Annotated in this window: 97 protein-coding genes, 2 tRNA genes and 3 rRNA genes (2 of these 102 only partly in view); 45 read left to right on the top strand and 57 right to left on the bottom strand. The window is 65.7% G+C overall.

Annotated features, from left to right (window positions below):
- On the bottom strand, positions 1-2,012 hold the 5' portion of the coding sequence (gene secA / locus WS70_RS02935; protein ID WP_059470679.1) for a preprotein translocase subunit SecA. The gene continues 775 nt to the left of window position 1, outside the view; the window shows 2,012 of its 2,787 coding nt (coding positions 1-2,012); its start codon is at positions 2,010-2,012; the stop codon falls past the left edge of the window.
- 286 nt (positions 2,013-2,298) lie between these two features.
- Between secA and WS70_RS32695 the strand changes: the two genes are divergently transcribed.
- Positions 2,299-2,637, top strand: coding sequence for a hypothetical protein (locus WS70_RS32695; protein WP_082722398.1), 339 nt, complete (start codon positions 2,299-2,301; stop codon positions 2,635-2,637).
- Between the two features lie 127 nt (positions 2,638-2,764).
- On the top strand, positions 2,765-3,241 hold the full coding sequence (locus WS70_RS02930) for a DciA family protein (RefSeq protein ID WP_059598087.1): 477 nt from the start codon (positions 2,765-2,767) through the stop codon (positions 3,239-3,241).
- A gap of 265 nt (positions 3,242-3,506) precedes the next feature.
- Here WS70_RS02930 and lpxC read toward each other — a convergent pair whose 3' ends face one another.
- From lpxC to coq7, 18 genes are all read right to left on the bottom strand, one after another.
- On the bottom strand, positions 3,507-4,424 hold the full coding sequence (gene lpxC / locus WS70_RS02925) for a UDP-3-O-acyl-N-acetylglucosamine deacetylase (RefSeq protein WP_059598086.1): 918 nt from the start codon (positions 4,422-4,424) through the stop codon (positions 3,507-3,509).
- A gap of 241 nt (positions 4,425-4,665) precedes the next feature.
- The gene (locus tag WS70_RS02920) at positions 4,666-5,172 is read right to left on the bottom strand and encodes a peroxiredoxin (RefSeq protein ID WP_059470675.1); all 507 of its coding nucleotides are present in this window, start codon (positions 5,170-5,172) and stop codon (positions 4,666-4,668) included.
- 184 nt (positions 5,173-5,356) lie between these two features.
- Positions 5,357-6,553, bottom strand: a complete 1,197-nt coding sequence (gene ftsZ, locus WS70_RS02915; RefSeq protein WP_059470674.1) for a cell division protein FtsZ — start codon at positions 6,551-6,553, stop codon at positions 5,357-5,359.
- 187 nt (positions 6,554-6,740) lie between these two features.
- Positions 6,741-7,973, bottom strand: a complete 1,233-nt coding sequence (gene ftsA / locus WS70_RS02905) for a cell division protein FtsA (protein ID WP_010106614.1) — start codon at positions 7,971-7,973, stop codon at positions 6,741-6,743.
- Positions 7,974-7,999: 26 nt separating this feature from the next.
- Complete coding sequence (locus tag WS70_RS02900) at positions 8,000-8,752, bottom strand: cell division protein FtsQ/DivIB (protein WP_059470673.1); 753 nt, start codon at positions 8,750-8,752, stop codon at positions 8,000-8,002.
- 20 nt (positions 8,753-8,772) lie between these two features.
- Entirely contained in the window at positions 8,773-9,711 is a 939-nt protein-coding gene (locus WS70_RS02895) for a D-alanine--D-alanine ligase (protein ID WP_059598085.1), read from the bottom strand.
- Position 9,712: 1 nt separating this feature from the next.
- Entirely contained in the window at positions 9,713-11,107 is a 1,395-nt protein-coding gene (gene murC, locus WS70_RS02890) for a UDP-N-acetylmuramate--L-alanine ligase (RefSeq protein ID WP_059470671.1), read from the bottom strand.
- Entirely contained in the window at positions 11,104-12,207 is a 1,104-nt protein-coding gene (gene murG / locus WS70_RS02885; RefSeq protein ID WP_059470670.1) for an undecaprenyldiphospho-muramoylpentapeptide beta-N-acetylglucosaminyltransferase, read from the bottom strand. The genes murC and murG overlap by 4 nt, the downstream gene beginning before the upstream one ends.
- A 121-nt stretch (positions 12,208-12,328) precedes the next feature.
- Positions 12,329-13,612: a putative lipid II flippase FtsW gene (gene ftsW, locus WS70_RS02880; protein ID WP_059470669.1), complete on the bottom strand. Its 1,284-nt coding sequence runs from the start codon at positions 13,610-13,612 to the stop codon at positions 12,329-12,331.
- The gene (gene murD, locus WS70_RS02875) at positions 13,609-15,117 is read right to left on the bottom strand and encodes a UDP-N-acetylmuramoyl-L-alanine--D-glutamate ligase (RefSeq protein WP_059598091.1); all 1,509 of its coding nucleotides are present in this window, start codon (positions 15,115-15,117) and stop codon (positions 13,609-13,611) included. Before murD ends, ftsW begins: the two co-directional genes overlap by 4 nt.
- A gap of 25 nt (positions 15,118-15,142) precedes the next feature.
- Entirely contained in the window at positions 15,143-16,312 is a 1,170-nt protein-coding gene (mraY, locus tag WS70_RS02870; RefSeq protein ID WP_059470668.1) for a phospho-N-acetylmuramoyl-pentapeptide-transferase, read from the bottom strand.
- A gap of 14 nt (positions 16,313-16,326) precedes the next feature.
- Positions 16,327-17,733 (bottom strand): UDP-N-acetylmuramoyl-tripeptide--D-alanyl-D-alanine ligase, encoded by a 1,407-nt coding sequence (locus tag WS70_RS02865; protein ID WP_059470667.1) that lies wholly within the window; start codon positions 17,731-17,733, stop codon positions 16,327-16,329.
- Positions 17,730-19,274, bottom strand: coding sequence for a UDP-N-acetylmuramoyl-L-alanyl-D-glutamate--2,6-diaminopimelate ligase (locus WS70_RS02860; RefSeq protein ID WP_059470666.1), 1,545 nt, complete (start codon positions 19,272-19,274; stop codon positions 17,730-17,732). Before WS70_RS02860 ends, WS70_RS02865 begins: the two co-directional genes overlap by 4 nt.
- Positions 19,271-21,115 (bottom strand): peptidoglycan D,D-transpeptidase FtsI family protein, encoded by a 1,845-nt coding sequence (locus WS70_RS02855; protein ID WP_059470665.1) that lies wholly within the window; start codon positions 21,113-21,115, stop codon positions 19,271-19,273. Before WS70_RS02855 ends, WS70_RS02860 begins: the two co-directional genes overlap by 4 nt.
- A complete protein-coding gene (gene ftsL, locus WS70_RS02850; protein ID WP_010106629.1) occupies positions 21,112-21,441 on the bottom strand; it encodes a cell division protein FtsL in 330 nt (109 codons plus the stop codon). Before ftsL ends, WS70_RS02855 begins: the two co-directional genes overlap by 4 nt.
- Positions 21,438-22,379: a 16S rRNA (cytosine(1402)-N(4))-methyltransferase RsmH gene (rsmH, locus tag WS70_RS02845; RefSeq protein ID WP_059470663.1), complete on the bottom strand. Its 942-nt coding sequence runs from the start codon at positions 22,377-22,379 to the stop codon at positions 21,438-21,440. The genes ftsL and rsmH overlap by 4 nt, the downstream gene beginning before the upstream one ends.
- 23 nt (positions 22,380-22,402) lie before the next feature.
- The gene (gene mraZ, locus WS70_RS02840; protein WP_010106631.1) at positions 22,403-22,831 is read right to left on the bottom strand and encodes a division/cell wall cluster transcriptional repressor MraZ; all 429 of its coding nucleotides are present in this window, start codon (positions 22,829-22,831) and stop codon (positions 22,403-22,405) included.
- 387 nt (positions 22,832-23,218) lie between these two features.
- Positions 23,219-23,845 (bottom strand): 2-polyprenyl-3-methyl-6-methoxy-1,4-benzoquinone monooxygenase, encoded by a 627-nt coding sequence (gene coq7, locus WS70_RS02835; protein ID WP_010106632.1) that lies wholly within the window; start codon positions 23,843-23,845, stop codon positions 23,219-23,221.
- Positions 23,846-24,126: 281 nt separating this feature from the next.
- Between coq7 and WS70_RS02830 the strand changes: the two genes are divergently transcribed.
- Positions 24,127-25,287 (top strand): porin, encoded by a 1,161-nt coding sequence (locus WS70_RS02830; protein WP_059470661.1) that lies wholly within the window; start codon positions 24,127-24,129, stop codon positions 25,285-25,287.
- A 192-nt stretch (positions 25,288-25,479) separates the two neighbouring features.
- Here WS70_RS02830 and WS70_RS02825 read toward each other — a convergent pair whose 3' ends face one another.
- The 9 genes from WS70_RS02825 to WS70_RS02780 form a co-directional block, all read right to left on the bottom strand.
- Positions 25,480-27,153 carry a long-chain fatty acid--CoA ligase gene (locus WS70_RS02825; RefSeq protein WP_059470660.1) on the bottom strand — a complete coding sequence of 558 codons (1,674 nt, stop codon included), beginning with the start codon at positions 27,151-27,153 and terminating at the stop codon, positions 25,480-25,482.
- A 139-nt stretch (positions 27,154-27,292) separates the two neighbouring features.
- Entirely contained in the window at positions 27,293-29,368 is a 2,076-nt protein-coding gene (locus WS70_RS02820; protein ID WP_059598084.1) for a molybdopterin-containing oxidoreductase family protein, read from the bottom strand.
- A 213-nt stretch (positions 29,369-29,581) separates the two neighbouring features.
- Positions 29,582-30,481, bottom strand: coding sequence for an IS66-like element accessory protein TnpA (gene tnpA, locus WS70_RS33775; protein WP_418230148.1), 900 nt, complete (start codon positions 30,479-30,481; stop codon positions 29,582-29,584).
- 141 nt (positions 30,482-30,622) lie between these two features.
- Positions 30,623-30,736 (bottom strand): 5S ribosomal RNA (rrf, locus tag WS70_RS02810).
- A 181-nt stretch (positions 30,737-30,917) separates the two neighbouring features.
- Positions 30,918-33,797: ribosomal RNA gene (locus WS70_RS02805) — 23S ribosomal RNA — on the bottom strand.
- A gap of 345 nt (positions 33,798-34,142) precedes the next feature.
- Positions 34,143-34,218, bottom strand: a tRNA-Ala gene (locus tag WS70_RS02800).
- A 39-nt stretch (positions 34,219-34,257) separates the two neighbouring features.
- Positions 34,258-34,334, bottom strand: a tRNA-Ile gene (locus WS70_RS02795).
- A 61-nt stretch (positions 34,335-34,395) separates the two neighbouring features.
- Positions 34,396-35,928: ribosomal RNA gene (locus tag WS70_RS02790) — 16S ribosomal RNA — on the bottom strand.
- Together the 16S, 23S and 5S rRNA genes with 2 tRNA genes alongside form the textbook arrangement of a ribosomal RNA operon.
- A 578-nt stretch (positions 35,929-36,506) precedes the next feature.
- The gene (locus WS70_RS02780; protein WP_059471603.1) at positions 36,507-37,283 is read right to left on the bottom strand and encodes an enoyl-CoA hydratase; all 777 of its coding nucleotides are present in this window, start codon (positions 37,281-37,283) and stop codon (positions 36,507-36,509) included.
- A 131-nt stretch (positions 37,284-37,414) separates the two neighbouring features.
- On the opposite strand from WS70_RS02780, the gene paaN reads away from it, so the two are divergent.
- The 5 genes from paaN to paaK all read left to right on the top strand — a co-directional run bounded on the left by paaN (position 37,415) and on the right by paaK (position 43,067).
- On the top strand, positions 37,415-39,121 hold the full coding sequence (gene paaN / locus WS70_RS02775) for a phenylacetic acid degradation protein PaaN (RefSeq protein ID WP_059598457.1): 1,707 nt from the start codon (positions 37,415-37,417) through the stop codon (positions 39,119-39,121).
- An 88-nt stretch (positions 39,122-39,209) separates the two neighbouring features.
- Positions 39,210-40,412, top strand: a complete 1,203-nt coding sequence (gene pcaF / locus WS70_RS02770) for a 3-oxoadipyl-CoA thiolase (RefSeq protein ID WP_108033889.1) — start codon at positions 39,210-39,212, stop codon at positions 40,410-40,412.
- 61 nt (positions 40,413-40,473) lie between these two features.
- Positions 40,474-41,265 (top strand): 2-(1,2-epoxy-1,2-dihydrophenyl)acetyl-CoA isomerase PaaG, encoded by a 792-nt coding sequence (paaG, locus tag WS70_RS02765; protein ID WP_059598305.1) that lies wholly within the window; start codon positions 40,474-40,476, stop codon positions 41,263-41,265.
- Between the two features lie 73 nt (positions 41,266-41,338).
- Positions 41,339-41,731 carry a hydroxyphenylacetyl-CoA thioesterase PaaI gene (gene paaI, locus WS70_RS02760; RefSeq protein WP_082716002.1) on the top strand — a complete coding sequence of 131 codons (393 nt, stop codon included), beginning with the start codon at positions 41,339-41,341 and terminating at the stop codon, positions 41,729-41,731.
- A gap of 37 nt (positions 41,732-41,768) precedes the next feature.
- Complete coding sequence (gene paaK / locus WS70_RS02755) at positions 41,769-43,067, top strand: phenylacetate--CoA ligase PaaK (RefSeq protein WP_059598306.1); 1,299 nt, start codon at positions 41,769-41,771, stop codon at positions 43,065-43,067.
- 532 nt (positions 43,068-43,599) lie between these two features.
- Here the strand turns inward: paaK and mltA are convergent.
- Positions 43,600-44,718, bottom strand: coding sequence for a murein transglycosylase A (gene mltA / locus WS70_RS02750; RefSeq protein WP_059598307.1), 1,119 nt, complete (start codon positions 44,716-44,718; stop codon positions 43,600-43,602).
- A 28-nt stretch (positions 44,719-44,746) separates the two neighbouring features.
- Between mltA and WS70_RS32680 the strand changes: the two genes are divergently transcribed.
- A complete protein-coding gene (locus tag WS70_RS32680) occupies positions 44,747-44,890 on the top strand; it encodes a hypothetical protein (protein WP_226382804.1) in 144 nt (47 codons plus the stop codon).
- A 41-nt stretch (positions 44,891-44,931) separates the two neighbouring features.
- On the opposite strand, the gene apaG is transcribed toward WS70_RS32680, so the two are convergent.
- Positions 44,932-45,306 carry a Co2+/Mg2+ efflux protein ApaG gene (apaG, locus tag WS70_RS02740; protein WP_006029800.1) on the bottom strand — a complete coding sequence of 125 codons (375 nt, stop codon included), beginning with the start codon at positions 45,304-45,306 and terminating at the stop codon, positions 44,932-44,934.
- On the opposite strand from apaG, the gene WS70_RS32675 reads away from it, so the two are divergent.
- From WS70_RS32675 to WS70_RS02690, 9 genes are all read left to right on the top strand, one after another.
- Complete coding sequence (locus tag WS70_RS32675) at positions 45,232-45,441, top strand: hypothetical protein (protein ID WP_082716003.1); 210 nt, start codon at positions 45,232-45,234, stop codon at positions 45,439-45,441. The two genes, apaG and WS70_RS32675, sit on opposite strands and share 75 nt — an antisense overlap.
- Positions 45,442-45,486: 45 nt before the next feature.
- Complete coding sequence (rpe, locus tag WS70_RS02730) at positions 45,487-46,173, top strand: ribulose-phosphate 3-epimerase (RefSeq protein ID WP_059469974.1); 687 nt, start codon at positions 45,487-45,489, stop codon at positions 46,171-46,173.
- Positions 46,174-46,178: 5 nt separating this feature from the next.
- Positions 46,179-46,892: a phosphoglycolate phosphatase gene (locus tag WS70_RS02725; RefSeq protein ID WP_059598341.1), complete on the top strand. Its 714-nt coding sequence runs from the start codon at positions 46,179-46,181 to the stop codon at positions 46,890-46,892.
- A gap of 361 nt (positions 46,893-47,253) precedes the next feature.
- Complete coding sequence (gene trpE, locus WS70_RS02715; protein ID WP_059469976.1) at positions 47,254-48,747, top strand: anthranilate synthase component I; 1,494 nt, start codon at positions 47,254-47,256, stop codon at positions 48,745-48,747.
- A gap of 13 nt (positions 48,748-48,760) precedes the next feature.
- On the top strand, positions 48,761-49,351 hold the full coding sequence (locus WS70_RS02710) for an aminodeoxychorismate/anthranilate synthase component II (RefSeq protein ID WP_059469977.1): 591 nt from the start codon (positions 48,761-48,763) through the stop codon (positions 49,349-49,351).
- A gap of 17 nt (positions 49,352-49,368) precedes the next feature.
- Complete coding sequence (gene trpD, locus WS70_RS02705) at positions 49,369-50,400, top strand: anthranilate phosphoribosyltransferase (RefSeq protein ID WP_059469978.1); 1,032 nt, start codon at positions 49,369-49,371, stop codon at positions 50,398-50,400.
- 62 nt (positions 50,401-50,462) lie between these two features.
- Positions 50,463-51,248, top strand: coding sequence for an indole-3-glycerol phosphate synthase TrpC (gene trpC, locus WS70_RS02700; RefSeq protein ID WP_059598308.1), 786 nt, complete (start codon positions 50,463-50,465; stop codon positions 51,246-51,248).
- Positions 51,249-51,260: 12 nt separating this feature from the next.
- Positions 51,261-51,902, top strand: coding sequence for a CYTH domain-containing protein (locus WS70_RS02695; RefSeq protein ID WP_059598309.1), 642 nt, complete (start codon positions 51,261-51,263; stop codon positions 51,900-51,902).
- Between the two features lie 44 nt (positions 51,903-51,946).
- Positions 51,947-52,735, top strand: coding sequence for a uracil-DNA glycosylase (locus WS70_RS02690; RefSeq protein ID WP_059598310.1), 789 nt, complete (start codon positions 51,947-51,949; stop codon positions 52,733-52,735).
- A 313-nt stretch (positions 52,736-53,048) separates the two neighbouring features.
- On the opposite strand, the gene WS70_RS02685 is transcribed toward WS70_RS02690, so the two are convergent.
- The 4 genes from WS70_RS02685 to WS70_RS02670 all read right to left on the bottom strand — a co-directional run bounded on the left by WS70_RS02685 (position 53,049) and on the right by WS70_RS02670 (position 57,712).
- The gene (locus tag WS70_RS02685) at positions 53,049-53,645 is read right to left on the bottom strand and encodes an FMN-dependent NADH-azoreductase (RefSeq protein WP_059598311.1); all 597 of its coding nucleotides are present in this window, start codon (positions 53,643-53,645) and stop codon (positions 53,049-53,051) included.
- Between the two features lie 137 nt (positions 53,646-53,782).
- Positions 53,783-55,612 carry a M61 family metallopeptidase gene (locus WS70_RS02680; RefSeq protein ID WP_059598312.1) on the bottom strand — a complete coding sequence of 610 codons (1,830 nt, stop codon included), beginning with the start codon at positions 55,610-55,612 and terminating at the stop codon, positions 53,783-53,785.
- 91 nt (positions 55,613-55,703) lie between these two features.
- Positions 55,704-56,432, bottom strand: a complete 729-nt coding sequence (locus WS70_RS02675) for a DsbC family protein (protein WP_059598313.1) — start codon at positions 56,430-56,432, stop codon at positions 55,704-55,706.
- 98 nt (positions 56,433-56,530) lie between these two features.
- On the bottom strand, positions 56,531-57,712 hold the full coding sequence (locus WS70_RS02670) for a UbiH/UbiF family hydroxylase (protein ID WP_059598314.1): 1,182 nt from the start codon (positions 57,710-57,712) through the stop codon (positions 56,531-56,533).
- A gap of 307 nt (positions 57,713-58,019) precedes the next feature.
- Here WS70_RS02670 and WS70_RS33430 point away from each other — a divergent pair, with 307 nt between their 5' ends.
- From WS70_RS33430 to ychF, 3 genes are all read left to right on the top strand, one after another.
- Positions 58,020-58,142, top strand: a complete 123-nt coding sequence (locus WS70_RS33430; protein ID WP_081464153.1) for a hypothetical protein — start codon at positions 58,020-58,022, stop codon at positions 58,140-58,142.
- A 385-nt stretch (positions 58,143-58,527) separates the two neighbouring features.
- The gene (locus WS70_RS02655) at positions 58,528-58,893 is read left to right on the top strand and encodes a hypothetical protein (RefSeq protein ID WP_059469986.1); all 366 of its coding nucleotides are present in this window, start codon (positions 58,528-58,530) and stop codon (positions 58,891-58,893) included.
- Positions 58,894-59,323: 430 nt separating this feature from the next.
- Positions 59,324-60,418 carry a redox-regulated ATPase YchF gene (gene ychF / locus WS70_RS02650; protein WP_059469987.1) on the top strand — a complete coding sequence of 365 codons (1,095 nt, stop codon included), beginning with the start codon at positions 59,324-59,326 and terminating at the stop codon, positions 60,416-60,418.
- Positions 60,419-60,932: 514 nt separating this feature from the next.
- Here the strand turns inward: ychF and gabP are convergent.
- From gabP to WS70_RS02630, 3 genes are all read right to left on the bottom strand, one after another.
- A complete protein-coding gene (gabP, locus tag WS70_RS02645) occupies positions 60,933-62,336 on the bottom strand; it encodes a GABA permease (RefSeq protein ID WP_059469988.1) in 1,404 nt (467 codons plus the stop codon).
- A gap of 456 nt (positions 62,337-62,792) precedes the next feature.
- Positions 62,793-63,137, bottom strand: coding sequence for an MmcQ/YjbR family DNA-binding protein (locus tag WS70_RS02635; protein ID WP_059469989.1), 345 nt, complete (start codon positions 63,135-63,137; stop codon positions 62,793-62,795).
- A 102-nt stretch (positions 63,138-63,239) separates the two neighbouring features.
- Positions 63,240-64,205, bottom strand: coding sequence for a glycerophosphodiester phosphodiesterase family protein (locus tag WS70_RS02630; RefSeq protein ID WP_059598315.1), 966 nt, complete (start codon positions 64,203-64,205; stop codon positions 63,240-63,242).
- Positions 64,206-64,340: 135 nt separating this feature from the next.
- Between WS70_RS02630 and WS70_RS02625 the strand changes: the two genes are divergently transcribed.
- Positions 64,341-64,643, top strand: a complete 303-nt coding sequence (locus tag WS70_RS02625) for a DUF3761 domain-containing protein (protein ID WP_059469991.1) — start codon at positions 64,341-64,343, stop codon at positions 64,641-64,643.
- Between the two features lie 306 nt (positions 64,644-64,949).
- Positions 64,950-66,617, top strand: coding sequence for an energy-dependent translational throttle protein EttA (gene ettA / locus WS70_RS02620; RefSeq protein WP_059469992.1), 1,668 nt, complete (start codon positions 64,950-64,952; stop codon positions 66,615-66,617).
- A gap of 276 nt (positions 66,618-66,893) precedes the next feature.
- On the opposite strand, the gene WS70_RS02610 is transcribed toward ettA, so the two are convergent.
- The 4 genes from WS70_RS02610 to WS70_RS02595 all read right to left on the bottom strand — a co-directional run bounded on the left by WS70_RS02610 (position 66,894) and on the right by WS70_RS02595 (position 70,242).
- Positions 66,894-67,517, bottom strand: a complete 624-nt coding sequence (locus WS70_RS02610; RefSeq protein ID WP_059598317.1) for an HAD family hydrolase — start codon at positions 67,515-67,517, stop codon at positions 66,894-66,896.
- Positions 67,514-68,065 (bottom strand): isochorismatase family protein, encoded by a 552-nt coding sequence (locus WS70_RS02605; RefSeq protein ID WP_059598318.1) that lies wholly within the window; start codon positions 68,063-68,065, stop codon positions 67,514-67,516. The genes WS70_RS02610 and WS70_RS02605 overlap by 4 nt, the downstream gene beginning before the upstream one ends.
- 89 nt (positions 68,066-68,154) lie before the next feature.
- Positions 68,155-69,969: an aminopeptidase P family protein gene (locus WS70_RS02600; protein ID WP_059598319.1), complete on the bottom strand. Its 1,815-nt coding sequence runs from the start codon at positions 69,967-69,969 to the stop codon at positions 68,155-68,157.
- An 18-nt stretch (positions 69,970-69,987) separates the two neighbouring features.
- The gene (locus WS70_RS02595) at positions 69,988-70,242 is read right to left on the bottom strand and encodes a hypothetical protein (protein WP_059469997.1); all 255 of its coding nucleotides are present in this window, start codon (positions 70,240-70,242) and stop codon (positions 69,988-69,990) included.
- 281 nt (positions 70,243-70,523) lie between these two features.
- Between WS70_RS02595 and WS70_RS02585 the strand changes: the two genes are divergently transcribed.
- The 7 genes from WS70_RS02585 (at position 70,524) to WS70_RS02555 (ending at position 76,121) form a co-directional block, all read left to right on the top strand.
- Positions 70,524-70,751 (top strand): glutamyl-tRNA reductase, encoded by a 228-nt coding sequence (locus WS70_RS02585; protein ID WP_226382803.1) that lies wholly within the window; start codon positions 70,524-70,526, stop codon positions 70,749-70,751.
- Positions 70,752-70,778: 27 nt separating this feature from the next.
- Positions 70,779-72,077 carry a glutamyl-tRNA reductase gene (hemA, locus tag WS70_RS02580; RefSeq protein WP_059469998.1) on the top strand — a complete coding sequence of 433 codons (1,299 nt, stop codon included), beginning with the start codon at positions 70,779-70,781 and terminating at the stop codon, positions 72,075-72,077.
- 66 nt (positions 72,078-72,143) lie between these two features.
- Positions 72,144-73,226, top strand: a complete 1,083-nt coding sequence (gene prfA / locus WS70_RS02575; protein ID WP_059469999.1) for a peptide chain release factor 1 — start codon at positions 72,144-72,146, stop codon at positions 73,224-73,226.
- Between the two features lie 22 nt (positions 73,227-73,248).
- Positions 73,249-74,106: a peptide chain release factor N(5)-glutamine methyltransferase gene (prmC, locus tag WS70_RS02570; protein ID WP_059598320.1), complete on the top strand. Its 858-nt coding sequence runs from the start codon at positions 73,249-73,251 to the stop codon at positions 74,104-74,106.
- A gap of 79 nt (positions 74,107-74,185) precedes the next feature.
- A complete protein-coding gene (grxD, locus tag WS70_RS02565) occupies positions 74,186-74,494 on the top strand; it encodes a Grx4 family monothiol glutaredoxin (protein WP_010106712.1) in 309 nt (102 codons plus the stop codon).
- 13 nt (positions 74,495-74,507) lie between these two features.
- Positions 74,508-75,104, top strand: coding sequence for a UbiX family flavin prenyltransferase (locus WS70_RS02560; protein WP_059470001.1), 597 nt, complete (start codon positions 74,508-74,510; stop codon positions 75,102-75,104).
- 228 nt (positions 75,105-75,332) lie between these two features.
- Positions 75,333-76,121, top strand: coding sequence for a DODA-type extradiol aromatic ring-opening family dioxygenase (locus WS70_RS02555; RefSeq protein WP_059470002.1), 789 nt, complete (start codon positions 75,333-75,335; stop codon positions 76,119-76,121).
- A gap of 364 nt (positions 76,122-76,485) precedes the next feature.
- Here the strand turns inward: WS70_RS02555 and WS70_RS02550 are convergent, their stop codons facing one another.
- Positions 76,486-78,084: an APC family permease gene (locus WS70_RS02550; protein ID WP_059598321.1), complete on the bottom strand. Its 1,599-nt coding sequence runs from the start codon at positions 78,082-78,084 to the stop codon at positions 76,486-76,488.
- A 432-nt stretch (positions 78,085-78,516) separates the two neighbouring features.
- On the opposite strand from WS70_RS02550, the gene WS70_RS02540 reads away from it, so the two are divergent.
- Complete coding sequence (locus WS70_RS02540) at positions 78,517-78,720, top strand: cold-shock protein (protein ID WP_010106722.1); 204 nt, start codon at positions 78,517-78,519, stop codon at positions 78,718-78,720.
- Positions 78,721-78,836: 116 nt separating this feature from the next.
- Here WS70_RS02540 and WS70_RS02530 read toward each other — a convergent pair whose 3' ends face one another.
- From WS70_RS02530 to WS70_RS02520, 3 genes are all read right to left on the bottom strand, one after another.
- On the bottom strand, positions 78,837-80,096 hold the full coding sequence (locus tag WS70_RS02530) for an Hsp70 family protein (RefSeq protein WP_059470004.1): 1,260 nt from the start codon (positions 80,094-80,096) through the stop codon (positions 78,837-78,839).
- A 428-nt stretch (positions 80,097-80,524) separates the two neighbouring features.
- Positions 80,525-81,130, bottom strand: a complete 606-nt coding sequence (locus tag WS70_RS02525; protein WP_059598322.1) for a nitroreductase family protein — start codon at positions 81,128-81,130, stop codon at positions 80,525-80,527.
- A 487-nt stretch (positions 81,131-81,617) separates the two neighbouring features.
- Positions 81,618-82,901, bottom strand: coding sequence for an MFS transporter (locus WS70_RS02520; protein ID WP_059470006.1), 1,284 nt, complete (start codon positions 82,899-82,901; stop codon positions 81,618-81,620).
- Positions 82,902-83,062: 161 nt separating this feature from the next.
- On the opposite strand from WS70_RS02520, the gene WS70_RS02515 reads away from it, so the two are divergent.
- Both WS70_RS02515 and WS70_RS02510 read left to right on the top strand, forming a co-directional pair.
- On the top strand, positions 83,063-83,692 hold the full coding sequence (locus tag WS70_RS02515) for a TetR/AcrR family transcriptional regulator (protein ID WP_059470007.1): 630 nt from the start codon (positions 83,063-83,065) through the stop codon (positions 83,690-83,692).
- Between the two features lie 395 nt (positions 83,693-84,087).
- Positions 84,088-84,669, top strand: coding sequence for a DUF1415 domain-containing protein (locus tag WS70_RS02510; protein ID WP_059598323.1), 582 nt, complete (start codon positions 84,088-84,090; stop codon positions 84,667-84,669).
- 69 nt (positions 84,670-84,738) lie between these two features.
- Here WS70_RS02510 and WS70_RS02505 read toward each other — a convergent pair whose 3' ends face one another.
- The 4 genes from WS70_RS02505 to WS70_RS02485 all read right to left on the bottom strand — a co-directional run bounded on the left by WS70_RS02505 (position 84,739) and on the right by WS70_RS02485 (position 89,331).
- Positions 84,739-85,632: a class I SAM-dependent methyltransferase gene (locus WS70_RS02505; RefSeq protein WP_059470009.1), complete on the bottom strand. Its 894-nt coding sequence runs from the start codon at positions 85,630-85,632 to the stop codon at positions 84,739-84,741.
- Positions 85,633-85,764: 132 nt separating this feature from the next.
- On the bottom strand, positions 85,765-86,901 hold the full coding sequence (locus WS70_RS02500) for a methyltransferase (protein ID WP_059470010.1): 1,137 nt from the start codon (positions 86,899-86,901) through the stop codon (positions 85,765-85,767).
- Between the two features lie 408 nt (positions 86,902-87,309).
- Positions 87,310-88,428: an acyltransferase family protein gene (locus WS70_RS02490; protein ID WP_059598324.1), complete on the bottom strand. Its 1,119-nt coding sequence runs from the start codon at positions 88,426-88,428 to the stop codon at positions 87,310-87,312.
- Between the two features lie 396 nt (positions 88,429-88,824).
- A complete protein-coding gene (locus WS70_RS02485; RefSeq protein ID WP_059598325.1) occupies positions 88,825-89,331 on the bottom strand; it encodes an LEA/WHy family protein in 507 nt (168 codons plus the stop codon).
- A 612-nt stretch (positions 89,332-89,943) separates the two neighbouring features.
- On the opposite strand from WS70_RS02485, the gene WS70_RS02480 reads away from it, so the two are divergent.
- Entirely contained in the window at positions 89,944-92,103 is a 2,160-nt protein-coding gene (locus WS70_RS02480; RefSeq protein ID WP_059598326.1) for a M1 family metallopeptidase, read from the top strand.
- A 526-nt stretch (positions 92,104-92,629) separates the two neighbouring features.
- Here WS70_RS02480 and WS70_RS31330 read toward each other — a convergent pair.
- Positions 92,630-92,806: a hypothetical protein gene (locus tag WS70_RS31330; RefSeq protein ID WP_159082856.1), complete on the bottom strand. Its 177-nt coding sequence runs from the start codon at positions 92,804-92,806 to the stop codon at positions 92,630-92,632.
- 19 nt (positions 92,807-92,825) lie between these two features.
- On the opposite strand from WS70_RS31330, the gene WS70_RS31325 reads away from it, so the two are divergent.
- From WS70_RS31325 to WS70_RS02450, 6 genes are all read left to right on the top strand, one after another.
- A complete protein-coding gene (locus WS70_RS31325) occupies positions 92,826-92,996 on the top strand; it encodes a hypothetical protein (RefSeq protein WP_159082855.1) in 171 nt (56 codons plus the stop codon).
- Between the two features lie 76 nt (positions 92,997-93,072).
- Positions 93,073-93,309 (top strand): hypothetical protein, encoded by a 237-nt coding sequence (locus WS70_RS02470; protein ID WP_059473117.1) that lies wholly within the window; start codon positions 93,073-93,075, stop codon positions 93,307-93,309.
- Between the two features lie 104 nt (positions 93,310-93,413).
- Positions 93,414-93,644 carry a hypothetical protein gene (locus WS70_RS02465; RefSeq protein WP_059473116.1) on the top strand — a complete coding sequence of 77 codons (231 nt, stop codon included), beginning with the start codon at positions 93,414-93,416 and terminating at the stop codon, positions 93,642-93,644.
- Between the two features lie 635 nt (positions 93,645-94,279).
- A complete protein-coding gene (locus tag WS70_RS02460; protein WP_059598327.1) occupies positions 94,280-95,548 on the top strand; it encodes an HlyD family secretion protein in 1,269 nt (422 codons plus the stop codon).
- Between the two features lie 15 nt (positions 95,549-95,563).
- On the top strand, positions 95,564-97,765 hold the full coding sequence (locus WS70_RS02455; RefSeq protein ID WP_059598328.1) for a peptidase domain-containing ABC transporter: 2,202 nt from the start codon (positions 95,564-95,566) through the stop codon (positions 97,763-97,765).
- On the top strand, positions 97,762-99,210 hold the full coding sequence (locus tag WS70_RS02450) for a TolC family protein (protein ID WP_059598329.1): 1,449 nt from the start codon (positions 97,762-97,764) through the stop codon (positions 99,208-99,210). Before WS70_RS02455 ends, WS70_RS02450 begins: the two co-directional genes overlap by 4 nt.
- A 197-nt stretch (positions 99,211-99,407) precedes the next feature.
- Here the strand turns inward: WS70_RS02450 and WS70_RS02445 are convergent, their stop codons facing one another.
- Positions 99,408-100,370 carry a hypothetical protein gene (locus tag WS70_RS02445; protein WP_059598330.1) on the bottom strand — a complete coding sequence of 321 codons (963 nt, stop codon included), beginning with the start codon at positions 100,368-100,370 and terminating at the stop codon, positions 99,408-99,410.
- Positions 100,371-100,495: 125 nt separating this feature from the next.
- On the opposite strand from WS70_RS02445, the gene WS70_RS02440 reads away from it, so the two are divergent.
- The 5 genes from WS70_RS02440 to WS70_RS02425 all read left to right on the top strand — a co-directional run bounded on the left by WS70_RS02440 (position 100,496) and on the right by WS70_RS02425 (position 107,486).
- Positions 100,496-101,347 (top strand): M15 family metallopeptidase, encoded by an 852-nt coding sequence (locus WS70_RS02440; protein ID WP_059473111.1) that lies wholly within the window; start codon positions 100,496-100,498, stop codon positions 101,345-101,347.
- Between the two features lie 99 nt (positions 101,348-101,446).
- A complete protein-coding gene (locus WS70_RS31320; RefSeq protein WP_156438360.1) occupies positions 101,447-101,638 on the top strand; it encodes a hypothetical protein in 192 nt (63 codons plus the stop codon).
- Positions 101,639-101,645: 7 nt separating this feature from the next.
- Positions 101,646-105,551 carry a type VI secretion system membrane subunit TssM gene (gene tssM / locus WS70_RS02435; RefSeq protein WP_059598331.1) on the top strand — a complete coding sequence of 1,302 codons (3,906 nt, stop codon included), beginning with the start codon at positions 101,646-101,648 and terminating at the stop codon, positions 105,549-105,551.
- Positions 105,548-106,537 (top strand): type VI secretion system-associated protein TagF, encoded by a 990-nt coding sequence (gene tagF / locus WS70_RS02430; protein ID WP_059473109.1) that lies wholly within the window; start codon positions 105,548-105,550, stop codon positions 106,535-106,537. The genes tssM and tagF overlap by 4 nt, the downstream gene beginning before the upstream one ends.
- Positions 106,538-106,541: 4 nt before the next feature.
- Positions 106,542-107,486, top strand: coding sequence for an OmpA family protein (locus WS70_RS02425; RefSeq protein ID WP_059598332.1), 945 nt, complete (start codon positions 106,542-106,544; stop codon positions 107,484-107,486).
- A gap of 165 nt (positions 107,487-107,651) precedes the next feature.
- On the opposite strand, the gene tssA is transcribed toward WS70_RS02425, so the two are convergent.
- From tssA to WS70_RS02395, 6 genes are all read right to left on the bottom strand, one after another.
- On the bottom strand, positions 107,652-108,767 hold the full coding sequence (tssA, locus tag WS70_RS02420) for a type VI secretion system protein TssA (protein WP_059598333.1): 1,116 nt from the start codon (positions 108,765-108,767) through the stop codon (positions 107,652-107,654).
- Positions 108,768-108,851: 84 nt separating this feature from the next.
- Entirely contained in the window at positions 108,852-111,521 is a 2,670-nt protein-coding gene (gene tssH / locus WS70_RS02415; protein WP_059598334.1) for a type VI secretion system ATPase TssH, read from the bottom strand.
- A gap of 33 nt (positions 111,522-111,554) precedes the next feature.
- A complete protein-coding gene (gene tssG / locus WS70_RS02410; protein ID WP_059473106.1) occupies positions 111,555-112,655 on the bottom strand; it encodes a type VI secretion system baseplate subunit TssG in 1,101 nt (366 codons plus the stop codon).
- The gene (tssF, locus tag WS70_RS02405; protein ID WP_059598335.1) at positions 112,619-114,457 is read right to left on the bottom strand and encodes a type VI secretion system baseplate subunit TssF; all 1,839 of its coding nucleotides are present in this window, start codon (positions 114,455-114,457) and stop codon (positions 112,619-112,621) included. Before tssF ends, tssG begins: the two co-directional genes overlap by 37 nt.
- Positions 114,458-114,535: 78 nt before the next feature.
- Complete coding sequence (gene tssE, locus WS70_RS02400; protein WP_059598336.1) at positions 114,536-115,018, bottom strand: type VI secretion system baseplate subunit TssE; 483 nt, start codon at positions 115,016-115,018, stop codon at positions 114,536-114,538.
- A 57-nt stretch (positions 115,019-115,075) separates the two neighbouring features.
- Positions 115,076-115,343 carry the 3' portion of an Hcp family type VI secretion system effector gene (locus WS70_RS02395; protein WP_059473103.1) on the bottom strand. 236 nt of this gene lie beyond the right edge of the window, so 268 of the gene's 504 nt are visible here — the last part of the coding sequence; the start codon falls outside the window, past its right edge; the stop codon is at positions 115,076-115,078.

The raw sequence follows: 115,343 nt of genomic DNA, 5'->3' as shown, positions 1-115,343 counted from the left end.
TGATAGATCACCTTGCGCTGATCGTTCGCGACGTCGTCGTATTCGAGCAACTGCTTGCGGATGTCGAAGTTGCGCGCCTCGACCTTGCGCTGCGCCGACTCGATCGAACGCGTGACGATGCCCGCCTCGATCGCCTCGCCCTCCGGCATCTTCAGGCGCTCCATGATCGCGCGCACGCGGTCGCCCGCGAAGATGCGCAGGAGCGGATCCTCGAGCGACAGATAGAAGCGCGACGAGCCCGGATCGCCCTGACGGCCCGCGCGGCCGCGCAGCTGATTGTCGATCCGGCGCGATTCGTGACGCTCGGTGCCGATGATGTGCAGGCCGCCTGCGGCCTTCACCTGTTCGTGCAACGTTTCCCACTCGTCATGCAGTTTCTGGATCCGGCGCGCCTTGTCGTCGGCCGGAATCGATTCGTCGGCCTCGATGAACGCGGCCTGCTTCTCGGCGTTGCCGCCGAGCACGATGTCGGTGCCGCGGCCCGCCATGTTCGTCGCGATCGTGATGCGCTTCGGCCGGCCCGCTTCGGCAACGATCGCCGCTTCGCGCGCATGCTGCTTCGCGTTCAGCACTTCATGCGGCAGGCCCGCCTGCTTGAGCAGGTGCGACAGCAGCTCCGAGTTCTCGATCGACGTCGTGCCGACGAGCACCGGCTGGCCGCGCTCGTAGCATTCGCGGATGTCGCGGATCACCGCGTCGTAGCGTTCCTTCGCGGTCTTGTAGATCTGGTCCTGCTTGTCGAGCCGCTTAGGCGGCCGGTTGGTCGGGATCACGACCGTCTCGAGGCCGTAGATCTCGTTGAATTCGTACGCTTCGGTGTCCGCCGTCCCGGTCATGCCCGAGAGCTTCGCGTACATCCGGAAGTAGTTCTGGAACGTGATCGACGCGAGCGTCTGGTTCTCGCTCTGGATCTTCACGTGCTCCTTCGCCTCGACCGCCTGATGGAGACCGTCGGACCAGCGGCGGCCCGGCATCAGGCGGCCCGTGAATTCGTCGACGATGATCACTTCGTCGTTCTGCACGACGTAGTGCTGATCGCGATGGAACAGCGTGTGCGCGCGCAGCGCCGCATACACGTGGTGCATCAGCGTGATGTTCTGCGGCGCGTAGAGGCTCTCGCCGTCGCCGATGAGGCCCCATTCGGCGAGCATCCGTTCGGCCTTCTCGTGGCCCGACTCGGTCAGGAACACCTGGCGGCCCTTCTCGTCGAGCGTGTAGTCGCCCGGCTTCTCGACGCCCGTGCCGTCCGCTTTCTCTTCGCCGATCTGACGTTCGAGGAGCGGCGGCAGCGCATTCATCCGCACGTACAGCTCGGTGTGGTCTTCCGCCTGGCCCGAGATGATGAGCGGCGTGCGCGCTTCGTCGATGAGGATCGAGTCGACTTCGTCGACGACCGCGAAGTTGAGCGGCCGCTGCACGCGCGCATCGGTCTCGTAGACCATGTTGTCGCGCAGGTAGTCGAAGCCGAATTCGTTGTTCGTGCCGTACGTGATGTCGGCTGCGTACGCCTCCTGCTTCTGGTCGTGCTCCATCCCCGACAGGTTGATGCCGACCGACAGCCCGAGGAAGTTGTAGAGCCGCCCCATCCACTCGGCGTCGCGCTGCGCGAGGTAGTCGTTGACCGTCACGACGTGCACGCCGCGGCCCGCGAGCGCATTCAGGTACGCGGCGAGCGTCGCGACGAGCGTCTTGCCTTCGCCCGTGCGCATTTCGGCGATCTTGCCGTAATGCAGCACCATCCCGCCGATCAGCTGCACGTCGAAGTGGCGCATCTTCAGCACGCGGCGGCTCGCTTCGCGGCACACGGCGAACGCTTCGGGCAGCAGCTTGTCGAGTGCTTCGCCGGCCGCGATGCGCTGACGAAACTCCCCTGTCTTGCCGCGCAACTGGTCGTCCGTCAGCGTCTCGATCTGCGTTTCGAGCGCATTGATCGCCACGACGGTCTTTTGGTATTGCTTGACGAGCCGCTGATTGCGGCTGCCAAAAATTTTCTGAAGAAAACCGGTTGTCATCGGATCGGGTGTGCGTCGGTGCAACGGCCCCGGAGCGGTGTACGCCCTCCCCGGCGCGCCGAGCCTCGGCGGCTTAGCGTAGAAGTGAATTCAAACGTCGAATTTTAGCACGCGCGCCAGGGCGCGCCGGCGTCGGCGGCAGCCGTCGCCGCGGGGCGCGGTTCGGCCGCATGGGCGGGCAAAAAATGACCGGCGGGCGGGACCGGCGCAGCGCTCCCGCCCGGCACCGGGAAGCGCGTGAAGCGCCGTGGTGGCGGCCGCGCCAACGCGATGGACGGGAACGTGAATGACCATGGACGGGCGGGCAGGGAACACGGCGAACGGTGGTTCGAGATCGGCATCCGCAGTCGGCTTTGGCTTTGGCTTTGGCTTTGGCTTAGGCTTTGGCTTAGGCTTTGGCTTAGGCTTTGGCTTAGGCTTTGGCTTTGGCTTTGGCTTTGGCTTGGGCTTGGGCTTGGGCTTTGGCTTTGGCTTGGGCTTTGGCTTTGGCTTTGGCTTTGGCTTTGGCTTTGGCTTTGGCTTTGGCTTGGGCTTGGGCTTGGGCTTGGGCTTGGGCCACGGTTCGCCCACGGGCATGAGCGGTGTTGATTCTAGTTCCAGCTCCGGAAGCCAGTATTGGCGGTGAACTCGGGACTCAACACCCGACAGTCGATACCCGCGGCCGCCAAATGACATCGCGGTACAATCGGCGCATCGCTCCACCACCCGGTCGCCCGTCACGCGCCAAACCACGCGGCGCTCCGACTTCCGTCATGAACCGACCGCCGAAGCAATTTCGTCCCAACGACTGGTCGCGGCCGCAAGCCGCCGCCGACGTCCTCAAGCGCACCGACGCGTTTGCCGCGCTGCACGCAGGCGTCGAGCAAGTCGCGGCGCTGCAGCGGGATCTCACCGCATTGCTCCCCGATTATCTGGCGAATCACGTCGAGCCGGGCTTCATCAAGGACGGCACGCTCACGCTGTTCGCCGCGCACAACGCGCTCGCCGCACGGCTGCGGCAGGTCGAACCGCGGCTCCTGTCCGAGCTGCAGGTGCGCGGCTGGGCCGTGGCTGCACTGAAGGTGCGCGTGCGCCCGCAGCCCGCCCCCGAACCGCCGCGCGTCAAGCAAGCGCGGATGTCGGCAGCCGGCACCGACGCACTGCGTCAGCTCGCAGACACGCTCGAGCCGTCGCCGCTGCAAAGCGCACTCGCGCGGATGGCTGCGCGTCACACGAAAGCACCTCGCTAATCAGTCCCTCGCCGCAACGCGTCCGCACGCGGAACTGGAAACACGAACCCGATCGCCGGACGGCGCGCCGCGCACGACACCGAAGGCGCGGCTCATTGACGCACAGCGCGCGGCGACGAATCCAGCCGCCGCCGTGAGACCGCAAACGGGACCGCAGCGCGCGACGACGCCGTCGCCACCCCGCAAAATGCTCGAGGCGATAAAAAAAAGCGGCCCGAAGGCCGCCTTTCTTATCATCTTCGCGCCATGGACGCGCGTAAGCGCATCACGCGAACGCCGTCTGCGCGTCGAAGCCGAAGCCCGTCGGCGCCGCCTTCGGATCGTCGAACGTGACGATTTCGTACGCGTCCTCGTGCGCGAGCAGTTCGCGCAGGAGCGCGTTGTTCAGCCCGTGGCCCGACTTGTATGCCGTGTACGACGCGAGGAGCGGATGACCGACCACGTACAGGTCACCGATCGCGTCGAGCATCTTGTGCTTCACGAACTCGTCGTCGTAACGCAGCCCGTCGTTGTTCAGGATGCGGTACTCGTCGAGCACGATCGCGTTGTCCATGCTGCCGCCGCGCGCGAGCCCGAGCTCGCGCATCATCTCGACCTCGTGCGCGAAGCCGAAAGTGCGCGCACGCGCGATCTCGCGCACGTACGACGTATTCGCGAAATCGACCTCGAGCTCCTGGCCCGTCTTGTCGACGGCCGGGTGGCGGAAATCGATCGTGAACTTGAGCTTGAAGCCGAAGTACGGATCGAGGCGGGCGAACTTGTCGCCGTCGCGGATCTCGACGGGCTTCGTCACCTTGATGAACTTCTTCGCCGCGTTCTGCTCTTCGATGCCGGCCGACTGGATCAGGAACACGAACGAAGCTGCGCTGCCGTCCATGATCGGGATTTCCTCAGCCGTCACGTCGACGTAGAGGTTGTCGATGCCGAGGCCCGCGCACGCCGACATCAGGTGCTCGACCGTCGACACGCGCGCGCCGTCCTTCTGCAGCACGGACGCAAGCCGCGTGTCGCCGATCGACAGCGCCGAAGCCGGGATGTCGACGGGCGTCGGCAGATCGACGCGCGAGAACACGATGCCCGTGCCGGGCGCTGCGGGTCGAAGCGTCAGTTCGACCTTGCGGCCGGAATGCAGGCCGATGCCGACGGTCTTGACGACCGATTTGATGGTGCGCTGCTTCAACATGGTCAAAGTTTTCTTGATTGAGGATATCAATCAGGAGTTTTATTCGATAGAAGAGATTATAGCGTAAATCCCTATTTCGCGTCGTGATGATCGGCGTTTCAAACTGTTTCGACACATTACCCGGCGGCAATGCGAGACGGGCCGACGCCCGGAACGGAGGCGTTCCCGGTCGTCAGCCCGTGTTACAACTGTGCATCGGGCGCGCTGCGGCGTTGCTGGAAGGCAACGCCGCGCGCGTCTGTCAGCGCGTCAAACTCGCCAGCACGCTTGCCGCATCGCTGACTTCGAACTTGCCCGGCGCTTCGACGAATAGCGTCTTGACCACGCCATCGTCGATCACCATCGCGTAGCGTCGGGAGCGCACCCCCATGCCACGCGCCGACAGGTCCTGCGTCAGTCCCAGCGCATGAGTGAAAGCCGCGCTGCCGTCCGCCATCATGCGCACCTTGCCCGCGGTGTGCAGATCGCGTCCCCAAGCGCCCATCACGAATGCGTCGTTGACGGCAACGCACCAGATCTCGTCGATACCCGCCGAGCGCAATTGCTCGGCATGCACGACGTAACCCGGCACATGCTGCGCCGAGCAGGTCGGCGTGAACGCGCCCGGCAATCCGAAGATCACCACGCGCCTACCCGCCGTCTGCTCGCGCACGCTGAAGGCGTTCGGCCCCAGCGTGCAGCCCGCGCGCGCATCGTCGAGATACTCGAAGAGCTCCGCGTCGGGCAGCGTGTCGCCCACTTGAATCATGCCTGGTCCTTCAAAGCGATACGGTCGTTCGCAACCGACAATACGGCCCGACCCAGCCTCGCGCGAGCGAAGAGGGCAACTTGCCCGGCCCGGCGTCGCGAGCGACGCGGCCTGTCGTCAGCCGTTTCATCCGTTACGTCGGCTCGTGCCGCGCGCTGCATTGCGCGGCGCGAAGCCTCGCGCGTCAGTCGGCCTGCTTGCGCAGGAATGCCGGGATGTCGTACGTGTCGACACCCTTCTCCTGCAGCGCCTGCACGTGCGATGCAGCCGTCTCGCGCGAATTGCGCCACACGGCCGGCGTGTCGAACGCGCCGTAATCGCCCGTGTTCACGTGATGCGAAGACGCGTAGCCGTGCGACACCGCGCCGACCGGCTGGTTGTCCGTGCCGGTGCGCAGGAGCGTCATCGGCGCGGACTGCTGCTTCTTCGCCGCGCGGCCCAAGCCCGTCGCGACGACCGTCACGCGCAGCGCATCGCCCATCGCGTCATCGTACACAGCACCGAAGATCACGGTCGCGTCGTCGGCCGCGTAGCTCTTGATCGTGTTCATCACTTCGCGCGTTTCCGACAGACGCAGCGAACGGCTCGACGTGATGTTGACAAGCACGCCGCGCGCGCCCGACAGATCGACGCCTTCGAGCAGCGGGCTCGCGACCGCCTGCTCGGCCGCAAGACGCGCACGATCGACGCCGGCAACCGTCGCCGTGCCCATCATCGCCTTGCCCTGCTCGCCCATCACCGTCTTCACGTCTTCGAAGTCGACGTTCACGAGACCGTCGACGTTGATGATCTCGGCAATGCCCGCGACCGCGTTGTTGAGCACGTCGTCAGCACACTGGAAGCACTTGTCCATCTCGGCGTCGTCGCCCATCACCTCGAACAGCTTGTCGTTCAGGACGACGATCAGCGAGTCGACGTGATCCTCCAGTTGCTGCGAACCTGCTTCCGCAACGCGCATGCGCTTGCCGCCTTCGAACTCGAACGGCTTGCTGACGACGCCGACGGTCAGAATGCCCATTTCCTTCGCGATCTGCGCGACGACCGGAGCCGCGCCCGTGCCGGTGCCACCGCCCATGCCGGCCGTGATGAACACCATGTGCGCGCCGCGCAGCGCGTCGGCGATGCGCTCGCGCGCTTCTTCGGCCGCCGCACGGCCCATTTCCGGCTTCGCGCCGGCGCCGAGGCCGGTGTTGCCAAGCTGGATCACGGACGGCGCACGCGCGCGCGACAACGCCTGTGCGTCGGTGTTCATCACGATGAAATCGACGCCCTGCACGCCTTTGTTGATCATGTGCTGCACCGCGTTGCCACCTGCGCCGCCAACGCCGATCACCTTGATGATCGTGCCGTTGGTCTCGGTTTCCAGCATTTCGAATTCCATTGTTGCCTCCGTCAAGAAAAGAACCGCTACTCGGCCGTTATTCGGCGGAAGATCGGGCAACCTTCCGTCGCGCGCCGGCCGCCGGCACCGGCGCGAATTTCGAAATCGTTCCAAGAAAACGCTGGGCCGCCCCAGGTTTTCTTGCCCCTTCGGATGACCTGACGCACAGCGCCAGGTCTGGGGGCGCTTAAAAATTGCTCAGGAACCACTCCTTCATCCGCGAGAAGATCTGTCCCGCGGAACCGGATTGCACGGCGACCTTGCGGCCGCGCATCCGCTGAGCACTGCCTTCGACGAGCAGGCCCATCGCCGTCGAATAGCGCGGATTGCGCACGACGTCCGCGAGGCCGCCCGCGTATTCCGGCGCGCCGATGCGCACCGGCTTCAGGAATATGTCTTCGCCTAGCTCGACCATGCCGGGCATCATCGCAGCACCGCCTGTCAGCACAACACCGGAACTGAGTAACTCTTCGTAACCGGACTCGCGCACGACCTGCTGCACGAGCGAGAACAGCTCCTCGACGCGCGGCTCGATGACGGCCGCGAGCGCCTGCCGCGACAGCGTGCGCGGACCGCGTTCGCCGAGGCCCGGCACTTCGACCATCTCGTCCGGATCAGCGAGCGCCTGCTTCGCGATCCCGTAGCCGACCTTGATGTCTTCCGCATCGGGCGTCGGCGTGCGCAGCGCCATCGCGATGTCGCTCGTGATCTGGTCGCCCGCGATCGGAATCACCGCCGTATGGCGGATCGCGCCTTCCGCGAAGATCGCGATGTCGGTCGTGCCGCCGCCGATGTCGACGAGTACGACGCCGAGATCCTTCTCGTCTTCCGTCAGCACCGCGAGCGACGATGCGAGCGGCTGCAGGATCAGGTCGTTCACTTCGAGCCCGCAGCGGCGCACGCACTTGACGATGTTCTGCGCGGCGCTCACCGCGCCCGTCACGATGTGCACCTTCACCTCGAGGCGGATGCCGCTCATGCCGATCGGCTCGCGCACGTCCTCCTGGCCGTCGATGATGAATTCCTGCGTGAGGATGTGCAGCACCTGCTGGTCGGTCGGAATGTTGATCGCCTTCGCGGTTTCGATCACGCGCGCGACGTCGGTTTGCGTGACCTCCTTCTCCTTGATCGCGACCATCCCGCTCGAGTTGAAGCTGCGGATGTGGCTGCCGGCGATGCCAGTGAAGACGTTGGTGATCTTGCAATCGGCCATCAGCTCGGCTTCCTCGAGCGCGCGCTGAATCGATTGCACGGTGGCCTCGATGTTCACCACCACGCCTTTCTTCAGCCCCTTCGACTCGCTCTGGCCGAGGCCGATGACCTCATAGTGGCCCTCGCCCTTCAGCTCGGCGACGACGGCCACCACCTTCGACGTGCCGATGTCGAGGGCAACCAGCAGATCCTTGTAGTCTTTGCTCATAGAGTGCTCTTGCGTGTGATGTCGTGTTACTTCTTGCCCTTGTCGGTGTCGCTCAGGAACCGCATGCCCGCCGCGCGGATCGCGAATCCGTTCGGATAACGCAGATCCGCGTACTCGATGTCGCTGCCCCAGCGCTGCGTGACGGACGGCCACGCGGCGACGAGGCGCTGGATCCGATCGGGCAGCGAATCGCTGTTGCGCTCCCGGCCGAGTTCGACCTGCATGCCGTTCGACAGCTTCACCGTCCACGCGTAGCGCGGCGACAGCGTCACTTCCTCCGGCGTCGCGTGAATCGGCGCAAACCATTTCGCGAAGTCGCGATAGCGCGCGACGACTTCCTTCGCGCTGCCCTCGGGCCCGTCGAACACGGGCAGTTCTTCGTCGAGCTCGCCCTGGTTCGCTGTGAAGAGCTCGCCGTCGACGCTCACGAGCTGGTCGTTGCCCCACGTCCCGAGCGGCTTGTATTCCTCGAGCGTGACGGCGAGCGCGTTCGGCCACACCCGGCGCACGCTCGCGTGGCGCACCCACGGCATCTGCTCGAACGCGCTCCGCGCGAGGTCGAGATCGACGGTGAAGAAGTTGCCCTTCAGCCGCCCGACGACGCCTGCGCGCACGGTCGGTGCGTTGATGTGCTCGGTGTCGCCGTCGATCCGGATCTCGCGCAGCGCGAATGCCGGGCGCTGGATCAGCCAATAGCAGCCGGCCGCCGCCAACACGAGCAGCAGCAGCGCGTACAACGCGCTGGCGGCAAAGTTGAGTTGGCGAACGTTATTCCACATGGTTCAAATCCGGTCCTGCATCAGTCGAGCGTGAGCGACAGCACTTTCACCACCAGCTCCGAATAGCTGATGCCGACCGCGCGCGCTGCCTTCGGCGGCAGCGAATGGTCGGTCATCCCCGGCGCGGTGTTCACTTCGAGGAAATACGCGTTGCCGGCGGCGTCGAGCATGAAGTCCGCGCGGCCCCAGTCCGTGCAGCCGAGCACGTCGAACGCGCGGCGCGCGATGCGCTTCAGCTCGGCTTCCTTCGCGGCGTCGAGGCCGCACGGAATCAGGTACTGCGTGTCGTCTGCGATGTACTTCGCGTGATAGTCGTAAAACTCGCCGGCGGGCACGATCTTGATGAGCGGCAGTTCGAGATCCGCAGCGATGCACGCGGTGTACTCGCCGCCGCCTTCGATGCTCTTCTCGACGATCACGATCTTGTCGTGCTTCGCCGCTTCTTCCAGTGCGGCGGGCAACGCATCGGCGCTTTTCACCTTCAGCACCGCGACGCTCGAGCCCTCGCTCGCCGGCTTCACGAAGAGCGGCACGCCGAGCTTCGCGACGATGTCCTTCGCGCGCGCCGCGTAATCGTCGCCGCGCATCACCGTCTCGAACGGCGGCGTCGGGATGCCCGTCTGCTGCCAGACGAGCTTCGTGCGGAACTTGTCGAGCCCGAGCGCCGAGCCGAGCACGCCGCTGCCCGTGTAGCGGATGCCGTAGAAATCGAGCGCGCCCTGAATCTGGCCGTTCTCGCCGTAGCCGCCGTGCAACGCATTGAACGCGCGCGCGAATCCTTCGTCCTTGAGCGCCGACAGCGGCCGCTCGGCCGGGTCGAACGGATGCGCGTCGATGCCCGCGTCGCGCAAGCCCTGCAGCACCAGCCAGCCGGAGTTCAGCGACACGTCGCGCTCGGCGGATTCCCCGCCCAGCAGCACCGCCACCTTGCCGAAACGTTTCGGATCGATCCCGCTCATGTCATCCCTTCTGTTGCGTGTCTTGCGCGAGCTTGCCCGGCACTCCGCCGATCGAGCCCGCGCCCATCGTGATCACCACGTCGCCGGCGCGCGCGATCTTCGCGAGCGCGTCCGGCACCTCGTCGACCGTTGCGACGAACACCGGCTCGACCTTGCCCGCCGCGCGCAGCGCGCGCGACAGCGCATCGCCGTTCGCCGTCGTAATCGGCGCCTCGCCCGCCGCGTACACCTCGGTCAGCACGAGCGCGTCGGCGGTCGACAGCACGTTGATGAAATCGTCGAAGCAGTCGCGCGTGCGCGTATAGCGATGCGGCTGGAACGCGAGCACGAGCCGGCGGCCCGGGAACGCGCCGCGCGCGGCCGCGATCGTCGCCGCCATCTCGACCGGATGGTGGCCGTAGTCGTCGATCAGCGTGTACGCGCCGCCTGCGACCGGAATCTCGCCATAGCGCTGGAAGCGCCGGCCGACGCCGTTGAACTCGGCGAGCGCCTGCTGGATCGCCGCGTCGGCCATGTCGAGATCGGTCGCGATCGCGATCGCGGCGAGCGCGTTCTGCACGTTGTGCAGCCCGGGCAGGTTCAGCACGACGGGCAGCGGCGCGCGCCCTTCGCGCAGCACCGTGAAATGCATCCGGCCGTCGCGCGCCTCGACATTCTCCGCGCGCACCTGCGCGTCCGACGCGAAGCCGTAGCGCACGACGGGCTTCGAGATCAGCGGCACGATCTGCCGCACGTTCGGATCGTCGATGCACACGACCGCGCTGCCGTAAAACGGCAGCCGCTGCGTGAATTCGATGAACGCCTGCTTGAGCCGCGCGAAGTCGTGGCCGTAGGTATCCATATGATCGGCGTCGATGTTCGTGATGACTTCGATCACCGGATACAGATTCAGGAACGACGCGTCCGATTCGTCCGCCTCGGCGACGATGAAATCGCCCGTGCCGAGCCGTGCGTTCGCGCCGGCGCTCGTGAGGCGCCCGCCGATCACGAACGTCGGATCGAGCCCGCCCGCCGCGAGCACGCTCGCGACGAGGCTCGTCGTCGTGGTCTTGCCGTGCGTGCCGGCGATCGCGATCCCCTGCTTCAGGCGCATCAGCTCCGCAAGCATCACCGCACGCGGCACGATCGGCACGCGCAGACGGCGCGCGGCGAGCACTTCCGGGTTGTCCGAGCGCACCGCAGTCGACACGACGACCGCGTTCGCGCCTTCGATGTTCGCCGCATCGTGGCCGATCGACACGCACGCGCCGAGCGCCTCGAGGCGTTCGGTCACCGCGTTGCGCGCGAGATCGGAGCCGCTCACCTGGTAGCCCAGGTTCACGAGCACTTCGGCGATGCCGCTCATGCCCGCGCCGCCGATCCCAACGAAATGAATGTGTTTGACGATGTGTTTCATTGCTTTCCTTCCAGGTTCGCGCCTGCCACCGCCGCGCACACGTGCGCGACTTCGTCGGTGGCGTCCGGCTTCGCGAGCGAGCGCGAACGTTCGGCCATTGCCGCGAGCGATTCCCGCGACTGACCGCGCAACCAATCGGCGAGCAATTCGGCCGACAGATCGCGTTGTTGCACCAGCACCGCTGCGCCTTGCTCGGCAAGGAATTCGGCGTTGGTCGTCTGATGATCGTCGACCGCGTGCGGGAACGGCACGAACAGCGCTGCGACGCCGACTGCCGCGATCTCCGCGACCGTCATCGCGCCCGCGCGGCAGATCACGAGATCCGCGTTCGCGTAGGCGACCGCCATGTCGTCGATGAACGGCACGAGCTCCACGTCGCTGCCGCACGCGAGGCCCGCGGCTTCGTAGTTTTCCTTCAGCGTATCGATGTGCTTCGCGCCCGCCTGATGCACGACCTTCGGCCGCTCGTCGGGCGCGAGGAGCGCGAGCGCCCGCGGCACGACTTCGTTCAGCGCCGCGGCGCCGAGACTGCCGCCGACGACGAGCAGCTTCAGCTTCCCGCTGCGCGCCGCGTAGCGTGCTTGGGGCGGTTCCGCGTGCGCAAGTTCCGCGCGAATCGGATTGCCCGTCCATTCGGCGTTCGGCAGCGCGCCCGGGAACGCGACGAGCACGCGCTTCGCGAGCTTCGCGAGCACCTTGTTCGTCAGGCCCGCGATCGAGTTCTGTTCATGCAGCACGAGCGGTCGGCCGGTCAGCACGGTCATCAGGCCGGCCGGGAACGTGATGTAGCCGCCCATTCCGAGCACGACGTCGGGCTGCACGCGGCGCAGCGCGTGCAGGCTCTGCGTGCACGCGCGCAGCAGGTTGAACGGAAGCGCGAACTTCGTCTTCAGCCCCTTGCCGCGCAACCCGCCGAAGCGCACGTACTCCATCGGGATCCCGTGCTTCGGCACGAGCGTCGCCTCCATGCCGGCCGGATTGCCGAGCCACACGACGCGCCAGCCCTGCGCCTCCATCCGATGCGCGACCGCGAGCCCCGGGAACACGTGGCCCCCGGTGCCGCCAGCCATCACCATCAGCGTGCGCTGAGTCGACGTCATACCTTCCCTCCTCGCATCAGCTGGAATGAACGAACGTTTTGGCTACGGCCGCTGCGCTTGACTTCGCGCGCTGCGCGCACGAAGCCAGCCTTCGCCGAAATCGCGTGCTGACGCGGGGAGGTCATACCTTCCCTCCCCGCATCAGCACGCGATTTTCGTAATCGACGCGCAGCAGCACCGCAAGCGCGACGCAGTTGAGCAGAATGCCCGAGCCGCCGTAGCTGACGAGCGGCAGCGTGAGTCCCTTGGTCGGCAGGAGGCCGAGGTTCACGCCCATGTTGATGAACGCCTGCGCGCCGAACCAGATGCCGACGCCCTTCGCCATCAGACCCGCAAACGTGCGGTCGAGCGCGAGCGCCTGGCGGCCGATCTCGAATGCGCGGCGCACGATCCAATAGAACAGCAGGATCACGACGAGCACGCCGACGAAGCCGAGTTCCTCGCCGATCACCGCGAGAATGAAGTCGGTATGCGCTTCCGGCAGATAGTTGAGCTTCTCGACACTGCCGCCAAGGCCAACGCCGAACCATTCGCCCCGCCCGAACGCGATCAGCGAATGCGTGAGCTGATACGCCTTGCCCTGCGCGTAGCGCTCGTCCCACGGATCGAGATACGCGAAGATCCGCTCGCGCCGCCACGGCGACAGCCAGACGAGCATCGTGAACGTGCCGACCGCAGTCGCGACGAGACCGCCGAACAGCTTGCCGTTCACGCCGCCGAGGAACAACACACCCATCGCGATCGCAGCGACCACCATGAATGCGCCCATGTCCGGCTCGAGCAGCAGCAGCGCGCCGACGAGGCCGACCGCGAACGCCATCGGCAGGAAGCCCTTCGCGAAGCTCTGCATGTATTCCTGCTTGCGGACCGTGTAGTTCGCCGCGTAGATCGTCACCGCGAGCTTCATGATTTCCGACGGCTGCATGTTCGTGATGCCGAGCGGAATCCAGCGGCGCGCGCCGTTCACGCCCTTGCCGACATGCGGAATCAGCACGATCACGAGGCCGACGAGCGCGATCAGGAAGAGATGCGGCGCGTACTTGTCCCACGTCGACACCGGCACGCGGAACGCGATCACCGCCGCGACGAACGCGACGACGAGCGACACGACGTGGCGCAGCAGGAACGCGTAATCGTGATACGACGCGTATTTCGGCGAATCGGGCATCGCGATCGACGCCGAATACACCATCACGACGCCGAGCCCGAGCAGCGCAATCGACACCCACAGCAGCGAATAGTCGAAGTCAAGCATCCGCGAGCGGGTCGGGCGCGCGCCGTTGACGACGCTCGCGAGACCGCCCGCCGCGGCACCGGACGCCGCGCGCGCGACCGTGCGCGGCGCACCGCCGCCCGCGTCTCGTGCGTTGTTGAAGCGGGAAACAAGGCGGTCGGACCAGTTCATAGCGTCGTTCCTTTTTCCAGGGCGATGTCTTCGACCGCGCTGCGGAACACGTCGGCCCGATGCGCGTAATTCCGGAACATATCGAGGCTCGCGCACGCAGGCGACAGCAGCACCGCGTCGCCCGGCTGAGCGAGCGCGCTCGCCGCGCGCACCGCGGCTTCGAGCGTCGCGTGGTCGGCGAGCGGCACGCCGGTGTCGGCGAGCGCCGCGCGAATCGCGGGCACGTCGCGGCCGATCAGCATCACCGCCCGGCACCACCGCTCGACGGGCGCCGCGAGCGGCTCGAAATCCTGGCCCTTGCCGTCGCCGCCCGCGATCAGCACCGCGCGCTGCGCGAGGCCATCGAGCGCTGCAACTGTCGCGCCGACGTTCGTGCCCTTGCTGTCGTCGACATAATCGACGCCGTCGACCGTCGCGATCACTTCGACGCGGTGCGGCTCGCCGCGGTACTCGCGCAGGCCGTGCAGGAGCGGCGCTGCCGGCAGGTCGATCGCGCGCGCGAGCGCGTACGCGGCAAGCGCGTTCGCCGCGTTGTGCAGCCCGCGGATGCGCAGCGCGTCGGCGGGCATCAGACGCTTCAGCGCGATGTCGGGCGGGTGCGCCGCTTCTTGCTTGCGGCGGCGCGACGGCGTCGGTGCATCGGCCGCGTCGCGATCGACCGCCTCGACGAGCCACGCGATCCCGTTCTCGCGCAAAAGGCCGAAGTCGCCATCTGCGGCAGGCTCGTTCAGGCCGAACGTAATCGCGCGCGGCGCATCGGCGGCTGCGGCCGGCACGAACTTCATCACTTCCGCGTCGTCGCGGTTGAGCACGCGCACCGTGCGCGGCTCGAAGATCCGCCCCTTCGCGGCCGCATACGCGGCGAAACCGCCGTGCCAGTCGAGATGGTCCTGCGTGATGTTGAGGATCGTCGCGGCGTCGGGCGCGAACGTGTGCGCGGTTTCGAGCTGAAAGCTCGACAGCTCGAGCACCCACACGTCCGGCAGCGCCGCCGCGTCGATCGCTTCGGCGAGCTTGTCGAGCATCGCCGGGCTGATGTTGCCCGCGATTGCCACCTGCTTGCCCGCGCGCTCGCACAACAGGCCCGCGAGGCTCGTCGTCGTGGTCTTGCCGTTCGTGCCGGTGATCGCGATCACCTTCGGCGCGTAGCCGTTCGCACCGAGCGTATTCAACGCCTGCGCGAAGAACTCGAGTTCGCCCCACACGGGAATGCCCTGCTCGCGGGCGGCGGCGAGAAGCGGCGCGAGGTTTTCGGCGAGCGGCGACAGGCCGGGGCTCAGCGCGACGAGTTCGATCCCGCCGTCGAGCAGCGCAGGCGAAAACGCATCGCCGACGAATTCGGCGTCGATCCCGGCCGCCGTCAGCTCGGCAAGGTTGGGCGGCGCCTCGCGCGTATCGGCAACGCGCAACCGGCAACCGTGCCTCGCGCACCACCGCGCGATCGCGAGGCCCGATTCGCCGAGCCCCAGCACGAGCACCATCGGCCGCTGCCGATCTCCGAACATCTCGCCAAACATCCTTACCTTCCCTTTACCGCAGCTTGAGGGTGGACAAACCGAACAGGCACAACATCAACGTGATGATCCAGAAACGCACCACCACCTGCGTTTCCTTCCAGCCCGACAACTCGAAATGGTGATGCAGCGGTGCCATCTTGAAGATGCGTCGCCCTTCGCCGTAACGGCGCTTCGTGTACTTGAACCACGTGACCTGCAGCATCACGGACAGCGTCTCCGCGACGAAAATGCCGCCCATGATGAACAGCACGATTTCCTGGCGCACGATCACGGCGACCGTGCCGAGCGCGCCGCCCAGCGCGAGCGCACCGACGTCGCCCATGAACACCTGCGCCGGATGCGTGTTGTACCAGAGGAATGCAAGCCCCGCGCCGCCCATCGCCGAGCAGAAGATCAGCAGCTCGCCCGCGCCCGGAATGTGCGGAAACAGCAGGTATTTCGAATAGACGGCGCTGCCCATCACATAGGCGAACACGCCGAGCGACGCGCCGACGAGCACGACCGGCATGATCACGAGGCCGTCCAGGCCGTCGGTCAGGTTCACCGCGTTGCTCGCGCCGACGATCACGAGATAGGTGAGCGCGATGAAGCCCCACACGCCGAGCGGATAGCTGATCGACTTGAGGAACGGCAGCATCAGGTCGGCGCGCGCGGGCAAGCCCATCGACAGGCCGCTTCGCACCCACGCCATGAAGAGATCGAACACGCGGACGTTGCTCGCCTCGGACACGCTGAACGCGAGATAGACGGCCGCAAAAAGGCCGATCACCGATTGCCAGAAATACTTCTCGCGCGACGACATGCCGCGCGGGTCCTTGTAGACGACCTTGCGATAATCGTCGACCCAGCCGACCACGCCGAAGCCGAACGTGACGAGCATCACGATCCAGATGAAGCGGTTCGTCAAATCGCCCCAAAGGAGCGTCGCGACCGCGATGCCGATCAGGATCAGCACGCCGCCCATCGTCGGCGTGCCTGATTTCACGAGGTGCGTCTGCGGGCCGTCCTTGCGCACCGCCTGACCGACCTTCATCTCCGTGAGCTTGCGAATCACCCACGGACCGCAGACGAGACCGATCACGAGCGCCGTGATGGTAGCCATCACCGCCCGGAACGTCAGATACGTGAACAAGCGCAAAAAGCTTGCGTCACCTTGCAGCCATTGCGCCAGCGCCAGCAGCATGCTTACTTCCTTCCTCAATGTGCGCCGGGCGCTGCGCCCGACGCGGTTTCGTTCGCGAGCGCGCCGACGACGCGCTCCATCTTCATGAATCGCGAGCCCTTCACGAGCAGCGTCGCGTGCGCGCCGACATTCGCGGCGAGCAACGCGGCGGTCAGCGCCGCTGCATCGTCGAAGCGCCGCGCGGCCGCGCCGTATGCTTCGCATGCGGGCTGCGTCGCCGCGCCGAGCGCGTAAAGCGCGTCGATCCCGCGCTCGCGCGCGTACGCGCCGATCTCGCGATGGAACGCCGGCCCTTCGTCGCCGACTTCGCCCATCTCGCCGATCACGAGCACACGCGGCGCCGACTGCACGGCGAGCACGTCGATCGCGGCGCGCATCGAATCGGGATTCGCGTTGTAGGTGTCGTCGATCACCGTCGCGCCCGCGAGCGAGCCGACCGTCACGCGCGTCACCTGCAGCCGCCCCTTCACCGGCTCGAACGCCTCGAGCCCCTGCTTGATCGCGGCGAGCGGCACGCCGGCCGCGAGCGCCGCCGCCGTCGAAGCGAGCGCGTTGCGTGCGTTGTGCTCGCCGAGCGCGTTGAGCTGCACGTCGATGCGGCCGTCCGGCGTATCGATCGCAAGCCGGCTGCCGTCGAGCACGCCCATCACGGCGGCAGGCGTGTCGCGGCCGGCGCCGTGCAACGCGAAATCGACGATCCGGTTGCCGGTGGCCGCGACGCGCCAGATGCTCGCGTACGCGTCGTCGGCCGGAAACACGGCGACGCCGTCCGGTCCGAGCGCATGGATGACGGCCGCGTGCTCGAGCGCGACGGCCTCGACGGTCGCCATGAATTCCTGATGCTCGCGCTGCGCGTTGTTGACGAGCGCGACCGTCGGCGCGGCGATCCGCGCGAGCGTCCCGGTCTCGCCCGGATGATTCATCCCGAGCTCGACGACCGCGAGCCGGTGCGCGGCGGTGAGGCGCAGCAGCGTGAGCGGCAGGCCGACGTCGTTGTTGAAGTTGCCCGCTGTCGCGAGCCGCGCATCGGCGCCCGCCGCCGCCGCGAAGATCGACGCGATCATCTCCTTCACGGTCGTCTTGCCGTTGCTGCCCGTCACCGCGACGACCGGCAGCGCGAAGCGCATCCGCCAGCCGTGCGCGAGCGCGCCGAGCGCGCCGCGCGTGTCGGCGACCTTCAGCGCGGGCAGATTCCATTCGGCCGGGCTGCGCGACACGATCGCGGCACTCGCCCCGTGCGCAGCGACATCGCCGACGAAATCGTGCGCATCGAAGTGCTCACCCTTCAGCGCGACGAACAGATCGCCCGGGCCCGCCGTGCGGCTGTCCGTCGACACCCGCTCGAACGACACGCGCTCGTCGCCGAGCACCGTCGCGCCGGGAATCATCGCTGCGGCTTCGCGCAAGGTCAGCATCGTCATTCGCCGCCTCCGCGAGTCTGCGTGGTGCGCGCGGCGAGCGCGAGGCGCGCGTGATCCTGATCGGAGAACGCGCGCTTCTTGCCCATGATTTCCTGCGTCGCCTCGTGTCCCTTGCCGGCAAGCAGCACGACGTCCTCGCGCGCGGCGCCGCGCACCGCCTGCAGGATCGCGCTCGCGCGGTCCTCGATGCGGCGCGCCCGCGCGGCGTCCTGCATGCCGGCGGCGATCTGGTCGATGATCTTCTGCGGATCCTCGCTGCGCGGGTTGTCGCTCGTCACGACGATCTTGTCCGCGAGGCGCTCGGCGATTGCGCCCATCAGCGGACGTTTCGTCGCGTCGCGGTCGCCGCCGCAGCCGAACATGCAGACAAGCTCGCCGCCGCGCGCGCGCGCGATCGGGCGCAGCGCGTCGAGCGTCTTCTCGAGCGCGTCCGGCGTGTGCGCGTAGTCGACGACGACGAGCGGCTCGTCGTTCTGCAGCCGCCCGCCCAGCCGCTGCATCCGGCCGTTGACCGATTCGAGCTTCTCGATTTCGGCGAGCGCAGCGTCGAACGGCACGTCGGCCGCGAGCAGCGTGCCGAGCACCGCGAGCAGATTGCTCACGTTGAACGTGCCGAGCGTGCCGACCTCGACGTCCGCGTCTCCCCACGAAGAAGTCAGATGAAATGCGGTGCCCGTCGCGGTCGCGCGGACCCTCGTCGCGACGAGCTCACGGTCCGCATCGGACGCAGCCGGCTGCGCGTCGATTCCGTATGCGATCGTCCGCACGCGCCCGGCGAGATTCGCGAGCAGGCGGCGGCCGGCCGGATCGTCGCGATTAACGACCGCCAAGCGCAGCCCGCGCCATGCGAAGAGTTTCGTCTTCGCCGCCTCGTACGCTTCGAACGTGCGGTGGTAATCGAGGTGGTCCTGCGTCAGGTTCGTGAATACCGCGACGTCGAACGCGGTGCCGTTCACGCGCCCCTGATGCAGCGCGTGCGACGACACTTCCATTGCAACCGCCTGCGCGCCCGCGCAGCGCAGCTGCGCGAGGCTGCGCTGCAGCTGCGGCGCGTCGGGCGTCGTGAAGCCCGTGTGCACGAGCTGGCCGGGCATTCCGCTGCCGAGCGTGCCGATCACCGCGCACGGCTGATGCAGCGCGGAGAGCGCGGCGGCGATCCATTGCGTGCACGAGGTCTTGCCGTTCGTGCCCGTCACGCCAACCGCGAAGAGCGCGTCGCTCGGATCGCCGTACCAGCCGCTCGCGATCTCGCCCGCGAGTTCGTCGAGCGCGGGCACGGCGAGCGACGTCGCCGGATCGAGGCCGGCTGCCGCAAAACCTTCGGGTTGGTACAGCACGGCGGCGGCGCCGCGCGCGAGCGCGTCGGCAATGAACGGACGATTGTCCGCGCCGTCGACCGCATAGGCGACAAACGCGTCGCCCGCTTGCAGGCTGCGCGTGTCGGCGTGCAACTGCGCGCCGGACGCGACATGGGCGCGCAGCCACGCGAGCGCGGCTGCGATCTGTTGATGCGCCGGATGAGAACTGCGCGCGGCGCTCATCGAACTACTCCAGGACGGTTGTGTGTCGTGCTCGACACGATCATGTGTTTTGCAGGCGCGGCGCCGGCCAGCTTCTGCGGGGCGGCGGCGCTCGCCGTGTCGTCCGACACGACGAGCTGCTTGACCGGCATGTTGGGCGGCACGTTCAGCGCGCGCAGCGTATCGCCGGCGATCGCCGAGAACACGGGGCCTGACACCTGGCCGCCGAAGTGGCCGCCCATCGTCGGCTCGTCGACCGACACCGCGACGACGATGCGCGGATTCGGCATCGGCGCCATCCCGACGAACGACGCGCGATACTTCTTGTGATCATAACCGCGGCCGACCTGCTTGTAAGCGGTGCCGCTCTTGCCGCCGACGCGATAGCCCGGCACCGCCGCGTTCGGCGACGTACCCTGCGGCGACACGACGGACTCGAGCATCGCGCGTACCTCGCGGGCCGTCGTCGGCGAGAAGATCCGCGGACCGGTCGCGGGTTGCGCGTCGTTCGTCTTGAAGATCGTGACGGGCATCAGCTCGCCGTCGTGCGCGATCGCGGTGTACGCGCGCGCGAGCTGGAACAGCGACACCGACAGGCCGTAGCCGTACGACATCGTCGCCTGCTCGATCCGCCGCCAGTTTTTCCACGGACGCAGCCGGCCCGCGGCCGCGCCGGGGAAACCGACCTTCGGCGCCTGCCCGAGGCCGATGCTCGTATACATATTCCACATTTCCTCGGGCTTCATCGTCATCGCGATCTTCGTCGCGCCGATGTTGCTCGACTTCTGGATCACACCGCCGACCGTCAGCGTGCCGAAGCCCGAGTCGTCGGTGATCGGCGCGCCGTCGAGCACGAAATGGCCGTTGCCCGTGTCGACGAGCGTGTTCGGCGTCACGCGATGCAAATCGAGCGCGAGCGACACCGTGAACGGCTTCATGATCGAGCCCGGCTCGAACACGTCGGTCAGCACGCGGTTGCGTAGCTGCTCGCCCGTCAGGTGCGAGCGATCGTTCGGGTTATACGTCGGATAATTGACGAGCGACAGCACCTCGCCCGTCTGCACGTCGATCACCATCGCCGCGCCCGCCTTCGCGTGGAACTTCTCGACGGCCGCCTTCAGGTTCGTGTACGTGATGTACTGGATCTTGCTGTCGATCGACAGGCCGACGTCGCTGCCGTTGTGCGGCGGCACCTGCGCGTCGACGTCCTCGACGATGTGCCCGACGCGGTCCTTGATCACGTGACGGCTGCCCGGCGTGCCGACGAGCAGCTTCTGATCGGCGAGCTCGACGCCCTCCTGCCCTTCGTCCTCGACGTTCGTGAAGCCGATCAGGTGCGCGGTGATTTCGCCTTCCGGATAGAAGCGCTTGTATTCGCCGCGCTGATAGACGCCGGGGATGTCGAGCTTCGCGACCTGGTCGGCGACGTCGAGCGGCACCTGGCGCTTCACGTAGACGAATGTCTTGTCTTCCGACAGCTTTGCCTTCAGCTCCTTCGTCGTCATCCCCAGCAGCTTGCCGAGCGCGTCGACCTTGTCCGCGCCGAGGTCGTCGGGCACGTCGGCCGGAATCGCCCAGATCGCGCGCACGGGCAGGCTCGTCGCGAGCACGAGACCGTTGCGATCGAGAATCTTGCCGCGCGTCGCCGGCAATTCGAGCGTGCGCTGATAGCGGCTTTCGCCCTGCTTCTGATAGAACGCGTTGCCGGGCCCCTGGATCCAGAACGCGCGCACGGCGAGCGCGACGAACGCCATGAACAGCATGAACACGACGAGCTTCGAGCGCCACATCGGCAGATGGACCGACAGCACCGGGCTCGATGCGAACTTCACGCCTTGCGTGCGCTTCGACGCGGGCTTCATCGCGCGCCCCCCTGCGATGCCGCGGACGCCGGCAGCGGCGCGTCGACCGCCTTCGCCGCGCCAGGCGAAAGCGTGAGGTACTGCGTGCGCCCTGTCGTGATCGACTGCATCTTCAGCGAGCTCGTCGCGAGCTGCTCGATGCGCGACGTCTTCGACAGTGCGCTCTGTTGATATTGAAGCTGCGCGTAGTCCTGCTGGAGCTGATGCTCCTGCGATTGCGCGCGCTGCAACTGAATGAAGATCTGCCGCTGCTGATTCGTCGAATTGACGACCGACAGCGCGCATCCCATCACGATGATCAGCAGGAAGATGTTGAGGCGGCTCATGGCGCGACGCGCTCCGCGATGCGCATCACCGCCGAACGGGCACGCGGATTGGCCAAGACTTCCGCGTCGCTCGGGAACTTGCGACCGAGCAGCTTGAGCGGCGGGCTGGGCAGGTCGACGGCGCGGATCGGCAAGCGGCGATCGACCACAGGCGCGCTGGCGTGCGTCTGCATGAATCGCTTGACGATCCGATCCTCGAGCGAATGAAAGCTGATGACCACCAGCCGGCCCCCTTGCTCCAACGACGACAGTGCTGCCTCTAGAACGACTTGCAGGTCCGCAAGCTCTTGATTGACGTGAATCCGTATAGCTTGAAAGGTGCGGGTTGCCGGATCCTTGCCCTTCTCACGGGTCTTGACGACGTGACCCACGATTTGGGCAAGCTCGCCCGTGCTGTCGAGAGGCCCGAGACGGTCGGACTCTGCCCGGCGAGCAACAATCGCCTTTGCAATCTGAAAAGCAAACCGTTCTTCCCCATAATCTCGTATCACCTCCGTCAATTCCTGCACCGACGCCCGTGCGAGCCACTCCGCCGCCGACTCGCCGCGCGTCGGATCCATCCGCATGTCGAGCGGACCGTTCGCGCGGAAACTGAAGCCGCGCTCCGGGTCGTCGACCTGCGGCGACGACACGCCCAGGTCCAGCAGCACACCGGACACTCGCCCTACCCCACGCGCTTCGAGCGCGTCCTTCAACGCCGCGAAGCTGTCATGGACGATCTCGAAGCGCGCATCCTCGATGCCCTTCGCCGTCTCGATCGCGCGCGGATCCTTGTCGAACGCGATCAGCCGGCCCGCCGCGCCCAGGCGCCCGAGCACCGCGCGACTATGGCCGCCGCGTCCGAACGTGCCGTCGACGTAGACGCCGTCGGGCCGCGTCACGAGCGCATCGACCGCTTCATCCAACAGCACCGTGAGATGCTGCAATTCGTTTCCCATCGCGGGCGTCTCCGTCACCGCAATCAGAACGTGAAATTCTTCAGCGCGTCGGGCATGCCCTGCGCCATCGCCGCCTGCTCCTTCGCGATGTAGGTCTGCGCGTCCCACAGCTCGAAGTGACTACCCATTCCCAGCAACATGACTTCCTTTTCCAGCCCGGCCGCCATCCGCAGCTCGGGAGACACCAGAATCCGGCCCGCGCTGTCGAGATCGACATCCATCGCGTTGCCGAGAAAAATACGGCGCCACCAATGCGCATCCATCGGCAGCGCAGCGATCTTCGCGCGGAACACCTCCCACTCGGGGCGCGGAAACAGCAACAGGCAGCCGTCCGGGTGCTTGGTCACAGTCACCCGTCCTTCTGCCTGTCCTTGCAGCGCTTCGCGATAGCGAGACGGCACCGACATCCGCCCTTTCGCATCGAGCGTCAGCGCCGACGCCCCTTGGAACACTTTTCCGCTCTCCCGATCAGGGCACCGAAGTACCCGCCCAATGCTGCGAATCTAGCCGGAAAAACCCGGCAAATCACACAAAAATACACTTTCTCACACTGTCTCCCACTTTAGAGGAACGCCTATGGGCGGTCAAGGGAGACATTCGTTTTTTTGACGAATTTTGTTAGTCAGAACAAGGACTTACGCTCACCCCCTCAAACTGACCCTCATACTAAAAAGCGTTATAAATGAATGGGCTAGTGCATCTTGTGAATGTGGTACATGAGAAGCACGCCCCAGATGGGCGCGGCAGCAGGCATTTCGGCGGGGGGAACGGCGCGGGAAAAGAGGCGGGTTTCCGTCGTCTGCCGGGACGCCGCGCGTGCGGCCGTCCCGGCGTATGTCTCATAGATAGTATGCAGTGCTTGTCATGACTTTCGACGCGGCGCGCATCAGCATGCGCGCCGGCATCGGCAGCTCGATGCCGCCCGCGTCGGTCGCGGCCTTGCCGTGCTTGACCTCGTCGGCGCGCATCTGCTCGACGATCGCGCGCGACTCGACGTCGGCCGCCGGCAACTCCGACAGATGGCTGTCGAGATGGCTCTCGACCTGGCGCTCCGTCTCGGCCATGAAGCCCAAGCTCACCTTGTCGCCGAGTCGTCCGGCGACGACGCCGATCGCGAGCGCTCCCGCATACCACAGCGGATTCAGCAGGCTCGGCCGCGAATCGAGCTCCTTCAGACGATGCGCGGTCCACGCGAGATGATCCTCTTCCTCGCGCGCGGCATGCTCGAACATCTCCTTCAATTCGGACGACGACGTCGTGAGCTTCTGCGCCTGATAGAGCGCCTGCGCACACACTTCGCCGACGTGATTCACCCGCATCAGCCCTGCCGCATGCTTGCGCTCGGCAGCCGTGAGCTCGGCGGGCGCCGCAGCGGCGGACGCGGGCACCGGGCGGCTCATCCGGCTCACGCCCGTAATGGAGCGCAGACCCCGGTCAAATTCACTGATCAATTCGTCAAACACCATCACGTTTCTCCGCGCGGGCACATTGCACGCCGTAAGGATTTCGTAACAATTTTATTGCGGCTACTCACCAAGGTAGCGCTCGAAAATAGCGGTTAACCCGTGATTTTAACCATTGTTGCGTAAAGGAAACATGAGGAACGCGCGCACTGCGCTTTCTCTTTGTCCCAAAAAGTCCTTTTGCTACATTACGAGCGGCTTCATACGAAGTTCAAGCGGGTATCGCCATCAAAAACAACCACCGGCCCCGCCACAATAAATTTGTCATCCTTGGAGATCTTTTAATGAAAAAGTCGCTTCTCGCGCTCGTCGCGCTGAGCGCGTTTGCTGGCGCGGCTCATGCGCAAAGCAGCGTGACGCTGTACGGTATCATCGATGAAGGCTTCAACATCAACACCAACGCAGGTGGCAAACACCTGTACAACCTGTCGAGCGGCGTCATGCAAGGTAGCCGCTGGGGCCTGCGTGGTACGGAAGACCTGGGCGGCGGCCTGAAGGCTCTGTTCGTCCTCGAAAACGGCTTCGATGTGAATTCTGGCAAGCTGAACCAGGGCGGCCTCGAATTTGGCCGTCAGGCCTACGTCGGCCTGTCAAGCGGCTTCGGCACCGTCACGCTCGGCCGTCAGTACGACTCCGTCGTCGACTTCGTCGGTCCGCTTGAAGCGGGCGATCAGTGGGGCGGCTACATCGCCGCTCACCCGGGCGACCTCGACAACTTCAACAACGCCTATCGCGTGAACAACGCAGTCAAGTTCACGAGCGCGAACTACGGCGGTCTTACGTTCGGCGGCCTGTACAGCTTCGGCGGCGTCGCCGGCGACTTCAGCCGCAACCAGACGTGGTCGCTCGGCGCCGGCTACACGAACGGCCCGCTCGTGTTGGGCGTCGGCTACCTGAACGCGCGCACGCCGTCGACGGCTGGCGGCCTGTTCGGCAACAACACGACGTCGAGCACGCCGGCTGCCGTGACGACCCCGGTCTACGCTGGCTACGCGTCGGCCCACACGTACCAGGTGATCGGTGCGGGCGGCGCCTACTCGTTCGGCGCGGCGACGGTCGGCGTCACGTACTCGAACATCAAGTTCATGAAGTTCGCGAGCACGGTGTTCCCGAACCAGACCGCGACGTTCAACAACGCGGAAATCAACTTCAAGTATCAGCTGACCCCGGCGCTCCTCGCCGGCGCGGCGTATGACTACACGCAAGGCAGCAAGATCGCCGGTTCGTCGGCCGCCAAGTATCACCAAGGCTCAGTCGGCGTCGACTACTTCCTGTCGAAGCGCACCGACGTCTACGTGATCGGGGTGTACCAGCATGCTTCGGGCAACGTGATCGAAGCCGACGGCAACACGGTCGGCCCGGCGACCGCCGCGATCAACGGCCTGACGCCGTCGTCGAACAGCAACCAGTTCACTGCGCGCGTCGGCATCCGCCACAAGTTCTAATAAGCGGGTAACACTCTCTGCAGTAACTTAAAAGGCGCCCTCGGGCGCCTTTTTTATCGATGCAATTGCCGGGGAGCCGAGGAACCGCTCGCGCAGGAAAGAAGCAAGCGAATCAAGGCCGTTGCGCGTCGCGGGGGCGTCGAGCCGGACGACGACGGCACCCCGCCCGAAGCGGATGGCAACGGCTGCGCGTTACGCCTTGCCGTCGCGCAGCTCGCGACGCAGGATCTTGCCAACGTTGGTCTTCGGCAGATCGGTGCGGAATTCGACGTACTTCGGCCGCTTGTAACCGGTGAGGCGGTCCTTGCAATAGGTGAGCACGTCCTTGTCGGTGAGCGCCGGATCCTTCTTCACGACAAAGAGCTTCACTGCCTCGCCCGAATGCTCGTCAGGCACGCCGACCGCCGCGACTTCGTACACGCCCGGGTGTGACGCGACGACGTCCTCGACCTCGTTCGGATAGACGTTGAAGCCGGACACGAGAATCATGTCCTTCTTACGATCGACGATCTTCACGTATCCGCGCTCGTCCATCACGCCGACGTCGCCCGTCTTGAAGAAGCCGTCCGGCATCATGACCTTCTCGGTTTCGTCCGGGCGGTTCCAGTAGCCCGCCATCACCTGCGGACCGCGGATGCAAATCTCGCCGGGCTGACCGAGCGCCACGTCGTCGCCCGCGTCGTCGCGAATCGCGATTTCGGTCGACGGCAACGGCAGGCCGATCGTGCCGCTATATTCGGTCGCAGTGACCGGGTTGCAAGTCGCGACGGGCGATGTCTCGGACAAGCCGTAGCCTTCGACGATCGGCGTCTTCGTCTTCTCGTACCAACGCTTCGCGACGCTTTCCTGGATCGCCATCCCGCCACCATTGGCGACCGCGAGCTTCGAGAAGTCGAGCTGATCGAAATCCGGATGGTTCAGCAGCGCGTTGTAGAGTGTGTTGACGGCCGGGATCGTGGTGATCTGGTAGCCCTTCAGTTCCTTGATCATGCCAGCGATGTCGCGGGGATTCGGGATCAGGATCCCGGTGCCGCCCGTGCGCAGCGTCAGCAGCCCGCAGACCGTCAGCGCGAACACGTGATAAAGCGGCAGCGCGATCACGGTAATGAACTGCTTCACTTCCGACCGTTTCGCGTGCGCCGGCTCGTGCCAAGCCTGCGCCTGCAGCACATTCGACACAATGTTGCGATGAAGCAGCGTCGCGCCCTTCGCGACGCCGGTCGTACCGCCCGTGTACTGGAGGAAGGCAACGTCGTCGGGTCCCGGCTTCGCCGGCTTGAAGGTTTGCCGGCCACCCGCGGCAAGCGCCGCGTTGAAGCGCGTGTACGACGGCAGGCTCCATGCTGGCACCATCTTCTTCACGCGGCGCACGACGTAGTCGACGAGGACGCCCTTCATGCCGAGCAGATCGCCCATCGAGGCGACGACGACATGCTTGACCGACGTCTTTGCGATCACCGACTGCAGCGTCGTCGCGAAGTTCTCGAGGATCATGATCGCCTCGGCGCCGCTGTCCTTCAACTGATGCTCGAGTTCGCGTGGCGTGTAGAGCGGATTGACGTTGACGACCGTGTAGCCCGCGCGCAGTACGGCGGCGATCGCCACCGGATATTGCAGCACGTTCGGCATCATGATCGCGACCCGCGCGCCGCGCGACAGGCCGCGGAACTGGAGCCACGCGCCGAGCTTGCGCGACAGCGTATCCAGCTCGCTGTACGTGATCGCCTTGCCCATACAGATGAACGCCTTCTGGTCCCGATAAAGACGAAAGCTCTCGTCGAGCAGATCGGGGACGGACGAATACTGGGACGCGTCAATTTCGGCCGGGACGCCGGGCGGATACGATTTCAGCCAAATTCTGTCCATGCGGCGCGTCTCCTCATTGATTTTCGAATGGTCGTGCTAAAAAATGGCATCGTAACGGGTCGGCCCCTTCGATACAACCGGGTTAGACACTCCTTTCCAACTCCGGTAACGATATCCGGGCGCCAGCCGGCGAACCGCGTCACCCTCGCTCGACCTCGACCAGGCAATCGTAGAACGTCGCGCCGCGGCCGAGATCGGTCAGCGCCTGGCTCGTCACTTGATTCGCATTGCGCCCGTCCGGCGCGAGCTTCTTCCACCAGATAGACAGGCCGACGACGAGCCCTTCCCGCGCGCGGTCGGTCACACGAGCCATTGCGCGCAGCGAGCCGCGGTCGTTGAAGATTCGCACCGCGTCGCCGTCGGCGATGCCGCGCTGCGCGGCATCGGCCGGATGGATGTCGAGGTGCGGCTCGCCCTCCGTCGCGCGCAGGCTCGCAACGTTGACGAACGTGCTGTTCAGGAAATGACGCGCAGGTGGCGAGATCATCGCAAGCGGATAGCGGGCGGCCAGTTCGGGCGCGCCGTCCGCCGATTCATACGGCGGCAGGTAGTCCGGCAATGGATCGAGCCCCATTTCGGCGAGACGCTTGCTGTAGAACTCGCACTTTCCGGACGGCGTCCGAAAGCCGCCGTTTGCGAACGGCGCGTCGGCGAGCTTCAGCTTGAGCCAGCCGGCTTGCTTGAGCGTGTCCCAGTCGCTTTGCAGCGACGAATCGTCCCAGCGTAGCGACGCCTTCGCGAGCGCTTCATCGTCGTCGTAGAGCGCGGGCTCCTCGAACTCCATGCTGCGTGCGATGCCGCGGAAAATTTCCGTGTTCGGCCGCGCTTCGCCGATCGGCGCAATCGATGGCAAGTTCGCCATCACGTAGGTGTGACCGTACGATTTATGGACGTCGAGATGCTCGAGCTGAGTCGTGGCCGGCAGCAAAAGATCGGCGTAATCGGCGGTATCTGTCTTGAACTGCTCCAAAACGATCGTGAACAGGTCTTCCCGCGCGAAGCCGGCGGCGACCTTCTCCGAGTCGGGCGCAACCGCGACCGGATTCGAGTTGTAGACGATGATCGCCTCGACCTTCGGCCCGAAATCCGCATCGCCGGGATGCAGCAACGCGTCGCCAATTGTATTCATATTGATCGATCGTGGCAGCTTATTCGGCCAATCGGGCAGCAAATCGGGGCGCCCGAGTGCGACTGCATCGACCGGTGCCCATTCGGACGAGGACAGGAGCAGCCCGCCCGCACGGTCGCGCCACGCTCCGGTTAGCGCGGGCAAGCTGGCGATTGCGCGAACCGCATTGCCGCCGCCGCGCACACGCTGCATGCCGTAATTAAGACGGATCGACGCCTTGCGTGTGTGCCCGTAAAGGCGAGCCAGTTCGACGATCAATTCAGCCGTCACGCCGCAGATGTCGGCCGCGCGTTCGGGTGGAAAAGTCATCGCGCGCGCCTTCAACGCATCGAAACCGAGCGTATGGTCGCGGATATAGTTCTGATCGAGGAGGTTCTCGTTGATCAGCACATACATCATTCCGAGCGCAAACGCGCCATCCGTACCCGGCTTCAGTGCGATGTGCTGATGGCATTTCTCCGCCGTCAGCGACCGGTACGGATCGATTGCGATCAAGCGTGCGCCGCGTCGCTTGGCTTCTTGAGCGCGCGTCCAGAAGTGAAGATTCGAGGCAATCGGATTCCCACCCCAGATCAGGATCAATTCGCTTTCTTCGAAGAATTCGAAATGCATCCCGACGCTGGCGCCGTACGTATAACGCAGCCCCGCGGCGCCGGCCGCCGAGCAAATCGTTCTTTCGAGACGCGACGCACCGAGCATGTTGAAGAAGCGCTGCGCGATGCTCTCCCCCTGGATCAGTCCCATTGTTCCCGCATAGCTGTAGGGGACGATGGCTTCCGGAGCTCGGCGGGCAATTTCCGCGAGCCGCTCCGCCGCCAGTCGGTTCGCCTCGTCCCAACTGATCGGCTCGAATCGCCCCTCTCCTTTCCGTCCGACTCGCTTGAGCGGCATCGTCAGCCGCTCCGGATGATGGACACGATCCGCATATCTGCTCACTTTCGTGCAGAGAACGCCTTGCGTCGGCGGATGATTGGGGTCGCCAGCAATTTTGGTGGCTTTACCGTTCTCGACCGTGACACGAATGGCGCACGTATCGGGACAATCGTGCGGACAAACGGCTCGAGCGAATTGTGCGATGGGATTCATGTTTTATCGCGCTGATTTTTGTCGATTTGGCGATTTTACGCTTGGAAAGAACAAAAATTTTCGAGGCCGGATGTCGAATAGGCTGAGCTTCTCCTGAAATTTCGCCTTCCAAGAGGTCGTGTATAAAGTAAGCACCTCGCGAAGGCCGTTCGCAATGCGACGCGCACGTGAGGCATGATTGGGTATCGGTCGCTCGGGTTCGCCCGCTGGCAATCAGCTCGTGGAGGCAGGCGGGCAAGGCTTGCCTGGCAGCTTACTTGCCACGTTCCACGGTAGTAATTCGTCGATGCGGTTAATGGGGTGGTCAGCGATATGGGTCAGCACGTATTCGAGGTAAGCGCGCGGGTTGATCCCGTTCAGCTTGCACGTGCCGATCAGGCTGTACATCGCTGCAGCCCTCTGGCCCCCGCTATCGGAGCCGGCGAACAAGAAGTTCTTCCGACCCAGACTCACACATCGCAGCGCGTTTTCGGCCAGGGCATTGCTGATCTCGGCACGGCCCTCTTCGCAGTACAGCGCGAGGGCATCCCACTGGTTAAGCGAGTAACGGATCGCTTTGGCCAAATCGGATTTCTTCGACAGCGTCGCGAGTTTGTCCGTCATCCACGTCTTGATGGTTGCCAGCAGCGGCACACTTTTCTCCTGCCGCACGCGCAGCCGTTCAGCGGCGGGTTTGCCGCGGATGTGGGCCTCGATGCCGTAGAGTTCGCCGATCAGCTCGAGCACCTCCCGGGTCGCCTCGGTATCGGCGTCAACGGCACCGTCGACCTTGATCACCACTGCGCCGATCCGGATCTCGATCGTCCCCGCTCGCGCAGTCGGGTTGCCGACATCCCCTGCATCCGGTGGCATCGCCATGCGCGGCGCGTGTGTCTCATGCACCACCGCCACTGGAATCAGCGACATCGTTTCGGCCTGCAATTGCTCGCGATAGCGGCGCCGCCAGGTGAACAGCATGTTTGCATTGATGCCATTCTCGCGCGCCAGCTTTGCGACCGAGGCACCAGGCTCGCATGCCGCAGCGGCGAGTCGGCGTCGAAACTCGCGATCATAATTCGGGCGTCCCTTGCGGCTACCCGGCTTGGCTTCCGGCTCTGTCACAGTGATGTCCATCAAATCGAAAATGATGGGCACCACTTTGATGTCGGTTCTCGCCGTCGTCTACGACGGTCGTCGTGAGGTGCTTACATCCGACGGGAGTGGGCGTAAAAAACAAAACCCCCGCCTGGCTGGGCGGGGGTTCTGAGAGGGGGAGCCTGACGATTACCTACTTTCACACGGGCAATCCGCACTATCATCGGCGTAGAGTCGTTTCACGGTCCTGTTCGGGATGGGAAGGGGTGGGACCGACTCGCTATGGTCATCAGGCAAAGAGGGATGTCGCGGTGCATCGCAGCGCGACCAATCGGGAAGAAGCAGTAATGTTGGGTTGTGAGCTGTATCTCACACGTACGCGGTACTTCAACCGTCGTACGTCGAGTGCCTTGCACTCGACGCTCGATATCCGTAAGCGCTGAAGCGCTAACGGCTATCGAGACAGACTTGTTATAGGATCAAGCCTTACGGGCAATTAGTATCGGTTAGCTGAACGCATTACTGCGCTTACACACCCGACCTATCAACGTCCTGGTCTCGAACGACCCTTCAAGGGGATCAAGTCCCCGGGGAAGTCTCATCTTAAGGCGAGTTTCCCGCTTAGATGCTTTCAGCGGTTATCTCTTCCGAACATAGCTACCCGGCGATGCGACTGGCGTCACAACCGGTACACCAGAGGTTCGTCCACTCCGGTCCTCTCGTACTAGGAGCAGCCCCCTTCAAACTTCCAACGCCCACGGCAGATAGGGACCAAACTGTCTCACGACGTTTTAAACCCAGCTCACGTACCTCTTTAAATGGCGAACAGCCATACCCTTGGGACCGGCTACAGCCCCAGGATGAGATGAGCCGACATCGAGGTGCCAAACACCGCCGTCGATATGAACTCTTGGGCGGTATCAGCCTGTTATCCCCAGAGTACCTTTTATCCGTTGAGCGATGGCCCTTCCATACAGAACCACCGGATCACTATGACCTGCTTTCGCACCTGCTCGACTTGTCGGTCTCGCAGTTAAGCACGCTTATGCCATTGCACTATCAGCACGATTTCCGACCGTACCTAGCGTACCTTCGTACTCCTCCGTTACGCTTTGGGAGGAGACCGCCCCAGTCAAACTGCCTACCATGCACTGTCCCCGACCCGGATCACGGGCCAAGGTTAGAACCTCAAACAAACCAGGGTGGTATTTCAAGGACGGCTCCACCGAAACTAGCGTTCCGGTTTCATAGCCTCCCACCTATCCTACACAGATCGGTTCAAAGTCCAATGCAAAGCTACAGTAAAGGTTCATGGGGTCTTTCCGTCTAGCCGCGGGTAGATTGCATCATCACAAACACTTCAACTTCGCTGAGTCTCGGGAGGAGACAGTGTGGCCATCGTTACGCCATTCGTGCAGGTCGGAACTTACCCGACAAGGAATTTCGCTACCTTAGGACCGTTATAGTTACGGCCGCCGTTTACCGGGACTTCAATCAAGAGCTTGCACCCCATCATTTAATCTTCCGGCACCGGGCAGGCGTCACACCCTATACGTCCACTTTCGTGTTTGCAGAGTGCTGTGTTTTTATTAAACAGTCGCAGCCACCAGTTTATTGCAACCCCTTCACCCTTCCCCCGCAGGGGGGTCAAGCTACCAGGGCGTACCTTATCCCGAAGTTACGGTACCAATTTGCCGAGTTCCTTCTCCCGAGTTCTCTCAAGCGCCTTAGAATACTCATCTCGCCCACCTGTGTCGGTTTGCGGTACGGTCATTGTTAAACTGAAGCTTAGAGGCTTTTCTTGGAACCACTTCCAATTGCTTCGCTCCCTAAAGAGCTCGCGCCACACCCTTGAATTCCGCACCCGGATTTGCCTAAGTGCCTTCTCCAATGCAGCGACCGGGACTTCCAACACCCGGACAACCTTCCGCGATCCGTCCCCCCATCGCATTTAACAATGGTGCAGGAATATTGACCTGCTTCCCATCAGCTACGCATTTCTGCCTCGCCTTAGGGGCCGACTCACCCTACGCCGATGAACGTTGCGTAGGAAACCTTGGGCTTACGGCGAGGGGGCCTTTCACCCCCTTTATCGCTACTCATGTCAGCATTCGCACTTCCGATACCTCCAGCACGCTTTTCAACGCACCTTCGCAGGCTTACGGAACGCTCTCCTACCATGCGTGCAAGCACGCATCCGCAGCTTCGGTATATGGCTTAGCCCCGTTACATCTTCCGCGCAGGACGACTCGATCAGTGAGCTATTACGCTTTCTTTAAAGGGTGGCTGCTTCTAAGCCAACCTCCTGACTGTTTTAGCCTTCCCACTTCGTTTCCCACTTAGCCATATTTGGGGACCTTAGCTGGCGGTCTGGGTTGTTTCCCTCTTGACACCGGACGTTAGCACCCGATGTCTGTCTCCCGTGATTGCACTCTTCGGTATTCGGAGTTTGCTATGGCGGGGTAATCTGCAATAGACCCCCCAACCATGACAGTGCTCTACCCCCGAAGGTGAGACACGAGGCACTACCTAAATAGTTTTCGGAGAGAACCAGCTATTTCCAGGTTTGTTTAGCCTTTCACCCCTATCCACAGCTCATCCCCTAACTTTTCAACGTTAGTGGGTTCGGACCTCCAGTACGTGTTACCGCACCTTCATCCTGGCCATGGATAGATCACCTGGTTTCGGGTCTACGCCCAGCAACTGAACGCCCTATTCGGACTCGCTTTCGCTACGCCTGCCCTATTCGGTTAAGCTTGCTACTGAACGTAAGTCGCTGACCCATTATACAAAAGGTACGCCGTCACCCCTTACGAGGCTCCGACTGTTTGTATGCATGCGGTTTCAGGATCTATTTCACTCCCCTCCCGGGGTTCTTTTCGCCTTTCCCTCACGGTACTGGTTCACTATCGGTCGATCACGAGTATTTAGCCTTGGAGGATGGTCCCCCCATCTTCAGACAGGATTTCACGTGTCCCGCCCTACTTGTCGTACACCTAGTTCTTTCATACTGTTTTCGCCTACAGGGCTATCACCTGCTACGGCCGCACTTTCCAGAGCGTTCGGCTAACAATACAAATAAAGAGTACAGGCTCTTCCCATTTCGCTCGCCACTACTTTGGGAATCTCGGTTGATTTCTTTTCCTGCGGTTACTTAGATGTTTCAGTTCACCGCGTTCGCTTCACTAGACCTATGTATTCAGTCTAGGATGACCCAAAAGGGCCGGGTTTCCCCATTCGGACATCTACGGATCAAAGCTCGTTTGCCAGCTCCCCGTAGCTTTTCGCAGGCTACCGCGTCCTTCATCGCCTGTGATCGCCAAGGCATCCACCACATGCACTTGTTCGCTTGACCCTATAACGAGTCTGTCTCATCTTTCGACGCTACAGTCGCTACAGGTTGAGTTCTCGCGTGTCGCTCAGCGTTAGTGCCTAGCACTTACACTGAGCCCACACTACGTGTGTGCCGTATTCCAATTGAGCCGAACATTAAGTTCGAATCATCTTGAGATACATCGATACAATCACAACCCGGATAACTTCCACGTCCATCTCAAGACGCTTCCGCTATCCAAATTACTTACTTCTTCCAGATTGTTAAAGAACGACAGCCGATACTTTCGCATCACTCTGACTGGCTCAATCGCCAATGCCAAATCCTCGGTTCACGTTCGAACCAAGCACTTCGCATTGAAGATTGTGGTGGAGGCAGACGGGATCGAACCGACGACCCCCTGCTTGCAAAGCAGGTGCTCTCCCAGCTGAGCTATGCCCCCATACAGAGACTTCACCCAGGTTTCCTGCGCCAGACAACTTGGTGGGTCTGGTTGGATTCGAACCAACGACCCCCGCCTTATCAAGACGGTGCTCTAACCGACTGAGCTACAGACCCCTGAGTCTGTCTTAATTTACAGCCGATAAGCGTGAGCGCTCAACTTCGCGGATAGCTCGAGAAAGGAGGTGATCCAGCCGCACCTTCCGATACGGCTACCTTGTTACGACTTCACCCCAGTCATGAATCCTACCGTGGTGACCGTCCTCCTTGCGGTTAGACTAGCCACTTCTGGTAAAACCCACTCCCATGGTGTGACGGGCGGTGTGTACAAGACCCGGGAACGTATTCACCGCGGCATGCTGATCCGCGATTACTAGCGATTCCAGCTTCACGCACTCGAGTTGCAGAGTGCGATCCGGACTACGATCGGTTTTCTGGGATTGGCTCCCCCTCGCGGGTTGGCAACCCTCTGTTCCGACCATTGTATGACGTGTGAAGCCCTACCCATAAGGGCCATGAGGACTTGACGTCATCCCCACCTTCCTCCGGTTTGTCACCGGCAGTCTCCTTAGAGTGCTCTTGCGTAGCAACTAAGGACAAGGGTTGCGCTCGTTGCGGGACTTAACCCAACATCTCACGACACGAGCTGACGACAGCCATGCAGCACCTGTGCGCCGGTTCTCTTTCGAGCACCCCCGCCTCTCGGCAGGGTTCCGACCATGTCAAGGGTAGGTAAGGTTTTTCGCGTTGCATCGAATTAATCCACATCATCCACCGCTTGTGCGGGTCCCCGTCAATTCCTTTGAGTTTTAATCTTGCGACCGTACTCCCCAGGCGGTCAACTTCACGCGTTAGCTACGTTACTAAGGAAATGAATCCCCAACAACTAGTTGACATCGTTTAGGGCGTGGACTACCAGGGTATCTAATCCTGTTTGCTCCCCACGCTTTCGTGCATGAGCGTCAGTATTGGCCCAGGGGGCTGCCTTCGCCATCGGTATTCCTCCACATCTCTACGCATTTCACTGCTACACGTGGAATTCTACCCCCCTCTGCCATACTCTAGCCTGCCAGTCACCAATGCAGTTCCCAGGTTGAGCCCGGGGATTTCACATCGGTCTTAGCAAACCGCCTGCGCACGCTTTACGCCCAGTAATTCCGATTAACGCTCGCACCCTACGTATTACCGCGGCTGCTGGCACGTAGTTAGCCGGTGCTTATTCTTCCGGTACCGTCATCCACCCCGGTTATTAGCCAGAATGATTTCTTTCCGGACAAAAGTGCTTTACAACCCGAAGGCCTTCTTCACACACGCGGCATTGCTGGATCAGGCTTTCGCCCATTGTCCAAAATTCCCCACTGCTGCCTCCCGTAGGAGTCTGGGCCGTGTCTCAGTCCCAGTGTGGCTGGTCGTCCTCTCAGACCAGCTACTGATCGTCGCCTTGGTAGGCCTTTACCCCACCAACTAGCTAATCAGCCATCGGCCAACCCTATAGCGCGAGGCCCGAAGGTCCCCCGCTTTCATCCACAGATCGTATGCGGTATTAATCCGGCTTTCGCCGGGCTATCCCCCACTACAGGACATGTTCCGATGTATTACTCACCCGTTCGCCACTCGCCACCAGGTGCAAGCACCCGTGCTGCCGTTCGACTTGCATGTGTAAGGCATGCCGCCAGCGTTCAATCTGAGCCAGGATCAAACTCTTCAGTTCAAACCTGTTACTGTTTTCGGTTGTTTCCAACCGGTCGCTCACTCAAAGCTGACAGGTCGTGAATTGCTTCACAAACCTGACTTACTTTAGTGTGAGACTCTTGATACTTTCGCTTTCGATCCGAAGATCGCCCGCTCCATCAAGCGCCCACACTTATCGGCTGTTCATTGTTAAAGAGCACATCTGCGAGAAGTACTTCCTACCTCGGACCGCCTTCTCAGCAGCGCTGCGTTGTCTGCAGCAGAGAAATGAGATTATGATCACTTATTTGCAGCGCGTCAACAACTTTTTACTGCCCCGTCGCGCACCGCCTCAATCACCTTCCCGCACCCTCGGTCGACTAACCCGCCAACCGTCTCGCCTCAAGCGCCGGAACCTCCCACTTCTTCTTTCGCGTCGCGTTTCCGTTACCGCGAAAGAGGCGTGATTCTAGGCACCATTCCGCTTTCGCGCAAGCCCCTTTCCGAAAGAAATTTGATCCCCCCGTTCCGAGCTCGCAAAGCGCGGAACGGGGAATCGCGCGCACTGGAGTGACGACGCACCACAAGGACCAAAGGTGCGCGGCGCTTGTCCCGATTTCAGCGATGCTTGAAGACCGGCTTGCGCTTCTCGACGAACGCCGCCATCCCTTCCTTCTGATCTTCAGTCGCGAACGCTGAATGGAACAAGCGACGCTCGAAGTGCACGCCTTCCGCAAGCGTGGTCTCGTATGCGCGATTGACCGCCTCCTTCGCCATCATCACGGCAGGCAGCGAGAACTCGGCGATCGTCGTCGCTGCGGCAAGCGCCTCGTCGAGCAGTTTGTCCGCCGGCAGGATCCGAGACACCAAGCCAGCGCGCTCAGCCTCCTCCGCATCCATGAAGCGCGCGGTCAAGCACATGTCCATCGCCTTCGCCTTCGACACCGCACGCGGCAGGCGCTGCGTTCCGCCCGCGCCCGGCAGCACGCCGAGCTTGATTTCGGGCTGACCGAACTTCGCGGTGTCTGCCGCAAAGATGATGTCGCACATCATCGCGAGCTCGCAGCCGCCACCCAGCGCAAAACCTGCCACCGCCGCAATGATCGGCTTGCGGATCTGACGCACCGTCTCCCAGTTGCGCGTGATGTAGTCGCCCTTGAAGACATCCATGTATGAATAGGTCGCCATCATCCCGATGTCCGCGCCGGCCGCGAACGCCTTTTCGCTGCCCATCAGCACGATGGCGCCAATGCCCTCGTCCGCGTCGAACGCCTTGAGCGCCGCGCCGAGCTCGTCCATCAGCGCGTCGTTCAACGCGTTCAGCGCCTTCGGACGATTCAGCGTAATCAGCCCCACCCGGCCTCGCGTCTCCACCAGGATGTTTTCGTAAGCCATCTGCTTCTCCTCGATCAATGAAACATGAAATGCCGCACACGCACGGATGATTTGATGCTAACATTTTCCGACCAACCGGTCGGTTAATTAATACCCCCCCACCCTCCTTAACGTTCATCAAGCCTGCCGCCATGACCCATCCTCTGTTTGCGAAGCATGAAGACACGCTGAAGCACGCGCTCTCCACGATCGAAACGCGCGGCTACTGGAGCCCGTTCGCCGAGATGCCGAGCCCCAAAGTGTACGGGGAAAGCGCCAATGCAGACGGTGAAGCAGCATTCAAAGCCCAGCTCGACAAACCCTTCGAGCTCAACCAGCCCGCCTCGGGCGGAACGGTCGGCGCCGAGCAGTCGCCGTACGGCTTCGCGCTCGGCATCCGCTATCCGAAATCGTCACCCGACGAACTGATCGACGCCGCCGCGCAAGCGCAGCGCGGGTGGCGCGAGGCCGGGCCGCACGCCTGGGCCGGCGTGTGCATCGAAATCCTCGCCCGGCTGAATCGCGCGAGCTTCGAAATCGCGTACGGCGTCATGCACACGACCGGACAGGCGTTCATGATGGCGTTCCAGGCGGGCGGGCCGCATGCGCAGGACCGCGCACTCGAAGCCGTCGCATACGCATGGCAGGAACTGCAGCGCATCCCCGTCGATGCGCACTGGGAAAAACCGCAAGGCAAGAACCCGCCGCTCGCGATGCACAAGCGCTACACAATCGTGCCGCGCGGCACGGGCCTCGTGCTCGGTTGCTGCACGTTCCCGACCTGGAACGGCTATCCGGGCATGTTCGCCGACCTCGCCACCGGCAATACGGTCATCATCAAGCCTCACCCCGGCGCGATCCTGCCGCTCGCGATCACCGTGCGCATCGCGCGCGACGTGCTGCGCGAAGCGGGCTTCGATCCGAACATCGTCACACTGCTCGCGACCGAAGGGAACGATGGCGCGCTCGTCCAAGATCTCGCGCTCCGTCCGGAAATCAAGCTGATCGACTTCACCGGCAGCTCGAAAAACGGCACCTGGCTCGAACGCAATGCGCATCAGGCACAGGTGTATACGGAGAAGGCGGGCGTCAACCAGATCGTGATCGATTCCGTCGACGACCTGAAGGCTGCCGTCAAGAACATCGCGTTCTCGCTCGCGCTCTACTCCGGCCAAATGTGTACCGCGCCGCAAAACATCTACGTTCCGCGCGATGGCATCCGCACCGCGGAAGGACACGTCAGCTTCGACGACGTCGCGCAGGCGATCGCCGGCGCCGTGCAGAAGCTGACGGGCGACCCGGCGCGCTCGGTCGATCTCATCGGCGCGCTTCAGAACGAAGGTGTCGCAGCGCGCATCGACGACGCGCGCAAGCTCGGCCGCGTGCTCACCGACAGCCAAGCGCTCGAGCATCCTGTATTCAAAGACGCGCGCGTGCGCACGCCGCTCGTGCTGCAGCTCGACGTCGCAGATCGGGCGAAGTACACGCAAGAATGGTTCGGCCCGATCTCGTTCGTCATCGCGACCGATTCGACTGCACAATCGCTCGATCTCGCCGGTTCAATCGCGGCCGAGCACGGCGCGCTCACGCTCTCCGTCTATAGCACGGACGATGCCATCGTCGAGGCGGCACACGAAGCAGCGGTGCGCGGTGGAGTCGCGCTGTCGATCAATCTGACAGGCGGCGTGTTCGTCAATCAATCGGCGGCGTTCTCCGACTTTCACGGTACGGGCGCCAATCCGGCCGCGAACGCGTCGCTCGCCGATGCCGCGTTCGTCGCGAACCGCTTCCGCGTCGTGCAGAGCCGACACCATGTTGCGCCGAAGTCCGCACCGGCAGAAGCCGGCCAAACGGCATAACCCGTTCGGCCGAGCTGCCGACCGCGCCATCGTTCACTACCATGAAAGAACCCGCTCCCTCGCGGGTTCACCTCCGCCGGAATTCGACATGACCGATGCTTTCATCTGCGACGCAATCCGCACGCCCATCGGCCGCTATGGCGGCGCCCTGGCCCCGGTGCGGGCCGACGACCTCGGCGCGGTGCCGCTCAAGGCGCTCGTCGAGCGCAACCGCGACGTCGACTGGGCCGCCGTCGACGACGTGATCTACGGCTGCGCGAACCAGGCCGGCGAAGACAACCGCAACGTCGCGCGGATGTCGCTGCTGCTCGCCGGCCTGCCGCTTGGCCTGCCCGGCGCGACGATCAACCGCCTCTGCGGCTCCGGGATGGACGCGATCGGCGTCGCCGCGCGCGCGATCAAGGCGGGCGAAGCGGGCCTCATGATCGCGGGCGGCGTCGAGAGCATGAGCCGCGCGCCGTTCGTGACGGGCAAGGCGACGAGCGCGTTTTCGCGTCAGGCCGAGATCTTCGACACGACGATCGGCTGGCGCTTCGTCAATCCGCTGATGAAACAGCAATACGGCGTCGATTCGATGCCGGAGACGGCCGAGAACGTCGCGACCGACTACCGCGTCAGTCGCGCCGACCAGGACGCGTTCGCGTTGCGCAGCCAGCAGAAGGCGGCGCGCGCGCAGCAGGACGGCACGCTGGCGCAGGAGATCGTGCCGGTGACGATTGCGCAGAGGAAAGGCGAGCCGGTCGTCGTGGCGCGCGACGAGCATCCGCGCGAGACGTCGCTCGACGCGCTCGCGAAGCTGAAGGGCGTCGTGCGGCCGGACGGCACGGTGACGGCGGGCAACGCGTCGGGGGTGAACGACGGCGCGTGCGCGCTGCTGCTCGCGAGCGAGGCGGATGCGCGGCGTCACGGGCTGGCGCCGCGGGCGCGCGTGCTCGGGATCGCGACGGCGGGCGTCGAGCCGCGGGTGATGGGGATCGGCCCGGCGCCGGCGACGCAGAAGCTGCTCGCGCGGCTCGGGATGACGATCGACCAGTTCGACGTGATCGAGCTGAACGAGGCGTTCGCGTCGCAGGGGCTCGCGGTGCTGCGCCTCTTGGGCGTCGCGCACGACGATCCGCGCGTGAACCCGAACGGCGGCGCGATCGCGCTCGGACACCCGCTCGGCGCATCGGGCGCGCGGCTCGTGACGACCGCGATGTATCAGCTGCATCGCACGAACGGCCGCTATGCGCTGTGCACGATGTGCATCGGCGTCGGTCAGGGCATCGCGATCGCGATCGAACGCGTGTAAGGCACGGCAAGCAGACGAAGGGCGCATCCCGTTTCATTTCGAAGATATAAGGAGGCAATCGATGTCCTACCAAGCGATTCGCGTCGAAATCGATCAGGCGACACACGTTGCGACAATCACGCTCGATCGCCCCGACAAGCTCAACAGCTTTACGCGCGAGATGCACCGTGAGTTGCAGTCGGCGCTCGACGACGTGCAGGCCGCCAACGCGCGCGCACTGATTCTCACCGGCGCGGGACGTGGCTTCTGCGCGGGCCAGGATCTCGCCGATCTCGATTTCACGCCGGGTGCGATGACCGACCTCGGCGCCATGATCGAAGAGCACTTCAACCCGCTCATTCGCCGCCTGCAGGCACTGCCGCTGCCCGTCATCGCCGCCGTAAACGGCACCGCGGCGGGCGCGGGCGCCAATCTCGCGTTCGCGTGCGATCTCGTCATCGCGGCGAAATCGAGCAGCTTCATTCAGTCGTTCGTGAAGATCGGCCTTGTTCCCGATTCGGGCGGCACGTGGTTCCTGCCGCAGCGCGTCGGCTTCGCCCGCGCGCTCGGCCTCGCGCTGACGGGCGACAAGCTCGGTGCGGAGCAGGCAGAGCGCTGGGGGCTCGTCTGGCGAGTCGTCGACGATGCTGAACTGGCCGGTACCGCCGCACAGCTCGCCCGACAACTCGCGCAGCAGCCGACGCGCGCAATCGCCGCGATCAAGCAAGCGATGCGTGTGGGCATCACCAACACGCTCGACCAGCAGCTCGATCTCGAACGCGACCTTCAGCGCGAACTCGGGCAATCGTATGACTACGCGGAAGGGGCACGCGCGTTCATCGAGAAACGCGCTCCCCACTTTGAGGGACGCTGAGATGGCCGACCACGCCGCATCGATCGCCGCCGAACTGTCCGCCGAAGCGCTCGCCCGTGCGACCGCCCAAGCGATGTACGAAGCGGACGCCTGCAGCCGCGGGCTCGGCATGGAGCTTCTCGAGGTGCGGCCGGGTTACGCGCGCATGCGCATGCCGGTGCGCCCGGATTTCCTGAACGGCCACCAGATCTGTCATGGGGGGCTCATCTTCGCGCTCGCGGACTCGACATTCGCGTTCGCGTGCAACTCGTACAACATCAACACCGTCGCGGCCGGCTGCTCGATCGAATTCTTGCGGCCGGTCACGGTCGGCGACGTGCTCACTGCGGAAGCGACCGAACAGACGCTGAACGGCCGGCACGGCATCTACGATATCCGCGTGACGAACCAGGCAGGAAAAGCCGTCGCGATGTTCCGCGGCAAATCGACCCAAATCGAAGGGACCGTGATCCCTGTAGACCGATAGCGTCCACGCACGCATCCATAAATAGATTGGAGACATCATGGCAACCTCGCTTCCGCTCGAACCGATCGAACGGGCGAGCCGCGACGAACTGCTCGCGCTTCAGCTCGAACGCCTGAAATGGTCACTCGCACACGCGTATGAAAATTCGCCTGTGTATCGGCGCAAGTTCGATGCGGCGGGTGTTCATCCAAGCGATCTGAAAACGCTCGCCGACCTGGGCCGCTTCCCGTTCACGACGAAGAACGACCTCCGCGACAATTACCCGTTCGGCATGTTCGCCGTGCCGCAGGAGCGCATTTCGCGCATTCACGCGTCGTCGGGCACGACCGGCAAGCCGACCGTGGTCGGCTACACGGCTCACGACATCGACACGTGGGCCAATCTCGTCGCCCGCTCGATCCGCGCAGCGGGCGCGCGACTGGGCGACAAGGTCCACGTGAGCTACGGCTACGGCCTCTTCACGGGCGGGCTCGGCGCCCATTACGGCGCGGAACGTGCCGGGCTCACGGTCATTCCGTTCGGCGGCGGGCAGACGGAAAAGCAAGTGCAACTGATTCAGGACTTCCGGCCCGACATCATCATGGTGACGCCGAGCTACATGCTGTCGATCGCCGACGAGATGGAGCGTCAGCACCTCGATCCCGCGCAGTGCTCGCTGCGCATCGGCATCTTCGGCGCGGAACCGTGGACCAACGACATGCGCGGCGCGATCGAGAAACGCATGGGCATCGACGCCGTAGACATCTACGGGCTCTCCGAAGTGATCGGTCCGGGGGTCGCGTCGGAATGCGTCGAAACGAAGGACGGCCCCACGATCTGGGAAGATCACTTCTACCCGGAGATCATCGATCCCGACACCGGCGACGTGCTGCCGGACGGCGAGTTCGGCGAGCTCGTGTTCACGTCGCTCACGAAGGAAGCCATGCCGATCGTCCGTTATCGGACCCGCGATCTCACGCGCCTGCAGCCCGGCACCGCACGCACGATGCGGCGGATGGAAAAGATCACCGGCCGTTCGGACGACATGATGATCGTGCGCGGCGTAAACGTGTTTCCGACCCAGCTCGAGGAACAACTGCTGAAGCAGCGCGCGCTCGCGCCGCACTATCAGGTCGTGTTGACGAAGGACGGGCCGCTCGACGTGTTGACGCTCAACGTCGAGCCCTGCCCTGAGACGGCGCCGGACGCCGCCACCATCGACGCCGCGCGCAAGGCGCTCGCACACGACATCAAGTCGCTGATCGGCGTGACGGCGATCATCAACGTGCTGCCCGTCAACGGCATCGAGCGCTCGGTCGGCAAGGCTCGGCGGATCGTCGACAAGCGGCGGTCGTGACGATTGCGCGCGGGCGGCGGGACGAAATTGGCACGCGCGTCCCGCCGCCGCCTGGCTGTGTCTCGCGCAGTTCGAGGGTGGTCGTTCGAGCCGCTATCGCGGCCTTGATCGCTTTCGCCATCTGAGCCCTGCGCCGAGGCTCAGCCGTCTGAGCCTCGGCCCGCTGCGTTGGAGCCTCTGCACTGAGGGCCTGGTCCCAAGCCCTGGCGCCCCGGCACCGGGCCGCGCAACCGTCCCAAGAACAATGGAGCCTTGGAAACTCGCCCGCCGGAACGCCATAGCCCTTCGCGCCCCGCGTTCCCATGCGCCGAACTTCCTGGCACACGAATGCCCCGATTCCGCAAAACGCTTCGATTGCGGCCCCCGCGATAGGCGCCACCTCGTGCCGCCGCCGCACCACCGACAGCCCAAAAAACAAAACGCGCCGCGCTCCCGATAAACGGGCGAACGCGGCGCGCGATCTGCCGCCGACCGAACGCAAAGCTCACGCGATCGAGCAATCGTCACTCGCCCCCGAATGCTCACGAACGGTTCACGAATTGGGAAAGAGCAACCACATCCGCCCGGTCTGCTTCATCCGGCCGGCCTGATCGCCCGCGTCGTCGCCGAGCCCCCAGAAGTAGTCGGCGCGCACGCCGCCCTTGATCGCAGTCCCGACATCCTGCGCGAACACGAGGCGATTGAGCGGCGAATTCGTCATCGGACGCGTCGTCTGCAGGAACACTGGCGTGCCGAGCGGAATCGACGACGGGTCGACCGCGATCGAGCGCTCCGGTGTGAGCGGCACGCCGAGCGCGCCGACGGGACCGTCCGCGCCGCCATGCGGCACGTCCTCCTGCGACGGCATCTCGCGGAAAAATACGAAGCGCGGATTCGTGTCGAGCAGCGCGTCGACCCGCGACGGATTCGCGCGCGCCCACGCCTTGATCCCCTGCATCGTCGCCTGTCCGGCGCCGAGTTCGCCGTGATCGAGCAGCCACTTGCCGATCGAGCGGTATGGCTGGTTGTTGGTGCCGCCGTAGCCGACTCGCATCACCGCGCCGTCATCGAGGACGACCCGGCCCGAACCCTGCACTTGCAGGAAGAACGCCTCGATCGGATCGTCGACCCACACGAGCTCGTTGCCGTTCAGCGCGCCCGAGCGCATGAGCTGCGACCGCGCCGGCATCGAAGCGCCTGTGCGGTAGCCCGCAGGCCAGCGATAGAGCGCGTACTGATACTGGCCGCGCCGCACCCGTGAGCCGTGCAGCAGCGGCTCGTAGTAGCCGGTCACGAGGCCGTCGAGCGTGCCGTCGTTGTTCGCGAACTGAAATGGCGTGAAATATGTCTCGAAGAAGGTGCGGGCGCTGCCGACGTCGAGATCGTCGATCCGAGCGGCCGCCGCACATGCGCGCTGCCAGGTCGCCTGCCGCGCGAGGCGCGCGCAGTTCTGCCGCAGCGCGATCGTCGCGCCGATCAGGCTGTCGTCCTGCCAGCCCGGCACCTGCTGCCATGCGACGGGCGTGAGTCGCGCAGCCGCGACCTGCCCTGGTACGATCGCGACGCCCGTCGGCCGCGAACCCTGCCGCACGGGCGTGCCGCCGCAAGCGGCGAGGAGCGCCGCAGCCGCCATGGCTGCCGCCCACCCGGCAAACCGCCGGCTAAAACCCATACAATATCCGTTGTTGATGGAAACCGCCATGTCCGATCTGCTCGACCAATACCCAATGCTCATTTTCGCGCTGGAATCGTTGCTGGCGCTCGCCCTGCTCGTCTTCATCGTCGTCTGGACGACTTCAGGCAAGAAGAAGCAACCCAGCCGGCACGACAAGCCCCAGCGCTGACAGCGCCCTTGAATCTCCCGTGACCCGGCGACGCGGCACACTCAATGCAACGTGCGCGGCATGTGCAGCGCGAATTCGTCAACGGGCGCCTCGAAGCGCTCGCCGTCCTCCGCGACACAGAAATACGCGCCCCGCATCGTGCCGACGGGCGTCGCGATCACGGCCCAACTCGTGTACTCGAACTGCTCGCCCGGCTGCAGGAGCGGCTGGTGGCCAACGACGCCGAGCCCCTTCACCTCCTGCACCTGGCTTTCGCTGTCCGTGATGATCCAGTGCCGTGCGATCAACTGCGCCGCGACCTGGCCCGTGTTCCGGATCGTCAGCGTGTACGCGAATGCATATTGACGGCGTTCGGGGTCGGATTGTTCCGGCAGATAGCTGGTCTTCACCGACACGCTGAATCGATACTGGCTCATGGTGGTCTCGTCGAGGTCGCCCGGCGCAGCCGACGCCGGGGCGCCCGCCCCGCGCGGCCGACGCGCCGCTTTGGTTCGGCATTCTGCTTGATGAGGCTCCGGCCCGCAACCGGGCAGCGCGCGCCGCAGCGGTAGAATGACACCTTTCGCATCGCAACGCTCCCCACGCTCTTTCCGCTCATGACGCAATTCCGCATCGCCCCCAGCATCCTGTCGGCCGACTTCGCGCGGCTCGGCGAAGAGGTCCGCAACGTGGTCGCCGCCGGCGCCGACTGGATCCACTTCGATGTGATGGACAACCACTACGTGCCGAACCTGACGATCGGCCCGCTCGTCTGCGAGGCGATCCGCCCGCACGTGCAGGTGCCGATCGACGTGCACCTGATGGTGCGCCCCGTCGACCGGATCGTGCCGGATTTCGCGAAGGCGGGCGCGAACCTGATCAGCTTCCACCCGGAAGCGTCGGACCACATCGACCGCACGCTGGGCCTCATCCGCGACCACGGCTGCAAAGCGGGCCTCGTGTTCAATCCGGCGACGCCGCTCAATTACCTCGACCACGTGATGGACCGCGTCGATCTCGTGCTCATCATGTCGGTGAATCCGGGCTTCGGCGGCCAGTCGTTCATTCCCGAGGCGCTCAACAAGCTGCGCGAAGCCCGCGCCCGGATCGATGCGCACACCGCGCGTACCGGCCGCGAGATCCATCTGGAAATCGACGGCGGCGTGAAGGCCGACAACATCGCCGAAATCGCCGCGGCGGGCGCCGACACGTTCGTCGCGGGCTCGGCGATCTTCGGCAAGCCCGACTATCGTCAGGTGATCGGCGAGATGCGCGACGCGCTCGCGACCGTCAAGCGCGCGTGACCGCGATGACGATGCTCGCCCTCGACACGCCGCGCATCGACGCGGCGCTCATCGACCTCGACGGCACGATGGTCGATACCGCAGACGATTTCACGGCCGGCCTGAACGCGATGCTCGCGCAGCTCGACGCGGAGGAGACGACGCGCGAGGAAGTGATGCACTACGTCGGCAAGGGCTCGGAGAACCTGATCCAGTGCGTGCTGACGCCGCGCTTTTCGGAAGACGAAGCGAAAGCGCGCTTCGACGAAGCGCTCGCGCTCTACCAGGCCGAATACGCGAAGATCAACGGCCGCCACACGCGGCTCTACCCGGACGTCGAGGCGGGCTTGCAAGCGATGCACGATGCGGGCCTGAAGCTCGCATGCGTGACGAACAAGCCATACCGGTTCGCGGTCGAGCTGCTCGCGCAATACAGGCTCTCCGGCTACTTCTCCGCGGTGTTCGGCGGCGACAGCGTGCCGCGCAAGAAGCCCGATCCAGCGCCGATGCTCGCCGCATGCGACGCGCTCGGCGTCGCGCCACGCGCGACGGTCGCGATCGGCGATTCGGAGAACGACGCGCTCGCGGGCCGCGCGGCCGGGACGGCGACGCTCACGGTGCCGTACGGCTACAACCACGGCAAGGCTATACAAACGATAAATTCGGATGGTATAGTCGATTCGCTTCTCGCCGCCGCGCAAGCCATTGCCGCGCACAATTCGGCAAGATCAGCCATCTGACTTTTTTCTTCCATCCGCATGTTTCTGAACAAAAAACGGAGTCTGAGCAGCATCGACCGGGGAGCCTGGCCCTGGCGTCGCTGGTCACGCTAACCTCGATGAGGTACGCTGAAGCTCGTCTTCAGCCCCGTTTTTTGTTTCGCTGCGCGTCCGCGCCCCCGATCGTCGTCCAACTTGCCAGCTTCGCCGCTGTCGAACGCTTCGCGTTCGGGCTGCCTGTCGGCGCGCGGCGCACGATCGCCAGGCACAGCATCCGCCGGTTCGTCCGACCCGCCCCGCGAGGGGCCGTGCTCCGGGCGCAGCGCAGCGCCACGCGATCCCCGGCGCACCGCGCCGATCGTCCCGACGACAGGACCGGAACATGACTGAACTCGAATTCCAATCGCTCGCCAACGAAGGTTACAACCGCATTCCGCTCATCGCCGAAGCGCTGGCCGACCTCGAAACGCCGCTCTCGCTGTACCTGAAGCTCGCGCAGCCCGAACGCGGCGGCGCCAACTCGTTCCTGCTCGAATCGGTCGTGGGCGGCGAGCGCTTCGGGCGCTACTCGTTCATCGGCCTGCCCGCGCACACGCTCGTGCGCACGAAGAACGGCGTGTCGGAAGTCGTGACGGACGGACAAGTCGTCGAGACGGACGACGGCGATCCTTTCGCATTCATCGCGAAGTTCCAGGATCGCTTCAAGGTCGCGCAGCGCCCCGGCCTGCCGCGCTTCTGCGGCGGCCTCGCCGGCTACTTCGGCTACGACGCGGTGCGCTACATCGAGAAGAAGCTCGCGCACACCGCGCCGCGCGACGATCTCGGCCTGCCCGACATCCAGTTGCTGATGACCGAGGAAGTCGCCGTCATCGACAACCTCGCCGGCAAGCTCTACCTGATCGTCTATGCCGATCCGGCGAAGCCCGAGGCGTACACGAAGGCGAAACAGCGGCTGCGCGAGCTGAAGCAGCGGCTGCGCGCGAGCGTCGTGCCGCCCGTCACGTCGGCGAGCGTGCGCACCGAAATCTATCGCGAGTTCAAGAAGGAAGACTATCTGACCGCCGTGCGCCAGGCGAAGGAATACATCGCGGCGGGCGAGCTGATGCAGATCCAGGTCGGCCAGCGCCTGACGAAGCCATACCGTGACAATCCGCTGTCGCTGTACCGCGCGCTGCGCTCGCTGAATCCGTCGCCCTATATGTATTACTACAACTTCGGCGAATTCCATGTCGTCGGCGCGTCGCCCGAGATTCTCGTGCGCCGGGAAAAGCGCGGCGACGACCAGATCGTCACGATCCGCCCGCTCGCCGGCACCCGGCCGCGCGGCAACACGCCCGAGCGCGACGCAGAGCTCGCGACCGAGCTCCTCAACGATCCGAAGGAGATCGCCGAGCACGTGATGCTGATCGACCTCGCGCGCAACGACGTCGGCCGCATCGCGCAAATCGGCTCGGTCCACGTGACCGACAAGATGGTGATCGAGAAGTACTCGCACGTGCAGCACATCGTGAGCTCGGTCGAAGGCAAATTGAAGCCCGGCATGACGAACTTCGACGTGCTGCGGGCGACGTTCCCGGCCGGCACGCTGTCCGGCGCGCCGAAGGTCCGCGCGATGGAGCTGATCGACGAGCTCGAGCCCGTCAAGCGCGGCCTGTACGGCGGCGCGGTCGGCTATCTGTCGTTCTCGGGCGAGATGGATCTCGCGATCGCAATCCGCACGGGCCTCATCCACAACGGCAATCTGTACGTGCAGGCGGCGGCGGGCATCGTCGCCGACTCGGTGCCCGAATCCGAATGGCAGGAAACCGAGAACAAGGCGCGCGCAGTGCTGCGCGCGGCCGAACAGGTGCAAGACGGCCTCGACAGCGATTTCTGACCGGAGACTGACCATGCTGCTCATGATCGATAACTACGATTCGTTCACCTACAACCTGGTCCAGTACTTCGGCGAGCTCGGCGAAGACGTGCGCACCTATCGCAACGACGAAATCACGCTCGGCGAGATCGCGAAGCTCGATCCGGACGCGATCTGCCTGTCGCCCGGCCCGAGCAATCCGCAGCACGCGGGGATCACGCTCGACGTGCTGCGCGAATTCGCCGGCAGGAAGCCGATTCTCGGCGTGTGCCTCGGCCATCAGGCGATCGGCGAGGCGTTCGGCGGCCGCGTCGTGCGCGCGAAGACGATCATGCACGGCAAGGTGAGCCGGATCGAGACCGACGGCCGCGGCGTGTTCGCCGATCTGCCGAAGCACTTCGACGTGACCCGCTATCATTCGCTTGCGATCGAGCGCGAATCGCTGCCCGACTGCCTGGAGATCACGGCGTGGACCGACGACGGCGAGATCATGGGCGTGCGTCACAAGACGCTGCCCATCGAAGGCGTCCAGTTCCATCCGGAATCGATCCTGTCGGAGCACGGCCACGCGCTCCTCGAGAATTTTCTGAAGGAAGCGCGGCAAGCAGCCGCTCATTCAGCTTAACGACGGCGGCCCGAATCATGACCATCACTCCACAGGAAGCGCTGCAGCGCACGATCGAGCATCGCGAGATCTTCCACGACGAAATGCTGCACCTGATGCGGCTCATCATGCGTGGCGACATGTCGCCCGTGATGTCGGCCGCGATCATCACCGGCCTGCGCGTGAAGAAAGAGACGATCGGCGAGATCACCGCCGCCGCGACCGTGATGCGCGAGTTCGCGCGCCACGTCGAGGTCGCGGACAATGCGAACTTCGTCGACATCGTCGGCACGGGCGGCGACGGCTCGCACACGTTCAACATCTCGACCGCGACGATGTTCGTCGCGGCGGCGGCGGGCGCGAAGGTCGCGAAACACGGCAATCGCGGCGTGTCGAGCAAGTCCGGCAGCGCCGACGTGCTCGAGGCGCTCGGCGTGAACATCGACCTGCAGCCCGACCAAGTGGCCGCGTCGATCGACGAGACCGGGATGGGCTTCATGTTCGCGCCGAACCATCATCCGGCGATGCGCAACATCGCGCCCGTACGCCGCGAGCTCGGCGTGCGGACGATCTTCAACATCCTCGGCCCGCTGACGAACCCGGCCGGCGCGCCGAACCAGCTGATGGGCGTGTTCCATCCGGATCTCGTCGGCATCCAGGTGCGCGTGATGCAGCGGCTCGGCGCGCAGCACGTGCTCGTCGTCTACGGCAAGGATGGGATGGATGAGGTGTCGCTCGGCGCGGCGACGCTCGTCGGCGAGCTGCGCGACGGCGAAGTGCGCGAGTACGAGATCCATCCGGAAGACTTCGGCATGCAGATGGTGTCGAACCGCACGCTGAAGGTCGAGAACGCCGAGGAATCGCGCACGATGCTGCTCGAAGCGCTCGGCAACAAGCCCGGCGTCGCGCGCGAGATCGTCACGCTGAACGCCGGCACCGCGCTCTATTCGGCGAACGTCGCGGGCTCGATCGCCGACGGCATCCAGCTCGCGCGCGAAGCGATCGCGAGCGGCAAGGCCCGCGAGAAAGTCGACGAACTGGTGCGCTTCACGCAGCAATTCAAGCACTGACGCACCGCTTCGGCTTCAGCTTCAGTCTCAACCGAACCCGATTCAAGCACGCAGGACAACCCATGAGCGACATCCTCGACAAAATCATCGCCGTCAAGCGCGAAGAGATCGCCGCCGCGCTCGAGAGCGCGCCGCTCGAAGAACTGAAACGGCAGGCGTCGGCGCGCGATTCGCGCGACTTCGTCGGCGCGCTGCGGAAGCAGCATGCAGCGGGTCGCGCCGCCGTCATCGCCGAGGTGAAGAAGGCGAGCCCGTCGAAAGGCGTGCTGCGCGAGCACTTCGTGCCGGCCGACATCGCGCGCTCGTACGCCGGGCACGGCGCCGCGTGCCTGTCCGTGCTGACCGACGAGCGGTTCTTCCAGGGCAGCGCGCGCTATCTCGAAGAAGCGCGCGCCGCGTGCAGCCTGCCCGTGCTGCGCAAGGACTTCATCGTTGATTCATATCAGGTGCTCGAAGCGCGCGCGATGGGCGCGGATGCGATCCTCCTCATCGCCGCCGCGCTCGACACGCCGCTGATGCAGGATCTCGAGGCGTACGCGCATTCGCTCGGCCTCGCGGTGCTCGTCGAAGTGCACAATCGCGACGAGCTGAACGAAGCGCTCACGCTGAAGACGCCGCTCGTCGGCGTCAACAACCGCAACCTGCGCACGTTCGAGACGACGATCGACACGACGCTCGGCATGCTCGACGCGATTCCGGACGACCGGATCGTCGTCACCGAATCCGGCATCCTGGCGCGCGCGGACGTCGAACGGATGGAAGCGGCGGGCGTGCACACGTTCCTCGTCGGCGAGGCGTTCATGCGCGCCGAGAATCCGGGCGCGGAGCTCGCGCGGATGTTCTTCTGAGCGCGGCGCACGATGGCGATCGAACAGGAAATCAAGCTCGCGCTGCCCGCCGCGCAGATCGACGCGGCGCGGCGATTCTTCGACGCGCGCGCCGGCGCGCCCGGCCGCGAGATCTCACTCGTGAACGTCTACTTCGACACGCCGGCGCTCGCGCTCGCGCGTGCGAAGAGCGCGCTGCGGCTGCGGCTCGCGCCGCAAGGCTGGCTGCAGACGTTCAAGACGGCCGGCGCAGCCGTTGGCGGGCTGCATTGCCGCCATGAGTGGGAGATGCCCGTCGCGGGCGAGGCGCTCGAGATCGACGCGCTCTGCGCCGCGTGCGACGTCGAGCAAGCCGCCGACGCGCTGCGCGCCGCCGCGCCCGGCCTCATCGCACTCTTTCGCACCGATTTCTCGCGCACGCTGTGGCGAATCGAGCACGCGGGCGCGACGATCGAGGCCGCGCTCGATCGCGGCGAGATCGTCGCGCAAGTCGACGGCGACGTGCGCCGCGAGCCGATCTGCGAGATCGAACTCGAGCTCGTCGACGGCGACGCGGCGGCCCTCTCGTCGCTCGCCGAAGCAGTCGCCGCCGCGCTGCCCGGCGTCGCACCGGACAACCTGAGCAAGGCGCAGCGCGGCTATCGGCTGCGCGGCGGCGAGCTGCGCGCCGACTGACCGCCCTTTTTCCCCGCATGACCAAGCCCTCACCGTCCCGCCCGATGCGACAACCTTCGCTGTTCGACGATCCTGCCCCGCCCGCTCCGCCCGCAGCGAAAAACGGCGCCTCCGCGCCGTCCATCGCTTCGCAATTCGATGCGCTGCCGCCCGACTGGCGCGCGATTCTCGAGCCGTTCATCGCGAGCGACGCATACGCGCCGCTCTGCCGCTTCGTCGACGGCGAACGCGCGGCGGGCAAGGCCGTTTATCCGGCCGACGTGTTCCGCGCGCTGCGGCTCACGCATCCGGACGACGTGAAGGTCGTGATCCTCGGCCAGGACCCGTACCACGGCGAGGATCGCGGAATTCCGCAGGCGCACGGCCTCGCGTTCTCGGTGCCGCCCGGCGTGAAGCCGCCGCCGTCGCTGCGCAACATCTTCAAGGAAATCTCGGCCGACTTCGGCTACGAGACGCCCCGCCACGGCTGCCTCGACACGTGGGCGCGGCAAGGCGTGCTGCTGCTCAACACGGTGTTGACGGTCGAGCGTTCGTCGGCCGCGAGCCACGCGAAGCGCGGCTGGGAGAAATGCACCGACACGCTGATCCACGAGCTCGCGACGCGCCATCACCATCTCGTGTTCATGCTGTGGGGCGCGCATGCGCAGGCGAAGCGCGCGCTCTTCGACGCGAGCGAGCATTGCGTGCTCGAAGCGCCGCATCCGTCGCCGCTGTCCGCGCATCGCGGTTTTCTCGGCTGCCGCCATTTCGCACTCGCCAACGACCATCTGAAGCAGCATGGGCGCGCGCCGATCGATTGGCGGCTGCCCGAAGAGGCCGAGACGCTCGCTTGAGCACGAGCCGACACGCTCGCCGGCGCGTGAGCGCGATCGCAGCCCGGCTCGTCGGCGACGTGACGCGATCGCTTTTTCGTGTGCCGCCGAGGAATGTTGCGTCGTCGTGCCGCCGCACGGCCCATGCCGGGCCGCGCGCCTCGCCGACGGCGCTTGACGGCTTCGCCGCAAGCCGCCGCGCACCATCCCGTTCACGTGCGGGCGCACGCCGGGCCGCGATGCCGCGGCAACATTCGGCACATTCTCGACACAAGCAAAAACGCCGCGAACCTTCCGGTCCGCGGCGTTTTTTTCAGCTATCCGGCGAAGACGCTCAAACCGCGGCGATCGCCTCGCGTGCGTTCGCGAGTGCGGCGTTCGCAGCATCCGGCCCGAGCGCGAGACCTTCCGCGTAGACGAAAGTCACGTCGGTCATGCCGATGAAGCCGAGGAACGTCTGCAGGAACGGCGTCTGGCTGTCGGTCGACATGCCGACGTGCTTGCCGCCGCGCGCCGACACCACATAGACCTTCTTGCCCTTGATCAGCCCTTCGGGGCCTTCCGCCGTGTAGCGGAACGTGACGCCTGCGCGAGCGATCCAGTCGAAGTACGCCTTGAGCTGCGACGACACGCCGAAGTTGTACATCGGCGCGCCGACCACGATCACGTCGGCCGAGCGCAGCTCGTCGATCAGCGCGTCGCTCTTCGCGACAATCGCGTTCTGCTCGGCGGTGCGCTGGTCGGCCGGCGTGAAGAACGCGCCGAGGACCGCGTCGTCGAGGTGCGGCAGCGCGTCGGCGAGCAGGTTGCGGACCTTGACGGTCGCGCCGGGGTGGCTTTGTTGCAGCTTCGCCGTCAGTTCGTCGGCAAGCATCGTCGACTGGGCGCCTTGCGAGCGGGCGGCGGAATTGATCTGAAGAATGGTCGTCATGTCGGGCTCCGGGGGTTGGTTTGCGCCAAGTGCAGCGCGAGTGACGCCATTGTGCGGATCGTTGCGGTCGCGAAAAAGCCGTGACTGGGTGACGGATTGTTGCAACAGCGAAACAATCGACGCCCGGTTCGGCGCGGCTATTTCCCGCCACGCGCCGCCGGCAGCCCGAGCCACGCGTCGCGGTGCGCACGCGTCGCGGCGGGCTTCGGCTGCGCGGTCAGCTTGTAGCGCGCGACTTCCGGGCCGTCGAGCTTGAGCCGCGCGACGCGCAGCTCGTCGTGCCGGAACGCGTGGATCTCGACCTTGTCGCCGACCCGATAGCGCGCGAGCAGCGCATCGAGGTTCGAGCCCGTCACGCGCAGCCCGTCGAGCGCGACGAGCGCATCGCCCGCCGACAGCCCCGCGCGATGCGCGGCGCCGCCTTCGTAGACGGCCGCGAGCGTGCATTCCGCGCCGCCTCGCGTGCGTGCGCCGAGCGTCGGCTTCGGCGGCGCGCCGGTCGAGCCGTTCGCGCCCGTGTCGGGCGCGAGCGTCACGCCGAACGGCTCGAAAAGCGCGGCGAGCGGCAGATCGCGCGTGCCGGACACCGCATCGTCGAACAGCCGGCCGAGGTCGACGCCCGTCGCTTCGGCGATCAGCGCCTTCACGTCGTCCTCGCCGACGCCGTGCGGCTTGCCGTGATAGAAGTCGCGCCCGAAGCGCTGCCACAGGAGCCGCATCACGTCGTCGAGCGACTTGCGATGGCGGGTCTGCGCGCGGATCGCCAGATCGAACGCAAGCGCGACGAGCGAGCCCTTCGTGTAGTAGCTGACGATCGCGTTCGTCGCGTTCTCGTCCTGCCGGTAGTACTTGATCCACGCATCGAACGAGCTTTCGGCGACGCTCTGCCTGAGCCGGCCGGCGCCGCGCTGCACGCCGGCGATCGTGCGGCCGAGCATCGCGAAATAGTCGTCCTGCGAGATGAGGCCGCTGCGCACGAGCATCAGGTCATCGTAGTACGACGTGACGCCCTCGAAGAGCCACAGCAGCGACGTATAGCTCTCGCGCGACAGGTCGTACGGCGCGAACGCGGCCGGCTTGATCCGCTTCACGTTCCACGTGTGGAAGTACTCGTGGCTGCACAGGCCGAGATACGTGCGATAGCCTTCCGTCGTCTCCGGGCGCCCCTTCACCGGCAGATCGCTGCGATTGCAGATGAGCGCGGTCGACGCGCGGTGCTCGAGCCCGCCGTAGCCGTCGCTGACCGCCTGCGTCATGAACACGTAGCGCGACATCGGCGCGCGCTTCGTCTTCGGCTCGAAGAGCGCGATCTGCGCTTCGCACACGCGCTTCAGGTCGGCCGCGAGCCGCTCGAGATCGAGCCCGACCACACGGCCCGCGATCGCGACGTCGTGCGGCACGCCGTGCGCCTCGAACGTCGTCAGCGCGAATTCGCCCAGCGTGACCGGATGATCGATCAGCTCGTCGTAATTCTCCGCGCGGTACGCGCCGAAGCCGTAACGCTTCGTGCCGCGCGCCTCCGGCAGCGCGGTCGCGACGCGCCAGCGCCGATATGCATCGCCCGCCGGGCGCTCGATCGTCACCTCGCGCGGCGCGTCTTCGCGGCCGACCGGCGAAAGAAACACGCTCGTGCCGTTGAAGAAGCCGCCCGTGTCGTCGAGATGCGCGGCGCGCACCGACATATCCCACGCGTAGACGTCGTAGCGCAGCGTGATCGATCCGGACGTCGGCGCGGCCTGCCAGGTCTGCTTGTCGGTCTTGTCGATCCGCAGCTTGCGGCCCGCGTCGTTGAACGCGCGCAGCGTCACGATGTTGCGCGCGAACTCGCGCACCATGTAGCTGCCCGGAATCCACACGGGCAGCGTGAAGCGCTGGCCCGCCGGATCGGGATCGGCGAGCGTGAGCGTCACTTCGAACAGGTGGGCGGCGGGGTCTTTCGGAACGATCGTGTAGCGAATCGGCTTCATCGTCGGAATCGGTCGGGGCTAGCGGAAACGGATACGAAAAGAGGCGCCGGCCAAGCGCCGGCGCCTCCTTCGCGATGCAAGAAACGCCGCGTCACTTGACGCCGGCGAGCGCCTGATTCAGTTCGTCGGCGGACACGGCGCCCGGCAGGCGGGTGCCGTCGGCGAGGAACACGGTCGGCGTGCCCGTCACGTTCATCCCGCGGCCGAGCGCGAGATTCTTGTCGAGCGCGGTCGTGTCGCAGCTCGTCGCGCTCGCGGGCGCGCGATGCTCGAGCATCCATGCCTGCCAGGTCTTCACGCGGTCGCTCGCGCACCAGATCGACTTCGACTTCACCGTCGAATCGGGCGACAGCACCGGATACAGGAACGTGTAGACGGTCACGTTGTCGACCGACTGCAGCGTCGTCTCGAGCTTCTTGCAGTACGGACAGTTCGGATCGGAGAACACCGCGATCTTGCGCGCGCCGTTGCCCTTCACGACCTTGATCGCGTTCGAAAGCGGCAAGCTCGTGAAATCGATCTTGTTGATCTCGGCGAGACGCTCGGCCGTGAGGTTCTTGTGCGTCTTCGTGTTGACGAGCTCGCCGAGCAGCACGTAGTCGCCCGACGCGTCGCTATAAACGATCTGCGAGCCGAGGTTGACCTCGTACAAACCCGCGATCGGCGACTTCGTCACGCTCTTGATCGGAGCGTCGGCGCCGAGGCGGGACTGCAATGCAGCCTTCAGCTTGTCGGTGGTCTGATCGGCCTGCGCGGTGCAGCCGAGCGTCGCCGTCGCGGCGGCCAGCGCGAGCGTGGCGATACGAATCGTTTTTTTCATGCAAATCTTCCTTCAAAGCGTGCGTGCAACGCCACAGTGTACGACTGCGGCGGAGCAGTGTCGGACCGCCGTGCTGCGCGAAGGTTCGCCCGCCGCGGTCAGCCGAGCGCCGACGCGACCAGCCAGCGCTTGACGAGCGGCTGCGCGCCGACGAGCGCCATCCCCGTATTGCGCACGATGCGTGCGACCGTGCCCGGCAGCGAAAAGATCCGCTGCAGGCCGTCGGTCGCGATCATCTGTGCGCGAATGTCCTCGCGCCGCGCGCGCTCGTAGCGGCGCAGCAGTACAGTGTCGCCGAGATCGCGGAACGCTTCGCGGTGCGCGATCGTGTCCGCGAGCGCGGCGACGTCGCGCAGCCCGAGGTTCATCCCCTGGCCCGCGAGCGGGTGAATCAGGTGCGCGGCGTCGCCGACGAGCGCGACGCGCGGCGCGATCAGCCGGTCGACCGTCTGCAGCGCGAGCGGGAAGCCCTTCGCGGGCGTCACGCACTCGAGCGCGCCGAGGCGGTTCATCGTCACGCGCTCGACCTCGGCCGCGAGCTGCGCGGGATCGAGCGCGAGCAGCGCGTCGGCGTGCGCGGTGTGCGCGGACCAGACGAGCGACACGTGGCCGTCCGGCAGCGGCAGCAGCGCGACGATCTCGCCATCGCGGAACCACTGATACGCGGTCTCGCGATGCGGCAGCGACGCCTTGAAATTCGCGACCACGCCCGTCTGCCGATAATCGCGCCGCTCGACCTTCGAGCCGATCTGCGAGCGCACCCACGAATGCGCGCCGTCCGCGCCGACGACGAGATCGCATTCGATCACGTCGCCGTTCGCGAGCGCGAGCGTCGCGGCGTCCGGCTTCACGTCGAAGCCCTGCGCGCGCGCGTCGAACCATGTGAGATTCGGCTGGAAGCGCAACGCGGCGTCGAGCGCGCATTCGATCAGCGACGATTCGCCGATCCATGCGAGCTGCGGCACCGCCGACTGGAACGCGGAGAAGTGAAGCTCGGCGTGCGCGTCGCCGTACACGCGCATGTCGTAGACGGGCGCGAGCCGGCTGTGGTCGAGCGCCTGCCACACGCGCAGCCGCTCGAGGAGCGCCTGCGAGCTCGCCGACAGCGCGTAGATGCGCGAATCGAATGCGAGATCGGCGGGACGCGGGGCGGCCGGCTGCGCGAGCAGCGCGGTCTTGTGGCCCGCCTGCGTCAGCGCGAGTGCGGCCGTCTTGCCGACGAGGCCGCCGCCGACGACGGCGACGTCGAAGGTCTGATGGTAGGCAGTCATGGCGGGCATTATAGCCGGGCGAAGCAGGTCGCTTCGCTCAGGGAATTTGCGGTAAATCAGGGCACGCGACACGGCAACGCACGCATCGGACCGGTTTCGCCGCGCTAGTCGAACGCGGGTTTCCACGTAACCGCGCATCCCGCGCGCCGACGCGATCGCATCGCCCGCCAGCGGCGATGTAACCGGCGCTCGCCCGCCGCCGCACGCGACCGGGACCGCCCGTTACGCGCCACACGTTTCCTTACAAACGCACACCGCTTGTCATGCGCACGGCCGCTACAGTGAGCCGACGCAACAACAGGAACAGGAGATGTCGATGAAACGGATCGCGGCTCTCGCCGCCCTCGCGGTCGTGCTGGGCAGCGTGCTCGCAGGATGCATCGTGGTGCCGGAAGGCGGCGGCTACTATCACCATCGCGACTATTACTATCGGTATTGATGTGCGGATCGGCGTCTCGCCGCGTGCGACACGCGACACGCGGCGCGAGCGCCGACGCCGGGTCCGACCGGGCCGAGCCGAGCCGAGCCGAGCCAAGCCGAGCCGATGCACGATCGCAAACGCGCACCCGTCGACGAAAACGGCGGCTCGATCGAGCGACTTCCTTCAGCCTTCCCTCACTCGCCATCCGACCGCACGGACGGTCGCCACGCCCCGCAGCCGTCGCTGCGCCCGCCCGCAAGCCCCGGGCACTCGCCGCAAAGTGCGTTCCACCCCACCGAACGGTTGTCTGATTCCGCTCATCGCGTGCTATCGTTTCAATGACGACGCGACCAATCTGCAGGCGTCGGAAAAACAGGTCTCAACCACCATCGCGAGCACGGCCATGAGCGACCTGCGCCACCATCTCAATCAACAGGACCGAGTGGAGCTGCTCTGCTGGCTCGCCGTCGGAAATCTCGGCGCCTTTTACCTGAACGAGAGCTGGCCAGGTGCAGCCTTTCAGGTCCAGTCCGCGCACAAATGGCTCGACCGGCATGCGCGCGAGGCCGATTGGCTGACGCTCGCGAAGCTGTCGCTCATCGCGCTCGACATCGCGAAGAAGCACGCGGATTTCGTCAACGCGCAGTGGGCGCGCGACGCAGTTGAGGAAATCATCGATACCGACGATCTGAACTACGATGCGCGCCTCGCGCAGCTCGTGCTGAACGACTGCCGCACGGCGCTCGTCGATCGGCGGACCGCCGACTGATTCGCCCGCTGCCCTCGCGGGGCGGCGCGGACGAAGGACGATCGACGCCGGCGCGCACCGCACCGCCGCCTGAAGGCGCCGGCCGTCTTCCCGCGGAATGCGATTCCGCCCGCGCTTGTCACGTGATACGCGCTTCGCCGTGCGCAGCGACATCGCTCACATCGAGTCGGCTGCGAGCCCGCGCTGCCCGGACATCGGCCGGCGGCCCGCGCGCGGCGACGCCGCTCGAGCCGCCGGTTGCCTTGGCGCGCCGTCGAACGAGTTACAATTGCCTCTTTTGGTGGCAGCGCACGTCCCGCTTGCGCTCGAGAGTCCGAACGGACGCTCCTGCCCGGCCCCGATGTGGCCCAAAAGGCGCGCGGACGAACGCCCCGCGCCGTGCACGATGCGCTCCACATCACGCACAACCCATTGAATCCCGAAGGAATCCATGAGCCTCAAATGCGGCATCGTCGGCTTGCCCAACGTCGGCAAGTCCACCCTGTTCAACGCGCTGACGAAGGCCGGCATCGCCGCCGAGAACTACCCGTTCTGCACCATCGAGCCGAACGTCGGCGTCGTCGAAGTGCCTGACGCGCGCCTGAAAGCGCTCGCCGACATCATCAAGCCCGAGCGCGTCGTGCCCGCCGTCGTCGAGTTCGTCGACATCGCGGGCCTCGTCGCCGGCGCGAGCAAGGGCGAGGGCCTCGGCAACCAGTTCCTCGCGAACATCCGCGAAACCGACGCGATCACCCACGTCGTGCGCTGCTTCGAGGACGAAAACGTCATCCACGTCGCCGGCAAGGTGAGCCCGCTCGACGACATCGAAGTCATCAACACCGAACTCGCGCTCGCCGACCTCGGCACTGTCGAGAAGGCGCTCGCCCGCTATTCGAAGGCGGCGAAATCGGGCAACGACAAGGAAGCGGCGAAGCTCGTCGCGGTGCTCGAGAAGGCGCGCGCGCATCTCGACCAGGGCAAGGCCGTGCGCGGCCTCGATCTGTCCGACGACGAGAAGGCGCTCATCAAGCCGTTCTGCCTGATCACCGCGAAGCCGGCGATGTACGTGGCGAACGTGAAGGACGACGGCTTCGCGAACAACCCGCACCTCGACGCGGTCCGCCAGTACGCGGACGCCGAGAAGTCGCCGGTCGTCGCAGTATGCGCGGCGATCGAGGCGGAGATCGCCGATCTCGACGACGCCGACAAGGAAGCGTTCCTCGCCGACATGGGCATGGAAGAGCCGGGCCTCGACCGCGTAATCCGCGCGGGCTTCAAGCTGCTCGGCCTGCAGACGTACTTCACCGCGGGTGTGAAGGAAGTGCGCGCGTGGACGATCCACATCGGCGATACCGCACCGCAGGCGGCGGGCGTGATCCATACGGATTTCGAGCGCGGCTTCATCCGCGCGCAGACGATCGCCTACCACGACTTCATCGCATACAAGGGCGAGCAAGGCGCGAAGGAAGCTGGCAAGATGCGCGCGGAAGGCAAGGAGTACATCGTGCATGACGGCGACGTGATGAACTTCCTGTTCAACGTCTAGCCGTACCGCAGGCTCGGCGGGCGCAAGCGGCGGCGGATCGCTCGCCGCTCGCGACCGCCGGGTCGTTTCGATTTCGCGCGAGTCACGCCGAACGCGAAATCCTCGCGCGTCGCCACCGCTTTCCGATTCGATCGAAGAGACGCTCGCTGGCCCTGGCGATCCCGCCCGTCCTCTCCCCGAAGCCTCCTTCAGAGCCCCCTCGGGCGTCCCCTCTTCTCCGCGCTTCAAAAACCGCCGGCTCATGACATGTCATGCCGGCCTGGCTCGGCCGCACGCCGCTCGCGGCAACGCGCCCCCGGCTCCAATCAATCTCCTCTTTTCAGCGAGCATGTCGAATCCATACGCGCTGCAGCCGAAGCAAGCCTTCTGGCGTCCCGCGGTCGAAGACGTCAATCCAATGAACGCTCGACTTGCATTCGGCGCGGCGTGTCTCGCCGCACTTCGCCAGACTCCGCGTATCGAACCGAATGCGATCGGCCCGGCGGCAACGCGCCGCCGCCGGGCCGATGTCCCGTCACCGCAGGTTCGCGGACACCCGAGGCTGCGTGGACGCCGACGCCCCGGCGCCGCGCGCGCGCCGATTCATCCACGACGCCGCGACGATGCCGAGCGCAAGCACCGCGGTCGCGGCGATTTCCATCCGGTGATCCTCACGCAGCAGCATCACGACGAGCACGCCGCAAATGAACAGAATCACCGCCCACGTGAGCCATGGGAAGCACCACATCCGCAGCGGCAGGCGCTCGCCGGTCGCGTCGAGCGTCGAGCGCATTCGCAGTTGCGAAATCGCGATCACGAGATAGACGAGCAGCGCGATCGCGCCCGACGTCGCGAGCAGGAAGCCGAACACCTGCTCCGGCATCACGTAGTTCGCGATCACGGTCAGGAAGCCGAATGCGGTCGACGCAAGCACGGCCGCGCGCGGCGTGCCGCTCGCGTCGGTGCGACGCAGGAACGCGGGCGCGTCGCCGCGCGTCGACAGCGAGAAGATCATCCGCGACGCCGTATAGAGCGCCGAATTCAGGCAGCTCGCGACCGATACGAGCACGATCACGTCGATGATCGCCTTCGCGTGCGGCACGCCGATCAGCTCCATCGCGCGCTGATACGAGCCGTGCGCGGGCAAGAGCGCGTCGTTCCACGGCACCAGCGCCGCGACGACGAAGATCGAACCGAGATAGAACAGCGAGATCCGCCAGATCACCGAGTTCGTCGCGCGAACGATCTGGCGCTCCGGCTGCTCGGACTCGGCGGCGGCAATCGTAACGATCTCGGTGCCGACAAACGAGAACATCGTCGTCAGCATCGCGGCGAGCACCGCACCGATCCCGTTCGGCATGAAGCCGCCCGCGTTCACGAGCCGCGCGGCGCCCGACACGCTCGAACCAGGCAGCAGGCCGACGATCGCCGCGCCGCCGAGCGCGAGGAACACGACGATCGCGACCACCTTGATGAGCGCGAACCAGAATTCGAACTCGCCATAGTTCTTGACCGAGAAGAGGTTCGTCACGGTGAGCACCGACGTGATGCCGAGCGCGAAGATCCATGTCGCGACGCCGGGGAACCATGCGTTGAGGATCGTCGCCGCTGCCGTCGCCTCGATCGGAATCACGAGCACCCAGAACCACCAGTAGAGCCAGCCGATCGTGAAGCCCGCCCAATGGCCGATCGCGCGATCGGCATAGGTCGAGAACGAACCGCTGTCCGGCTGCGCGACCGCCATCTCGCCGAGCATCCGCATCACGAGCACGACGAGCAGGCCGGCGATCGCGTATGCGATCAGCGCGGCCGGCCCGGCTTCCGCAATCGCGTGCCCCGAGCCGACGAACAGCCCGGCGCCGATCACGCCTGCAATCGACAGCATCGTGACGTGACGCTGCTTCAGGCCGGTTCCCAGGCCTGTCTGACTTCCTTTCATGTCTCCCTCCAAGTAAACGGTTCCGGTATGACCGGGCATCGTGTGAAGGCGGCGCGGGGCTTTTTTGTTATCGAACCGTGCTCGTCGCGACGTGCGTCGCGCGTCGGCCGGACATCGCGCCTGCGGTCGCCCGGGCGGATGCGCCGCGCAGATCCGCGCAACTGCGTTTGCGATGCGCCGCGCATGCGGCGGCGCATCGCGGCGCCCCTGCCGTCGGCATCATGGTCGGCCGCCTCCGAAGCGAAGCAGTGTAAGCATCAAACGGTTCGCGACTAAGAACCAATCGGTGAATTTCGATAGAACCAATTGCCGTATCGATGAAGACGCGAGCGATGCACGGTCCGGCCGACGCTGTCGCACGGGCCCGCGAAGCCGCTCGAAAAAAACGGCCGGAGGCCCACGCACGGCGCTTCGTGAAGCAAGCGTAGCGACGAAAAACGCGCGTCGACAGACAAATCACGGCGTGCCGCCCATCGTCTCGTCGCGCCATTTCGCGGGCACGATCGCCTGCCATTCGCGCAGGAGCAGCGCCCTCACAGTGTCCGGATGCGCGGCCGACAGGCGCACCAGCACGATCGGCCACCCGACGTAGTGATCGGTCACGTAGAACACGTCGGGAGCCGATTCGATCAGCCATGCGCGCTCGTCCGGGCCGACGCCCTTGACGACGAGCGTATCGCCGTCCTCGCGCAATCGCGCGAGCAGCTTGCCCTTCACCTTGAGCGCCGGCGTGCCGTACGACGTGCCGTCCTCGACGCCGCGCCACGCGAGCGCGATCTGCCTGACTTCGTCGAAATTCACGGCGCCTCCCCGGACGTCCACCCTGGATTCATTGTTCGGCCACCCTATCCGAAATCGCGCCGACCGCCTATACGCTCGGCGCACGGCCGTCGCGCTTTCCGTCTATCGCGTCTCCTTTCCGCACCGCAACGGCCGCGCCTGCAGCGCCGCCTTGATCGCGGCCATCCCGCGCGGCGAATCCGCGAGCACCGCGTCGACCCCGAGACACGCGGCCACGCGGTAATCGTCCGCGTCGTTCACCGCGATCGCGAGAATGCGGGCGTTCGCTCGCTGCTTGAAGCACGCGACGGTCGCAGGCGTCCACAATGTTGCCTCGACCTTCGACACGCCCTCGCCGAGCGTGAAGCGCTCGCTCACCGTCAAATTCCGACGCATCTCGAAGCCAGCCCACACGGGCGCATCGGGCGCGCGTTCGCACGCACCGCCGAGCAGCACGTTCACGAGCCGCCCTCGCGTCGCATCGCGCGACTCGAAGAGCCGCGCCTGCGGGTACGGCGCAAACGCGGCCTGATACGCCGCGTCGGTCGAATAAATCGTCACGCGCGGCCACGCGGACTCGCTCGCCAGCACATCCGCGACCGCCTTCGCCTGCGGCCCGGCCGGCAGCGCCTTCATGTCGAGCACGACCGGCATCGCGGACGGAATCGCACGCAACGCGTCGCGCAGCGTCGGAATGCCGACCGGGCGGACGCGATACGGATACTGTCCGCTCGCGTCCCGAAAATTCCAGCCCGCGTTCATCTGCGCGAGCTGCGCCGCTGCATACCGGGCGACCGGGCCGCTCGACTGCGTCAGCGCCGACAGATCGGCGGGCCGGTACAACACCGGCACGCCGTCGCGGCTCAACTGGACGGTCAGCCAGATCGCGTCAGCACGATTCGCGACCGCCTCGCGAATCGCCTCGAGCGTGTTCTCCGGCGCGTCGCCCGTTCCGCCGCGGTGCGCGACGACGAGCGGCAGCGTCACGGGCGCTTCGCCGACCGGCCCGCCGCCCGCGCACGCGGCCAGGCCGAGCGCGGCGCCGGCAAGCGCCGCCCGCAGTCGCGTCCGGTCAATCTGTCGATTCATGGGTCCGCTTCCTCCATCGAAACATGTCTCATCTCTTGATTTGACGATGTGCAGCGGATTTTCTTCAGCGCTTCGCTGCAGTTAAGATGCCATCCTGCCGCCAGGCCAAACCGACAACGACAATCGAGAGAGACCATGCTACTTCCGCTGTCCCGCGCGGCGCGGCGCATCGCCGTCACGCTCGCCCTCGCGACGCTCCCGCTCGCGCCCGCATTCGCCTACGCGCCGACCCCGCCCGCCATCGGCGGCGAAGCCGACCTCGACCGCCACGACACATACCGGAACCGCGACGGAGAAAGCGTGCACGCGCCCGCGCATTCGAAATCGGGCCGCGTCCCCGAAGGCGCGACGGCCCGCTGCCGCGACGGCGCGTACAGCTTCAGCCGACATCGACGCGGCACGTGCTCGGGGCACGGCGGCGTCGCCGCCTGGCTGTGACGCGCCGTCGGAACGGCACGGGCGCCGAAGCAACGTTGCAGTTGCGGCGTTTCGTTTCGAGCGACGGCGAACCGGCGCGGCAGTCAGGCGGTCGGACAATGTCGCCGCACGCCCGAAACGCATTCGCCGCCTGTCCGGCGCGCTCCCGCATCACGCCGAAGTACAATGGCGGTTCGCGCCGCGCAGCCGCGGCGCCGCCACCGGCACGCGCCGCGGCCGCTTCCACGAACCGAATCGCACACGTCGCCGCCGTCGGCCGCCAGCCGGCGCGCGGCTGCGTGAACTTTCACTCTTTCATTCACGCAGATGGCCCAATACGTTTTCACGATGAACCGGGTCGGCAAGATCGTGCCGCCCAAGCGCCAGATCCTGAAGGACATCTCGCTGTCGTTTTTTCCCGGCGCGAAGATCGGCGTGCTCGGTCTGAACGGCTCGGGCAAGTCGACGCTGATCCGCATCATGGCGGGCGTCGACAAGGACATCGAAGGCGAAGCGACGCCGATGCCGAACCTGAACATCGGCTACCTGCCGCAGGAGCCGCAGCTCGATCCGCAGAAGACGGTGCGCGAAGCCGTCGAGGAAGGTCTCGGCGACCTGTTCCAGGCCAACAAGAAGCTTGAAGAAATCTACGCGGCGTATGCCGAGCCGGACGCCGACTTCGACGCCCTCGCCGCCGAGCAGGCGAAGTACGAAGCGATCCTCGCTTCGAGTGACGGCGGCAGCCCCGAGCAACAGCTCGAAGTGGCCGCCGACGCGCTGCGCCTGCCGTCGTGGGACGCGAAGATCGAGCACCTGTCCGGCGGCGAAAAGCGCCGCGTCGCGCTGTGCAAGCTGCTGCTCGAGAAGCCCGACATGCTGCTGCTCGACGAGCCGACCAACCACCTCGACGCCGAATCGGTCGACTGGCTCGAGCAGTTCCTGGTGCGCTTCCCGGGCACCGTCGTCGCGGTCACGCACGATCGCTACTTCCTCGACAACGCGGCCGAGTGGATTCTCGAACTCGACCGCGGCCACGGCATTCCGTGGAAGGGCAACTACAGCAGCTGGCTCGACCAGAAGGAAGAGCGCCTGAAGCAGGAAGAAGCGTCGGAATCGGCGCGCCAGAAGGCGATCAAGAAGGAACTGGAGTGGGTGCGCCAGAACCCGAAGGGCCGCCAGGCGAAGTCGAAGGCGCGTATCGCGCGCTTCGAGGAACTGAACAGCCAGGAATACCAGAAGCGCAACGAGACGCAGGAAATCTTCATCCCGGTCGGCGACCGCCTCGGCAATGAAGTGATCGAGTTCAAGAACGTCAGCAAGGCGTACGGCGATCGCCTGCTGATCGACAACCTGAACTTCAAGATTCCGGCGGGCGCGATCGTCGGCATCATCGGGCCGAACGGCGCGGGCAAGTCGACGCTGTTCCGGATGCTGACGGGCAAGGAGCAGCCGGACTCGGGCGAGATCGTGCAGGGTCCGACGGTGAAGCTCGCGTACGTCGACCAGAGCCGCGACGCGCTCGACGGCAGCAAGACCGTGTTCGAAGAGATCTCGGGCGGCGCGGACGTGCTGACGGTCGGCAAGTACGAGACGCCGTCGCGCGCGTACATCGGCCGCTTCAATTTCAAGGGCGGCGACCAGCAGAAGAACGTCGGCAACCTGTCGGGCGGCGAGCGCGGCCGCCTGCATCTCGCGAAGACGCTGATCGCGGGCGGCAACGTGCTGCTGCTCGACGAGCCGTCGAACGATCTCGACGTCGAAACGCTGCGTGCGCTCGAAGACGCGCTGCTCGAATTCGCGGGCTCGGTGATGGTGATCTCGCACGACCGCTGGTTCCTCGACCGGATCGCGACGCACATCCTCGCGTTCGAAGGCGATTCGCAGGCCGTGTTCTTCGACGGCAACTACCAGGAGTACGAAGCCGACAAACGCGCGCGCCTCGGCGAGGAAGCGGCGAAGCCGAAGCGTCTGCGCTACAAGCCGATCAGCCGGTAACGGCCGGCCGCGGATTCGTTCGCGGTTCGCCGTTCGTCGTTCGTCGTTCGTCGTTCGCCGTTCGCCGGAATCGGCGTCGCGCGAGCGGCGGCGGTACGCGCGATCTACGATCGGCGATCGGCCGCGGCGACGGCTGCCGCGCACGATGCATGACCTGCGCCGTGCGCGGCGCGAAACAAAAAGCGGGCGACATGCCCGCTTTTTTCATGAACTTCGCCGACGCGCCACCAACGCGTTCGCGCGAAGACGGCGGCGATGCAGCACCACACCGCATCGTCAACCGAACACGCCCAGCTCGCGCAACCGCGTCTCGGTCGCATCGGCGCTCGTGTGATGAATCCCGTGCCAGCCGAGCGCGGCCGCGGCCGCCGCGTTCTTCGCGTTGTCGTCGATGAAGACGAGCTCGTGCGGCGCGACGCCCGGCAGATGCGGATCGATCCGCGCGCGCATCTCTCGGTAGATCGCCGGATCGGGCTTCACGAGCTTCACGCGCCCCGACACGACGATGTCCTTGAAGCGGCGCAGCACCGGAAAATTCTCCCACGCGTACGGAAACGTCTGGGCGGACCAGTTCGTAAGGCCGAAGAGCGGCACGCCGTGCGCGTCGAGCTTGTCGACGAGCGCCGCGCCGCCTTCGATCTCGCCGCCGACCATCTCGTGCCAGCGCGCGTAGAACGCGCGGATCAGCGCCTCGTGCTCGGGAAACGCCGCGATGCGCTCCGCGGTCGCCTCTTCGATCGTCTGTCCGCCGTCCTGCTTCACCACCCAGTCCATCCCGCACACGTGCGTGAGAAACCAGCGCCGCCCGATCTCGTCCGGAATCAGCCGCTTGTACAGATACTCGGGGCTCCAGTCGATCAGCACCCCGCCGAAATCGAACACGACTGCCTTGATGGTCATGCGAACTCCGCCGCGAGCACGTCTTCGAGCGGCCGCGGTGCGACGCCGTTGCCCGAGAGCGTGCAGTGGGTCCAAATGAAATTGTGATGCGCGACGACTTGCGCCGCGCTCAGGTGCGGGCGGTCGTTCGTCGTATGCAGATCGGAGACGACCGTCGTCCGATAGCCGAGGAGCGCCGCGCGGCGCGCCGCCGAATCGACGCAAAATTCCGACGCATAGCCGCAGATCACCACGGCGTCGATTCCGTGCGCGTCGAGTTGCGCGGCGAGCGGCGTGTCGTGGAACGAATCGCTTTCGCGCTTGCGGATCCGCCAGTCGGCGTCGGCGCAGACGAGGTCCGCATGCAGGTGCCAACCGGGCGTGTTGGGCACGACGTCGTCCTCCGCGTCGCCGTCGTGCTGCACGAAGCACACGGGCGCGCCGGCCGCGCGCGCCGCCGCCGTCAATCGGTTGATGCCCGCGACGACCTCGTCCAGCCGATGCGCGGGCGTCGCCCGCTGCAGCAGCCCGCGCTGCATGTCGACCACGATCACCGCTACGTTCGCCATCCGTCGCCCTCCGTTCTTATCGTTCGATCGTTCGTGCCGGTTGCCGCTTGCCTGTTGCCGATTCGCCGGCCGGCGACCGGAGCCGCGTGTCAGATCGGCTGCGTGCGCGCGTCGAGCCATGCTTTCGCATCGCCCGACAGATGCTTGCCGACCCGCTCGCGCACCGTCGCATGATACGCATCGAGCCACGCGCGTTCTTCGTCGTCGAGGAGCGCGGGCAGCACGCAACGCGTGTCGATCGGGCAAAGCGTCAGCGTCTCGAATTCGAGGAAGTCGCCGAACTCGGTCTGTCCCGCCGCGCGGTTCACGACGAGGTTCTCGATTCGCACGCCCCACTTGCCCGGCCGGTACACGCCCGGCTCGATCGACGTGATCATCCCCTCTTCCATCGCCGTGTACGGCTCGGCGGGCGCGTAGTGCGAGATCACCTGCGGCCCTTCATGGACGTTCAGGAAATAGCCGACGCCGTGCCCCGTCCCGTGTCCGTAGTCGAGCCCGGCCCGCCACATCGGCGCGCGCGCGATCGCGTCGAGCATCGGCGAGCGAATGCCGCGCGGAAAGCGCGCGCGCGACAGCGCCATCATCGCCTTCAGCACGATCGTGAAGTCGCGCCGGTGCGCATCGTCGATCGCGCCGACCGGCACGACCCGCGTGATGTCGGTCGTCCCGCTCAGATACTGGCCGCCCGAATCGATCAGCAACAGGCCGTCGCCTTCGATCGTCGCGTGCGCGGCGCGCGTCGCACGGTAGTGCGGCATCGCGCCGTTCGCGTTGAAGCCCGCGATCGTCGCGAAGCTCGGCGATACGTAGCCCGGCCGGCGCGCGCGCACGGCGGTCAGCTTTTCGTCGATCGTCAGTTCGGTGATCGTCTCGTGGCCGAGCGCGCCTTCGAACCACGCGAAAAACTCGGCGAGCGCCGCGCCGTCGAGCTCCATCGTCGCGCGCACGTGCTCGATCTCGGCGGGCGTCTTGCGCGACTTCGCGAACGTCGACGGATTCACCGCCTCGATCACGCGCACCTGCTGCGGCACCGCCTGCAGCAGCCCGTACGTGACACGGCGCGGATCGATCAGCAGCCCCGCGCCTTCCGGCAGCGCGGCGAGCGCCGCAGCCGCGGCGTCGTATGGCTTCACGTCGACGCCGTCTCGCGCGAGCGACGTCGCGAGCTCGGTCGACACCTTGCCGTCGGCGGTGAAGAGCGTCGCGCGCTCGAGGCCGACGAGCGCATGCGCGACGAACACCGGGTTGTAGTTGACGTCGGCGCCGCGCAGATTGAAGAGCCACGCGAGATCGTCGAGCGTCGACACGAAGTGCCACTGCGCGCCCTGCTCCTGCATCGCGCGGCGCACCTGCTCGAGCTTGCCCTCGCGCGCTGTATCGGCCTGCGGCGCCGCGTGCTCGAAGACCGCGTCGGCGGGCAGCGACGGACGCTGCGGCCAGATCGCGTCGAGCAGATCGAGATCGGTGCGCAGCACGATGCCGCGCGGCGTGAGCGCCGCCGTCAGCGCGCGCGCCGCCGCGACGCCGAGCACCGCGCCGTCGACGCCGACCGTCGTGCCCGGAGGCACGTGCCGGGCGAGCCATTCGACGTGCGGCTGCGTCTGCTGGCCGCCCATCATCTTCATCAGCTCGACGCCGGTGCCCGCGAGCTGCGCTTCGGCCTGCACCCAATAGCGGCTGTCGACCCAGAGGCCCGCGAAATCGGCGCTCACGACGAGCGTGCCGACCGAGCCGGTGAAGCCCGACAGCCATTGCCGCGCCTGCCAGCGCTCGGGCAAATATTCGGACAAGTGGGGATCGGCGGACGGCACCACGTAGGCGGCCAGATCCTCGCGCGCCATCGCGCCGCGCAGCAGGGCAAGACGCGCCGGCACGGGCGACGGATCGGGGAGTCGGGCATTCATGATTTCACCTGCAAACGTTCAGCGGCGGGCCGACAGGCCCACCGTCACGGCAACGGCCAGAAGCGCGGCGGCCGTACAAACCGGCCATTCGAGCGTCTCGCCATCGTAAAAGAGACCAGTGACATTGCCGGCCATCTTCGCGGCCGCCGCGCCGAGCACGCCCGCCGCGACGGCGAGCCACAGCGACGCGCGGCTCAGGCTGCGCAGCGGATTGAGCGCCCAGCCGAGCAAGCCGACGGCAAAGCCCAGCACGACGATTCCAAACCAGTTCATTCAACGCCTCTTCTACTGTCGGACTCGTCCTGTCGGCACGAACGGCGCGCAGCGAGCGCCATTCATCACACAATTCATGACCGGTGCGGCGGTTCACGAGCCGGCTTCCCGCCGCGCGGACGACCGCCCGGCACGACGACGAAGCAACGTCCGATGCGATCAGGCATAGCCGCGGCATCGCTCGTTGCAGCGGCGTCGACGCGCCGAGCCGCTCGCTCCCCCGCCGCGCGCCGTCGCCGCCGGCGCGCCCCCGTTTCACAACTGATCATTTTCGCACCGTTTTGACATTGCTTCTCAAAAAGGCGCGGCATGCCGTCGCGCCCGGCAGACGGTTCGTCGCAACGGCGCACGTTTTCGAATGCGCGCGGCGCAGCCGCCGCCCCGGCAAAGCGCGTCCGGCACGGTTCGCCGGGCATGCGGGCAAGCGCGACGACGGCGCGCGGCGGCGCCAGCCGCGAACACGGGCCGCCGTGCGCATCGGCCATGGCTTCGTCGTCAAAACGCTATAATATGGGACTAAACGATAGCCCCTCGACATGCAGCTCCTCACGATCGGAATCAATCACCACACTGCGCCTGTCGCCTTGCGCGAACGCGTGGCGTTTCCGCTCGAACAGATCAAGCCTGCACTCGCGACGTTCAAGAGCGTCCTCCTCGGCCATCCGGCGCCGAACTCGCCCGAAGCGGCGATCCTGTCGACCTGCAACCGCACCGAGCTGTACTGCGCGACCGACGATCGCGCGGCCCGCGACGCCGCGATCCGCTGGATGTCCGACTATCACCGCATTCCCGCCGACGAGCTCGCGCCGCACGTCTACGCGCTGCCGCAGTCCGAGGCGGTGCGCCACGCGTTCCGCGTCGCGTCGGGACTCGATTCGATGGTGCTCGGCGAAACGCAGATCCTCGGCCAGATGAAGCACGCGGTGCGCACCGCGTCCGAGGCGGGCTCGCTCGGCACCTATCTGAACCAGCTGTTCCAGCGCACGTTCGCGGTCGCGAAGGAAGTGCGCGGAACGACCGAGATCGGCGCGCAGTCCGTGTCGATGGCGGCCGCGGCCGTGCGGCTCGCGCAACGGATCTTCGAACAGGTCGCGCAGCAGCGCGTGCTGTTCATCGGCGCGGGCGAGATGATCGAACTCTGCGCGACGCACTTCGCCGCGCAAGGTCCGCGCGAGCTCGTCGTCGCGAACCGCACCGCCGAGCGCGGAGCGAAGCTCGCCGAGCGCTTCGGCGGCCGCGCGATGCCGCTCTCCGACTTGCCCGCGCGGATGCACGAGTTCGACATCATCGTGTCGTGCACCGCGTCGACGCTGCCGATCATCGGCCTGGGCGCCGTCGAGCGCGCGGTGAAGGCGCGCCGCCATCGCCCGATCTTCATGGTCGACCTGGCCGTGCCGCGCGACATCGAGCCCGAAGTCGGCGAGTTGAAGGACGTGTTCCTCTACACGGTCGACGATCTCGGCGCGATCGTCCGCGAAGGCAATGCGTCGCGGCAGGCAGCCGTCGCGCAAGCCGAGGCGATCATCGAGACGCGCGTGCAGAACTTCATGCAGTGGCTCGACGCGCGCAGCATCGTGCCCGTGATCCGTCACATGCACACGCAGGCCGACGCGCTGCGCCGCGCGGAAGTCGAGCGCGCCCAAAAGATGCTCGCGCGCGGCGACGATCCGGCCGCCGTGCTCGACGCGCTGTCGCAGGCGCTCACCAACAAGCTGATCCACGGCCCGACGAGCGCGCTCAACCGCGCGAACGGCGCCGACCGCGATTCGTTGATCGAACTGATGCGCGGCTTCTATCAGCACGCGCCGCGCTCGTCGGACTCGTCGGGCCGTTAGCGGCGCCTGCCTGTCCGTCCCCCCCTTCCCTTTTCGATTTCTTCCCTGGGAGCGTCGCTCCGCACCATGAAGACGAGCATGCAAAGCAAGCTCGACCAGCTCACAACCCGGCTGGCCGAACTGAACGACCTGTTGAGCCGCGAGAACGTCACCGCGGATCTCGACCAGTACCGCAAGCTGACGCGCGAACACGCGGAAATCGGCCCCGTCGTCGAGCACTACGCGCAGTGGCGCCAGGCGCGCGCCGACGAGCTCGCCGCGCAGGAGCTGCTCGGCGACGCGTCGATGCGCGACTTCGCTGAAGACGAGCTGCGCGGCGCGCGCGAGCGAATGGGCCGCCTCGCGGCCGAGCTGCAGACGATGCTGCTGCCGAAGGACCCGAACGACGACCGCAACATCTTCGTCGAAATCCGCGCGGGCACGGGCGGCGACGAATCGGCGCTCTTCGCGGGCGATCTCCTCCGGATGTACCTGCGCTACGCGGAGCGGCAGCGCTGGCAGGTCGAGATGATGTCGGAGAGCCCGTCGGATCTCGGCGGCTACAAGGAAGTGATCGTGCGGATCGCGGGCTATGGCGCGTACTCGCGCCTGAAGTTCGAATCGGGCGGGCACCGCGTGCAGCGCGTGCCCGCGACCGAGACGCAGGGCCGCATCCACACGTCCGCGTGCACGGTCGCGGTGATGCCGGAAGCCGACGAGATCGGCGAAATCGAGATCAACCCGGCCGACTTGCGGATCGACACGTTCCGCGCATCCGGCGCGGGCGGCCAGCACATCAACAAGACCGATTCGGCGGTGCGCGTCACGCACATCCCGACGGGAATCGTCGTCGAATGCCAGGACGACCGCTCGCAGCACAAGAACAAGGACCGCGCGCTGAAGGTGCTCGCCGCGCGGATCAAGGACAAGCAGTATCACGAGCAGCACGCGAAGGAAGCGGCGACCCGCAAGAGCCTGATCGGCTCGGGCGACCGCTCCGAGCGGATCCGCACGTACAACTTCCCGCAGGGCCGGATGACCGATCACCGGATCAACCTGACGCTGTACAAGCTCGAGCAGATCATGGACGGCGATCTCGACGAACTGATCGCCGCGCTCGTCAGCGAGCATCAGGCCGAACTGCTCGCGTCGCTCGGCGACGCCGAGTGACGTCGTCCGGAAATCGCGCACGATGAGCACGACGAGGCCCACGCCCGCCACCGCCGCCGACTTGCTGCGCGCGTCCCCGCTCGACGCGGTCGACGCGCGGATCCTGCTCGCGCACGCGCTCGGCTGGACTCGCACGCAACTGATCACGCGCGCCGACGAGCCGCTCGACGCCACCGCGGTCGAGCGCTACCTCGCGCTCGAGGCGCGCCGCGCGGCGGGCGAGCCGGTCGCGCAGCTCACGGGCGCGCGCGAGTTCTTCGGCCTCGAATTCGAGATCACGCCGGACGTGCTGATCCCGCGGCCGGAGACGGAGCTGCTCGTCGAGACGGTGCTCGACGCGGTCGACGGAATCGCCTCGCCGTGCGTGCTCGATCTCGGCACGGGCAGCGGCGCGATCGCGGTGTCGATCGCGTCCGAACGGCCCGACGCGCGCGTGTGGGCGCTCGACCGGTCGCCGGCCGCACTCGACGTCGCGCGCCGCAACGCGCGCAAGCTGCTCGCTCCGGCGCGCCCGGGCGGCCCGCTGCGGTTTCTCGAAAGCGACTGGTACGCGGCGCTCGATGCCGGCCTGCGCTTTCATGCGATCGTCAGCAACCCGCCGTACATTGCGCGGCACGATCCGCACCTCGCCGAAGGCGATCTGCGCTTCGAGCCGCGCGGCGCGCTCACCGACGAGGATGACGGGCTCGCCGCGATCCGCGCGATCGTTGCGGGCGCGCATGCGTTCCTCGCGCCGGACGGCGCGCTGTGGATCGAACACGGCTACGATCAGGCGACCGGCGTCCGCGCGCTCCTCGAGGCAGCGGGCTTCGCCGGCGTCGAGTCGCTCACGGATCTCGCATCGATCGAGCGCGCGACGGGCGGCCGCCTGCCCGGCTGACGCCGCGGGCGGCGCCCGCCGGCCCAGGTGAAATCCAGTATCATTTCTTTTCTAACGCCCAGCTACAGCAAGGTCAGTCATGGATACCCAACAACGCATCAAGCAAATCGTCGACGAAAACCAGGTCGTGCTCTTCATGAAAGGCACGGCGCAATTCCCGATGTGCGGCTTTTCGGGCCGCGCCGTGCAGGTGCTGAAGGCGTGCGGCGTCGACCAGTTCAAGACGGTCAACGTGCTCGAGGACGAAGAAATCCGCCAGGGCATCAAGGAATTCTCGAACTGGCCGACGATCCCGCAGCTCTATGTGAAGGGCGAATTCGTCGGCGGCTCGGACATCATGATGGAGATGTACCAGTCGGGCGAATTGCAGCAGCTCTTCACCGCCTGATCCGCCCATCCCGATGGAGCCTCGTCCGGCGCCGCCGCGGCGCCTGATCGTCGCGATCACGGGCGCCACCGGCGCGATCTACGGGGTGCGCATGCTCGACATGCTGCGCGCGTCGGGCGGCGTCGAGACGCACCTGCTGATCTCGAGCGCCGGCTGGCTCAACCTCCAGCACGAACTGCAACTGTCGAAGGACGACATGCTGGCGCGCGCCGACGTCGTCCATTCGGTGCGCGACGTCGGCGCGAGCATCGCGTCCGGCTCGTTCGCGACGGACGGCATGATCGTCGCGCCATGCTCGATGAAAACGCTCGCGAGCATCGCGCACGGCCTATCCGACAACCTGATCACCCGCGCTGCGGACGTCACGCTGAAGGAGCGCCGCCGGCTCGTGCTGCTCGTGCGCGAAACGCCGTTCAACCTCGCGCATCTGCGCAACATGACGGCCGTCACCGAGATGGGCGGCGTGATCTTTCCGCCGATGCCCGCGTTCTACGCCATGCCGAAATCGATCGACGAGATGGTCGACCATACGGTCGCACGCGCGCTCGACATGTTCGCGCTCGGCGCGCCACGCACCACCCCGTGGCAAGGGCTGCGCGAGCATGGCTGACGCCGACGGCGAAACCGGCATGGCGGCCGTTTCTCCGTCGGCAGTCGATCGCGCGCGAGTCGCGCGTCGCCCCGCGTAATCGCGACCAGCCGCCCATTGTTGCCGCGTCGTCGCACCCACGCAATTAATAACATCGTCGACACAATCAAATCCGTTCTTCGCATTTATCAATGATCGGTACGAGCCTATAGTCGTAGGCAATGTCACTTCCCAGAAGTCCCGATCATCATGAACCGCCTTCCGTCCCTCTATCTGTCGCACGGCGCGCCGACGCTGCCGATCGATCCGACGCTGCCGTCCGGCGCGTTCACCGTGCTCGGCGGCGAGCTGCCCCGCCCGCGCGCGGTGCTGATGCTGTCCGCGCATTGGCTCACGCATCAGCCCGTCGTCAGCACCGCCGAACGGCCCGACACGATCCACGATTTCTACGGCTTTCCGCGCGCGCTCTATGAGATCCGCTATCCGGCGCCCGGCGCGCCCGACGTCGCGGCCCGCGCGGCCGCGCTGCTCGGCGATGCGGGCATCGAGATGGCAGCCACGCCGCACGGGCTCGATCACGGCGCGTGGGTGCCGATGCTGCTGATGTTCCCGGACGCCGACGTGCCGGTCGCGCAGTTGTCGATCCAGCCGCGCGCCGACGCGACGCACCATTTCCGCGTCGGTCGTGCGCTGCGGTCGCTGCGCGACGAAGGCGTGATGGTGATCGGCTCGGGTCAGATCACGCACAACCTGCGCGCGGCGGACTTCTCGGCCGCGCCCGAGGACGCGGACCCGCGCGTCGCCGAATTCACCGGCTGGTTCGAGGAAAAGCTCGCCGCGCGCGACGTCGATGCGCTGCTCGACTATCGCCGCCAAGCGCCGCACGCGGTGCTGATGCATCCGACCGACGAGCACCTGTTGCCCATCTTCGCGGCGCTCGGCGCGGCCGACGACGACTACCGGCTGCGCATCCAGTCGCTCGGCACGTACCAGCGCGTGCTCGCGATGACGAACTATGTATTCGACTCGGCGGCCTGACGCGCGCTGAGCCGCGGCTTCGGCATTCCGGCGCTTCCAGGGCTTCGGCATCCGGCCTCGACGCACTGCGCAGGCTTCGCTCTGGCAGCAGCAGCCCTCGCCGCCACTGCTGATCATCGGGAGCGCCATGGGCACGCACTCAGGGCATCCAGCCCCAGCACCGCAAGCAACAGCATGCCGACGCGGACGACGCGCTTGACCCGAGCGGCCGCACGCGGCCCGGGCCACCCGTCCGAGCCCGCAGGCCGACACGCCACGCTCCGACCGCCCCAAAACGACAAAGCCCGCCCGGGATTTCCCAGGCGGGCTTTGTCTTCGAGCTTCGACGCCCGTCGCCGCCGATCGTCGGCGACGGGCCGTGCGATTACGCGCCGATCCCTTCGAGGATCTCGTCGCGCGACTCGCGCTCGTCGAGATATTCGGTGCGATAACCGGCATTCACGCCCCAGTAATAGAACACGAGCGAGATCACCGCGACGACCAGCATGTCCCAGCCGTACGGCAGCAGGTTGCGGCCGCCGAACTCCTTGCTGCCGATGAGCGACAGCACGGCCATCGTCGGCAGGTACGCGACGAGCCACCACGCGGCCTTCAGGTCGCGCCCCCAGCCGCCCCAGCCGGACTTCGCCTGGAAGTAGAAGTAGACAGGCAGCGCGACGACCATCAGCAGGATGATCTCGCCCGTCAGCGGCCACTTCGCCCAGTACAGGATCAGCGACGCGCACACGAACGCGAACGGCGCGATCAGCTTCATGCCCGGAATCGACAGCGGACGCTCGAGGTCCGTCGCCGCGCGGCGCAGCGCCATCAGGCTGATCGGGCCCGTCAGGTACGAGATCACGGTCGCGACCGAGATCACCGCCGCGAGCGAGCTCCAGCCGCGGAAGAAGAACAGGAAGACGAACGAAACCAGCAGGTTGAACCACATCGCCTGGCGCGGCACGCCGTAGAGCGGGTGCACATTGCCGAACATCTTCGGCATCGTGTTGTTGCGCTCCATCGCGTAGATCATGCGGGTCGTCGTCGCCATGTAGGTCGTGCCGGTGCCGCTCGGGCTCACGAACGCGTCAACGTACAGCAGGATCGCGAGCCAGTTCAGGTTCAGTGCGATCGCGAGTTCCGCGAACGGCGAAGCGAAGTTGAAGTGCACCCAGCCCTTCGCGACGTCGGCCGGATTCACCGCGCCGATGTAGGCGACTTGCAGCAACACGTAGATCACGAGCGCGATCAGGATCGACGAAATCACCGCGAACGGCACGCTGCGCGACGGATTGCGCGCTTCGCCGGCGAGGTTCACGGGGCTCTGGAAACCGTTGAACGCGAACACGATGCCGCTCGTCGCGACCGCGGTCAGCACGGCCGACCAGCCATACGGCGCAAAGCTCGCGTTCGACGCGGTGCCGAGGTTTTCGCTATGGAAGCTCGACAGCATCAGGCCTGCGATCGTAAGGCCGGGAATCAGGAACTTGAAGATGGTGATGGTGGTGTTTGCGCGCGCGAAGAGCTTCACACCCCAATAATTGAGCAGAAAGTAGATGACGACGAGGACCGCCGACAGCAGAAGACCGGGTGTCGTGAGCTCGCCGCTGACGAAGAGCGCGTGCGCCCACGCGTAGGGCCAGGTGCTCATGTACTGGATCGACGCCTCCGCCTCGATCGGAATCACCGAGACGATCGCGATCCAGTTCGCCCACGCGCTGATGAAGCCGACGAGCGAGCCGTGCGAGTAGCGCGCATAGCGGACCATGCCGCCCGATTCGGGGAACATCGCGCCGAGTTCGGCATACGTCAGCGCAATGGCGAGAATCACGACCGCGCCGATGATCCACGCGCAGATGGCGGCGGGTCCGGCGATCTTGGCGGCTTTCCATGCGCCGAACAGCCAGCCCGACCCGATGATCGAACCCAGCCCGGTCAGCATCAAGGCGAACGGACCGATGTTCCGTTGAATAGAACTCTTCACAACCTCTCCTATGTCTCAAAAAGCAAGGTCGGCACGCCGTCGAGGATCGAGCCGGACGGCACCGCACATGCATTCTTGGGGGACAGGTTGTCCGATCGGGAGCAACCCATCCGCGCGGCGCGTAGTTTAACGGTTGCACCACGGAATGAACGCAAAAATCGATCGACCCCTACAAAAATTTGATGACAATAGCAAGCTTTGTAAGCTCTAATAATTGGTTGCCTCAGCATTAACCCTGAGATTTGTTCGAATACGATTGACCGTCGAATCGAATAGTCGTATAAACGGTCGAGCAGGATTTCAAGCGGCGAGTGAATAGGTACTTTCGTAGTTCGCCCATCAACGGTACTCCGGTTGGTCCCATTACCCCCTTCCTTGATTTTCATGCGCTCCCCGGGCTTTGGCCCTGTTTTACATTTTTAGGAACAAGTTATGGCAACCGGCACCGTCAAGTGGTTCAACGACGCTAAGGGTTTTGGTTTCATCACCCCGGAAGGCGGCGGTGAAGACCTCTTCGCGCATTTCTCGGAAATCCGCAGCGAAGGCTTCAAGACGCTGCAAGAGAACCAGAAGGTCGAGTTCGAAGTGAAGACCGGCCCGAAGGGTCTGCAAGCAGCGAACATCAAGCCGCTGTAAGCGCAGCGCGAGATTTCGCAGCACAGTAAAAAGCCCCGCTTCGGCGGGGTTTTTTGTTTTCGGTGAATCGGGCGATCCCCAGCATGGGTGCTGGCGGGCCGCCCGCGCGCCGTCCGTCAGCCGTACACGCGCTGCGCATGGATGCCGAGGCCCGTCGCGACGCTCGCAAGGCGATCGCCGTACACCGGCTGCGCATCCTGGAACGCCGCCGCGAGCGCGCCCGACAGGAACGCGAGTCCCGTCGAGCCGCCCGTGAAATACAGCGCGCCGACGTCGTGCGGCGCGATCCCCGCGAGTCGCACCGTCTCGCGGGCGGCGTCGACGATCCGCGCAGTCTCGTCGCGGCTCGCGTCGATCAGTTGGTGCGCGTCGAACGCGATCTGCAGATCCTCCTCGACGTCGTTCAAATCGATCATCGTCTCGCCCCCCGCCGACACGCCGATCTTCGCCTCTTCCGCCCGCGCGGCGAGCGCGTGGCCGAGCCGCTGCTCGACGACGCGCAGCAGTCGCTCGAAATGGCGGACATCCGTATACAAGTGCTTCATCAGCTTGAGCTCGCCGATCCGCTTCGGCGTGTAGACGGTATTGATCAGGTGCCAGGTCGCGAGATCGAAATAGATCCGATTCGGCAGTTCGCGGCCCTCCGGATCGAACGCACGGTAGCCAAACGCGGACAGCACCGCCGACAGCTCGACGCGCCGGTCATAATCGGTGCCCGCGACGTGTACGCCGTGGTGCGCGAGCACGTCGTCCTTGCGCTCGAGCCGGCGCATCCGGTCGGGGCCGACCCGCACGAGCGAGAAGTCCGACGTGCCACCGCCGATGTCCGCGACGAGCACGAGCCGTTCGGCGTCCTGCCGCGACTCGTAGTCGAACGCGGCGGCGATCGGCTCGTACTGGAATTGCACTTCGGTCAGCCCTACCGCGTGCGCGGCCGCTTCGAGCTGCTGCTGCGCGAGGCGGTCGGCGCGCGGATCGTCATCGACGAAGAACACCGGGCGGCCGAGCACCGCGCGGCCGATCGCGCCGCCCGCGCACGCCTCGGCCTTCTGCTTCAGATGCATCAGGAAGAGCGCGATGATGTCGGTGTACGCGATCGCGGAGCCGTCGCCAAGATCGGTCGTGGTTTCCGCGAGCGGCGAGCCGAGAATACTCTTCATCGAGCGCATCAGGCGGCCGTCGAAGCCGTCGATGTACGACGCGAGCGCCGAGCGGCCGTATTCGCGGGCGCCCTCGTCGGTGTTGAAGAAGATGGCGGTGGGCAGCGTCAGGTGCTCGCGCTCGACGGGAGCGAGCCGCATGCCGGGCGCGCCGCCGCCGCGTGGCAACGCGACTGCGGAATTGGACGTGCCGAAGTCGATCGCGCAGTAGGTCATGGGGCGGGCGCCGGATGGCGGCGCGAAAACGGAAGGACCGGCTTTTTATCACGAAACCGCCCGGCGTCACAACCGGGGCGCGGACGGATGCGGACGGAAGCGTCCGACGCGGACGACGCGGGCCGGGGAGCTCCGAGCGTGGACACTCCGCGCCGGCCCGGCATGCCGGGCGCGATAGCCGACCGTCGCGGTCGACCAGGCTTTTGCTTGATGATGTTCCGCCGATATCGTCGAGCGGCGGCGGCACGCGCTATGTCACCGCCTCGACCGATGGCGGCGTCACCGGGCCCATCGATTCGGCATCGGCGGCCGCGCGCTCGCCGCCGATCCGGCCGGCGCCGGCGCGGCGAATCCGCATCGGCGACACCTGCGCGCGGGCGGCCCGACCGATCGACTCGCCGCGCGCGCCGCATGCGCGCTGCGTTGCGTCACGCCGCCGACGAGAACGGCTTTTGCCACGCGTCCGCGTAGACGACCTCGCCGAGCGGATGACGCGTGCGCGGCGCGCGCTCGCGCTCGCGCAGCACCGGATCGAGCTTGTCGGCGTCGCCGTAGTGGCCGATCGAGATGATCGCGAGCGGCTCGACGTCGGCCGGGATCGCGAACGCGTCGCGGAACGCCTTCGCGTCGAAGCCGCTCATCTGGTGCGCGGCGAGGCCGAGCGCGTGCGCCTGCAGCACGAGCGACATCGCGGCCGCGCCGGCGTCGTAGAACGCCGTCGTGCTCGGCTCGCCCTTCGACGTCAGCGTGTGCGCGGTCACCGCGATCAGCACCGGCGCGGGCGCGTTCCAGCCCTGGTTGAACGGCACGAGCGTCGAGAATGCGCGCTTGAACGCGACCTCGTCCTTGCTGCGGTCGAACACGATGAAGCGCCACGGCTGCGCGTTGTACGCGGACGGCGCCCAGCGCGCCGCTTCGAGCACCGCATGCAGATGATCGGCACCGACTGGTTCGCTCGAATACGCGCGCGGACTCCAGCGGCCGGCGATCAGCTCGTGAATCGAGACGGAAGTGGGAGCGGGTTTGACGGACATGCGTTTCCTCACCAATTTGAAAAAAGGGCTCGGTTGCCCGGAAAAGAAACGCCAGCATAACCGCTTGTCGCGGAACTTGCCGGACTGCGCTCGCGAATGCAAATTGGCGGCGGCGCAAAGGGATGGCGGATGGCGGATGGCGGGTGGCGGGTGGCCGGGTGGCCGGGTCGCCGGGTCGCCGGGTCGCCGGGTCGCCGGGTCGCCGGGTCGCCGGGTCGCCGCCAGATCACCGGCGATCGGCGATCTGGTCGCACACTGCGGGCAATCGCCGCGCTTTCAAGGCGGACCGGTCGGTCGAAGCCGAGGCAGGCGGCACAATCGAGCGCCGAGCCTTTGCCCTTCGCCTACGGCTTTCCGACTATGGCTCCCCACTCTCCGCCGCCCCTTTGCTTTTCATCACCCGTCGCCCACGGCCCGCCCTTCACCGGCCGCCCGCGGTTGCGCCGCGCGTCTCCCGAGCGCGGCGCGCTCGATCCGCTCGATCCGCTCAGGCCGCGCTCGCCGACACCCTCGCCGTCCCGCGATTGATCCGCAGCACGATCAGCGCGCCGACAATGCACAGCCCGCCAGAGATCATCGACGCGACCGTGTACGTGCCGAGGCTCGCGCGCAACATGCCGGCGCCGAGCGCCGCGAACGCCGCGCCGAGCTGGTGGCCCGCGACGATCCAGCCGAACACCACGGGCGCCGCGTCCTTGCCATACGCGTCGGTCGCGAGGCGCACGGTGGGCGGCACGGTCGCGATCCAGTCGAGCCCGTAGAACACCGCGAAGAGCGGCAGCCCGAAGAAGTCGATGCCGAATGCATGCGGCAGATAGATCAGCGACAACCCGCGCAGCCCGTAATACCAAAACAGCAGCACGCGGCTGTCGTAGCGGTCGGACAGCCAGCCGGACATCGTCGTGCCGATCAGGTCGAACACGCCCATCGCGGCGAGCAGCGACGCACCCTGCACTTCCGTCATCCCGTAATCGCTGCACATCGCAATCAGGTGCGTGCCGACGTAGCCGTTCGTGCTCGCGCCGCAGATGAAGAAGCTCATGAACAATAGCCAGAAATCGCGCGTCTTCGACGCCATCGCGAGCGTACCGAACGCGACCGCGATCGGGTTGCGCCTCGCGCCATCGTCCGTGCGCGGCGCGTCGGCGGGCTCGCCGTACGGGCGCAGCCCGACGTCGGATGGCCGCTCCGGCAGCAGCAGCGCGACGAGCGGCACCGCGATCGCCACCGCCACCGCGACTGTCAGCACGACGGGCCGCCAGCCGTGGCGCTGCGCGATCGCCGCGAGCATCGGCAGAAACACGAGCTGGCCCGTCGCGGAGCTCGCGGTCAAGAGTCCCATCACGAGGCCGCGCCGCGCGACGAACCAGCGGGTCACGAACGTCGCCGACAGCGTGAGCGCCGCGACGCCCGTCGCGCCGCCGACCATCACGCCCCAGATCAGCACCATCTGCCACGTCGCCGTCATCATCGACGACAGCGCGACGCCCGCGCCCATCACGCCGAGCGCGGCGAGGATCGTCGGACGTACGCCGAAGCGCTGCATGGCCGCCGCCGCGAACGGCCCGGTGAGCCCGTACAGCGCGATGTTCACCGAAATCGCGAGCGAGATCGCCGCGCGGCTCCAGCCGAATTCGTGCTCGAGCGGCACCATCAGCACGCTCGGCGTCGCGCGCGTGCCCGCCGCCGCGAGAAGGATCAGGAACACCACCGCCGCCGCGAGCCAGCCGTAATGGAAACGCCCGCCTATCCTCTTTGCCGCCCAATTCATTCGGATCACTCCTGACACCGGCCGCGCCGATCGCGTCGACACACCGGAGGTTGAGGGAAGATGCGCCGACCTTTGTTACCAATCAGTCACAATTTGGTTGCGATCCTAGTGACCGATCGGTAACATGTCAAGCAGTCAATTTTTCGTAGTCGGGATCGAGCATGGTCACCACCGTCGCCAAAGCCGCCAAGCCGGCCGGCCGCCGGCCGCGCAGCACCCAGATCGCGGGCGCTGAAGCACAGCAGCATCTGCTGCGCGCGGCGGAAGAGCTCTTCTATCAGGAGGGGATTCGCGCGGTGGGCGTCGACGCGGTCGTCGAACGCGCGGGCGTCAACAAGATGAGCCTGTACCGGCAGTTCGCGTCGAAGGACGAGCTCGTGCTCGCGTATCTCGACCGAATGGACGCGTGCTTCTTCGAGCGCTTCGACACGAGCGCCGCCAAGCATCCGGGCGATCCGAAGGCGCAACTCGTCCAGTATTTCGACGACCTCGCGCAGCGCGCGACGCAACCCGGCTATCGCGGCTGTCCGTTCGTCAACGTCGCGACCGAGTTTTCGGAACTCGATCATCCGGTGCGGCTCGCGGTCGCCGACAACAAGGATCGGCTGATGACGCGGCTCGTCGCGCTATCGGAAGCGGCGGGCGCGCGCGAGCCGCAGGCGCTCGCCGACGCGCTCGCCCTGCTGATCGAAGGAATTTACGCGGCGAGTCAGACATATCGGCCGGGCGCGTCCCCGATCGGCTGCGCGCCGCGCGTCGCGCGGCAATTGATCGACGCGGCGTGCGCGTGATGCGATGCCGGCAAATGCGCGACTGCCAAAGCGGCGCGAGGTGTGACGGTGGATTCGCCGATTCGCCGATTGGTCGATTGGTCGAATTGCCGAATGGTCGATACGCTGATTGGTCGAATTGCCGATTCCCGGATTCCCGGATCAGCTGATTGGCCGACCGCCGTAACGGCGGAAATCGCCGCGTCATGCGCTTGCCGCCGGGGTCGCAAAAAAGCCGCACGCCGCAACATTGCCCCGCCATATCGCCGCGCGCTCGCCAGCGTCGGGCACACATCGGCGCAAGCCAGCCGTGACCACGCCGACCAAGCGCCGCATCCGAAGCGCGACGCGCCGACGCATGCCGCCCCGCCCCCGCCCGCTACAATCGCGGCTTGACCGCCACGCCGTTGCCCGCCATGACCGAAGTCTTTCCGTCCGATGCAGAGATCCTCGCCGCCACGCGCCACTGGCTGACGCGTGCGGTGATCGGGCTCAACCTGTGCCCGTTCGCGAAGAGCGTCCACGTGAAGCGTCAGATCCGCTACGCGATCAGCCGCGCGACGTCGCTGGAAGCGGCGCTGACCGATCTCGAGCGCGAGCTGCGGCGCCTCGAAGCCGCCGATCCGGACGAAATCGACACGACGCTGCTGATCTTCCCGAACACGTTCGGCGATTTCCTCGACTACAACGACGCGCTCTGGTTCGCCGATCGCCTCTTGCAGCAACTGGGGCTCGAAGGCACGTTGCAGATCGCGAGCTTCCATCCGCACTATCAGTTCGACGGCACCGAGTCCGACGACATTGAAAACTACACGAACCGCGCGCCGTATCCGATCCTGCACTTGCTGCGCGAAGCGAGCATCGAGCGGGCCGTCGACGCGTTCCCGGACGCGGCCGACATCTACGAACGCAATCAAGCGACGCTGCGGCGCCTCGGCCATGCGGGCTGGCGCGACTGGATCGCGCAGCGCGGCGAGGACGAAGAAGACGCGAAATAGCGCGAAGCGGCGCGACACGCGAAGCGATTTCGCACCGAACACCGCATGCGGCGCGTCACGCGCCGCAAGTCATGCCCGCGGCTCAAACTCGGCGGCGGCCGATTCGGCCTGCGCGGCATCGGCCGGTTGCGCGGCAGGCGCGAAGAAGCGTTCGTGCAGCTCCGCGAGCCCGAACATGTCGAGGATCTCGTTGAGCCGCTCGCTCGGCTTGCGCCGCGGCAGGTTCTTGTATTGGGCGATGATGAGCTCGTTCTTCATCGAATGCTCCCATCCGACGAGCTCCGTCACGTTCACCTGATAGCCGTGCGCCTCGAGCTGCAGGCAGCGCAGCACGTTGGTGATCTGACTGCCGAACTCACGCGTGTGCAGCGGATGCCGCCACACTTCGGTCAGCGCATTCGCGAGCGACTTCCCCTTGTTCTTGCGCAGCACGCCCGCGACCTCCGCCTGGCAGCATGGCACGAGCACGATGTACCGCGCGCGCTTCGCGAGCGCGAAGCGGATCGCGTCGTCGGTCGCGGTGTCGCACGCGTGCAGCGCGGTGACGACGTCGACCGTATCCGGCAGTCGCGGCGACGCGATCGAATCGGCAACCGACAGATTCAGGAACGACATCCCGCCGAAGCCGAGCCGCTCGGCAAGCCCGGTCGAGCGCGCGACGAGCTCCTCGCGCGTTTCGATGCCGTAGATGTGCGAACCGGCGAGCGGGCGCGCCTTGAAGAACAGGTCGTACAGAATGAAGCCGAGATACGACTTGCCCGCGCCGTGATCGACGAGCGTCACGCCCCCCTTGTCCCCCGCGACGTCGGCGAGCAGCGGCTCGATGAACTGGAACAGGTGATACACCTGCTTCAGCTTGCGGCGGCTGTCCTGGTTCAGCTTGCCGTCGCGCGTCAGGATGTGCAGTTCCTTCAGCAGTTCGATCGACTGGTTCGGGCGGATTTCGTAAGTCTTGGTCGACATCGGGAGGAGGCAGGCCGGCGGCCGCTCGAAGCAAGCGTCGGGCGGCGGTGGGCGGCATCAAAGCGTGCGTGGAAGCGTCACAGTTTACCTAAAACGGCGCGCGCCGCCCCGGTCCGCGTCACGCGAGCCGGCTCAGCGGCGTACGGCGAGACGCCAGAGCGACGTCGTCTCGGCCGCCCGCGCGCGATGCAGCGGATCGGCGGGGTCCGACGCCTTCGGATGAACGGGCTTCACGTCGTCGCGGCCAACGACAGTCAAGCCCGCCGCATCGATCCAGCCGCGCAATTCGTCGCGCGTGCGCAGGCCGAGATGCTCCGCGAAGTCCGACAGGATCAGCCAGCCCTCGCCGCCCGGCGCGAGATGCGCGGCGAGCCCCGCGAGAAAGCCCTTCAGCATCCGGCTGTCCGGATCGTAGACCGCGTATTCGAGCGGCGAGCTCGGCCGCGCGGGCACCCAAGGCGGATTGCAGACGATGAGCGGCGCGCGCCCTTCGGGAAACAGATCGGCTTCGACGATCTCGACCTGCGACGCGTAGCCGAGCCGCGCGACGTTCTCCGCCGCGCACGCGAGCGCACGCGGGTCCTGATCGGTCGCGACGATGCGTTCGACGCCGCGCGACGCGAGCACCACGGCGAGCACGCCGGTGCCGACGCCGATGTCGAACGCGAGCGACGTCGACGGCAGCGGCGCACGCGCGACGAGATCCACGTACTCGCCGCGCACAGGCGAGAACACGCCGTAGTGCGGATGAATCCGCTCGCCGCCGAGCGCGGCGAGCGGCACGCCCTTCTTGCGCCATTCGTGCGCGCCGACGATGCCGAGCAGCTCGCGCAGCGACGCGATCGAACGCTCGCCGCCCGCGCCGTACGCCTCTTCGCATGCAGCCCGCAGATCCGGCGCGCGGCGCAGCGCGATCGAATAGTCGGCTTCGAGCGGAATAAGCAGCATCCCGAGCGTGCGTGCGCGTTGCGCCTGCGCCATCCGGTGGAGATTGAACGCGTCGACGGGCGTCGCGGCCGGCTTCGTCTTCTTCGGCTTGCGCTCGATCCGGCGCGCGAGCGCCTGCAGCAGCTGGCGCGCATTCTGGAAGTCGCCCTGCCAGACGAGCGCTGTCCCTTCGCAGGCGAGGCGGTACGCAGCGTCGGCCGTCGTGCGGTCGTCGGCCACGACCGCGCGGCGCGGCGGCGGCGAGCCGGCTTCGGAGCGCCAGCGAACGGCGTGCTCGACGCCGTCGGCGTCGGTCCAATGGAATTCGGGAAAGGCAGTCACAAGGAATCGGGAATCGTTGAGTCGACAGGCGGCGCGACGCGCCGCGGACGACACAGTACCGCGCTTTGCACTCGGCCGGCAAAAAAGCGCTTGGCGCACGACGATGGCGCATGCGGTTTTGTGTGCCGATGGTCGATGTGGTCTGCAGCAGCGCTGCGCGTGCGGCGGCGCGTATCGAATGTCGATCGTCGAAGGTCACGCGCCGTAAGTCGAATCTCGCACGGTGCGTCATGTGCCACATGCGCTACATGCGCCACATGTGCGACACGCTGCCGTCGAACATCGGACGTCGGCTGTCGTACGCAGAATGCGGAACATCATCGCGCCCCAACCGATCGACGCGGCACTCGACGACCGGCGCGCAAGGCTCAGCGCTCGCCGTGCGCCGCCGCAAGCGCCCCCCGCGCTTCAGACTTTCGCCGTCGCTGCGTCGACGCGACGCTTCGGCGTCAACGCGTGCGCGAAGCGCACGAACGGCGCCTCGCAGAACCGATAGCTCACCCACGACAGCGCGATCGCCGGCAGAACCGGCAGAGCCATGTAGACGCCGAGCGGCAGATCCGTGATTCCGTGTCGCTCGCACATCCACAGCAACAGATACAGCGGAATGCCGTGCAGCAGATAGATCGAGTAACTGATCTCGCCGAGCCACGCGAAGAGCCGCAGACGAATCTTCAATACCGTTGCGAGCGCAACGAAAATCGCGACGCCGAATACGTAGCCGAGCGACGCGGAAACATGCACGAAATCGCGATGCCGCCAGTTTGCGGCCGCCATCAGCAGCGAGATCGCGACGATGAGCACGCCGAGCGCGATCGTCGCCGCGCGATACGTGAGCGGAAAGCGGCCGCGCATCGGCGCGAACGTCTTCAGCGGCGCCTCGTACGCCTGCCGGAAGCACGCGCCCCAGAACATGATCGCGAGGTGATAGAGCATCCCCTTGTACTGGCCGAGCGCGTCCGCCGGAACGATCCGCAGCGCCGATGTCACGACGAAGAGCACGCACAGTCCCGCGCAGACCGCGCACAGGGCGCGCATCCGATGCAGCGCATCGATGTTGAACAGCAGTACGCACAGCACATAGAAGTACAGCTCGGTTTCGAGCGTCCAGTAGTGCCCCATCACCGGATCTCGACCGAACACAGTCGGGATCATCGTCAGGTTCGAGAGCAGGCCGGCCGCATCCATTCGCAGCCCGAACAACAGCCAGTACACGAGATAACCGAGCGGCAGCGACAGCCAGAACGCCGGGTAGAGCCGAAAAAAACGACGCACGACGAAGCGGCGCGTGCCCTCCGACGGCGCGCCGCGCAGGCTCGTCGGAATCAGCATTCCGCTGATGCAAAAGAAAATGACGACGCCGATGCGACCGAAATTCACCGAGCGCTGCAGCGCATCGAGCACATGCTGCGAGCCCGCGAGATTGTCGAACAACTCCGCGTAGTGAGTCCACATGACGAACAGCACGGCAACGGCGCGCATCGCATCGACGTGCGCGAAACGGCTCGGGCTGGTGGAATCGGACATGGCTGAATCGATCGTACGGCTGGCGCTGCGCGCGAAACGGCGACGCGCGCGAACTCGACGCGCAAGCGCGTCGAGCGGCATCGCCGCCTCGTCACGCTACCGTAGCGCGCCGCGCGCGCGCTTTCCGTGCGGCACCGCACGCAGCGGCCCGGCCGGTGCGATCGATCTGCGAGCGGCACGGTGCGCGGTGCGCGGCCGAAGACGCAAGCGCCCTGCGCGAAAGGGCGCGCGCGGGTGCGCAGCGTACGCCGATCAATCGGGGCAACGCCGTCGGGACGACGCGCGAGCGCCGCCTGCCGCGACATCGGCGACATAGCGACGTCAAGCGACAGAAGGCGTCACGCCCGGCCGGCGTATAACGGGCGCCCGATCACCCGCGAATCGCCCATCCCATACTCAATAACCGCCGCCATAACCGCCCGGCGACGCCGGCAAGCTGAGCGTGCCGGAATCGGTGAAGCGCACGCTGCCGAACATCCCGCCGGCAAGCTTGCCGCGCAGCACGTAAGGCAGCTTGCCCGATTCCGTCACGTCCGCGAGTCCGAACGCCTGCCGCGCAGCCGAGAACGCGGACACCGTGACGGGCACGCTCAGCACCTGTTCGCCGAAGCGCGGCACCGTGCCCCGCGCGTCGCTCACGCCGCTCGCGAACGGCCTGCCGTTCAGTTCGAGATCGAGCGCGACGCCATCGTAGTCGATCGGCGCGTCGTTCGGATTCTGCAGCCGCAGTTTCACGTCGAAGCGCATTTCGAGCCCCTGCCCGACGAGCGGCTCGATGCCGACGACACTCACGCGCACCGGATCGCGCGCCGTCAACGCCGCGCACCCGCCGAGCGCGAGCAGCACGGCGAGCGCGACGAGCAATTGACCAACGAAGAAACGGGAACGGTGCATGGCATGCATCGGCGACGACCCTCACGAGCGAGACATGGAAGCGGCCATTGTAACCAGCGCCGATGCGACGGCCGACACCGCGTACCGCCCGCGCCGCGTCTGTCGCACAACGCCCGCCTTTCGTAGTTCGCAAGTCGACTTCCTGCTCCCTGCAGCCACTCACTACGAATATTAAATTAGCACCATTCCCGGATTAATCATTCCGGAAATAAAATTATAAGAAGGAATCGGGAAGTGATATCTCATCAAATTTTTTTTGATTCCTTTACGTTAATCCATCAAGTATATTGAGTCATCTTTCGAATTACCTGACATTCCTTAACGCTGCTTGACGAATCTGACGTTTTCCCTGGAGGCGAACGGAAGGGCTTCGCCGGGCCGCACCAGAGCGTACGGGCAACGAAAGCCGCCGGCGCGCGCTTCGCACCGCGCCCCGGCCATCATCCACAAACCAGAATCAAAAGGGGGCACCCAACCATGATTATCTTCACGTAAGCAGCCAGCAATCCCTTCGAATATAACCGGGTAATTCATTTCACTGTCGATTGACAGTGAAGGTGAACTATCGCCCGTCGAATTCATGCAGGACCGGACAATTTTCTTATCAATTCGAGGTTCAGTATGTGGATAAACAATCGTAGATTGCGATACCTGTCCCTCCTAGGCGCGCTCACGCTCGCCGCCTGCGGCGGCGACGACGGCGGCAACAGTTCGGCCGTATCGCTCGGCGCCGCACATAGCCCGTCGAACGGCGCCAACAGCGCAAACGGCAATGCGACCGCGCCCGCAGCCGCCGTCGACAAAAGCACGAAGCCCGTCGAAATGCCCGACACCGTCGTCCCCGTCAACTACAAGCTCTGGTTCCGCCCGAACGCGGCCCTCAACCAGTTCAACGGCCGCGCGGACGTCGAGATCAAGGTGCTCGAGCCCGTCAACGCAATCGTCGTCGCGGGCCACCGGATCCAGTTCGCGAACGGCAAGATCACGCTGCAGCCGGGCAACGTGCAACTGATCGCCACGCCGCAGGACAAGGGCGACTTCTATCAGCTGCGCCCCGCAAGCGGCCAGATCGCCCCGGGCAGCTACTCGCTGCACATGGAGTGGCAAGGGATCATCAACTTCAAGTCGTACGACGATCCCGTCAATCGCACGGGCGGCAGTTGCGGCAATGATCCATATCCGGGCTGCTCGGCGGCCGAAGGGATCTTCCGCGTGGACCTGAAGAGCACCGACGGCACGACGAGCGGCGCGATCCTCACGCAGGGCGAAACGAACCTGTCGCGCCAGTGGTTCCCGGGCTGGGACGAGCCCGCGTTCCGCCCGACCTATGAAGTGACGGCCGAAGTGCCGCAGGCATGGCGCGTCGTGTCGAACGCGGCCGAGAAGCCTGCCGTAAACGTCGGCGGCGGCTACAAGCTGGTGTCGTTCGACAAGACGCCGCCGATGCCGTCGTATCTGCTCTTCTTCGGCGGCGGCCTGTTCGACGTGCTCGAAGACGATTTCACGAGCCCGCTGCCCGACGGTCGCGGCCTGCATCTGCGCGTGTTCACGCCGCCCGGCATGCGCGACTGGGCGAAGCCCGCCATGCAGCGCACGAAGCAGGCGCTCGATTACTACTATCGCTACACCGGCATCACGCTGCCGCTCACCAAGTTCGACACGGTTGCCGCGAACGATGCGTTCAAGGATCAGAAAGGCCTGAACTTCGGCGGTATGGAGAACTGGGGCTCGATTCTCGAGTTTGCCGACGACATCCTGCCCGAACCGGGCCAGCCGATGTCGCGCTACGGCAACCAGGTGCTCACGCACGAAGTCGCGCATCAATGGTTCGGCGATCTCGTGACGACCGACTGGTGGGACGACGTTTGGCTGAACGAATCGTTCGCGCGGTTCTTCGAGACGAAGACGACGATCCTGTTCTTCCCGGACGAATTCAACTGGCTCGACCACATCAAGTCCAAGTATCGCGTGATCAACAAGGACATCGGCCCGGATGCGTTCCCGGTGCAGCCGAACTTCAACGGCTGGGCGTCGAACGACTTCGTGCTGAGCGCGAGCGCATTCACCTATAACAAGGGCGGACACGTACTGAAGATGCTCGAGGGCTATCTTGGCGAAGAGACGCTGCGCAAGGGCCTGCGGCAGTACCTGACCGACTACGCGTTCGGCAACGGCACGCCGAAGCGTCTGTGGGATGCGCTCTCCGCCGCGAGCGGCCAGCAGATCGGGCCGATCGGCGACAGCTTCGTGCGCCAGACGGGCGTACCGCTCCTGTCGCTCGACACGCAGTGCGACCTGACGAAGAACCAGAACGTCGTCACGCTCAAGCAGTCGCCGTTCCCGAACAAGAACAAGTATCCGGGCTCGCAATGGACGATTCCGGTGACGCTTGCTTACGGCGACGGCCTCGTCAACCGCAAGACGCTCGCGCTGAAGGACACGCAGACGCAGATCCGCCTCGACGGCTGCTCGGCCGTCATCGCCAATCCGAGCGGGTTCGACTACTACGTGACGAACTACGGCGATGCCGCATGGAGCGCGCTCCTCACGCAGGTCAACGCGTCGACCGACCCGGTACTGCTCTCGAACCTGAAGAACGAAGCCTCGCTGCTCGTCAGCTCGAACCTCGCGCCGCCATCGCGCGAGACGAGCATCTCGTCGATCAACTCGCCGGCCGCGATGAAGCTGCGTCAAGTGCCGTCGATCTTCGAGACGGTGAAGGAACGTCCGGCGCTGCGCTACCAAGGCAAGTTCACGCCGCGCGAACAACGGACGCAATAAGCCGTTCGCGAACGTCGCTGCCCGCGTCATCCGTCGCCGTGCATCGCGCGGCGGCGGAAACCGCGAAACAGCAACACACGATGCAACGCGCGTCATTCGGGCCTCCGATCGGAGGCCCGTTTTTTTGCCTACGCCACTTCGTCGATATCGACGTTCGAACGGCATATCCAAACAAAACCAACACGGAGTTCATTCGAACATGTCGCCATTCGACTGCACGCGAACGGTAGATGGACGATCGGAATTGTCAAAAATTTGACAATTGCACGGTCAACTGCGCGAATCGACTCGACAACGTCGCGGCTTCAATCGAACGAATCCTCTACGCATGCGCCACAGCGGGCGACACGCGACGATGCGGCCACACGTATCGCGCGTATATCACATCAATGCGAATTTCATCCACTTCTAATCAAGAATCGGTCGATCGTTAGAACTAGATCATGATTCTTTTCAACGTCGTTTAAACGTCGATTAAATCGACGGGCTGCACCGTGATGATGAGTACGCTACCGAACTTAACAGTTCAATCCGACCTTTGATAATTGCCCCACGACAACGCGAGCATCGCAACATGCCGCCAGTCGTAACGAATTTGCTGAACCTGCGCAACCGGTCGATGCGCGTTGCCTCCGGCTCGGGGCCGTTCGTCGATGATCGAGTCGCCATGCTCGACGACGGACGAACGTTGCCATTCATCCAAGAGAAAGTTCGAGGGCCGATTGATGACGAAGGCAGGGGAAGACAGCGTGGATCAGGCGTCCTCGCATCGCGACCTGGAACGGCGATGCACCGGACACAAGGACGACGCGGCCATCGGGCGTCGCGAACGGATCGGCGCACGACGCATCGATCCGCTCGTCGCGACGAACGATCGCCGTGGACCGGATTGATTTGCTGCGCTTCGTCAACGGCGTCGCAGATCTACCCCGCCAGATGGGCCATCTGGCAGTTAATTGGAGAAAGGCAATGCAAGAACTCAACCAACAAGAGATCGATCTCGTCGGCGGCGCAACGGTTGGCGGCGGCCTGATCGGCGGCCTCACGGGCCTGATCGGCGCTTACGGCGGCGCGCTGTACGATCTCGGCGCGAACCTGACGGGCGACCTCGTCGGCTTCGCGACGGGTGTGGTTCAAATCGGCGAAACGCTCGTCGGCGGCACGCTCGGCAACATCGCGAGCATCTTCACGGGCCCGACCGCGTAACAACGGCACATCGATGATCGATTGAGCGCCGACGGACTCCTCTCTCCTTGTCTCGACCGCTCGATGGATTTTCCAGCCACCTGCACATCATTCGGAGATTCACTATGCAAGAACTCAATCATCAAGAAATCGCCATGGTCGGCGGCGCTTCGCTCCTGACCAACCTGGTCGGCGCAATCGGCAACGAAGTGCTGCTGCTCGGTCAGTCTGCCTACAACTTCGGCGGCAACCTCACCGACTCCGCGGGCGCGATCCTCACGCATGCGGTCGACGGCATCGCCGGCGCACTCACCAGCACGGTCGGCATCATCCAGGGTGTGCTGACGGGCAATTAATCGCGTTTCGACGCGACGACTCTCGAAGCATCGACGTCGAACGATCCTCCGGCGTCGGCAGCTTGGTTAGTCATGCTGACTGCGTGCCCGGCCCCGTCGCCGGGCACGCGAATCGAATGATCCCACTTCCTGTCCGACGCGAAACGCCTTACGCAACGCGCGCGCGATCCGACATGGACGGCAGCCGCACTCAACGTCCCCAAGCCGATTGTTTATCCACTCGAATCATCCGGCGCATTGGGGGAAAGATATCAAAGATCGTCAAAACGTAGACCAACGCGCTTTCCTGTTTCGCCCGGCTCCGATAAGTTCTGATGCGACGCCAACGAGAATCGAATCGTCCGCATCCGAGGCCAGGACCGCCGCGATCTTCAGCGAGCGGCCGCCGCGAACGATTCGTCGATGAAACGCCGAGCGCCGCATCGCATTGCTGCTTCGTTCGCCGGGACATCGTCACGACATCCATGACGAGCTAGACATGCACGAACCGACTCGAGCACGAATCGAAGCCACTATGCGCAGTGACCGCCCTGTCGACGCGATGCGCACGTTCGCTCGCGGCGACGCTCGAACGGCCTGACGCCATCGCAACGCGACTCCGCGACGACATACACGCTACTTTCGGCAGTCCATCCATGACGCCCAATACTCCACTCTTTCGAACGGCCGCGCAGGAAGCGCAGCGCACGCAGACGCTGGGCGAGATCGTGCTGATCCGTCCGGTGTCGTTCGCCGTGCTGGCTGGCGCAGCCGCGAGCATGGCGCTCGGCGTGATCCTGCTGTTCACGTTCGGTACTTATACCCGACGCACGACGGTCGACGGTGTGCTCACGCCGGATACGGGCCTCGTCAAGGTCTATGCGCAGCAGACGGGTGTCGTGCTGAAAAAGAACGTCGTCGAAGGACAGCACGTCACGCGCGGACAGGTGCTCTATACGGTGTCCACCGATCTCCAAAGCGCGGCCGCGGGACAGACGCAGGCGGCGCTCATCGAGCAGGCGCAGCAACGCAAGACATCGCTGCAGCAGGAGCTCGACAAGACCAGGACGCTGCAACAGGACGAGCGAGACACGCTGCAATCGAAGATCGCGAGCCTGCGCGCGGAGCTCGCGGGCATCGACGATCAGATCGCCGCGCAGCGCACGCGCACGTCGATCGCGGCCGATGCGGCATCGCGCTACGCCGGCCTGCTCGCGCAGGACTACATCTCGAAGGATCAGGCGCAGCAGCGCCAGGCCGACCTGCTCGATCAGCGCTCGAAGCTGAACAGCCTGATGCGCGATCGCGCCGGCGCCACGCAAGCGCTGAAGGAAGCGCTCAACGATCTGTCGGGGTTGTCGCTCAAGCAGCAGAACCAGTTGTCACAAATCGACCGCAGCGTGATCGACGTCGATCGCACGCTGATCGAAAGCGAGGCGAAGCGCGAGTTCGTCATCACCGCACCGGAAACCGGCACCGCGACCGCGGTGATCGCCGAGCCGGGCCAGACGGCCGACACATCGCATCCGCTCGCGAGCATCGTACCGACAGGTGCGCACTGGCAGGCGTATCTGTTCGTGCCGAGCGCCGCGGTCGGCTTCATTCACATCGGCGATCGCGTGCTCGTCCGCTATCAGGCGTATCCGTATCAGAAGTTCGGCCAGTACGAAGCGAGCGTCGTGTCGATCGCGCGCACCGCATTGTCGGCGGCCGAGCTCGCGACGAGCGGCGGCCCCGCCGCGCAAACGGCGAGCGGCACGTACTACCGGATCACGGTCGCGCTGAAGTCGCAAAGCGTGACGGCCTACGGCAAGGCACAGCCGCTCCAGGCTGGCATGGCGTTGCAGGCCGACGTCCTGCAGGAGCGCCGCCGCCTGTACGAGTGGGTGCTCGAACCTCTTTACAGCCTGACGGGCAAACTCTGACGCGGTCACCAGCCTATGTCACTCCTCGATCGTCTCTCGTTCGGCATCGGCAGCAAGCTGCCGATGATCCTGCAAACCGAAGCCGCCGAATGCGGCCTTGCCTGCCTCGCAATGGTTGCGGGCTTTCACGGCCATCACGTCGACCTCGCGACGATGCGCAGCCGCTTTCCGGTATCGCTGAAAGGCGCGGGCCTCGGCCGCGTGATCGAGATCGCGCAGCGCCTCGATCTCGGCACGCGCGCACTGAAGCTCGATCTCGATCAGCTCGGCCAGCTGCGCGTGCCATGCGTGCTGCACTGGAACTTCAACCACTTCGTCGTGCTGAAGGAAGTCAACGGCAGGAGTGCGACGATTCACGATCCTGCGCAAGGCGTGCGCAAGCTGTCGCTCGACGAATTATCCCGTTCGTTTACGGGCGTCGCGCTCGAACTGTGGCCGACAGGCAGCTTCAAGCCGCGCGTGGCGTCGCCCGCCGTGAAGCTGCGTCAGCTGCTCGGCCCCGTGTCCGGGCTGTCGCGCTCGCTCGGCCAGATCCTCGTGCTCGCGATCGCGCTCGAAGTGTTCACGCTCGTCTCTCCATTCTTCCTGCAATGGGTGATCGACGAAGTGATCGTCAGCGCGGATCGCGATCTGCTGACCGTGCTCGCGCTCGGCTTCGGCCTGCTGCTGCTGATGCAGCAGGCGACGAGCGCGATCCGCGCATGGGCGCTGATGTATCTCGGCACGACGCTTAACGTGCAATGGCGCGCGAACGTGTTCACGCATCTGCTGAACCTGCCCGTCCAGTATTTCGAGCGGCGCCATCTCGGTGACGTCGTGTCGCGCTTCGGTTCGATCGACACGATCCAGCAAACGCTGACGACGTCGTTCCTGTCCGCGGTGATCGACGGGCTGATGACGATCGTCACGCTGGCGATGATGTTCGTCTACAGCCGCACGCTCGCATTCGTCGCGCTCGGCACGATGGCCCTCTACGCACTGCTGCGCTGGCTCTGGTATCGGCCGCTGCGGCGCGCGGCGGAAGACCAGATCATCCACACCGCGAAGCAGCAGAGCCACTTCCTCGAAACTGTGCGCGGCGTGAAGACCATCAAGCTGTTCAACCGCCAGAGCGAACGCCGCTCGAGCTGGCTCACGCTGCTCGTCGAGCAGATCAACGCCGGCCTGCACGTGCAGAAGCTGCAGCTCCTGTATCAGCAATTGAACGGCCTGCTGTTCGGCCTCGAAGGGCTTGTCATCATCTGGCTCGGCGCGCGTCTCGTGATGGACGGCGAATTCACCGTCGGCGTGCTGATGGCATTCAACGCATACAAGGGGCAGTTCGACAGCCGAGTCGGCAGCCTGATCGACAAGTTCTTCGAGGTGAAGATGCTGCAGTTGCAGGGCGAACGGCTCGCCGACATCGTGTTCGCGCAGGGCGAATCCGACGCCGGCGCGCGGCACGTGCCGGGCGAAGCGGAAAATCTCTCCGCGGGCATCGAGGCCAACAATCTCGTGTTCCGCTACGCCGAAGGCGAACCGACCGTGCTCGACGGCGTGTCGCTGAAGATCGAGCCGGGCGAGTCGGTCGCGCTGATCGGACCGTCGGGCTGCGGCAAGACGACGCTCGTCAACGTGCTGCTCGGCATCCTCGAGCCGACGAGCGGCGCGATCAAGATCGGCGGCGTCGACGTCGAGCGCCTCGGCCTCGACCGGCTGCGTTCGCTCGTCGGCACCGTGCTTCAGGACGACGTGCTGTTCGCCGGCTCGATCGCCGACAACATCAGCTTCTTCGATCCGGACGCCGATCCGAAGTGGGTCGCCGAATGCGCGCATCTCGCGGCCGTGCATGCGGACATCGTCGCGATGCCAATGGGCTACAACACGCTCGTCGGCGACATGGGCACGGTGCTGTCGGGCGGACAGAAACAGCGCGTGCTGCTCGCGCGCGCGCTCTACAAGCGGCCGAAGATCCTCGTGCTCGACGAGGCGACGAGCCACCTCGACCTGCAACGCGAACGTCAGGTGAACGCCGCGGTCGGCGCGCTGAAGATGACGCGCGTGATCGTCGCGCACCGTCCGGAAACGATCGCGTCCGCGTCGCGCGTGATCATGCTCGACGCGGGCAAGGTCGCGCTCGACAAGCCGACCGCCGAGCTCGCCGTGGCGCCGAAGCCGGCAGCCACCGCAGCCGCAACCGCTCCTGCGGCGGCCGCGCATCCGGTCGCGGGACGGTGAGCGCGATGAAGTCCGCACGTACGCTCGCCGCCGCCGGCGCGCTCGCGCTTTTCGCGTCGCACGCCGCCCATGCGCAATGGCTCGATATCTACGGAACCCGAAAGAATGTGTCCGCGACGCCTGCCGCACCGCTATTGAAGAACGCGACATGCCAGCCGGAGCTCGCGAGCCATCCGATCGCACTCGAAGACGCGATCCTTCAAGCGATCTGCGCAAACCCGCAGGCGCGGCAGGCGTGGGCGAACGCGCGCGCGCAGGCGGCGCAGGTCGGCGTGAACGAAGCCGCGTACATGCCGACGCTCAACGCGACGGGCGGCATTCAGCGCAACTGGCAAACGACGACCTATGATGTCAGTGACGGCATCAACTCGGTGACGCTGAATCAATCGCAAACCCAAACGAGTCGCTACGGCGCGCTCAACCTGAGCTGGGTGCTGTTCGATTTCGGCAAGCGCAGCGCGGCGCTCAGGCAGGCGCGCGAACTCCTTGCCGCCGCCAACGCGACGCAGGACGACACGCTTCAGACAATCCTCTTCAACGCCGCGCAAGCGTATTACAACCTGCGCGACGCGCAGGCGGCGGTCGACGCGACGCGCACCATCGAACGCGCCGCGCAGGACAGCCTCACCGAAGCCAAGGCGAAGCACGATGCGGGCGCGGGCACGCTGAGCGACCAATTGCAGGCGCAGACGAGCTACCGCCGCGCGGTGCTCGATCGCGTGAGCGCCGAAGGCGACGTGCAGAATGCAACCGGTACGCTCGCAGTCGCGATGGGGCTCGACGCGAACACGCCGCTGCAAATCGCTCCCGCCGAGCCCACTGTCGATCGCAACGCATTCGCGGAAGGCATCGCGCAATTGATCGACGAAGCGAAGCGGCAGCATCCGAAGCTCGTCGCCGCGCGCGCGAAGCTCGACGCCGCGCGTGCGAACGTCGACGCGGTACGCGCGCAAGGGCGTCCGACCATTTCGCTGACGGGTAGCCTCAACCGCAACAGCCCGTCGTATCAGCAACAGTTCGGCATCCAGACCACCGCGAGCCACGGCAGCATGATCGGCGTCCAGGTGACGATCCCGCTCTTCGAAGGCTTCGCGTCCGGCTACCGTGTCGCGGCCGCGCAGGCGCAAGCCGACGCGCAGGAAGCGGACGTGCAGAACACCGAGCTGAACGTGTCGCTCGACGTATGGAAGAGCTATCAGAGCCTGCAGACGGACACCGCGAATCTCGACAACTCGAAAGATCTGCTCGGCGACGCGCAGCGCTCGCTCGACATCGCGCGCGGTCGATACAAGGCGGGCGTCGGCACGTTCACTGAGCTGCTGAACGCGCAGACGGCGCTCGCCGACGCGCAGAAGCAGCGTGTGCAGGCGGTATCGAAATGGCGCACCGCGCGGCTCAAGCTCGCGGCGAGCCTCGGCAGCATCGGGTTGTGGTCGGTGCGTTGAAGGCACGTCGACGCGGCGACAGCGTCGCATTCATGCTCGGGATGACGAAGCAATGAAGCAATCGCCAAACGCGGCGACATGCACCGCGATTCGACGTCGGCAACGGAAAGCGAACAAAAATCGAGGAGAGGCTCCGAGCTAAAGCGTGGTGCGTTGACATTCGCGTCACCGCGCGCATGCCGGACGCCACGCGTGCGTCACGGCTGACGGTTCTGCGTCGCGGACGTCGGGCACGCCGGATCCTTGCCCCAGTGGTTTTCGCACACGCGCCAGCGGCACAGTTGATCCTCGAAGAAGCCGCGCTCGCCGCATTCCTTCACGCGCGCGGCAAGCGACGTATCGGCCGCCGCCGCAGCCTTCTTCGACGCCGTATTCGAAGTATTCGCCGTATTCGCGTTCGTCTTCGCCGCATCGGCAGGATTCGCCGGCTTCGTCCGCGCGACGAGCGCGACGAGCAGATCGGCGTCCGGATCGTCCTTGCCGTTCTTCTTCGCGCCGGTTTCGCGGCGCTTCTTCGCCTGCGCGGTTTCGGTGGCCTGCGTCTTGTCGTGACGCTTGCGCGCCGCGGCTTCCGTTTTCGCATGCGCCGCATCCTGCTTCGCGGCGACGCTCTTCGTCGCGCCCTTCTCCGCGCGCTTCGCCGGCTTCGCTGCGGCGACCGCGGCCGCGGCAACGGTCGCTCCGGCCGCGGCCTCGGTCGGCGAAACGTCGGATGCGCCGTTCGCGAGCGCGCGCGACAAGCGGCTCTCGCCGCCGGCCGACGCCGCAGCCGGCTTCGCATCGCTCGCGACGCTGTCGTCGTTCACGATCGTCGCGGGCTGTGGCGCCGATGCCTGCGCGATCTGCGCCGCGCTCGCCGGCACGGCGTTGCTCGCGGGCGCCGCGGCGACGGCCGGCGCCGATGCGGCGGCCGCGACTTCGGCATGTTCGGCGGAAGGCTGCTGCAATCGCCATGCGCCCCACCCGGCTACCGCGACGACGGCGAGCGCGACGAGCGCGAGCGGCCCCTTGCGCGAACGCGGTGCATTTTCGGGTTGGGGGGAGACGCGGCCTTCAAGATTCGCGAGAATACGCGAGTTGTTCGCGCCGCTTTCTTTGCCGGCATGGGAAGAAAGCAGGCTAGGCGGGGCTTTCGAATTCGAATCGTCCGGCGCGCTCATTCAGTGTCTCGTTGAATCCTGGTTTAATTCGCCGCAATAATATTGTCCCGGCCTACGCGGAAGCAGGCCTGATTCTAAGATCAAGCATTGCAAATTACAATCGATTCCATATTCCGGGGTTTTCTTTGATTGCCGTCGTTCTAGTCGCATATTTCGCCATCGCCGTCCTCGCTGCTGCGCTGCTGTTATTACCGGCAGTGCGTGCGACGGTATTCGATTCTGTCGCCCAATTCCATGGCCGAATCAGCCGGCGCGCCACCGATCGCGCCGCCCTTGCGCGCGAGCGTCTCGCGCAATCGGCAAAAATGTCGCGCTCGACTTTAAGCGACATGCAAAATTTACTAGTGCGGCGGCGCTTGCTGATTGCGACCACGACAGGTATTCTTGCGACGCCTCCATTGATCGCTATCGCGTTACGCGGTCGGCAACTATTCCAATACGACGACACACTACGCGCGCCGGACGAGAAAATTGCCGCACTTTTAAAAGGCGAGCAGCTCGTTCCGCCGTTGCCGCTGCCGCCCGAAGTCTTCGCCACCCGCGAGGTCGAGCAGGTTCGGCCCGCGCTGAAGGACGCAAGCCGCGATTGGAATTTGCTCGATACCGATTTCAGAACGCGCCTGTTGCTCGTCTACAAGATCATGCACGAGCGATACGGCTATGAAATGGCGTTGCTCGAAGGCTATCGCAGCCCCGAGCGACAAAACCGATTGGCGCAAATGGGCGGCAACGTCACCAATGCGGCGGCGTTCCAGAGCTATCACCAATACGGACTGGCGGCTGACAACGCATTCCTGCGCGACGGCAAGCTCGTCATCTCGGAAAAAGATCCGTGGGCCATGCGAGGCTATCAGTTGTACGGACAAGTCGCCGAAGAGGTCGGCTTGACCTGGGGTGGCCGATGGAAATTGATGGACCTCGGACACGTCGAATACCATAAGCCCGGCTTCAAGCTGGGGCGCTCGTCCGCTCGATAAAGGACGAGTAGGAAATAATGAGGGCGGCATGGGCCAACCAAACATCGCGACGGGAACACAATCCGGCAATCATTCGATCGGCGCGCGCCGGCTGGCGCGATGCGCCGCCCGCCCGTCGATGAACGCATTGCGCGCGAGCGCGCCGCCGCCCGCTCCGCCGAGGCGGCCCTTCTTCTCCCTAGATGCATTCACGACAACGTGACGTCACCCGATGCCGTCACGCTTGTCGGCACGGCACGCGCGCATCGCGCCGCCGCTCAATTCGCCTTATTGAATCGCACCGGAACCTGAACGTCCTATGCAACGCTTCCTCAACGTGTTGACTCACCCTCGCACGCTCACGATCGTCGGCTTCGCCGCGCTCGCCGCGGTTCTGTTCCTCGCGGCCGATGCGCTACAGATCGGCTTCGCATGGGCGGCCGTCGCGTTCGCCGTCGCCGTCGCGCTCTGGCTCGCGACGAAGCTCTGGCGCCGCTGGCGCGTGCGCCGCGCGAACCGCCGGCTCGGCGATATCCTCGAGCAGCAGGCCGAAACAGGCAAGATGTCCGCCGCCGCGGCCGAGCCCGCGAAGCAGGCGGACCTCGACGTGCTGCGCACCCGTCTCGCCGACACGGTGAAGACGATCAAGACATCGAAGATCGGTCAGGTGTCGGGCGGCTCCGCGCTCTACGAGCTGCCGTGGTACATCGTGATCGGCAACCCGGCCGCGGGCAAGAGCAGCGCCGTCATCAACTCGGGATTGCAGTTTCCGTTCGCGGACAAGAACAGCGCGGTGATCCACGGGATCGGCGGCACCCGGAACTGCGACTGGTTCTTCACGACGGAAGGCATCCTGCTCGACACCGCGGGCCGCTATTCGGTGCACGAGGAAGACCGCAGCGAATGGCTCGGCTTCCTCGATCTGCTGAAGCGCCATCGTCCGAAGGCGCCGATCAACGGGATCATCGTCACGGCGAGCATCGCCGAGCTGACCGGCAACCGTCCCGAATTCGCGATCAACCTCGCGAAGAACCTGCGCCAGCGCGTACAGGAACTCACCGAGAAGCTCGAAGTATTCGCGCCCGTCTACGTGATGTTCACGAAGGCCGACTTGATCACGGGCTTCACCGAATTCTTCAGCAGCAGCGACCGCCAGGAATACGACCGCGTATGGGGCGCGACGCTGCCGTACGAGCCGGACGAGAAGCGCGATGTCGTCGCGCTGTTCGACGAGCGTTTCGAAGAGCTGTACGAAGGGCTGAAGGAGATCAGCGTCGCGCAACTGTCGATCAGCCGCGGCAACAAGCTTTCGCCCGGCCAACTGAGCTTTCCGCTCGAGTTCTCGACGATCAAGCCCGCGCTGCGCTCATTCCTTGCGACGTTGTTCGAAAACAATCCGTTCCAGTACAAGCCGATCTTCCGCGGCTTCTACTTCACGAGCGCGCTGCAGGAAGGCGAGACGAACAGCGCTGCCGCGCAGCGGATCGCGACTCGTTTCGGCCTCGACGCGCAAAGCCTGCCGAAGCCGCACAGCGCGTTCTCGAAGAACGGCTTCTTCCTGCGCGACCTGTTCTCGAAGGTGATCTTCGCGGACCGCCAGACGGTCCGCCAGTTCGCGAGCCCGACGAAGACGCGCATGCGCTACGCGACGTTCTTCGGCTTCGTCGCGGCGCTCGCGCTCGCGCTCGGCGGCTGGACCTGGTCGACGATCGGCAACCAGCAGCTCGTATCGAACGTGCAGGCCGACCTCGACAACGTGACCCGCTTGCAGCAGAACCGCAACGACCTGCAGTCCCGCCTGCAGGCGATGGACATTCTCGAGGACCGGATCGAGCAGCTCGAGCAGTTCCGCCGCGACAAGCCGCTGTCCGTGTCGCTCGGCCTGTACCAGGGCGACCGTCTCGAGCAGCATCTGCTGACCGAGTACTACAACGGCGTGCGGCAGATCCTGCTGAACCCGGTCTCGGGCAACCTCGCGTCGTTCCTGAAGGACGTGAACACGCATCCGGACCAGCTCGCACCGATGACGCGCGCGCCGGAATCGGGCGCCGTGCAGGCGGGCGCCATGCCAGTGTCGACGAATCCGGCCGCGCCGGGCGCGGCCCGCTCCCCTGCCGTCGCGCAGAATCCGCAGCAGGGCGGCCTCTACAACGACGCATCGCCGACCAACGTCGAGGACGCGTACAACGCGCTCAAGACCTACCTGATGCTGTCCGACAAGCGGCACGTCGAGCAGGCGCACCTGACCGACCAGATCGCGCGCTTCTGGCGCGGCTGGCTCGAGACGAATCGCGGCAACATGCCGCGCGACGAAATGATCAAGAGTGCGGAGCGAATGATCACGTTCTATCTGTCGCGCGTCTCCGACAATGACTGGCCGATGATCGAAGCGAACCTCGCGCTCGTCGACCAGACCCGCGAGAACCTGCGCCGCGTCGTGCGCGGGATGCCGGCGCGCCAGCGCGTGTACGAAGAGATCAAGGCGCGCGCGTCGACCCGCTTCGCGCCGATGACGATCGCGCGGATCGTCGGCGAAGGCAACGCGGGCCTCGTCGCGGGCAGCTACGCGATCCCCGGCACGTTCACGCGCGAAGCGTGGTTCCAGTACGTGCAGCCCGCGATCCGCGACGCCGCGACGAAGGAACTGCAGGCGAAAGACTGGGTGCTGAACACCGCGACGGCGGACGACCTGACGCTCGAGGGCAGCCCCGAGCAGATCCAGAAGACGCTCGTCGCGATGTACAAGACCGAGTACGCGCAGCACTGGCAGAAGTTCATGCAGGGCATCGCGGTGCAGGGCTTCGGCAACTTCGGCCAGGCGGTCGACGCGATGAACAAGCTCGGCGACCCGCAGGATTCGCCGATCCGCAAGGTGCTCGAGACCGCGTATGACCAGACGTCGTGGGACAACCCGTCGCTCGCGAACGCGACGATCAAGAAGGCGCAGACGGGCGTCGTGAACTGGGTCAAGCAGTGGTTCACGCGTCAGCCGGGCGGGCAGATCGCGGCGAACGTCGACATCAACGGCAATCCCGCCGACGCGCCGATGGGCCCGATCGGCCAGGAGTTCGTCGGGCTCGGCCGGATCGTCGCGACGCATGACGGCACGTCGATGCTGAAGGGCTACATGGACACGCTGTCGAAGGTCCGCACGCGCTTCAACGTGATCAAGAACCAGGGCGACCCCGGCCCCGGCGCGCGCCAGCTGATGCAGCAAACGCTCGACGGCAACGGCTCGGAGCTCGCCGATTCGCTGAAGTTCGTCGACGAGCAGATGCTGACGGGCCTGACCGATTCGCAACGCAAGTCGCTGCGTCCGCTGCTCGTGCGCCCGCTGATGCAGGCGTTCGCGGTCGTGATCCAGCCGGCGAGCGTCGAAGTGAACAAGGTGTGGAACGCGCAGGTCTACCAGCCGTTCCAGGGCTCGCTTGCGAGCAAGTATCCGTTCGCCGCCAGCGCGAAGGTCGAGGCGGGCGCGAGCGAAATCGCGCAGGTGTTCGGCCCCGACGGCTCGATCGCGAAGTTCGTCGGCACGACGCTCGGGCCGCTCGCGGTGCGCCGCGGCGACACGCTGTCCGCACGCACCTGGGGCGACATGGGCCTCGCGCTCACGCCGGACTTCACGAACGGCTTCGCGCGCTGGGTCGCGCCGCTCGCGGGCGGCGCGGCGGCGAGCGCCGCCGCGTCGTCCGAACCGCAAACCGTGTTCCAGGTCCTGCCGCAGCCGAGCAGCGGCACGACCGAATACACGATCGCGATCGACGGCCAGCAGCTGCGCTACCGCAACACGCCGCCGCAATGGACGAACTTCGTGTGGCCGAACCCGCAGGGCTCGCCCGGCGCGACGCTGTCCGCGACGACGTTCGACGGCCGCACGATCCAGCTCGTCAACGAGCCGGGCCGTTACGGTCTCGAGAAGCTGATCAACTCGGCGCAGCGCAAGCGCCGTCCGGACGGCACGTTCGACCTGACGTGGACGCAAGGCAACGTCAGCGTGTCGGTGACGATGCGCATCATCAGCACCTCGCAGCCGACGGGCGGCGGCGGCGACCAGCCGCAGCAGCAGAGCCTGCGCGGCCTGCGCCTGCCGTCATCGGTCGCCGACGCGAGCGCGGGCGGCGCGGCCAGCGCAACCGCGCAGCCGGCGGGATCGGGCGTCGTGGCCACGGCCCCGCAGGCCGCCATCGCAGCGGCTTCAGCATCGAACGCACAGGGGGCGCAATGACGCAAACGGTCCAGGCTCAGATCGCTTACTTCGGCAAGATCCCGTCGCGCGGCGACTTCGTGAAGAGCGCGCACAATCCGCAGCTGCTGCAGACGCTCGACCACTGGATCGCACGCGCGATGGAGCTCCTCGCCGACGACCCGCGCTGGAAGATCGTCTACGAGAACGCGAAGCCGATGCACTTCGCGTTCCTCGGCTCGAAGAGCCGGCTCGCGATCGCGGGCCACATGATCGCGAGCCGCGACGCGTCGAACCGTCGCTTCCCGTTCCTCGCCGCGACGGCGCTCGAAGTCGAGCGGCCGCTGCCGTTCCTCGCGCGCAGCCCGCTCGCGTTCGCGCGGCTCTGGTCGCGCGCCGCCGCGCAGATGCAAACCCTCCTCGGCCCGCAGGAGCCGGCCGGCGCGCTGCAGGCGCTCGGCGACACGCAAGTGCCGATCGACACGGGCGGCCCGGGCAGCGCGCACGACGGCACGTTCAACGATTTCGTCGAGCACCAGACCCTGTACGGCCTTGAGCAGATGCTGCTCGCGAGCGGCCATCCGGTGAAGCTGCGCGGCGCGATGCTCGCGCTCGGCTCGCTGCTGCGTCCCGTGATGCAAAGCGGCACGTCGCACATCGAGCGCGGGCTCACGCTGCCGCTGCCGACCGATCCGTTCTATCGCACCCTCGTCGCCGCGTTCTGGCTCGAGCTCGTCGCACCGTTCGTGTCGCGCGCCGACTTCGAACTGGCGATCTTCATCGGCACGATTGCCGAGCGCGAGCGGCTCATCATCGGCTTCAACGGCGCGTCCGCGAAAACCCTGCACAGCGTGGTCGATCCGCAGACTTACGCCGAACACAACATCGACATCGACGATCCGGAATGGATCGACGCACATGCGCAAAACGACCATGGGATCAGCAAGCTCGTCAGTTATCTCGACCAACCGCAACTGTCGCTGCGTGTCTGCATCGACACGTTCCATGAAGCGTTCATCGGAGCGTGATGCGATGACGAAGCCGTTCCTCACTTCCCGCTTCAGGCTCACGCTCGCCGCGCTCGCGCTGGGCGGCGCACTGCACGGCGGCGTCGCGCTCGCCGACAACGTCGGCCCCGCGACCGTCACGCCGATCGATGCAGGCGGCGTACCCGTGAAGTCGACGCCGCTCGTCGCGCCCGGCGCAGTCTCGCCCGCTCCCGCAGCGGCAAGCGGCGCGGGCGGCGGCGCGATCGTGTCGCCGCCGCCGCCCGCGAACGCGACGCCGGGTCAGGTCGTCGCCGGCGGCAAGGTCGCCGACGAGGCGACGAAGGCCGCCGTGCTGCAGCGCCTGCGCGACACGTACGGCGCCGCGAACGTCGTCGATCAGATCGAAGTCGGCGACGTCGCGACGCCGCCGAACTGGTCCACGAACGTGCAGAAGCTGATCGGCCCGCAGTTGAAGCAGATCAGCAAAGGACAGCTCAGGATCGACGGCACGCAGATCGACGTGAAGGGCGAGGTCCACAACGAAGCGCAGCGCCAGCAGCTCGCGAGCGACATGGCGAACGCGCTGAACCCGACCTACACGATCAAGAACGGGCTGCGCGTGAGCGCGTCCGAGCAGGGCCTGCTCGACCAGACGCTCGCGAACCGCACGATCGAGTTCGAGACCGGCAGCGCGACGCTCACGCTGCAAGGCCGCGCGATCCTCGACCAGATGGCGGCCGCGCTCGCGAAGATGTCGAACCGGACGGTCGAGATCATCGGCCACACCGACAACTCGGGCAATCGCGCGTCGAACATCGCGCTCAGCCAGGCGCGCGCCGACGCGGTGAAGGGCTATCTGGTGGCGAAGGGCATCGCGTCGCAGCAGTTGACGACGACGGGCGTCGGCCCCGATCAGCCGATCGCGTCGAACGACACGAACGACGGACGCGCGCGCAATCGCCGGATCGAGTTCCGCGCGGGGCAGTAAGCGGCGCGAGCGCAAACGGCGGCGGGACGACGGGCGGCCCGCCCACGCGCGCGGCAGTACAGCAAATACCACGAGCGGTACAGCAACATGGAAACGGCGACGAATGGCCCTTTACGGCCTCTCCGTCGCTTTTTTTATGGCCGGCCGACGCGAGCCGGCCGACGCTCACGCGTTGTCGTCCGGCTTCAGGCCGAGCAGTTCGCGGATGTGTGCGAGCGAGCCGTCGTCCTTGACGACCGACGCGAGCCACTGATGCAGCGGCATGTCCGCCCATTCGGCGGCCTTGTCGGCGAGATACGCGACGGGGCTGTGCGGCTCCGTCCCGCGGAAATACTTCGCGACCGCGCGGAGCTGCTCGACCGCCTGCGCGCGATTCTGGATGCCGGCGATCACGATCGGCGCGGGAGCGGGCGGCGTATGCCTCTGCACGGAGTCCTCCGGGTAAAGCGGCGTCTTGAAGCTCGGCTCCGCGCGCTCGAGCGACGTGCCCGGCGCGACGGCCTGCGGCTGCGCGTCGGGCGTGTAGCCCTGCTCCTTCGCGAAGCGCTCGGCGAGCCGGTAGACCGTTTCGTACGTGTCGCGCGCCTGCCGGAAGCTCGGCGCCGCATCGCCCGCGCGCTGGTCGAGCTCCTGCTCGAGCGCATCGAGCGCGACCTGGAACGCCCTCAGCTCGCCGAGCAGCCGCGCATAGAACGCGACGGACGTCATCCGCTTCGACGCTTCGATCTGATCGACCGACGGCTTGCCGCGCGCTATTTCGCCCGCCTGCTCGGGATCACGCTTGATCGCCTGCGCGACGTGCTGCGCGACGTCCCAGTCGAGCTCGCTGAACGCGTTCGACGCGCCGTCGGTGAGCGGCACCGCGCGCAGCAGCTCGGCCGTGCGCCCGACGAGCCACGCGACGTTGCCGAGCCGGTACTCGGCGTCGTCGCCATCCGGCAGCGGGTGCACGTGATTCCAGAATTGCCGGCACAGATTCGTCAGCAGCGCGTAGCCCTGCGTGAGTCCGCCGATGCCGTCCTCGAGCGCGAGCGCCTCGGTCAGCCATACCGCGAGCCGCAGGTCCTTGGTCCGTTCGCGCAAGAGCGCGGTCGATTGCTCGACGACGAAGCTCCAGTCCGCTTCCTTGATGTCGGTGATCCACTCGCCCTGGTCGAGCGACGGATCGTCGAACTTGCGCGCGTGCTGGATCGCGTCGAAATCGGAGGAGAACAGGAGATCGTCGCCGCACGGCGACGCTTCGCTGATCGGCGTCAGCAGCTCGTTGAGGTTGATCGGCATGGTCGAATGCTATGTCTGTCCGTTGCGGCGTCCATCGTTGCTTGATGACCGCGCGACGCGTGACGCACGCGCCGCGCGGCGGTCTTACTCGACCGTGTACTCGAATTCGCCCGTCTCGGCCGCGCGCGCGGCGATCCGCGCGATCGCCGCGCCGTCGGCGATCCGCGACAGCACGTGCTCGGCGATCTCCGGCAGCAGCGTGCCGTTCAGGATGTGATCGACATTGCGCGCGCCCGAATCGACTTCGGTGCAGCGCGCAAGCACGGCGTCGACGAGCGACTCATCCCACTCAAACGCGGCCTTATGGTTCGATTCGATCCGGCGGCGGATGCGTTCGAGCTTCAGCTCGATGATGTCGGCGAGCGCGTCGTCGGAGATCGGATAGTACGGAATCACCTTCATCCGGCCGAGGAACGCGGGCTTGAACGCCTTGTAGAGCTGCGGGCGCAGCGTCTCGGCGAGCGCCTCGGCGTCGGGCAGTTCCTCCGGCGCCTTGTTCAGGCACGCCTGCATCACCGCCGACGACCCGACGTTCGACGTCAGGATGATCAGCGTATTGCGAAAGTCGATCTCGCGCCCTTCGGCGTCGTCCATCGCGCCCTTGTCGAACACCTGGAAGAACATTTCGAGCACGTCCGGATGCGCCTTCTCGACTTCGTCGAGCAGCACGACCGAATACGGATTGCGGCGCACCGCTTCCGTCAGCACGCCGCCTTCGCCATAGCCGACGTAGCCGGGCGGCGAGCCTTTCAGGCCCGACACGCTGTGCGCTTCCTGGTACTCGCTCATGTTGATCGTGATCATCTTGCGTTCGCCGCCGTACAGCACGTCGGCGAGCGCGAGCGCGGTCTCGGTCTTGCCGACGCCCGACGGCCCGACGAACATGAACACGCCGCGCGGCTTGTTCGGGTCCTCGAGGCTCGCGGTCGCGGTGCGCACGCGCTGCGCGATCGCGTCGAGCGCGTGGTCCTGGCCGATCACGCGCGCGCCGATCAGATCGCGCAGGTTCAGCACGGTCTCGATCTCGTCCTTCACCATCCGGCCAAGCGGAATGCCCGTCCACGACGCGACGATCTCCGCGACGACGTGGCCGTCGACCTGCAGCGGCACCATCGGCTGGTTGCCCTGCAGCGCGCGCAGCGCGTCAACGCGCCCGGCGAGCGTCGCGCGGGCCGCATCGACGTCGACCGGCTTGCCGTCGGCGGACGGCTCGCGCGACGCGTCGAGTTCGGCGCGCAACGCGCCGATCTCCGTGACGAGCGCGCGCTCCTGTTCGTAACGCGCGTCGTCTTCGGCGAGCGCCTTCAAATCGGCCTCGCGCTCGTCGCGCAGCGCCGCGAGGCGCTCGTCGTGCGCAGCACCGCCCGCGGCTTCGCGCTCGAGCGCCGCGATCTCCGCGTCGATCCGCTCGATGCGCTTTTTCGTGTCGTCGATCGCCGCGGGCGTCGCGCTGTGCGCGAGCGCGACCTTCGCGCATGCGGTGTCGAGCACGCTGATCGCCTTGTCCGGCAGTTGGCGCCCGCTCATGTAGCGATGCGACAGCCGCACCGCCTCGGTGATCGCGTCGTCGAGGATCCGCACGTTGAAGTGCTGCTCCATCAGCCCCGCCATCCCGCGCAGCATCGCGGCGGCGAGCGGCTCGCTCGGCTCCTCGATCTTCACGACCTGAAAGCGCCGCGCGAGCGCCGCGTCCTTTTCGAAGTACTTCTTGTATTCGCTCCACGTCGTCGCCGCGATCGTGCGCAGCTCGCCGCGCGCGAGCGCCGGCTTCAGCAGGTTCGCGGCGTCGTTCTGGCCCGCCTGCCCGCCCGCGCCGATGATCGTGTGCGCTTCGTCGATGAAGAGAATGATCGGATGCGCGCTCTTCTTCACCTCGTCGATCACGCTCTTCAGGCGGTTCTCGAACTCGCCCTTTACGCTCGCGCCCGCCTGCAGGAGGCCCATGTCGAGCACGTGCAGCGCGACGCCGCGAAGCGGCGGCGGAACGTCGTCGGCCGCGATCCGCAGCGCGAGTCCTTCGACAATGGCGGTCTTGCCGACGCCCGCCTCGCCCGTCATGATCGGATTGTTCTGCCGGCGGCGCATCAGGATGTCGATCGCCTGACGGATCTCCGCGTCGCGGCCGATCACGGGATCTATCTTGCCTTCGCGCGCGCGATGCGTGAGGTTCGTCGTGTATGTGTCGAGCGCCGGCGTCTTCGACGGGCCGCGCGGCGCGCCGCCCGCCGCCGCGGCGCCGTCCGGCACGGCGGCGTCGCTCTCCGCCTGCCGCGGCTCGGCTTCGGCCGAGCCTGCGGTGATCTCGTCGAACTTATGCTTCAGATCGTCGACGCGCACGCGCGTGAACTGCGACGACATCCGCTGCGCGAACTGCGCGAGATCGGGCCCCGTCAGCAACGCAAGCAGCAGATGGCCCGAACGAATCCGGCCGATCTGCGAATCAAGCGACGCGATAAGCCACGCCTGCTCGAACAACTCGGTCAGATGCACCGAGAACACCGGCGTACGCGTGTTGCCCGTCTTCAATCCTTCGAGCTCGCGCTCGAGGTCCGCGCGCAGCGCGTGCGGATCGACACCGCTCGCACGCAGCACGAGCGGCACGTCGCCGGTCGACTCGTCGAGCAGCGCGAGGAACAGATGCTCGAGATCCACTTCATAGTGACCGCGCGCGAAACAGTGGCTGGCGGCGCGCTCGGCAGCCTTCCGGCACACCGGATTCAGTTTCGCGATCAGGGTCTTCAGGGGCGTGCTCATCGGTTACGGTCCACTCAGGTTCGATCGTTGTTATCAATGAATGACATGCAGTTCGTAGCGCGCGTCCGCGCGGTCGCGCTCGGCTTCGCGCGTGCAGAGGAACGCATCCCAGCCGAGCCGCGCGCCGCTGCCGAGGATGCTCGCGCCGACTTCGGCACGGCGCAGCACGAGCGACACTTCGTATTCGAGCGTGACGCCGGCGAGCAGCGTCAACATCCGCTCGAGCGCGACCGCACGCTCCTCGCCGGGCAAAAACGCCTCGTAGTCGCGCTTCGACAGCGGCCCGACGACGAGCCGCGCGCGCATGTCGCGCTGCCACACGCGTTCGCCGACGAGCGCCGTCGCGCCGAGCGTCACGTTCACGTCGCCGAGCACGCTCAGTTGATCGGGCGGCACGTCGTACCACTTGCCGACGAACTGCTCGATGCGGATCGGCACGCGGAAATACTCGGACAGCGTGCGCTGCAAATAGGCGGCCGACACCGGCCGGTGCCGCGCGGCGAGCGCATAGCCCGCGATCGCTTCGTCGAGCAGCGCGCCGCGGCCTTCCTGCACGGTCGAGCGCGCGTCGTCGTTCGCGACGCCCGCGAGCGCGAGCAACAGCGGCAGATAGCGCTCGTCGCGGTCGAGCTCGTAATGCAGCGGCAGCCGATACTTCTTCCACGCCGCGTAGAACAGCGCGGTCGCGCGGTTCGAGAATACGTCGAAGAACGCGCGCGCCGCGTGATCGCGCTTCAGGTGCTCGCGCGCGATGATCTGCTCGGTGTAATGGAGCGGCAACGCGCCCTGGCCGCCCAGCAGGCCGAAGAACGCGGGTGTCAGCTCGACGCGCGACAGCGCGCCCGCGTCGACCGCCGCGTTGCGCTGCGGCGCGTCCTTCAGCGCGTCGCCCGCTTCGCCGTACGACTGCGCGCGCTCGATTTCGCTCGGCGGAAAACCGAGCGACAACGTGTTTCTGAAGCCGATCCGCCGCGCGACGATCTCGCCCGGCCGGCTCGCTGCATAGCGTTGCGGATGGCGCTTCGCGAACCAGGTCTCGAGCAGCCGCACCGCCTGAAAGAACTCGAAGCGATGCGGCTCGTCGAGCAGCCGCTCGACTACGCCAGGATCGATTCGCCGCTGCGCGGTTTGCATCGCATGATCTCCTCGCCGGTGCGCTTCGACACGACGATCAGTTGAACAAAGCTGTTGAGGTGCACGTAAAGCCCGAAGAACGCGTCGATCATCCGCACGAACGTCGCGAGGCTCGAGCCGACGAAATGCTCGTCGTCGATCGTGAGCCGGATCTCGACGCCGCGCACGAACGTCGCGAACGGCTTGCCGGGCAGCCACTGCACGGCGCCCTTCTGCTCGATGCCGACGATCCCGTCGATGTGACGCGTCGACACCGCGGACCGTCTCAGATCGTACAGCACGAGCACTTCCTTCAGCGCGGTGAGCCCTTCTTCGGCGAGCGACACGTGATTGAGCGCGAGGTGCGACACGAGCCGCCAGTGCGCGGCGCGGCCGCGCTCGAAGCGCGCGCTCGGCGTCGGCCGGCGCAGCAGCGCGATCGGGCCGGATTGAGCGTCGCCTTCGATGAAGAGATCGCCGCCGTCGAGCCCCGTCGCGAGCGCGGCCGGCAGATCGCGATTCGTGCAGGTGAGATCGAGGCTCAACGTGTCGGTCTGCGACGCGCCCGCCTCGAAGTCGATGTCGACGACCGAAATCTCGGTCTCGTAGCCGGGGCTCTTGCGCGCGACGTCGTCGTCGCAACGCGCGAACCAATAGTGGCCGACCTGCCCTTCCTCGCCGTGATGCAGCGAATAGAACGGCCGGAATTCGATGACCGCCTCCCGATCGGCGCGCTGCCGCACGAGATGCACGGAATCGATCGAATACACCTCGTACGCGAACGCGCGGCGTGCGTCGGCGATCACCGGATACGACACCGCCTGGTGGCTGATCCGGATCGGCTCGCCGTGCTGCCGGAACAGGTTGACGACCGGCGTGCAGAACAGGCGAAAGTGGCTCGCGGTCAGCAGATCGAGCAGCCGCGCGACGTGCGAATCGCTGCGCACGTCGCGCAGGACGACGTGCAGCGTCAATTGCCGGCAATGGCCCGCGCGGCGCGTCAGCGCGGCCAGATCGAAGTCGACGAAGTTGAACTTGTCCGGGAATGCGAAGTATTCGGTCAGCAGCCGGTACGCCGGGTGCGAACGGGCCGGGTAGTCGATCAGCGCATCGGCGTCGTCGAAGCCCGCGTGCTCGAACGGCGCCTTGCCGAGCGCGATCCAGCGGCCGCTGCGATCGGGCTCGACGTAGAACGCGAGCGCGTGCGCGAACAGGCAATCGGCCAGCGCGGCGACGAACGACTGCTCGCCGTGCAGATGCGCGCGCAGCTTGCCGAGCTTCAGCGAGGCGAGATCGAGCTGCGGCGACGTCGATTCAAATGTGATCGAGATTACGCCCGTCGCGTTGCCGGGCAGCGCGGCCGAGCTCGGCGCCGCGGCGATCGAGCCGTAGCGCGCGTCGGCGAGCCGGACCGGCGCGAGCGTCACGTCGTACGCGGTGCGGAAACGGCACTGCACGCCGCGGATCGCGCGGCTCTTCAACTCGGTGCCGCGTTCGACGACCTGCGGTTCGGTCAATCGAGCGAACGACTCCGGCGCGCCGAACTGCGCGATCGAGCACGACGGAAACGGCCGCAAATAATGTGGATAGAGAACTTCGACGAGCGCTTCGGTGAATTCGGGATACTCATCGTCGAGCTTCTTGTTGATCCGCGCACCGAGGAGCGCGAACGATTCGATCATCCGCTCGACATGCGGATCCTCGCAATGCTCGCCCGTCTGCGACAGACGCGCGGCGATCTTCGGGTACCGGTTCGCGAATTCGAGCGAATAGCGCCGCAGAAACGACAGCTCGCGTTCGTAATACGGCAGCAACTCTTCCATCGACGATCCCCGAAACCTGATGCTCTCGTGCCGGGCTTCTCGTTGCCGCGCGGCGCCCGGCGGCTCACGCGATACGGCTCAAACCTTGGCGGCGCGCGCGCGCGTCACCGAATATTGCAACGTCGACGGCTGCAGCATCGCATCGAAGGTCACCGGCTCCTCGGCCGGATGCACGACAAGCAGCGCCTGGATCGCGAAGTAGAGCGCGTTCGTCGACTGCTCGTTCAGTTCGAACGCCACCGTCACCTGCTGCAGCCGCGGCTCATGCCGCGCGATCGCCTGCTGAATCGACTTGCAGATAAACGTGCGGTCGTAGTGGCTCGCGAGGCTCAGGCCGGCGAAATCGTTCAGCCCGTAAGTCAGCACCGAGCGCTGGCACTCCGGCAGCGCGGCGAGATCTTCGTCCGTCAGCGCGATGCGCGTGTTCAGGATCGCCTCGACGTCGCGCGCGACCGTGTTCTTCAGTTCTTCCAGCGACAATTGCCGCATTGCGGCGGGTGCCGGCACATGCGGTTCGTCGTCGAACAGCTTGTCGAGGAAGCTCGGTTCGAAGCGTTTCATCGGGCTCCACGCAAAACGGGAACGGGGCACGCGCCGTGCCCCGTTCCCGCGTCGAACTTAGACCGCGTAGGTCTTGTCGTTCTTCGTAAGGCTCCAGGCGCCCTGCGTGTTGCCGCCCTGGTTGCCGCCGATCTTCTGCTGCGTCTGCTTCCACTGGACCGCGGCATACTTCAGCGCGAATTGCTCGAGGGGCAGGCCTTCCTTCTGCACGCTCGGCGTCACGCTCGCGACGATCACGTACTTCAGCTTGATCTCGAGATATTTGACGCGCTGGCCGTCACCGTCCGAACGCATGAAATCGATCGTCACTTCGTCGAACGTCGTG

The sequence above is a fragment of the Burkholderia mayonis genome (genome assembly GCF_001523745.2).
Classification (GTDB): domain Bacteria; phylum Pseudomonadota; class Gammaproteobacteria; order Burkholderiales; family Burkholderiaceae; genus Burkholderia; species Burkholderia mayonis.
This window is presented reverse-complemented; position numbering and strand designations above follow the sequence as displayed.

What these genes read in the sequence shown, in the direction of transcription:
- WS70_RS32695 (WP_082722398.1), top strand. Translation starts at nt 2,299, where the DNA reads ATGACCATGGACGGGCGGGCAGGGAACACGGCGAACGGTGGTTCGAGA.
- WS70_RS02930 (WP_059598087.1), top strand. Translation starts at nt 2,765, where the DNA reads ATGAACCGACCGCCGAAGCAATTTCGTCCCAACGACTGGTCGCGGCCG.
- lpxC (WP_059598086.1), bottom strand. Translation starts at nt 4,424, where the DNA reads ATGTTGAAGCAGCGCACCATCAAATCGGTCGTCAAGACCGTCGGCATC.
- WS70_RS02920 (WP_059470675.1), bottom strand. Translation starts at nt 5,172, where the DNA reads ATGATTCAAGTGGGCGACACGCTGCCCGACGCGGAGCTCTTCGAGTAT.
- ftsZ (WP_059470674.1), bottom strand. Translation starts at nt 6,553, where the DNA reads ATGGAATTCGAAATGCTGGAAACCGAGACCAACGGCACGATCATCAAG.
- ftsA (WP_010106614.1), bottom strand. Translation starts at nt 7,973, where the DNA reads ATGAGCAAAGACTACAAGGATCTGCTGGTTGCCCTCGACATCGGCACG.
- WS70_RS02900 (WP_059470673.1), bottom strand. Translation starts at nt 8,752, where the DNA reads ATGTGGAATAACGTTCGCCAACTCAACTTTGCCGCCAGCGCGTTGTAC.
- WS70_RS02895 (WP_059598085.1), bottom strand. Translation starts at nt 9,711, where the DNA reads ATGAGCGGGATCGATCCGAAACGTTTCGGCAAGGTGGCGGTGCTGCTG.
- murC (WP_059470671.1), bottom strand. Translation starts at nt 11,107, where the DNA reads ATGAAACACATCGTCAAACACATTCATTTCGTTGGGATCGGCGGCGCG.
- murG (WP_059470670.1), bottom strand. Translation starts at nt 12,207, where the DNA reads ATGACGTCGACTCAGCGCACGCTGATGGTGATGGCTGGCGGCACCGGG.
- ftsW (WP_059470669.1), bottom strand. Translation starts at nt 13,612, where the DNA reads ATGAACTGGTCCGACCGCCTTGTTTCCCGCTTCAACAACGCACGAGAC.
- murD (WP_059598091.1), bottom strand. Translation starts at nt 15,117, where the DNA reads ATGTTCGGAGATCGGCAGCGGCCGATGGTGCTCGTGCTGGGGCTCGGC.
- mraY (WP_059470668.1), bottom strand. Translation starts at nt 16,312, where the DNA reads ATGCTGCTGGCGCTGGCGCAATGGCTGCAAGGTGACGCAAGCTTTTTG.
- WS70_RS02865 (WP_059470667.1), bottom strand. Translation starts at nt 17,733, where the DNA reads ATGACGATGCTGACCTTGCGCGAAGCCGCAGCGATGATTCCCGGCGCG.
- WS70_RS02860 (WP_059470666.1), bottom strand. Translation starts at nt 19,274, where the DNA reads ATGAGCGCCGCGCGCAGTTCTCATCCGGCGCATCAACAGATCGCAGCC.
- WS70_RS02855 (WP_059470665.1), bottom strand. Translation starts at nt 21,115, where the DNA reads ATGAAGCCCGCGTCGAAGCGCACGCAAGGCGTGAAGTTCGCATCGAGC.
- ftsL (WP_010106629.1), bottom strand. Translation starts at nt 21,441, where the DNA reads ATGAGCCGCCTCAACATCTTCCTGCTGATCATCGTGATGGGATGCGCG.
- rsmH (WP_059470663.1), bottom strand. Translation starts at nt 22,379, where the DNA reads ATGGGAAACGAATTGCAGCATCTCACGGTGCTGTTGGATGAAGCGGTC.
- coq7 (WP_010106632.1), bottom strand. Translation starts at nt 23,845, where the DNA reads ATGGTGTTTGACGAATTGATCAGTGAATTTGACCGGGGTCTGCGCTCC.
- WS70_RS02830 (WP_059470661.1), top strand. Translation starts at nt 24,127, where the DNA reads ATGAAAAAGTCGCTTCTCGCGCTCGTCGCGCTGAGCGCGTTTGCTGGC.
- WS70_RS02825 (WP_059470660.1), bottom strand. Translation starts at nt 27,153, where the DNA reads ATGGACAGAATTTGGCTGAAATCGTATCCGCCCGGCGTCCCGGCCGAA.
- WS70_RS02820 (WP_059598084.1), bottom strand. Translation starts at nt 29,368, where the DNA reads ATGAATCCCATCGCACAATTCGCTCGAGCCGTTTGTCCGCACGATTGT.
- tnpA (WP_418230148.1), bottom strand. Translation starts at nt 30,481, where the DNA reads ATGGACATCACTGTGACAGAGCCGGAAGCCAAGCCGGGTAGCCGCAAG.
- WS70_RS02780 (WP_059471603.1), bottom strand. Translation starts at nt 37,283, where the DNA reads ATGGCTTACGAAAACATCCTGGTGGAGACGCGAGGCCGGGTGGGGCTG.
- paaN (WP_059598457.1), top strand. Translation starts at nt 37,415, where the DNA reads ATGACCCATCCTCTGTTTGCGAAGCATGAAGACACGCTGAAGCACGCG.
- pcaF (WP_108033889.1), top strand. Translation starts at nt 39,210, where the DNA reads ATGACCGATGCTTTCATCTGCGACGCAATCCGCACGCCCATCGGCCGC.
- paaG (WP_059598305.1), top strand. Translation starts at nt 40,474, where the DNA reads ATGTCCTACCAAGCGATTCGCGTCGAAATCGATCAGGCGACACACGTT.
- paaI (WP_082716002.1), top strand. Translation starts at nt 41,339, where the DNA reads ATGTACGAAGCGGACGCCTGCAGCCGCGGGCTCGGCATGGAGCTTCTC.
- paaK (WP_059598306.1), top strand. Translation starts at nt 41,769, where the DNA reads ATGGCAACCTCGCTTCCGCTCGAACCGATCGAACGGGCGAGCCGCGAC.
- mltA (WP_059598307.1), bottom strand. Translation starts at nt 44,718, where the DNA reads ATGGGTTTTAGCCGGCGGTTTGCCGGGTGGGCGGCAGCCATGGCGGCT.
- WS70_RS32680 (WP_226382804.1), top strand. Translation starts at nt 44,747, where the DNA reads ATGTCCGATCTGCTCGACCAATACCCAATGCTCATTTTCGCGCTGGAA.
- apaG (WP_006029800.1), bottom strand. Translation starts at nt 45,306, where the DNA reads ATGAGCCAGTATCGATTCAGCGTGTCGGTGAAGACCAGCTATCTGCCG.
- rpe (WP_059469974.1), top strand. Translation starts at nt 45,487, where the DNA reads ATGACGCAATTCCGCATCGCCCCCAGCATCCTGTCGGCCGACTTCGCG.
- WS70_RS02725 (WP_059598341.1), top strand. Translation starts at nt 46,179, where the DNA reads ATGACGATGCTCGCCCTCGACACGCCGCGCATCGACGCGGCGCTCATC.
- trpE (WP_059469976.1), top strand. Translation starts at nt 47,254, where the DNA reads ATGACTGAACTCGAATTCCAATCGCTCGCCAACGAAGGTTACAACCGC.
- WS70_RS02710 (WP_059469977.1), top strand. Translation starts at nt 48,761, where the DNA reads ATGCTGCTCATGATCGATAACTACGATTCGTTCACCTACAACCTGGTC.
- trpD (WP_059469978.1), top strand. Translation starts at nt 49,369, where the DNA reads ATGACCATCACTCCACAGGAAGCGCTGCAGCGCACGATCGAGCATCGC.
- trpC (WP_059598308.1), top strand. Translation starts at nt 50,463, where the DNA reads ATGAGCGACATCCTCGACAAAATCATCGCCGTCAAGCGCGAAGAGATC.
- WS70_RS02695 (WP_059598309.1), top strand. Translation starts at nt 51,261, where the DNA reads ATGGCGATCGAACAGGAAATCAAGCTCGCGCTGCCCGCCGCGCAGATC.
- WS70_RS02690 (WP_059598310.1), top strand. Translation starts at nt 51,947, where the DNA reads ATGCGACAACCTTCGCTGTTCGACGATCCTGCCCCGCCCGCTCCGCCC.
- WS70_RS02685 (WP_059598311.1), bottom strand. Translation starts at nt 53,645, where the DNA reads ATGACGACCATTCTTCAGATCAATTCCGCCGCCCGCTCGCAAGGCGCC.
- WS70_RS02680 (WP_059598312.1), bottom strand. Translation starts at nt 55,612, where the DNA reads ATGAAGCCGATTCGCTACACGATCGTTCCGAAAGACCCCGCCGCCCAC.
- WS70_RS02675 (WP_059598313.1), bottom strand. Translation starts at nt 56,432, where the DNA reads ATGAAAAAAACGATTCGTATCGCCACGCTCGCGCTGGCCGCCGCGACG.
- WS70_RS02670 (WP_059598314.1), bottom strand. Translation starts at nt 57,712, where the DNA reads ATGCCCGCCATGACTGCCTACCATCAGACCTTCGACGTCGCCGTCGTC.
- WS70_RS33430 (WP_081464153.1), top strand. Translation starts at nt 58,020, where the DNA reads ATGAAACGGATCGCGGCTCTCGCCGCCCTCGCGGTCGTGCTGGGCAGC.
- WS70_RS02655 (WP_059469986.1), top strand. Translation starts at nt 58,528, where the DNA reads ATGAGCGACCTGCGCCACCATCTCAATCAACAGGACCGAGTGGAGCTG.
- ychF (WP_059469987.1), top strand. Translation starts at nt 59,324, where the DNA reads ATGAGCCTCAAATGCGGCATCGTCGGCTTGCCCAACGTCGGCAAGTCC.
- gabP (WP_059469988.1), bottom strand. Translation starts at nt 62,336, where the DNA reads ATGAAAGGAAGTCAGACAGGCCTGGGAACCGGCCTGAAGCAGCGTCAC.
- WS70_RS02630 (WP_059598315.1), bottom strand. Translation starts at nt 64,205, where the DNA reads ATGAATCGACAGATTGACCGGACGCGACTGCGGGCGGCGCTTGCCGGC.
- WS70_RS02625 (WP_059469991.1), top strand. Translation starts at nt 64,341, where the DNA reads ATGCTACTTCCGCTGTCCCGCGCGGCGCGGCGCATCGCCGTCACGCTC.
- ettA (WP_059469992.1), top strand. Translation starts at nt 64,950, where the DNA reads ATGGCCCAATACGTTTTCACGATGAACCGGGTCGGCAAGATCGTGCCG.
- WS70_RS02610 (WP_059598317.1), bottom strand. Translation starts at nt 67,517, where the DNA reads ATGACCATCAAGGCAGTCGTGTTCGATTTCGGCGGGGTGCTGATCGAC.
- WS70_RS02605 (WP_059598318.1), bottom strand. Translation starts at nt 68,065, where the DNA reads ATGGCGAACGTAGCGGTGATCGTGGTCGACATGCAGCGCGGGCTGCTG.
- WS70_RS02600 (WP_059598319.1), bottom strand. Translation starts at nt 69,969, where the DNA reads ATGAATGCCCGACTCCCCGATCCGTCGCCCGTGCCGGCGCGTCTTGCC.
- WS70_RS02595 (WP_059469997.1), bottom strand. Translation starts at nt 70,242, where the DNA reads ATGAACTGGTTTGGAATCGTCGTGCTGGGCTTTGCCGTCGGCTTGCTC.
- hemA (WP_059469998.1), top strand. Translation starts at nt 70,779, where the DNA reads ATGCAGCTCCTCACGATCGGAATCAATCACCACACTGCGCCTGTCGCC.
- prfA (WP_059469999.1), top strand. Translation starts at nt 72,144, where the DNA reads ATGAAGACGAGCATGCAAAGCAAGCTCGACCAGCTCACAACCCGGCTG.
- prmC (WP_059598320.1), top strand. Translation starts at nt 73,249, where the DNA reads ATGAGCACGACGAGGCCCACGCCCGCCACCGCCGCCGACTTGCTGCGC.
- grxD (WP_010106712.1), top strand. Translation starts at nt 74,186, where the DNA reads ATGGATACCCAACAACGCATCAAGCAAATCGTCGACGAAAACCAGGTC.
- WS70_RS02560 (WP_059470001.1), top strand. Translation starts at nt 74,508, where the DNA reads ATGGAGCCTCGTCCGGCGCCGCCGCGGCGCCTGATCGTCGCGATCACG.
- WS70_RS02555 (WP_059470002.1), top strand. Translation starts at nt 75,333, where the DNA reads ATGAACCGCCTTCCGTCCCTCTATCTGTCGCACGGCGCGCCGACGCTG.
- WS70_RS02540 (WP_010106722.1), top strand. Translation starts at nt 78,517, where the DNA reads ATGGCAACCGGCACCGTCAAGTGGTTCAACGACGCTAAGGGTTTTGGT.
- WS70_RS02530 (WP_059470004.1), bottom strand. Translation starts at nt 80,096, where the DNA reads ATGACCTACTGCGCGATCGACTTCGGCACGTCCAATTCCGCAGTCGCG.
- WS70_RS02525 (WP_059598322.1), bottom strand. Translation starts at nt 81,130, where the DNA reads ATGTCCGTCAAACCCGCTCCCACTTCCGTCTCGATTCACGAGCTGATC.
- WS70_RS02520 (WP_059470006.1), bottom strand. Translation starts at nt 82,901, where the DNA reads ATGAATTGGGCGGCAAAGAGGATAGGCGGGCGTTTCCATTACGGCTGG.
- WS70_RS02515 (WP_059470007.1), top strand. Translation starts at nt 83,063, where the DNA reads ATGGTCACCACCGTCGCCAAAGCCGCCAAGCCGGCCGGCCGCCGGCCG.
- WS70_RS02510 (WP_059598323.1), top strand. Translation starts at nt 84,088, where the DNA reads ATGACCGAAGTCTTTCCGTCCGATGCAGAGATCCTCGCCGCCACGCGC.
- WS70_RS02505 (WP_059470009.1), bottom strand. Translation starts at nt 85,632, where the DNA reads ATGTCGACCAAGACTTACGAAATCCGCCCGAACCAGTCGATCGAACTG.
- WS70_RS02490 (WP_059598324.1), bottom strand. Translation starts at nt 88,428, where the DNA reads ATGTCCGATTCCACCAGCCCGAGCCGTTTCGCGCACGTCGATGCGATG.
- WS70_RS02485 (WP_059598325.1), bottom strand. Translation starts at nt 89,331, where the DNA reads ATGCATGCCATGCACCGTTCCCGTTTCTTCGTTGGTCAATTGCTCGTC.
- WS70_RS02480 (WP_059598326.1), top strand. Translation starts at nt 89,944, where the DNA reads ATGTGGATAAACAATCGTAGATTGCGATACCTGTCCCTCCTAGGCGCG.
- WS70_RS02470 (WP_059473117.1), top strand. Translation starts at nt 93,073, where the DNA reads ATGCAAGAACTCAACCAACAAGAGATCGATCTCGTCGGCGGCGCAACG.
- WS70_RS02465 (WP_059473116.1), top strand. Translation starts at nt 93,414, where the DNA reads ATGCAAGAACTCAATCATCAAGAAATCGCCATGGTCGGCGGCGCTTCG.
- WS70_RS02460 (WP_059598327.1), top strand. Translation starts at nt 94,280, where the DNA reads ATGACGCCCAATACTCCACTCTTTCGAACGGCCGCGCAGGAAGCGCAG.
- WS70_RS02455 (WP_059598328.1), top strand. Translation starts at nt 95,564, where the DNA reads ATGTCACTCCTCGATCGTCTCTCGTTCGGCATCGGCAGCAAGCTGCCG.
- WS70_RS02445 (WP_059598330.1), bottom strand. Translation starts at nt 100,370, where the DNA reads ATGAGCGCGCCGGACGATTCGAATTCGAAAGCCCCGCCTAGCCTGCTT.
- WS70_RS31320 (WP_156438360.1), top strand. Translation starts at nt 101,447, where the DNA reads ATGCGCCGCCCGCCCGTCGATGAACGCATTGCGCGCGAGCGCGCCGCC.
- tssM (WP_059598331.1), top strand. Translation starts at nt 101,646, where the DNA reads ATGCAACGCTTCCTCAACGTGTTGACTCACCCTCGCACGCTCACGATC.
- tagF (WP_059473109.1), top strand. Translation starts at nt 105,548, where the DNA reads ATGACGCAAACGGTCCAGGCTCAGATCGCTTACTTCGGCAAGATCCCG.
- WS70_RS02425 (WP_059598332.1), top strand. Translation starts at nt 106,542, where the DNA reads ATGACGAAGCCGTTCCTCACTTCCCGCTTCAGGCTCACGCTCGCCGCG.
- tssA (WP_059598333.1), bottom strand. Translation starts at nt 108,767, where the DNA reads ATGCCGATCAACCTCAACGAGCTGCTGACGCCGATCAGCGAAGCGTCG.
- tssH (WP_059598334.1), bottom strand. Translation starts at nt 111,521, where the DNA reads ATGAGCACGCCCCTGAAGACCCTGATCGCGAAACTGAATCCGGTGTGC.
- tssG (WP_059473106.1), bottom strand. Translation starts at nt 112,655, where the DNA reads ATGCAAACCGCGCAGCGGCGAATCGATCCTGGCGTAGTCGAGCGGCTG.
- tssF (WP_059598335.1), bottom strand. Translation starts at nt 114,457, where the DNA reads ATGGAAGAGTTGCTGCCGTATTACGAACGCGAGCTGTCGTTTCTGCGG.
- tssE (WP_059598336.1), bottom strand. Translation starts at nt 115,018, where the DNA reads ATGAAACGCTTCGAACCGAGCTTCCTCGACAAGCTGTTCGACGACGAA.